General features: G+C 42.2%; 82 protein-coding genes, 1 tRNA gene, 4 pseudogenes and 1 CRISPR repeat array (2 of these 88 only partly in view). Of the genes and pseudogenes, 54 read left to right on the top strand and 33 right to left on the bottom strand.

All coding sequences use genetic code 11. The features are described 5' to 3' along the window. The 6 genes and pseudogenes from HUN01_RS13940 to HUN01_RS13915 form a co-directional block, all read left to right on the top strand. A protein-coding gene (locus HUN01_RS13940; RefSeq protein WP_181931774.1) for a DEAD/DEAH box helicase crosses the window boundary here: on the top strand, nt 1–1,990 show its 3' portion. It extends 1,301 nt beyond the left edge of the window; the window shows 1,990 of its 3,291 coding nt (coding positions 1,302–3,291); its start codon lies off the left edge, out of view; it ends in the stop codon at nt 1,988–1,990. A gap of 212 nt (nt 1,991–2,202) precedes the next feature. After that, entirely contained in the window at nt 2,203–3,225 is a 1,023-nt protein-coding gene (locus HUN01_RS13935) for a caspase family protein (RefSeq protein ID WP_181931773.1), read from the top strand. A 376-nt stretch (nt 3,226–3,601) separates the two neighbouring features. Beyond that, a complete protein-coding gene (locus HUN01_RS13930) occupies nt 3,602–4,480 on the top strand; it encodes an ATP-binding protein (protein ID WP_238846254.1) in 879 nt (292 codons plus the stop codon). 16 nt (nt 4,481–4,496) lie between these two features. Beyond that, nucleotides 4,497–5,813 (top strand): annotated as a pseudogene (locus tag HUN01_RS13925) (IS701 family transposase). A gap of 69 nt (nt 5,814–5,882) precedes the next feature. Then, nucleotides 5,883–7,163: a tetratricopeptide repeat protein gene (locus HUN01_RS13920; RefSeq protein WP_181931772.1), complete on the top strand. Its 1,281-nt coding sequence runs from the start codon at nt 5,883–5,885 to the stop codon at nt 7,161–7,163. A 176-nt stretch (nt 7,164–7,339) separates the two neighbouring features. Beyond that, complete coding sequence (locus HUN01_RS13915) at nt 7,340–8,176, top strand: SWIM zinc finger family protein (RefSeq protein ID WP_181931771.1); 837 nt, start codon at nt 7,340–7,342, stop codon at nt 8,174–8,176. Nucleotides 8,177–8,201: 25 nt separating this feature from the next. On the opposite strand, the gene HUN01_RS13910 is transcribed toward HUN01_RS13915, so the two are convergent. The 4 genes from HUN01_RS13910 to psbD form a co-directional block, all read right to left on the bottom strand. Further along, on the bottom strand, nt 8,202–8,846 hold the full coding sequence (locus HUN01_RS13910) for a Uma2 family endonuclease (RefSeq protein WP_181931770.1): 645 nt from the start codon (nt 8,844–8,846) through the stop codon (nt 8,202–8,204). A gap of 21 nt (nt 8,847–8,867) precedes the next feature. Then, on the bottom strand, nt 8,868–9,053 hold the full coding sequence (locus HUN01_RS13905) for a PCP reductase family protein (RefSeq protein WP_181931769.1): 186 nt from the start codon (nt 9,051–9,053) through the stop codon (nt 8,868–8,870). A 115-nt stretch (nt 9,054–9,168) separates the two neighbouring features. Next, on the bottom strand, nt 9,169–10,560 hold the full coding sequence (gene psbC / locus HUN01_RS13900) for a photosystem II reaction center protein CP43 (RefSeq protein ID WP_181931768.1): 1,392 nt from the start codon (nt 10,558–10,560) through the stop codon (nt 9,169–9,171). Continuing rightward, nucleotides 10,544–11,599 carry a photosystem II D2 protein (photosystem q(a) protein) gene (gene psbD, locus HUN01_RS13895; RefSeq protein ID WP_179066789.1) on the bottom strand — a complete coding sequence of 352 codons (1,056 nt, stop codon included), beginning with the start codon at nt 11,597–11,599 and terminating at the stop codon, nt 10,544–10,546. The genes psbC and psbD overlap by 17 nt, the downstream gene beginning before the upstream one ends. A gap of 923 nt (nt 11,600–12,522) precedes the next feature. On the opposite strand from psbD, the gene HUN01_RS13890 reads away from it, so the two are divergent. The 4 genes from HUN01_RS13890 (at nt 12,523) to HUN01_RS13875 (ending at nt 16,901) form a co-directional block, all read left to right on the top strand. After that, the gene (locus HUN01_RS13890; protein ID WP_181931767.1) at nt 12,523–13,092 is read left to right on the top strand and encodes a photosystem I assembly protein Ycf4; all 570 of its coding nucleotides are present in this window, start codon (nt 12,523–12,525) and stop codon (nt 13,090–13,092) included. Between the two features lie 171 nt (nt 13,093–13,263). After that, on the top strand, nt 13,264–14,064 hold the full coding sequence (locus HUN01_RS13885) for a peptidylprolyl isomerase (RefSeq protein WP_181931766.1): 801 nt from the start codon (nt 13,264–13,266) through the stop codon (nt 14,062–14,064). A gap of 93 nt (nt 14,065–14,157) precedes the next feature. Further along, on the top strand, nt 14,158–15,303 hold the full coding sequence (locus HUN01_RS13880; protein WP_181931765.1) for a beta-ketoacyl-ACP synthase: 1,146 nt from the start codon (nt 14,158–14,160) through the stop codon (nt 15,301–15,303). 308 nt (nt 15,304–15,611) lie between these two features. Further along, a complete protein-coding gene (locus HUN01_RS13875; protein ID WP_181931764.1) occupies nt 15,612–16,901 on the top strand; it encodes a Glu/Leu/Phe/Val family dehydrogenase in 1,290 nt (429 codons plus the stop codon). A 206-nt stretch (nt 16,902–17,107) separates the two neighbouring features. On the opposite strand, the gene HUN01_RS13870 is transcribed toward HUN01_RS13875, so the two are convergent. After that, the gene (locus tag HUN01_RS13870) at nt 17,108–18,007 is read right to left on the bottom strand and encodes a hypothetical protein (protein WP_238846252.1); all 900 of its coding nucleotides are present in this window, start codon (nt 18,005–18,007) and stop codon (nt 17,108–17,110) included. Between the two features lie 487 nt (nt 18,008–18,494). Here HUN01_RS13870 and HUN01_RS13865 point away from each other — a divergent pair, with 487 nt between their 5' ends. From HUN01_RS13865 to minE, 6 genes are all read left to right on the top strand, one after another. Next, a complete protein-coding gene (locus tag HUN01_RS13865) occupies nt 18,495–18,992 on the top strand; it encodes a DUF29 domain-containing protein (RefSeq protein ID WP_181931763.1) in 498 nt (165 codons plus the stop codon). Between the two features lie 41 nt (nt 18,993–19,033). Then, entirely contained in the window at nt 19,034–19,696 is a 663-nt protein-coding gene (locus tag HUN01_RS13860) for a hypothetical protein (RefSeq protein WP_069073056.1), read from the top strand. Nucleotides 19,697–19,861: 165 nt separating this feature from the next. After that, nucleotides 19,862–21,187, top strand: coding sequence for a four-carbon acid sugar kinase family protein (locus HUN01_RS13855; RefSeq protein ID WP_181931762.1), 1,326 nt, complete (start codon nt 19,862–19,864; stop codon nt 21,185–21,187). Between the two features lie 201 nt (nt 21,188–21,388). Next, nucleotides 21,389–22,429 carry a septum site-determining protein MinC gene (gene minC / locus HUN01_RS13850; protein ID WP_181931761.1) on the top strand — a complete coding sequence of 347 codons (1,041 nt, stop codon included), beginning with the start codon at nt 21,389–21,391 and terminating at the stop codon, nt 22,427–22,429. A gap of 172 nt (nt 22,430–22,601) precedes the next feature. Next, nucleotides 22,602–23,408, top strand: coding sequence for a septum site-determining protein MinD (minD, locus tag HUN01_RS13845; protein ID WP_012410009.1), 807 nt, complete (start codon nt 22,602–22,604; stop codon nt 23,406–23,408). Between the two features lie 36 nt (nt 23,409–23,444). After that, nucleotides 23,445–23,747, top strand: a complete 303-nt coding sequence (gene minE, locus HUN01_RS13840) for a cell division topological specificity factor MinE (protein WP_069073053.1) — start codon at nt 23,445–23,447, stop codon at nt 23,745–23,747. Nucleotides 23,748–24,101: 354 nt separating this feature from the next. Here minE and HUN01_RS13835 read toward each other — a convergent pair whose 3' ends face one another. Next, nucleotides 24,102–25,424 (bottom strand): hypothetical protein, encoded by a 1,323-nt coding sequence (locus HUN01_RS13835; protein ID WP_181931760.1) that lies wholly within the window; start codon nt 25,422–25,424, stop codon nt 24,102–24,104. Between the two features lie 976 nt (nt 25,425–26,400). On the opposite strand from HUN01_RS13835, the gene fmt reads away from it, so the two are divergent. Next, nucleotides 26,401–27,432 (top strand): methionyl-tRNA formyltransferase, encoded by a 1,032-nt coding sequence (gene fmt, locus HUN01_RS13830; RefSeq protein WP_181931759.1) that lies wholly within the window; start codon nt 26,401–26,403, stop codon nt 27,430–27,432. Nucleotides 27,433–27,605: 173 nt separating this feature from the next. On the opposite strand, the gene HUN01_RS13825 is transcribed toward fmt, so the two are convergent. Both HUN01_RS13825 and HUN01_RS13820 read right to left on the bottom strand, forming a co-directional pair. Beyond that, nucleotides 27,606–27,968 (bottom strand): DUF6464 family protein, encoded by a 363-nt coding sequence (locus HUN01_RS13825; protein ID WP_181931758.1) that lies wholly within the window; start codon nt 27,966–27,968, stop codon nt 27,606–27,608. 293 nt (nt 27,969–28,261) lie between these two features. After that, entirely contained in the window at nt 28,262–29,773 is a 1,512-nt protein-coding gene (locus tag HUN01_RS13820; RefSeq protein WP_181932682.1) for a hydroxysqualene dehydroxylase, read from the bottom strand. Between the two features lie 262 nt (nt 29,774–30,035). Between HUN01_RS13820 and HUN01_RS13815 the strand changes: the two genes are divergently transcribed. After that, on the top strand, nt 30,036–30,938 hold the full coding sequence (locus tag HUN01_RS13815; RefSeq protein WP_181931757.1) for a class I SAM-dependent methyltransferase: 903 nt from the start codon (nt 30,036–30,038) through the stop codon (nt 30,936–30,938). Nucleotides 30,939–31,298: 360 nt separating this feature from the next. Here HUN01_RS13815 and HUN01_RS13810 read toward each other — a convergent pair whose 3' ends face one another. Further along, the gene (locus HUN01_RS13810) at nt 31,299–32,063 is read right to left on the bottom strand and encodes a GNAT family N-acetyltransferase (RefSeq protein ID WP_181931756.1); all 765 of its coding nucleotides are present in this window, start codon (nt 32,061–32,063) and stop codon (nt 31,299–31,301) included. 652 nt (nt 32,064–32,715) lie between these two features. Between HUN01_RS13810 and modB the strand changes: the two genes are divergently transcribed. Continuing rightward, entirely contained in the window at nt 32,716–34,518 is a 1,803-nt protein-coding gene (gene modB, locus HUN01_RS13805; protein WP_181932681.1) for a molybdate ABC transporter permease subunit, read from the top strand. A gap of 120 nt (nt 34,519–34,638) precedes the next feature. Here the strand turns inward: modB and HUN01_RS35375 are convergent, their stop codons facing one another. The 4 genes from HUN01_RS35375 to HUN01_RS13785 form a co-directional block, all read right to left on the bottom strand. Beyond that, nucleotides 34,639–35,010 (bottom strand): four-helix bundle copper-binding protein, encoded by a 372-nt coding sequence (locus HUN01_RS35375; protein WP_238846384.1) that lies wholly within the window; start codon nt 35,008–35,010, stop codon nt 34,639–34,641. 552 nt (nt 35,011–35,562) lie between these two features. Next, complete coding sequence (locus tag HUN01_RS13795) at nt 35,563–36,699, bottom strand: cystathionine gamma-synthase (protein WP_181931754.1); 1,137 nt, start codon at nt 36,697–36,699, stop codon at nt 35,563–35,565. A gap of 13 nt (nt 36,700–36,712) precedes the next feature. Next, nucleotides 36,713–38,074 (bottom strand): cystathionine beta-synthase, encoded by a 1,362-nt coding sequence (locus HUN01_RS13790; RefSeq protein WP_181931753.1) that lies wholly within the window; start codon nt 38,072–38,074, stop codon nt 36,713–36,715. Nucleotides 38,075–38,158: 84 nt separating this feature from the next. Next, entirely contained in the window at nt 38,159–39,349 is a 1,191-nt protein-coding gene (locus HUN01_RS13785; protein WP_181931752.1) for a pyridoxal phosphate-dependent aminotransferase, read from the bottom strand. A 180-nt stretch (nt 39,350–39,529) separates the two neighbouring features. Here HUN01_RS13785 and HUN01_RS13780 point away from each other — a divergent pair, with 180 nt between their 5' ends. From HUN01_RS13780 to HUN01_RS13770, 3 genes are all read left to right on the top strand, one after another. Beyond that, on the top strand, nt 39,530–40,129 hold the full coding sequence (locus tag HUN01_RS13780) for an MBL fold metallo-hydrolase (RefSeq protein ID WP_181931751.1): 600 nt from the start codon (nt 39,530–39,532) through the stop codon (nt 40,127–40,129). A 336-nt stretch (nt 40,130–40,465) separates the two neighbouring features. Beyond that, nucleotides 40,466–41,728, top strand: coding sequence for an NAD(P)/FAD-dependent oxidoreductase (locus HUN01_RS13775; RefSeq protein WP_181931750.1), 1,263 nt, complete (start codon nt 40,466–40,468; stop codon nt 41,726–41,728). Nucleotides 41,729–41,808: 80 nt separating this feature from the next. Continuing rightward, nucleotides 41,809–42,360: a DoxX family protein gene (locus HUN01_RS13770; protein ID WP_181931749.1), complete on the top strand. Its 552-nt coding sequence runs from the start codon at nt 41,809–41,811 to the stop codon at nt 42,358–42,360. A gap of 387 nt (nt 42,361–42,747) precedes the next feature. Here HUN01_RS13770 and msrB read toward each other — a convergent pair whose 3' ends face one another. Both msrB and HUN01_RS13760 read right to left on the bottom strand, forming a co-directional pair. Beyond that, nucleotides 42,748–43,242, bottom strand: coding sequence for a peptide-methionine (R)-S-oxide reductase MsrB (msrB, locus tag HUN01_RS13765; RefSeq protein ID WP_181931748.1), 495 nt, complete (start codon nt 43,240–43,242; stop codon nt 42,748–42,750). A 265-nt stretch (nt 43,243–43,507) separates the two neighbouring features. Then, a complete protein-coding gene (locus HUN01_RS13760; protein ID WP_181931747.1) occupies nt 43,508–44,038 on the bottom strand; it encodes an MgtC/SapB family protein in 531 nt (176 codons plus the stop codon). Between the two features lie 472 nt (nt 44,039–44,510). Here HUN01_RS13760 and ssuD point away from each other — a divergent pair, with 472 nt between their 5' ends. The 5 genes from ssuD (at nt 44,511) to HUN01_RS13735 (ending at nt 50,260) form a co-directional block, all read left to right on the top strand. Beyond that, nucleotides 44,511–45,668, top strand: coding sequence for an FMNH2-dependent alkanesulfonate monooxygenase (gene ssuD / locus HUN01_RS13755; protein ID WP_181931746.1), 1,158 nt, complete (start codon nt 44,511–44,513; stop codon nt 45,666–45,668). A 217-nt stretch (nt 45,669–45,885) separates the two neighbouring features. Further along, a complete protein-coding gene (gene ssuE / locus HUN01_RS13750; protein ID WP_181931745.1) occupies nt 45,886–46,452 on the top strand; it encodes an NADPH-dependent FMN reductase in 567 nt (188 codons plus the stop codon). A 360-nt stretch (nt 46,453–46,812) separates the two neighbouring features. After that, entirely contained in the window at nt 46,813–47,058 is a 246-nt protein-coding gene (locus HUN01_RS13745) for a DUF7219 family protein (RefSeq protein ID WP_181931744.1), read from the top strand. Between the two features lie 454 nt (nt 47,059–47,512). Continuing rightward, entirely contained in the window at nt 47,513–48,850 is a 1,338-nt protein-coding gene (locus HUN01_RS13740; RefSeq protein WP_181931743.1) for an FAD-binding oxidoreductase, read from the top strand. 54 nt (nt 48,851–48,904) lie between these two features. Beyond that, a complete protein-coding gene (locus tag HUN01_RS13735; protein WP_181931742.1) occupies nt 48,905–50,260 on the top strand; it encodes a (Fe-S)-binding protein in 1,356 nt (451 codons plus the stop codon). Nucleotides 50,261–50,477: 217 nt separating this feature from the next. On the opposite strand, the gene HUN01_RS36090 is transcribed toward HUN01_RS13735, so the two are convergent. The 6 genes and pseudogenes from HUN01_RS36090 to HUN01_RS13725 all read right to left on the bottom strand — a co-directional run bounded on the left by HUN01_RS36090 (nt 50,478) and on the right by HUN01_RS13725 (nt 54,457). Then, nucleotides 50,478–50,609: a hypothetical protein gene (locus tag HUN01_RS36090; protein ID WP_257798184.1), complete on the bottom strand. Its 132-nt coding sequence runs from the start codon at nt 50,607–50,609 to the stop codon at nt 50,478–50,480. 110 nt (nt 50,610–50,719) lie between these two features. Further along, entirely contained in the window at nt 50,720–51,202 is a 483-nt protein-coding gene (locus HUN01_RS35370) for an HNH endonuclease (RefSeq protein WP_238846250.1), read from the bottom strand. Beyond that, nucleotides 51,168–51,860: a reverse transcriptase domain-containing protein gene (locus HUN01_RS36085; protein WP_257798182.1), complete on the bottom strand. Its 693-nt coding sequence runs from the start codon at nt 51,858–51,860 to the stop codon at nt 51,168–51,170. Before HUN01_RS36085 ends, HUN01_RS35370 begins: the two co-directional genes overlap by 35 nt. Continuing rightward, entirely contained in the window at nt 51,853–52,152 is a 300-nt protein-coding gene (locus HUN01_RS36080) for a reverse transcriptase/maturase family protein (RefSeq protein ID WP_257798180.1), read from the bottom strand. The genes HUN01_RS36085 and HUN01_RS36080 overlap by 8 nt, the downstream gene beginning before the upstream one ends. 115 nt (nt 52,153–52,267) lie before the next feature. Then, the gene (locus tag HUN01_RS35355) at nt 52,268–52,510 is read right to left on the bottom strand and encodes a reverse transcriptase N-terminal domain-containing protein (RefSeq protein WP_238846248.1); all 243 of its coding nucleotides are present in this window, start codon (nt 52,508–52,510) and stop codon (nt 52,268–52,270) included. 633 nt (nt 52,511–53,143) lie between these two features. After that, nucleotides 53,144–54,457: pseudogene (locus HUN01_RS13725) on the bottom strand (IS701 family transposase). Nucleotides 54,458–54,720: 263 nt separating this feature from the next. On the opposite strand from HUN01_RS13725, the pseudogene HUN01_RS36575 reads away from it, so the two are divergent. The 4 genes and pseudogenes from HUN01_RS36575 to HUN01_RS13700 all read left to right on the top strand — a co-directional run bounded on the left by HUN01_RS36575 (nt 54,721) and on the right by HUN01_RS13700 (nt 62,932). Further along, nucleotides 54,721–56,214, top strand: a pseudogene (locus tag HUN01_RS36575) (P-loop NTPase fold protein). Between the two features lie 369 nt (nt 56,215–56,583). Further along, nucleotides 56,584–56,856, top strand: coding sequence for a hypothetical protein (locus tag HUN01_RS13710; RefSeq protein WP_181931741.1), 273 nt, complete (start codon nt 56,584–56,586; stop codon nt 56,854–56,856). A gap of 83 nt (nt 56,857–56,939) precedes the next feature. Continuing rightward, nucleotides 56,940–61,898, top strand: coding sequence for a WD40 domain-containing protein (locus HUN01_RS13705; protein WP_181931740.1), 4,959 nt, complete (start codon nt 56,940–56,942; stop codon nt 61,896–61,898). Between the two features lie 365 nt (nt 61,899–62,263). Next, on the top strand, nt 62,264–62,932 hold the full coding sequence (locus tag HUN01_RS13700; protein ID WP_181931739.1) for an HAD family hydrolase: 669 nt from the start codon (nt 62,264–62,266) through the stop codon (nt 62,930–62,932). A 273-nt stretch (nt 62,933–63,205) separates the two neighbouring features. Here HUN01_RS13700 and HUN01_RS13695 read toward each other — a convergent pair whose 3' ends face one another. Next, nucleotides 63,206–63,643: a DUF6918 family protein gene (locus HUN01_RS13695; protein WP_181931738.1), complete on the bottom strand. Its 438-nt coding sequence runs from the start codon at nt 63,641–63,643 to the stop codon at nt 63,206–63,208. 507 nt (nt 63,644–64,150) lie between these two features. Continuing rightward, the gene (locus HUN01_RS13690) at nt 64,151–65,836 is read right to left on the bottom strand and encodes a mechanosensitive ion channel family protein (protein ID WP_420832798.1); all 1,686 of its coding nucleotides are present in this window, start codon (nt 65,834–65,836) and stop codon (nt 64,151–64,153) included. Nucleotides 65,837–66,227: 391 nt separating this feature from the next. Here HUN01_RS13690 and ahcY point away from each other — a divergent pair, with 391 nt between their 5' ends. The 15 genes from ahcY to HUN01_RS13615 all read left to right on the top strand — a co-directional run bounded on the left by ahcY (nt 66,228) and on the right by HUN01_RS13615 (nt 87,926). Further along, nucleotides 66,228–67,505: an adenosylhomocysteinase gene (gene ahcY, locus HUN01_RS13685; protein WP_181931737.1), complete on the top strand. Its 1,278-nt coding sequence runs from the start codon at nt 66,228–66,230 to the stop codon at nt 67,503–67,505. Nucleotides 67,506–67,873: 368 nt separating this feature from the next. Further along, entirely contained in the window at nt 67,874–68,791 is a 918-nt protein-coding gene (locus HUN01_RS13680; RefSeq protein WP_181931736.1) for a histone deacetylase family protein, read from the top strand. A 50-nt stretch (nt 68,792–68,841) separates the two neighbouring features. After that, nucleotides 68,842–69,213, top strand: a complete 372-nt coding sequence (locus HUN01_RS13675; protein ID WP_181931735.1) for a hypothetical protein — start codon at nt 68,842–68,844, stop codon at nt 69,211–69,213. Between the two features lie 164 nt (nt 69,214–69,377). Next, on the top strand, nt 69,378–73,862 hold the full coding sequence (locus tag HUN01_RS13670) for a translation initiation factor IF-2 N-terminal domain-containing protein (protein ID WP_181931734.1): 4,485 nt from the start codon (nt 69,378–69,380) through the stop codon (nt 73,860–73,862). A gap of 215 nt (nt 73,863–74,077) precedes the next feature. Further along, the gene (locus HUN01_RS13665) at nt 74,078–74,572 is read left to right on the top strand and encodes a hypothetical protein (protein WP_181931733.1); all 495 of its coding nucleotides are present in this window, start codon (nt 74,078–74,080) and stop codon (nt 74,570–74,572) included. Between the two features lie 61 nt (nt 74,573–74,633). After that, nucleotides 74,634–75,107, top strand: a complete 474-nt coding sequence (locus HUN01_RS13660; protein ID WP_181931732.1) for a hypothetical protein — start codon at nt 74,634–74,636, stop codon at nt 75,105–75,107. A gap of 182 nt (nt 75,108–75,289) precedes the next feature. Beyond that, nucleotides 75,290–76,117 (top strand): fimbrial biogenesis chaperone, encoded by an 828-nt coding sequence (locus HUN01_RS13655; RefSeq protein ID WP_181931731.1) that lies wholly within the window; start codon nt 75,290–75,292, stop codon nt 76,115–76,117. A gap of 199 nt (nt 76,118–76,316) precedes the next feature. After that, nucleotides 76,317–78,956, top strand: a complete 2,640-nt coding sequence (locus HUN01_RS13650; RefSeq protein WP_181931730.1) for a carboxypeptidase-like regulatory domain-containing protein — start codon at nt 76,317–76,319, stop codon at nt 78,954–78,956. A 55-nt stretch (nt 78,957–79,011) separates the two neighbouring features. Next, on the top strand, nt 79,012–79,890 hold the full coding sequence (locus HUN01_RS13645; protein ID WP_181931729.1) for a bile acid:sodium symporter family protein: 879 nt from the start codon (nt 79,012–79,014) through the stop codon (nt 79,888–79,890). 63 nt (nt 79,891–79,953) lie between these two features. Then, nucleotides 79,954–81,774 (top strand): phospholipase D-like domain-containing protein, encoded by a 1,821-nt coding sequence (locus HUN01_RS13640; protein ID WP_181931728.1) that lies wholly within the window; start codon nt 79,954–79,956, stop codon nt 81,772–81,774. A 295-nt stretch (nt 81,775–82,069) separates the two neighbouring features. Beyond that, nucleotides 82,070–83,209: a glutamate--cysteine ligase gene (gene gshA, locus HUN01_RS13635; protein ID WP_181931727.1), complete on the top strand. Its 1,140-nt coding sequence runs from the start codon at nt 82,070–82,072 to the stop codon at nt 83,207–83,209. Nucleotides 83,210–83,624: 415 nt separating this feature from the next. Beyond that, complete coding sequence (locus HUN01_RS13630) at nt 83,625–84,086, top strand: tRNA (cytidine(34)-2'-O)-methyltransferase (protein WP_069068390.1); 462 nt, start codon at nt 83,625–83,627, stop codon at nt 84,084–84,086. A gap of 796 nt (nt 84,087–84,882) precedes the next feature. Further along, nucleotides 84,883–87,177, top strand: a complete 2,295-nt coding sequence (locus tag HUN01_RS13625) for a peptidoglycan DD-metalloendopeptidase family protein (RefSeq protein ID WP_181931726.1) — start codon at nt 84,883–84,885, stop codon at nt 87,175–87,177. A 168-nt stretch (nt 87,178–87,345) separates the two neighbouring features. Then, nucleotides 87,346–87,419, top strand: a tRNA-Met gene (locus tag HUN01_RS13620). 135 nt (nt 87,420–87,554) lie between these two features. Then, a complete protein-coding gene (locus HUN01_RS13615) occupies nt 87,555–87,926 on the top strand; it encodes an Arm DNA-binding domain-containing protein (RefSeq protein ID WP_181931725.1) in 372 nt (123 codons plus the stop codon). Here the strand turns inward: HUN01_RS13615 and HUN01_RS13610 are convergent. Beyond that, nucleotides 87,870–88,232, bottom strand: a pseudogene (locus tag HUN01_RS13610) (IS66 family transposase); the annotation flags it as partial. The gene HUN01_RS13615 and the pseudogene HUN01_RS13610 sit on opposite strands and share 57 nt — an antisense overlap. A 7-nt stretch (nt 88,233–88,239) precedes the next feature. After that, a complete protein-coding gene (locus tag HUN01_RS13605; RefSeq protein WP_181931724.1) occupies nt 88,240–89,838 on the bottom strand; it encodes a peptide ligase PGM1-related protein in 1,599 nt (532 codons plus the stop codon). A 700-nt stretch (nt 89,839–90,538) separates the two neighbouring features. Here HUN01_RS13605 and HUN01_RS13600 point away from each other — a divergent pair. Both HUN01_RS13600 and HUN01_RS13595 read left to right on the top strand, forming a co-directional pair. After that, nucleotides 90,539–91,420 (top strand): SDR family oxidoreductase, encoded by an 882-nt coding sequence (locus HUN01_RS13600; protein ID WP_181931723.1) that lies wholly within the window; start codon nt 90,539–90,541, stop codon nt 91,418–91,420. A gap of 215 nt (nt 91,421–91,635) precedes the next feature. Beyond that, nucleotides 91,636–91,893: a hypothetical protein gene (locus HUN01_RS13595; RefSeq protein ID WP_069074584.1), complete on the top strand. Its 258-nt coding sequence runs from the start codon at nt 91,636–91,638 to the stop codon at nt 91,891–91,893. Between the two features lie 76 nt (nt 91,894–91,969). On the opposite strand, the gene mgtE is transcribed toward HUN01_RS13595, so the two are convergent. Further along, entirely contained in the window at nt 91,970–93,370 is a 1,401-nt protein-coding gene (gene mgtE / locus HUN01_RS13590; protein WP_181931722.1) for a magnesium transporter, read from the bottom strand. A 1,221-nt stretch (nt 93,371–94,591) separates the two neighbouring features. On the opposite strand from mgtE, the gene HUN01_RS13585 reads away from it, so the two are divergent. After that, complete coding sequence (locus HUN01_RS13585; RefSeq protein WP_181931721.1) at nt 94,592–98,089, top strand: PA14 domain-containing protein; 3,498 nt, start codon at nt 94,592–94,594, stop codon at nt 98,087–98,089. 220 nt (nt 98,090–98,309) lie between these two features. Here HUN01_RS13585 and HUN01_RS13580 read toward each other — a convergent pair whose 3' ends face one another. From HUN01_RS13580 to HUN01_RS13555, 6 genes are all read right to left on the bottom strand, one after another. Further along, the gene (locus tag HUN01_RS13580) at nt 98,310–99,860 is read right to left on the bottom strand and encodes a mercuric reductase (RefSeq protein ID WP_181931720.1); all 1,551 of its coding nucleotides are present in this window, start codon (nt 99,858–99,860) and stop codon (nt 98,310–98,312) included. Nucleotides 99,861–100,439: 579 nt separating this feature from the next. Next, entirely contained in the window at nt 100,440–101,213 is a 774-nt protein-coding gene (locus HUN01_RS13575; protein WP_181931719.1) for a TVP38/TMEM64 family protein, read from the bottom strand. Continuing rightward, nucleotides 101,182–101,940 (bottom strand): TVP38/TMEM64 family protein, encoded by a 759-nt coding sequence (locus HUN01_RS13570; RefSeq protein WP_181931718.1) that lies wholly within the window; start codon nt 101,938–101,940, stop codon nt 101,182–101,184. Before HUN01_RS13570 ends, HUN01_RS13575 begins: the two co-directional genes overlap by 32 nt. A gap of 251 nt (nt 101,941–102,191) precedes the next feature. Then, nucleotides 102,192–102,938 (bottom strand): TIGR04283 family arsenosugar biosynthesis glycosyltransferase, encoded by a 747-nt coding sequence (locus tag HUN01_RS13565; protein ID WP_181931717.1) that lies wholly within the window; start codon nt 102,936–102,938, stop codon nt 102,192–102,194. 251 nt (nt 102,939–103,189) lie between these two features. Then, nucleotides 103,190–103,609 carry a hypothetical protein gene (locus HUN01_RS13560; protein WP_181931716.1) on the bottom strand — a complete coding sequence of 140 codons (420 nt, stop codon included), beginning with the start codon at nt 103,607–103,609 and terminating at the stop codon, nt 103,190–103,192. A 92-nt stretch (nt 103,610–103,701) separates the two neighbouring features. Then, nucleotides 103,702–104,559 (bottom strand): acyl-CoA desaturase, encoded by an 858-nt coding sequence (locus tag HUN01_RS13555; RefSeq protein WP_181931715.1) that lies wholly within the window; start codon nt 104,557–104,559, stop codon nt 103,702–103,704. A 290-nt stretch (nt 104,560–104,849) separates the two neighbouring features. On the opposite strand from HUN01_RS13555, the gene HUN01_RS13550 reads away from it, so the two are divergent. Next, a complete protein-coding gene (locus tag HUN01_RS13550; protein ID WP_181931714.1) occupies nt 104,850–106,079 on the top strand; it encodes a TetR family transcriptional regulator in 1,230 nt (409 codons plus the stop codon). Between the two features lie 108 nt (nt 106,080–106,187). Here HUN01_RS13550 and HUN01_RS13545 read toward each other — a convergent pair whose 3' ends face one another. Then, a complete protein-coding gene (locus tag HUN01_RS13545) occupies nt 106,188–108,065 on the bottom strand; it encodes a DUF1565 domain-containing protein (protein WP_181931713.1) in 1,878 nt (625 codons plus the stop codon). A gap of 440 nt (nt 108,066–108,505) precedes the next feature. On the opposite strand from HUN01_RS13545, the gene HUN01_RS13540 reads away from it, so the two are divergent. The 4 genes from HUN01_RS13540 to HUN01_RS13525 all read left to right on the top strand — a co-directional run. Then, a complete protein-coding gene (locus HUN01_RS13540) occupies nt 108,506–109,327 on the top strand; it encodes an Rpn family recombination-promoting nuclease/putative transposase (RefSeq protein WP_181931712.1) in 822 nt (273 codons plus the stop codon). Between the two features lie 80 nt (nt 109,328–109,407). Beyond that, complete coding sequence (dusB, locus tag HUN01_RS13535; protein WP_181931711.1) at nt 109,408–110,463, top strand: tRNA dihydrouridine synthase DusB; 1,056 nt, start codon at nt 109,408–109,410, stop codon at nt 110,461–110,463. 106 nt (nt 110,464–110,569) lie between these two features. Then, nucleotides 110,570–112,266: direct repeats of the CRISPR family, unit length 37 nt; unit sequence GTTTCAATCCCTAATAGGGATTTTGTTGAATTGCAAT. Nucleotides 112,267–112,600: 334 nt separating this feature from the next. Further along, a complete protein-coding gene (locus HUN01_RS13530) occupies nt 112,601–114,490 on the top strand; it encodes an ATP-binding protein (protein WP_181931710.1) in 1,890 nt (629 codons plus the stop codon). A 30-nt stretch (nt 114,491–114,520) separates the two neighbouring features. Next, nucleotides 114,521–115,343, top strand: the 5' portion of a protein-coding gene (locus HUN01_RS13525; protein WP_181931709.1) for a sensor histidine kinase. Its footprint extends 455 nt past the window's final position; only the first 823 of its 1,278 coding nucleotides appear in the window; its start codon is at nt 114,521–114,523; the stop codon falls past the right edge of the window.

Below are 115,343 nucleotides of genomic sequence, written 5' to 3'. Positions count from 1 at the left end.
ATATCCCCAATCTTCTCGTCTCACCCCCATTCAAGCTTATGAGTTTATCAAAGCTGTAGCTTGGAGGCTGGAAGACAGTGGTTTGGGAGTAATTTTGCCTCCCAGTTTGGCAAACCGTGAAGGATGGGCGAACCGTTTGGGTTTGAAAATTACTGCCGAAACCCCAAAAGGAAAGCAGGGACGTTTAGGGTTGCAGAGTTTACTAAATTTCCAATGGCAATTGGCAATTGGCGGACAGACTATTTCTAAAGCTGAGTTTGATAAACTTGTAGCTTTAAATAGTCCGCTAGTAGAAATTAACGGCGAGTGGGTAGAATTGCGCCCCCAAGATATCAAAACAGCCCAAACATTTTTTACCACTCGCAAAGATCAAATGGCCCTTTCCTTGGAAGATGCCTTGCGTTTTAGTACAGGAGATACCCAGGTAATAGAAAAATTACCAGTCGTCAGCTTTGAGGCATCTGGGGCGTTGCAAGAGTTGATTGGGGCGTTAAGCAATAATCAAGCGATCGCACCTTTACCCACACCAGCAGCCTTTAAAGGACAGTTGCGGCCTTATCAAGAACGTGGTGCGGCTTGGCTGTCCTTCTTAGAACGTTGGGGTTTGGGTGCATGTCTCGCCGACGATATGGGACTCGGTAAAACCGTGCAGTTCATTGCTTTTTTGCTACATCTCAAAGAACAAGATGCACTAGAAAATCCAACACTATTAGTTTGTCCAACTTCTGTTTTAGGCAACTGGGAAAGGGAAGTTAATAAATTTGCACCAAGCCTGAAAATTTTGCAATATCACGGTGATAAACGCCCTAAAGGGAAAGCGTTTTTAGAAGCAGTGAAAAAGCACGATTTAATCGTTACCAGCTACTCACTGCTTCATCGAGATATCAAATCATTGCAAAGTGTCTCTTGGCAGATAATTGTTTTAGATGAAGCCCAAAATGTGAAAAACCCAGACGCGAAGCAGTCAAAAGCAGTGCGGGAATTAGAAGCGACATTTCGGATTGCGTTGACGGGGACACCTGTAGAAAATAGGCTGCAAGAACTCTGGTCTATTTTGGATTTTCTCAATCCTGGCTATTTAGGCAATAAGCAATTTTTCCAGCGTCGGTTTGCCATGCCAATTGAAAAGTATGGTGATACTGCCTCTTTGACTCAGTTACGTTCATTAGTACAACCATTTATACTACGGCGATTAAAAAGCGATCGCGACATCATTCAAGACTTACCAGATAAGCAAGAAATGACCGTATTTTGCGGTTTAACTGGTGAACAAGCTGCACTTTATCAACAAATTGTAGAACAATCTTTAGTAGAGATAGACTCTGCTGAAGGATTGCAACGGCGGGGGATGATTTTAGCTTTACTAATCAAACTCAAACAAATCTGCAATCACCCAGCACAATATTTGAAACAAGCCACATTAGAACAACATAATTCAGCCAAACTTCTGCGGCTAGAAGAAATGTTAGAAGAAGTTTTAGCAGAAGGCGATCGCGCCTTAATCTTTACACAATTTGCTGAGTGGGGTAAGTTACTTAAACCCTATTTAGAAAAACAGCTAGGGCGAGAAATATTCTTTTTATATGGCAGCACCAGCAAAAAACAACGTGAGGAAATGATTGACCGTTTCCAACACGATCCTCAAGGGCCACCAATTATGATTCTTTCTCTGAAAGCGGGTGGAGTCGGACTGAATTTAACACGAGCAAATCATGTATTCCACTTTGATAGATGGTGGAACCCAGCTGTGGAAAATCAAGCCACAGATAGAGTATTTCGGATTGGTCAAACCCGGAATGTGCAAGTACATAAATTTGTTTGCACAGGTACTTTAGAAGAAAAAATTCATGACATGATTGAAAGTAAGAAACAGCTAGCTGAACAAGTTGTAGGTGCTGGTGAAGAATGGTTGACAGAACTAGATACAGATCAACTCCGCAACTTACTAATACTAGATCGCAGTGCAGTAATTGACGATGATACAGAATAAGTTCGTAGTAAGGACTTTAGTCCTTGAATTTAGGGTTAGAGCCACCCACTACAAAGTAAACTCATTCTTAACTTTTCTTCCTTTGCGCTCTTTGCGCCCTTTGCGCCCTTTGCGGTTCGTTTCTCACCCCTCCGATAAATAACCAAATAAACCACTAGATTAAATATGCGATATTGAAAAATATCACACCTTTTTCTTTACCCTGTGCCATCATGTCGAATCACTTTGCCCACGGTTATGCGTTGTTAATTGGGGTTGGCAGAACAGCCGAATCTCAATATTCATTGCCTGTCACAGTTAAAGATGTGCAAGCCTTGAAAACAGTGCTAACCGATCCAAACTTGTGTGCCTATGTGGATGATTCCGAACATATTCGTTTATTGCAGAATCAACAGACAACACGCAGCGCAATTTTGGATGGATTAACGTGGTTAAAGGAAAAGGCTGCTGCCGATCGCGATGCAACAATTGTAGTTTTTTACTCTGGTCATGGGTGCTTTGACTTATCAAGTCAGTGTTATTATTTGCTGCAACATGACTTCAATTCCACAGACATTGCTAATACCGCCCTATCTGCCCAAGAATTTACTCAAGCTTTGCGGCAGATTCAAGCAAAGCGGTTGTGGGTGGTAATTGATAGTTGTCATGCAGAGGGTATGGCTACTTCTAAAGGCGAACTACCTGCTGATTTTATCGCTACGGCATTGCCCAAGGGCGTAGTCGATGCCTTGAAGCAGGGCGAAGGACGGGCGGTGTTTACATCCTCCAGAGGCAATCAGGTTTCTTGGATACGTCCTGATGGAACCATGAGTCTCTATACTTATCATCTAATTGAGGCATTGCGGGGAGCGGCTAATCAACCAGGCGATTCCAAAGTTATGCTCTCAAATCTGATGAATCATTTGGGTAAAACCGTTCCAGAGAGCGCCAGAACCCAACGTCAGGCTGAACAGACTCCGTTTTTTGATACGGCGATGGAAGATTTTCCTATTGCCATGCTGCGGGGAGGGAAGGGACTACCAAGCTCAACCACAATCCCAGATTTGCAAATTATGACTGATCAACAAGTGGTAACACCTGCATTAGCAAGAGCAAAACGAGCCTTAGCAATTTTAGAAGAACAAGCTGCTTCTTTTGGCATTCGTATTCCAGTGGATTTGCAGATTGAATTAGAAGAGAAACGTCGCCAGGTAACTGAATTAGAGTCCCGGCATCAAAGAACAGGATTGGATTAAGCAAATATATCCGACGATGATTTTTCTCATTCCGAGTTCCGAACACGAACTTCCGAGTTCTGAACACAAACTGCCGAGTTCCGAACACGAACTGCCGAGTTCTGAACACGAACTGCCGAGTTCCGAACACGAATCGCCGAGTTCTGAACACGAATCGCCGAGTTCTGAACACGAATCGCCGAGTTCCGAACACGAATCGCCGAGTTCTGGGAGATACTGTGAAAGACTAAAGTTACCCCACAGGCTTTTGATCCCCCCAACCCCCCTTAAAAAGTGGGGCAAGAGAGTTTCTTAAAGTCCCCCTTTTTAAGGGGGATTTAGGGGGATCTCCATAGTTTGCAGCGTATTAATATTAGATTTATTTTTATATAACCTTATGGATAATCAAGAAGCATTACAGCGAACTCTTAACCGCGCTCGTCGCGCCCTCCAGATAATAGAGGAGGAAAAAGCTAGCTATGGGATTCGAGTTCCAGTAGATTTGCAAATCGAACTAGAAGAAAAACAAAAAGAAGTCACTAGCTTAGAGGCGCGATTAAGCCAATTACAGGGAAAGCGCTCAGAAAATTTGCCCGATAACCTGCCCCGCTATAACGATGTGTTTGTGGGACGCAAACAAGAAATTGCCCGTTGTTTGGAAGCACTTTCACCAGAGGAGCGCGGTTGGGGTGTGACGATCGATGGTATTGGTGGTATGGGCAAAACGGCGTTAGCGCTGGAGGTAGCACATTTAGCCCGTGAGCAAGCCTTGTTTGATGCCTACCTGTTTGTTTCTGCCAAGACTACCAGGCTCTCTACAGAGGGAGTGCGGGAAGAAACCCTGGCCCTGTCTTCTCTCGATAGCTTCTGCCGGGAATTTTCCAAGAGGTTGGGACAAACAGATATTGTGAAAATGAATGATGCCACAGAACGCCGCCGCGCCCTTCTCGATGCCCTGCGGGGACGGCGCACCCTGTTGATTTGGGACAACTTGGAAACCTTGAATTCAGAAGAACGCGATATGATTGCCGAGTTTTTGCGGAAACTGCCCACCCCCAACAAAGCGATCATCACCAGCCGCCGCCGCACTGGGGAAAGCGCCGTCACCATCCGCTTAGATCGTCTCTTAGAGGCAGAAGCTTTGGAATTAATGAGAGAGAAGGGAAGATCGCACCCCCGTCTAGCCCAGGAACTAAACGCCATAAAGCCGGAGATATTGACCGCTTTATCCCTGTTTTGTCACTCTGGCAGTAGTATAATAAGGTACAAACGCTAGAACCAAGACACAGAGTATGGTACAGCCTCGTCCAGCCGCACCAACAGTAAAATTCGTGGACGAATATTGCCAATGGTATAAAAGCCTGTTTCCAGATGTTAGGAGCTTCGAGGCTTTTAAATACCTTCATGTAGGGTGTATTTCTGAACTAAAACGGAAAACCCTACCAGAAATAGCAAAAATTGTAGGATTGGACAATCAGCAGGGTTTGCACCATTTTTTTTAACTACATCACCTTGGGATATAGAGAAGTTAAGAGCCTTGCGATTAGAGCTAATTTTACAAGTTCTAAAAGGTAGACCAATCATTCTAATTATTGATGAGACAGGAGATAAAAAAGAAAGGGAATAAGACAGATTATGTGAAACGACAGTACATAGGTAATTTGGGTAAAGTAGAAAATGGAATTGTAGCAGTCACGGCGTATGGTGTATTCTGTGGGATGACTTTTCCATTACTGTTTGAAGTATACAAGCCACGCGAAAGATTAAAGCCAGGGGGATAAATATCTTACGAAGCCTCAAATAGCAGCAATAATGATGAAAAAAGCTAGAGTTGATGGGTTTTAAATTCAACCTAGTACTAGCAGATAGCTTATATGGTGAGAGTAGTGCTAATTTCATATCTATATTAGACGATCTGGGGTTAAATTATCTAGTGGCGATTCGCTCAAACCATTCTGTAGAGCTACTTCCTAGACAACATACTCAATATTTAAAGTGGCATAAGTTTAAAAGAGTATTCTCTAACTTGAGTAGTGAGAATCGGTTTATTAGGGAAATAATTCATGGTAAACGACAAGAAAAAAAGGTATTGGCAGATTACTACTGACATTGAGAAATTACCCGGTAACACTACTTGGTATGTGATGAGTAAATACGCAGACCTTACACCAAGAGATGTTGGTAACTTTTATGGGTTAAGAACTTGGGTTGAATATGGCTTGAAGCAAAGTAAGAATGAATTAGGTTGGGCAGATTATCGGCTGACTCATTATGCGGATATTGAACGCTGGTGGGAGATTGTTTGTAGTAGCTACTTAATGGTGAGTCTACACTCTGAACAAATGCAGTCTTCTCCACCAAAGTCTCCATCAAAATTGGCTGCTCATCCTTGGTGGGATGATGGGAAGGGTTGGAAGAACATTCTTAACAATCTCCGTTTAATAATTCAACCTTTTACTTTATTTAACCTAATATATCCCTGGTTGACAGTTTTTCCTATTCCCCAATTGTCTTTGGGTTTTTCGAAACTTCAATCTATTATTTATAACCTCACCAGTTCAATATTTATTTTCCTGTCTCACCCTGATTTCTACTTTTCCTCTGCCTAGAGTGACAAAACAGGGTTATATGAAGCTTCTGGTGGCAATCCCCTAGCGCTAGATTGGACATTAGGACAGGTGGCACACAAAGGCTACTCTATCAGTGTTGCCCTAGAGCGATTGCGGAATGCCGCCAAATCTCCCGATCTCTACGGGTTTCTGTTTGCCGATGCCGCCGAAACTCTCTCTGGAAATGATCGCACAGTGTTGTGTGCCCTGGTTGTATTCCTGACACCAGCAAAAACCGCAGCATTGGCAGATGCTACGGATTTAGCCATCACTGAGATTCAAGTTTCTTTAGAACGGCTGGTAACTCTATCTTTGGTGAATGATTTGGATGGAGAACGGTTTGGCCTGCACCCCCTCACTCGCACATATATCCTGGCAGCTGTGGACGGAACGGATACTGTTGGGACTGCACCCCTAAGTGGAATTCGGTTTGACTCTGCCGCCCAACGCAAAGTTCTGCGCTACTGGGTAGACTTTGCCCAGAAGTACGGGGGTGAGGGCAAAGATGCCTATCAGACCCATGACAAGCTGGAAGCCGAGTGGCAGAATCTAGAAGGCGTGGCGACAACCTTGTGGGAGATGGCAGGTATCCCCGGTACGCTGAAAGACCAACAAGCTGCCCAAATGCTCATCGATTTGGAACACGCTTTGTCTAGCTTCCTCCGGTTTCGAGGCTACTGGGATGAGTGGGTACGCTTGGCTGAGTGGCGATATCTGGCAGGAAAGGCACTGAGTCAGTGGAGCGATGCTGGTTGGGGTGCATATCATGTTGCCTGGATTCACTACCAACGTGCGGACAAAGATCGAACAGCAAGTTCGGGAGATCAAATGAAGGAGATGATGGAACGGGGCGGCAACCTTCGGGACAAGGCTTTTGCAACCCGTATGCAAGGAGTGATTGCAGAGCAACGCCAGGACTGGGCGGAAGCGGAGCAGTTGTACATCGCCCTCAACAATTTGGGAGGATTTGCACGCTCGCAGGGAGACTACGATGGCGCCGAATTTTACTACAAGCAAGCATTGACGATCACTAAAAAGCTGGGTTTTAAAGAACAAGAAGCTTCTCATTCTGCTGGTTTAGGACATCTCGCCCTTAACCGCAACCGCCCTACAGAAGCCCGTACCTGGTACGAGCGTCAGTTAACCCTGGCGCAGGAAATAGGACAGCAAAGTTTGGTCGCTGATGCTCAAGAGGGGTTAGCACGAGTTTTGAAGGAGGAGGGGCGCTATACAGAGGCACTACCCTTAGCACTGACTGCGCTGGAAATCCGAGAGCGCTTGCGCGATAAGAACTTGGATTTTTCGCGCCAATTGGTTGAGTGGTTGCGGCGTAAGACGGGGATAGAATAATTCGTCATTCGTAATTAGTAATTAATTCAAGGTTTTACGTCTCTGTATAATCCCAGACTTCCAATCTGTAGCCGTATATTTGCGAAACTGATATGCTCCCAACCATAAATGCTAGAGTCTGAGGTAACTGTCACAAAACTAGATCAACCCATTTATTCTATAATTTTAAATTTATTATGACTAATTACACATTACAAGCAAGTCGAGAATGGTGGTCACAACAATGGCTAGATTTGCTAGATTCCTATCGCTTTAAAAAGCGTTTAGAACGTGCGAGAAATTATGCTCGTCAAGGAAATGTTTTGAGCATTGAATTTAAAGGTGCAAAAGTATTAGCTAGGGTGCAAGGTAGTGAAGTTGAACCTTATAAAGTTTCCCTTTCCCTTGAACCATTTACTGATGAACAATGGGGTTATGTAATTGAAACCATGTCCCAAAGGGCAATTTTTGCCGCAAAATTACTAGCAGGAGAAATGCCACAAAATATAGAAGAAGTCTTTACGGCTAATGGTCTTTCGATATTCCCTTTTACTCTTGGTGATGTCCAGAGTAAATGCTCTTGTCCTGATAAGGCAAATCCCTGTAAACACATTGGTGCACTGTACTATCAGTTAGGCGATCGCTTCAGTGAAGACCCTTTTGTACTATTTCAATTGCGCGGACGCACCAAAGAGCAAATTATCAGCGATTTACGTCAATTACGTAATGCCAAGATTCAGCCCAATACCATAGAAACGCCCGAAATTCAACAGTCAATTCCTAATAACAAATACTCCGTAAAAATTGATTCTTTCTGGCAATACAATGAGCCACTAGAGTCATCATTAGTAGTGATTGCGCCGTCTACTAATGAGATGGTATTAGATGTATTAGGAGCAATTCCCCTAGCGAAGGAAGAGGAAAATGTAGTAAATTCGACTTCGAGTGATGTGGTAATGAAGTATTTGAATACAGTTTATAGAGATGTGAGCCAGAAGGCTTTTTTAACAGCAATGAATGTGGGAGGAAGCTAATACTAATTCGTAATTCGTAATTAGGTTAACTGGGTAGTTCACCCTTGCCGCCTTTTCTCACCCATTCGCGTACCGCCTGACGAATTGCCCGTCTGCCATCTGCCCGATTTTGCTCAATGAGTTTTGGCAGATATCGAATTTCTAAAGTAGGAAACACTAGACTGTTCTCTGACTCGACATATTCCCCATTTTGCAGGAGATAAATCTTGATTTCACCGGAGTCATAACACCAGAGTTCTGGTACTCCCAGGCGGGCATAAATGGGAAAACGATCTAAAGATTTACTAGTAACATCAATTTCCAGTGCCAAATCAGGCGGTGGATCTTGTCTCAAGTCTAGATCCAATCTACCCCGAATCGCAGCTTCATTCTGGAAATAGAAGCAATTATCTGATTCTACCCCTGCCATTCGGCTTTCTCGCTTCCAAGTAGTCGAGCCATAACTTTCATAGTCTAAATCCAGCACATCAGCGATTTCTTTGACCAAATCGCCTATTACCTCTTTGTAATGTTCGTGTTCAGGTAAAGGTGTCATAATTTCTAAGGTAGTGCGATCGTAAGCTAACCTTGCTGCCCGATGCTCTCCCAAGTCTTTTAGAAGATTTTCAAACTGTTGCCAGCTAATGTCATAAAGCATTACTCGGTCTGCTCGATTCTTGGCGACTGTCATTGTTACGATCTCCAGAATATTTTATTGTCCAAACTCAAGCCTAGCCTCTTCTACCAAATCAGCCGTCACAACCTCTTGTCCTGCTTCACGAGCCAGCTGTTCAATTCTAGCTTTGGCTTGAGAGCGGACAAAAAAGGGAATATTTTGCAATTTTTCTTTAGCTTCAGATGTCCATCGCAAAGCATCAATAAAATTGGAATCGCTCATAGTATTAATTACCGTTTAATCACTAGATTACTAATTTTCCTATAAAAAAAGCCCTTGCTTTTACGCAAGAGCCTTTAAACTATTTGATTGTCAGTGATGAGATAAACTTTACAACCTAATCTAGGTCGTCCATGAACATCACTGGCTCAGTCTCACGGTTAATTCCTTTCTCAAAACCACCAGCCGCAGCCCGTGCGCGTCCAGCGTGCCACAAGTGACCAACTAGGAAGAAGAATCCTAGTACGAAGTGAGAAGTCGCCAACCAAGCGCGAGGAGATACGTAGTTGAAGGAGTTAATTTCAGTAGCCACACCACCTACGGAGTTCAGAGAACCCAAAGGAGCGTGGGTCATGTATTCAGCGGCGCGACGAGCTTGCCAAGGTTGAATATCATTCTTGATTTTTTCCAAATCAAGACCATTGGGGCCACGTAGAGGCTCCAACCAAGGGCCACGGAAATCCCAGAAGCGCATGGTTTCACCACCGAAGATGATTTCACCAGTTGGAGAGCGCATCAGGTATTTACCCAGACCTGTAGGGCCTTGGGCAGAACCGACGTTAGCACCCAAGCGTTGGTCACGAATCAAGAAGGTCAAAGCTTGAGCTTGAGAAGCTTCTGGCCCAGTAGGGCCGTAGAATTCGCTGGGGTAAACGGTGTTGTTAAACCAAACATAGATTGAGGCAATGAAGCCCATCAACGACAGAGCGCCCAAGCTGTAGGAGAGATAAGCCTCACCAGACCAGATGGATGCACGACGTGACCAAGCAAAAGGCTTAGTGAAGATGTGCCAGATACCGCCAGCAATTAGGATAAAGGCAATCCAAATGTGACCACCGACGACATCTTCCAAGTTATCAACGCTGACAATCCAGCCTTCGCCACCAAAGGGAGACTTGATTACATAACCGAAGATAACCGCTGGGTTCAATGTCGGATTAGTAATAACACGAACGTCACCACCGCCTGGTGCCCAAGTGTCATACAAACCACCAAAGAACATTGCCTTCAGCACCAACAGCAACGCACCGCATCCTAAAATAATCAGGTGGAAGCCGATGATGTTGGTCATCTTGTTCTTGTCTTTCCAGTCGTAACCAAAGAAAGAAGAGTATTCTTCTAAGGTTTCTGGGCCACGGACAGCATGATAAATACCGCCAAAGCCAAGGACGGCTGAGGAAATTAGGTGGAGTACACCAACAACAAAGTAGGGGAAGGTGTCGATGACTTCACCACCAGCACCAACACCCCAGCCCTGGGTAGCAAGGTGAGGTAACAGGATCAAGCCCTGTTCGTACATGGGTTTTTCGGGAATGAAGTGAGCGACTTCAAACAAAGTCATCGCTCCAGCCCAGAATACAATCAAACCAGCGTGGGCAACGTGAGCACCCAGTAGTTTGCCAGATAGATTGATTAAACGCGCGTTACCAGACCACCAGGCAAAGCCAGTAGATTCTTGGTCGCGTCCAGTGCCGCCTAATATATTTGGTCTATTAGAGAGCGTTACCACGTGGTAATACCTCCTCAGGGAATACAAATTGTTCGTGGGGTTGATCTTGAGGAGCCATCCAAGCGCGGATACCCTCATTCAGCAAAATGTTTTTGGTATAGAAGGTTTCAAACTCAGGGTCTTCCGCCGCCCGTAATTCTTGGGAGACGAAATCATAAGCCCGCAGGTTGAGTGCTAAACCGACGATACCGACGGCGCTCATCCATAAGCCTGTAACTGGTACGAACAACATGAAGAAGTGCAACCAGCGTTTGTTAGAGAAAGCAATACCGAAAATCTGTGACCAGAAACGGTTTGCTGTCACCATTGAGTAGGTTTCTTCAGACTGGGTAGGATTGAAGGCGCGGAAGGTGTTAGCACCATCACCGTCTTCAAACAAGGTGTTTTCCACTGTGGCACCGTGAATGGCGCACAATAGAGCACCACCCAATACACCCGCAACGCCCATCATGTGGAAGGGGTTGAGTGTCCAGTTGTGGAAGCCTTGCAAGAATAGTAGGAATCGGAAAATTGCCGCGACGCCAAAGCTGGGTGCAAAGAACCAGCTAGATTGTCCCAAGGGGTACATCAGAAATACGCTGACGAATACTGCAATGGGAGCAGAGAAAGCGAGGGCGTTATAAGGACGGATACCTACCAGACGGGCAATTTCAAATTGCCGCAACATGAAGCCAATCAAACCAAAGGCTCCGTGCAGAGCTACGAATGGCCACAAACCACCCAATTGAAACCAACGGGTGAGGTTGCCTTGGGCTTCTGGCCCCCACAACAGCAATAGGGAATGTCCCATGCTGTCGGCGGGGGTGGATACTGCCACTGTCAGGAAGTTAGCACCTTCTAGGTAAGAGGAGGCTAACCCGTGGGTATACCAAGAGGTGACGAAGGTTGTGCCGGTCAGCCAACCGCCTAGTGCTAGGAAGGCGCAGGGGAACAATAGTATCCCTGACCAACCTACGAATACGAAGCGATCGCGCTTGAGCCAGTCGTCTAGAACGTCAAACCACCCTCTACTGGGGGCGCGTCCAACTGCGATGGTCATCGGACTAAATCCTCATTTTTTACTAAAATTGCAACGTTTTTAAGGTAGTACGGAGAGTCAATCTAACCGACTACCGTGAGGAATTAACGTTTTTTTTGACAATCTCAACAGCTTTTAAACAACTGAGATTCTGAGAGCTTGCAGACTAGTTAAGTCGTTATTTCTCAGGGTTATGACATTACACGTACCATCGGCTAGTAATCTAGCTTGTGGTAACTTAATGATTCTTAATTTATCACACTAGTCAGGGTTTTTGCCTGATACGCAGAAGCAAATGAGCTATGAAACACGAACCTTATTAATAATATGAATATCAGAATTTTTACAATTTGACACAACTTTTCTCAGAAATCTGAAAAAAATTAATGCAGATGGACGTATGTAGCTAACTCATTCCCAAGAGGTGAAAAAGAGGCAGAAAGAGAGGAACAGGGGATATGGGGGGCTGAGGGGGAGGGAAGAAAGAATTTTTATCAGCCATTGAGTGAAAAAATGGTATTACAACATGCCCTAAGAAATTATATCGGTAGCAGGAACATGGAGGGGCGCAGTTGAGTTTTTGTGAACGATGTTTGGTAAAATGTGGATGGTAACTTCGCCGCCACCGTCGTTGATACACCTCTGGAAAACCTATGTGAAACGTTAGCCAAGGGGAAAGAAAGTTGGCACATCTTGACTAAATACAAATAGCCTAAGTGGTTTGTCTCGTAGTGCAAGTAAGCCAGCATCATCCGGGATAGTAAAATTTGTAGATTACAGGGTAAAAACTTCATAGTCTGCGGCAGGTTATCCGGTGGACTTAAAACAGTGCTGAAGTGCCTCCTAAGCAGTAGCCGGATTAGCACAGAGAGCCACCACTCTATGCAAAAGCATTTAGTGTGCGAGTATGTCACAGCGAGTATCTCACAGGCAATGGTAGTTCAATGACGACATCAACAACGATTAACAAAGGCGATCGCCTCCTGCATCAAAATGTTCTCGGTTCTCGTCGGTTTAGTAACTACTGGTGGGCAACCATCGTTACCTTGGGAGCAAGCGGCTTTTTATTGGCTGGGATATCCAGTTATTTAAAAGTTAATTTACTCATAGTTTCCGATCCAACTCAACTGGTATTCGTCCCCCAAGGATTGGTAATGGGGTTATATGGCGCTGCTGGCTTGCTATTAGCTACATACTTGTGGCTAGTGATTTTATTGGATGTAGGAGGCGGTTACAACGAATTTAATCAGGAAACTGGCACAATCAAAATCTTCCGTTGGGGGTTTCCTGGCAAAAACCGCCGAATTGAGATTGATAGTCGCATAGAAGATGTGCAATCTGTGCGAATCGCCGTCAAAGAAGGTCTTAATCCCCGTCGCGCCCTCTATCTACGCATTAAGGGGCGGCGAGATATACCCCTAACACGGGTTGGACAACCGCTATCTCTAACAGAGTTGGAAACAGAAGGCGCAAAGTTAGCCCGCTTTTTGGGAGTCTCGTTAGAAGGACTGTAAGAAATTGGGCATGGGGCATGGGGCATTGGGCATTGAAAAGAGGCAGAGGCATAGGGTTCTGCTCTTGCTGAGGGGAAACTCTTCTCCCTTTCCCCCTGCTCCCTGCTCCCTTGCTTCTTCCCCATTCCCTCTTGAGACGATAAGATACTCTGGTTAAATCAGTAACTGGCAATGCGGTTAAAAATTTCACAATTTTTGCTTTCTCTTGTAATTATCAGTGCCTTGATGTTGGGAGGATGTTCACCACAGCAAGTCGCTTCTAATACGTCTTCTCCAGGCTCAACAGCTACCTCGACTACAAGCGAGGCAAGCACCAAGACAACTAGTGATGCAACATCTGTATCTCAAACTAGTAGTGAGAGTGTTCCTGGAATCACAAATTTACCACGGCTTGAAGGCAAGGCTACTGTGGTGCTAATGGTTAAAGGTTCGCCGATTACTATCGAAGTAGACGGCACTGATGCCCCCATTACAGCTGGCAATTTCGTAGATTTAGTACAAAAGGGTGTATACGATGGTTTACCTTTCCATCGAGTTGTGCGTGAACCCCAACCTTTTGTAGTTCAAGGCGGCGATCCCCAAGGCAAAGATCCAAAAGTTCCAGCAGATAGATTAGGAACCGGTAGCTATATTGACCCAAAAACGGGAAATGCTCGCTATATACCTTTAGAAGTTAAGCCAAAAGGTTCAGATACTCCGGTTTACAATAAACCATTTGATGCTACTACTCAACCTGTCATATTGCCCCATAAACAGGGTGCAGTAGCGATGGCGCGATCGCAATCACCAGACTCCGCTTCTGCTCAGTTTTACTTTGCTTTGGCAGATTTGGCGTTTTTAGATGGTAACTACGCCGTCTTTGGCAATGTCACTCAAGGCCTTGATGTAGTCAACAAAATTCAGCAAGGCGATCGCATTGACTCTGCCAAAGTCACCCAAGGTGCTGAAAATCTGAAAACACCTGCACAGTAGAGGAGCATGGGGAGATGAGGGAGATGAGGAAGTAAAAAAACGATTATTATTCTTCCTCATCTTCCTGATCCACCTCATCCCCAAAATTGCAAATTGGTTAAGGTTTATGTCACTGGTATTGGTCTAGTTTCCGCCTTGGGTGGAAGCTTAGAGGATAGCTGGCAAAATTTGCTAGCAGGGAAATCTGGAATTAGATTACATCAACCATTTCCAGAACTTACACCATTTCCTCTAGGTTTAATTGGACAACAACCATCTGAATTGACAATGTTAACTCAGATGGTTGTTACTTCTGCTTTGCAAGATTCTGGGTTAGTTCCACCTTTAGCTGATTGTGCTGTAGTCATTGGATCGAGTCGCTCTTATCAAGCATCTTGGGAAATTCTGGCTCGGCAAATGTATAGTGACGCGAAGAATTTTCCCGTGTCCTCTTTTGGAAACTGGCTAGATACATTACCTCATATAAATGCGATCGCAGCTGCAAGGCAAATTGGTGCATCTGGAACGGTTTTAGCACCAATGGCAGCTTGTGCAACAGGAATTTGGTCTATTGCCCAAGCAGCTTTACTTATCCAAACTGGGCAATGTCAACAAGCGATCGCTGGCGCAGTAGAAGCACCAATCACACCCCTAACTTTAGCTGGGTTTCAGCAGATGGGCGCTTTGGCGAAAACTGGGGCTTATCCTTTTGATTTGCAGCGAGAAGGCTTAGTGTTGGGCGAAGGCGCGGCTGTGTTTGTCTTAGAATCAGCAGAGTTGGCAAAACAGCGTCAAGCAAAAGTGTATGGTGAAATTCTCGGTTTTGGCTTAACCAACGACGCATATCATAGTAATTCACCAGAACCAGAAGGCAAAAGTGCGATCGCTGCCATTAAACAATGTCTAGAACGTAGTTGTCTCTCAGCAGCCGATATCGATTATATTCATGCTCATGGCACAGCTACCCAGCTAAATGATCAGATGGAGAGCATGGTAATCCAGCGTTTGTTTCCCCAAGGGGTGGCGGTTAGTTCCACCAAAGGAAGCACAGGTCATACACTAGGGGCATCTGGAGCGTTAGGTGTAGCTTTTTCTCTCATGGCATTAAAGCATCAAATTTTACCACCTTGTGTAGGATTCCAGCAGCCAGAGTTTGACTTAGATATCGTTACAGCAGCCCGTCTAAGTAAAATTCGCCAGATATTATGTTTGAGTTTTGGCTTTGGTGGACAGAATGTTGCGATCGCATTAACAAGATAAAAATCTGTGGGGATAATTTATTTTTTGGATTTCCTTAAGAAAGCAGGCTATCTAGAATGTGGTAGTAGTCTGTCAATAAATAATTGATGGATAAATTTCCTGTAGAGACGGCGATTTATCGCGTCTCTCTAACCGTCAAAATGAATTTGACAGACCAGTAGTCCACATATTGATTTTTTCCTATATCAGGATATAAAATATAAAACTGTAACAAAAACTACAAAATTCCTATTTTCCTAAAAAAAAGGATAAGCTTAGATACAGATGATATCCGGTTCGCAAAGATACCGTGATTAGGAGAAAATTTTATGATTTCAAAATCACTGTTGCTGCCAGAACCTGCTTCTCCAGCGCATATATGCCCATTCGATCAAGCATGTAGCTACTTAGAAGCGGCAGCTAAAGAATTAAATTTAAATCAGGGTTTACTGGAAATTCTCAGCCACCCGCGTAAGGTTGTCACAGTTTCCATTCCCGTGAAACTAGATAATGGGGAAATACAAGTTCTCGCTGGACATCGTGTGCAACACTGCGATGTTTTAGGCCCCTACAAGGGCGGAATTCGTTACCATCCGGCTGTGACACTGCGGGAAGTATCCGCTCTAGCAATGCTGATGACCTGGAAATGTGCCCTGTTAGGTATTCCTTATGGTGGTGGTAAGGGTGGCATTCCCATAGATCCAAAACGTTACAGTGTTGGTGAATTAGAGCGAATCAGCCGCCGTTATATCAGCGAGTTAATTAAAGATATTGGGCCTTCCGTAGATATTCCGGCGCCAGATATGGGTACTTCGTCCCGTGAAATGGCTTGGATGATGGACACTTACTCTGTGAATGTTGGTAACGCTGTACCAGGAGTTGTGACTGGGAAACCGCTTTCTATTGGTGGTTCTCTGGGACGAGAAATGGCAACCGGACGTGGTGTGATGATTACTGTGCGTGAGGCGCTAGCAGATCAAGGTAAATCTTTGGCAGGAGTGCGAGTAGTTATTCAGGGATTTGGTAATGTAGGTGGTGCCGCAGCAGAATTACTATATGAAGCAGGCGCGAAAATTCTTGCCGTTTCAACGGGTGCTGGAGGAATATTTTCCGAAGTTGGTCTTGATATTCCCAAGTTGAAAGTTTATGCTGCTGAAAATCGCAAGAGTATTGTGGGTTTTCCGCAATCTGTACCAATTAGCAATGCAGATTTGTTAACTTTACCCTGCGATATCTTAATACCAGCGGCTTTAGAAAACCAAATCACTGAAGAAAATGTGAATCAGGTACAGGCGCAGATTGTGGCAGAAGCAGCAAACGGCCCGGTTACTCTTGAGGCTAACTTGGCGCTAGAGGCGCGGGGAGTGACAGTACTACCAGATATCTTGGCGAATGCAGGCGGTGTGGTAGTCAGTTATTTGGAGTGGGTACAAGGTATTTCTTATGTATTTTGGGATGAGGAGCGCGTCAACCGCGAAATGGAACATTTGATGGTGCAAGCCTACCGCAAGGTGATTCACCAATCGGAGGTGCGGCAAATTCCTTTAAGATTAGCAGCCTACACTTTAGGAGTGGGTAGAGTGGCGCAAGCACTGACTGATAGAGGTCTTTATCCTTAAGATTTACTGCTAGGGAATTCAGAATTCTGACTCCTGAATTCTGAATTCTATTTTGTTAACGTGAGTTCGACAAGTCTTATTTGACCTCTCCCCCAACCCCTCTCCGACACGGAGAGGGGAGCAAAAAGCTGAATTTTTCGTTGCTCCTCCCTTTCCGTTTCCCAGAGGCAGGCTGGGAGGGAGAGGTTCATCAAACTCACGTTTTGTTAAATACCAGCTTCAGTGAATGCTCGACTCAACGTATCAACCAAATTTAAATATTCTGCCCACTCTATAAGGTATGTGTAGTCTAAAGTTTGTGCCTGCAACTTGAATATCCCCAATACATCACGCCACTGTTTTTCGGATTGACTACTCTGCCCCCAGCGCAGCTTCTGTAAAATCGTATCCTCTGGCGAAGCTACCCAAAATGCAGGTATCCCATCTAAATTGGGCAATATGCGACGTGCCATCTGCGATACTGCAAATGGTGAACCATCAGTGATATAAAGATCGGCATTAGCTATGGTTTCGGTATGCGTGATGTTGAGCATTCGCTCAGATCCTCGCTTCAAATCTTCAACCGCTCCTGCTGGACAATAGTATCCCGCTGTTTCCAGTGTGGTTACCAACAAATCGATTTGGTCAGGTTGAACTGAAATCACCAAATCCAAATCGCGAGTCGAGCGAGGTTCCCCATGAATTGAACTAGCAACACCTTCACTAACGTAATAAGGTATATTTATTGACTCAAAAAGTTGGTGGAGTTCGCCTGCTAGTGAAATGGAATCTTGAATCCACATACTTTCATCAACACCAATTGACTGGAAGTTTGGAGAAAATTTTTCTGCCAGCAAGGCACGGGCAAATATACAACGAATTTCTTCCTGGGAAACATTGCGATGTCGTGATTTAATTCCTGCAAGGCAAAGTTTTTTCACTCCACGTTCATGAGCCGCGAATATCTTTATCCGTTGTTCAAGTGAGAGTTTTCGCAACTGGGTGAATAGATAAGTATCGGCATCGATGCTGGTATCGGCGGCTTGCGGTCGATAATTTAGTTTTGCGCCTGTCTGCGAGGATGCAGTTGCAGTATCAAAAATTATTAACCCTTGTTCTGCGGTCATACTACTCAGATGTGGGCTTAAATGCGATCGCCTACATATTACTGCATTGTGACTGATCAGTTAGATCGCCAATAGGTTGATGGATTGTACTCTACAATGACCGATAGGCGATCGCAACAACATGACTAGTACCGCAAGGCGGAATTGAAAATTAAAAATGAATACAGCGTAAGCGTTTCATTGATTTGAAATGGCGCAAGAGCTTGGAATAGAATTCTTTTGACTTCCGCCTTGCGGTACTAGTTGTTTTTGATGTTACAACAGAAATTCCAGCTGAACCCTGGAATGATTCGTTGAAAGAACTTTTAGTAAAAGCGGCTTCTCACTTATGTAATCAATGAACCAACAACATTATGATGGTGTCACAGGGGGGGAGTTTTCTTTTCGTGAAGGTAAAACTATTAAGCTAGAGTCAGAGATTAGAGGCTATTTTGGCTATAAGCTCAATTGAGCTAAATTAAAAAAATACTAGGAATTTTGCTGGTGTATGGTGAAACCAATAATCCAATCAGTAACTCAAACCTTATACGACCAAGATTATTACCTGTGGCTGAGGACAACCATAAACCAACTTCGCACTGGACAGTTTTCTGCTGTTGATTTGGATAATTTGTTAGAAGAATTAGAAACTATGGGTAGAAGGGAGAAGCGAACAATTGAAAGTTTATTAATTAAGCTTCTTCAACATCTGCTAAAACTCAAATGTTGGGATGAAGAACGAGAACGTAATCAAGGACATTGGAAAGGGGAAATCAGGACTTTTCGTAGAGAGATTAAAAAAGCTCTGAAAGATAGTCCTAGCTTAAAACCTTACATTTTAGAAATATTTGATGAATGTTATCAAGATGCAAGAGCAGAAGCAAGCGATCGCTCTCAACTTGCCATTGACATATTCCCTTTTATACCCATTGGTTCTTTAGAACAAATTTTAGATGAAAACTGGTTTCCCGAATATAACCACAATCATCACGGTAAAGCCGATTAAAATAGATACTTAACTTGGGCTTCCATAGGAGTTATCCAGTCGTGCAGCCGGATTTAATAGGCTTGGAAATTAGCAAAGGGGAACTGAGACGTTTAACTGGGTTCGATCCAGAAGACGTTTTTCGTCCCTCGGTTCTGCGAGATAGCAAAAAGCGATTAGGGTTTTTTATCAGTGAAATGCTGGTGACGCTGGCGCTAACACCAATAATTGTGGGCTTTGTTTACGCGTTTATTATTCTGCCAACAATTGGTTCTTCAATTCGACTAGGAATTCTTTTATTAATTTTAGTGCCCATGCCGATATTAGTGGGGCGATGGCTATGGCGACAATTAAGCTGTCCTGAAGGACTGACAATACTTTTAGACGAAGTTGATAAATATCATGATCTGGTTGCTGCCATTGATATTAATGACCAATTGGCAGCATCAGGAAACGTAGAAAGCAGTATCCATGACCGAGATAAAGTAACCGCCGCCCTACAACTAATTAGAGAAGATTTAGTCCGCGCTCTGAAAACGGAACGAATTTTGCGAGATAATAAAAAATTGCTTGCGAATAATCAAGAGCTATTTGTCAATAATTTACCCAGCCTGAAAGCTTTACAAGTTAGTAGTCAAGCAGGCGAATATGCTCAACTGCTAAATCAATCATTGCAAATTGCGATCGATGTGCAAGCAGAAATCAGAAAATTGCAGAAAGGCTGAGTAAAGCTTGGGCGACTAGAAGTCGCGGCTACACAGACGAAACCTGCCTCCGCAGGTTAGAAAACCATTAATCTTGATTAGTCCACGGAGGTGGACTTTGCTTCGTGTAGTAGCGACTTTTAGTCGCCCAATTCTTTCCCAGAAAACAATCACCCGTTGACTTAAATGAGCAACAAACCCAAAATAATTGTCCTGGATGATGACCCTACAGGTTCTCAAACAGTCCATAGCTGCTTACTGCTAATGCACTGGGATGTGGACACTTTACGCAGCGGGTTGCAGGATGATTCGCCGATTTTATTTGTGCTGACTAATACTAGATCACTAACGCCAGAGTCAGCTGCATCTGTCACCACAGAAGTTTGCCAGAACCTGAAAATCGCTTTGAATGCTGAAGGAATTGACGATTTTCTGATTGTCAGCCGTTCTGATTCTACTTTGCGGGGACATTATCCCATTGAAACTGATGCGATCGCACAAGAACTCGGCCCTTTTGATGCTCATTTTCTCGTACCAGCATTTTTTGAAGGTGGACGCATCACCCGTGACAGCGTGCATTACTTGATTATTGGCGGTGTAACCACCCCAGTCCATGAAACTGAATTTGCCCGTGATTCAGTCTTCAGCTACCATCACAGTTACTTGCCCAAGTATGTTGAAGAAAAGACTCAAGGACGAATTAGTGCTGAAGCTGTAGAAAGGTTTCTCATAGCCGATATTCGCGCTGGTAGTTTGGAACGATTGTTACAACTTAATAGTAATCAGTGCGCTGTTGTAGATGGTGAAACTCAAGATGATCTCAACCGCTTTGCAGTAGATATATTAGCAGCAGCAAGTCAAGGGAAACGCTTTCTATTTCGCAGTGCAGCAAGTATTTTAACAGCTTTAGCCGCTTTACCACCCCAACCAATTGCCGCCGAAAAGATGGCGCAGTATGTGCGCCAAGGCAAACCAGGTGCGGTGATTGTTGGTTCTCATGTGAAAAAAACTACTCAGCAATTAGAGGCGCTGTTACAAGTAGAAGGAACAGTAGGAATCGAAGTAAATGTAGCGCGATTACTTAATGATGATGCAAATCAATCTGCTGGATTGCTAACTGAAATTCAGGAAAGTATACAGAGGATACACAATGCTGGCAAAACACCAGTGGTTTATACTAGCCGTCAGGAACTAAGTTTTAAAGATGTGGAGACACGATTGGAGTTTGGGGTAAAAGTTTCAGGTTTATTGATGGATATTGTGCGTGGTTTACCATCTGATATAGGATTCTTAATCAGCAAGGGTGGCATTACTTCAAACGATGTCTTGAGTACTGGACTAGCTTTAACCTCAGCCCGTTTACTAGGTCAAATTTTAGCTGGTTGTTCAATGGTATTAACACCATCCGATCATCCTCAGTTTCCTAACTTACCTGTGGTGCTGTTTCCTGGTAACGTCGGCGATGCTGATGCCTTGGGGACAGTTTATCAGAGGTTAACTAAACAGTCTTGAGTCACGAGACACCGAACAAAATTCTTGCTGAGTGAAGAGTATAAGAATTGTTGTTGTAGGGTAGTAAAGAAGCAAAATTTTGTCACTATGACTCAGGACTCGGCACTCTGCACTTTGTGGTCTGAGGATGTTGTTGAATTTTGCAACTGATCTAATATTAGTAATTATTCGGAGTGTCCCTTGTCTTTTGGCTAGTACTGCATGACTTCTGATTCTGCGATTCCCAATCTAAAGTCAAATTCTGCACTTCCTAATGCAGAACCAAACTCTATCCTTTCAGAGGTAGAGGTAAATCCTACTGTTTCTGATGTAGAGTCAGATTCTATCCTCCCGGATGCGGAGTTAAAATCTGTCCTCCTTTATTTAAAATCAAATACTGTCCTTGCTGATGTAGAGTCAAATCCTACCAACCCAGATGTAGAGTCAAATACTGATGCCCCTTCAGATTTCATCCTGACTGATTCAAATCCGAATGAATCAGCATTGCCAGGGCATCGTATAAGTGACAATACTCAAGTCCAGTTAAAGAGTAAGGAGGGACGACTGTTATTAATTTTGCCCCCGGAATCTCAAGTATCTGCCTCAGAACTTAGTTGGTCTGATATTTGGCAACAAATAAGGCAACGTCTGAATGCTGGCGATCGCTTCCGTGTATCTAATACACCTGTGCATCTAATGGCACAAGACCGCCTGGTAGATGCCAGACAACTCCAAGAACTCGCCGAGGCTTTAAGTGAAGTCCAACTCCGACTGATATCTGTCTCGACAAGTCGGCGGCAAACTGCGATCGCAGCCGTAACATCTGGGTATTCTGTAGAACAATTACAGCCCGTAACTTCCTTGAGTTCAGAGCCAACGGCTACAGCCATCCCCCAGGCAGATGCCCTCTATTTAGAAATGACAGTCCGCTCTGGAGTAGAAATTCGTCATCCAGGGACAGTAATTCTCTTGGGAGATTTAAACCCAGGTGGTATTGTAATTGCAGATGGAGATATTATTATCTGGGGTCGTTTGCGTGGAATTGCTCATGCTGGGGCTGGAGGCAATAGTGAGTGTCTGATTATGGCCTTGCAAATGGAACCAACCCAACTGCGAATCGCAGATGCTGTAGCTAGAGCACCAGAAAAACCGCCAATGCAGTTTTATCCAGAGGTGGCACATATTACGCCCCAAGGAATTCGCATCGCTAGGGCGACTGATTTTTCCAGAAACCAATTCACCAAGAGCAATCAAGAACCATAAATATTTACTTAAAGAATGAAGTATATAAGTAAAGATGAAATAAAAGAAATATTCATGCCTCGCTATCATCAGGGAGAACAGATATTTCTTCATACTTGATACGATACTTCATACTTTATACTGCAATTTACTGTTTTATATTTCCTGAACCCTCATTGACCGCATTTCTATCATGACTCGCATTATTGTGATTACCTCCGGTAAAGGAGGAGTGGGTAAAACCACAGTTTCAGCAAATTTGGGTATGGCTTTGGCCAAGATGGGGCGTCAAGTTGCTTTGGTTGATGCGGATTTTGGTCTGAGAAATTTGGATTTGCTCTTAGGGCTGGAAAACCGCATCGTTTATACTGCGGTAGAAGTCTTAGCCAGAGAGTGCCGCCTAGAACAAGCCTTGGTGAAAGATAAGCGCCAACCCAATCTCGTACTTTTGCCGGCAGCCCAAAATCGCTCGAAAGATGCAGTCACACCTGAACAGATGAAGTTATTGGTGAATGCACTAGCGCAAAAGTATCAGTATGTGATTATTGATAGCCCTGCCGGTATTGAAAATGGGTTTAAAAATGCGATCGGCCCGGCCAAAGAAGCGCTAGTTGTCAGCACACCAGAAATTTCTTCAGTTCGTGATGCTGATCGGGTAGTGGGGTTACTAGAAGCACAAGGTATCAAGCGTGTTCATTTAATAATTAACCGCATCAGACCCGCAATGGTGCAGGCAAATGATATGATGTCAGTGCAAGATGTTCAGGAACTTCTCGCCATTCCCCTTATCGGGGTAATCCCTGACGACGAGCGTGTTATTGTATCTACCAATCGCGGCGAACCCTTAGTGTTAGCGGAAAATCCCTCTTTAGCTGCCACAGCCTTTGAGAACATTGCTCGTAGATTAGAAGGAGAAAGTGTCGAATTTCTGGAGATCGACTCGTCCCAAGACAGCATCTTCGCCCGTCTACGAAGGTTGTTGTGGACAAAGATTGTTTAACTTACCTTTCCAGTCTCCGCCCCAGACCTATTCGTAATGATTGAACTTCTAGAAAAACTTTTTTTTCGCGGCCCTGATAGCAGTCGAACTCAAGTTAAACGTCGCCTGCAATTGGTGATTGCTCATGATCGCGCCGACTTAGATCCTCAAACGTTGGAAAAAATGCGGAAAGAAATCCTAGATGTAGTCTGTCGCTATGTAGAAATTGAGACAGAGGGCTTGGAGTTCTCCTTAGAAAGCAACCAACGAACCACAGCTTTAATTGCTAATTTGCCCATCCGGCGGGTGAAAGGGGCTATACCTGAGTGGGAAAGGGGTGATAAGCCTAAGCCTCTCTAGTTTTAATTTTAAGTATTTTTATTTAGATTAATAGTTGTGGGCGAATTGTACGATACGCTTCATAAATTAAGTATGTCAATAAATATTCTCTTTCTCTAGTGGAAGAAGTGCTGGACTTCTTGCTATTCATAAAAGATAGACAGGATCAGAAAAATGACGCTTCTCATGGTGAGAAAAGCCAGTCATCTGAGCAAAGCATTCTAGAGCGCATGGGAGGAATTCCCCAACATCTAAACGCCCCGCGACCGTGAACAGCACTCTTCATTGTTTTCTGGGTAAAATCTGAAACTGTACAAAATAAAAATCCCGTTGTCGTCACTAACGACAACGGGAGTATATAGGATTTTTTATAACCTATCGGTAGGCGACTTGTGGGCCCGCCCAAATTTCTGTTACCTTTTTGCCAAAAGTAATCGGCTGATCATCGTCTGTTGTCGTTACAGTCTTACCATCATTAGTAACTTGCATTAACGGCCAGTTTTCCTCGCCCAATTCACCTGCACGGAACAGCACATGATCTGGTTGGCTTTTACTCCAGCCTAACAATACAGCGATTTTCTCATGCTCATCTTCCTGATTAGCTGGAGCTACTGTATTCGTGTGATTTTTTTGCCGATCCCAAATCACTGCACTATCTGTAGAATCACCTGCGTTAAATATACCTTCAAATTTGCGTGCTAAGAAGCGATCGCCTTTTTCTGACCAGCTAACAGGAACTAATACTCCAATTTTACCGCTCGTATCAGTTTGTTCTGAGGCTTCCGCCTTTACAGCCTTTACCTTTAATAAAGGATCGCTAACTGGAGTTGTTGAAGCCATCACCCACAACTTTTTAGTTTGCATATCTTGGACAAACATAATGCTGGTGACACGGCTGTTGTACATTTGGGGTTTGACTTCTAGTTGCACCCGGCTATAAACAGCATATTTACCATCTGGAGAAACCACAGGTACGCTGCGGTAGTGGCGCACTCCAGAACCACCCTTAGAACCAATTGCCTCTTGAGTAGCTGTAATCCATTTCCAAGGAATAGGATGAGGACTACCGATAGGATCTATTTGTTCTGCTTGGGACTCATCAACTGATTCAGTAGCAGGTATTTCTGTTGTTATGGTTGGTTGTAATTCTCTCAGAGTTGGAGCTACTTTAATTGCTGCCAATGATTTAGTAAAAGACTTTTCTCTAGAGAGAGAATTTCCTTGTCCTTTCAAAGACTTAATATTAGCAGCTTTGAGTTTTTGTATTAAATTCAGCTGACTAACAGGAGTATCCGTTAATGGTGCGAGTTCAACTGCTGCCAAAGTATCAGGAACAGTTAAATCGCTGTTTGGCACAAAACTATCTACTTGAGCCAAATAATCAATTTTATCCGCTGGTAATACTTGCGGTTCCTGGAGAGCAGTACTTTGTGTTGGTACAGAGTCAAAATCTTCTGTTAATGAGTTGATTTGATCTGCTTTGAATATTTCAGCTATCTCAGGTTCCCCAACTACAGCTATTTCCTTTGATACAGAGTCAGAATCTCCAGTTGTCGAAGCTAGTTTAGCTACTTCGGATCTTACTGGGATCGAGTGACCCGATGCCCCTAACAAGGGTGCAATCAGTATCACAACGACAACGTAATTGAGAAATGGTTGTGCGCGGAACCATCCTGACAGCAAAAGGGGTTTAAGCATTTGTAGACTCTCTAGAGGGGGCGATTGCGATGTGAGAAGCAATACATCAGCAGCAATGGGGCAGGCGGCAATTATATGTATAACAAGAAACTAAAAGCAATGACTAGATAATTTCTTCAAAGTTTGCAGAGTTTTACAAAAATTAGGTATCATCGTCTACACCTTTTCTTACTAAGGTACTGAATGTTTTTTTGCAAAGATATGCGAGTATAGTAAATATGCTGAGAACTCAGTAATTACTACACGATATATAATTTTGCTGTAGCTACACCTAACCACACCAAACACCAGGTATTGGTTAATGGAAATTCCGGGTATAGGTTAGGAAAATGGCGCTGGCAAACAAGAGTTAAATAACTTGGCTATTGGGGATCGTACTAGCGATCGCTAGTACACAGCAAACAAGCCAGGTCATACACTAAATATAACAGCGCAAACCCTCAGAATGGTAAACGTGAGGCGTTAATTAAAAACCTGGGAAAGCGGACGCATAATACATCATACTCAGAAAATATTGGTGTCAGCAACCCAAATTTAAAAATTGCAATCTAAACTACAAAATAGCTAGAAGACGCAATAGTTTTTCAGAAACTCAACTGCGTTTAAAGGCAGTTTGGGGAAAATTATCAGGAACACAACGAAATTTACTCGGTAGATGCTCTAGCGACTCGTAACGAAAAACCACTAAGTGATTAGGTTCACTAGAGGCAGATGTAGTTGATGCTAGCTGTTACACTTGTCAACTTAACTATTAAGTGAATCAAGCAGCTTTTGGTTTCACTAATACAATACGAAAACATTGTACCACCAAATAGCCAATATTATTTACAGCAAATCAACTGTGTTTTGCCACTGCCGTCCAGAATACATCTGCTAAATCCTGACTTGGTGAATTCTGTTTCAATATGCAACTTAAATGTTGTCAGTTATGAGGAGCGCACTTACGATTAACTAATTACTAACGACTAATTTATTAATGAAAATTGTATTTTTTGGTACACCCCAGTTTGCTGTACCCACGCTAGAAAAGTTATTGAATCATTCAGAATTTGAGGTGTTGGCAGTTGTCACTCAACCAGATAAACGCCGGGAACGCGGAAATAAATTGATCCCAACACCCGTAAAAGCGATCGCAACTGCTCACAACTTACCAGTATGGCAACCTGAGCGGGTGAAAAAAGACACTGAAACTTTAACCCAACTCAAACAATCAGACGCAGATGTGTTTGTTGTTGTCGCCTATGGACAGATTTTATCGTCAAAAATATTGAAGATGCCAAAGTTGGGCTGTATTAATGTGCATGGCTCGATTTTACCCAAATATCGCGGTGCAGCGCCGATTCAGTGGTGTTTGTATAACGGTGAGAAAGAAACGGGGATCACGACCATGTTAATGGATGTGGGGATGGATACCGGCCCAATGCTACAAATAGCCACTACACCCATTGGATTACTGGATAATACCCAAGATTTAGCCGAGAGACTAGCTGCGATCGGTGGAGATTTGTTGGTGGAAACTCTGTTGAAGTTGGAACGCCAGGAAATTCAACCAATTCCCCAAAATAATTTAGCAGCTACTTATGCACCTCTGATTCAAAAACCAGATTATGGTTTGGATTGGTCAAAAAGCGCGATCCAATTACACAATCAAATCAGAGGCTTTTACCCTAACTGCACGGCTACTTTTCGTGACAACCTCTTGAAAATCACCGCTTCTGCTCCCCTTGGTGCTGTAGGCGATGTCTGGCGACAAGCCGCTCCGCGTCTACGCAATCTCCCACCAGAATTGCAAGAAATAGCGGATAAATTACCCGATTTGTCAAACTTATCAGATCAACCGGGAGTTGTAGTGAGCATTGTTAAAGGAATTGGGGCGATCGTTCAAACTGGGGAAGGTTTGTTGCTGTTGCGAGAGGTTCAGCTAGCTGGTAAACGTCCCCAGTCGGGATGGGATTTTGTTAATGGTACCCGCTTAACTGTGGGAGAAGTTTTTGGTGCGGGGAGTTGAAGGGTTGGCAATTTTAGATTTTGAATTTTGGATTTTGGATTGAAGGAAAAAGTATTCGACTGACTTGTATTGAGCTTGCTTGCCCTTCCTCTGCCGTTCGCGCAGCGTCTCTTAGAGAAGGGTCGAAGTAGCGCTCACACCGAAATCCAAAATCTAAAATCTAAAATCCAAAATTAAATCGCTTCTAACTTTTCATAAAAGCGGCAAGATTCGCAAGGGCCATCTGGGTTGACTGCACAGCGAATGAGTTCTGAATGAGCATTGTAGCAGCAGGTGGCATCACCGATTACCCAACGTCCTGCTACCAAACTTTTCTCAGATGGTCGTTTAGCAGACTGTACATAAATGGCAATATTATGTAAGCGGTATCGCCCAGCTTGAAGTTGATATCGATGGCGGCGCTCTAAAACTGCATAAGTTTTACCTTGAAAATCAAGATAGTTTCCGGGTTGGGGTGTCCAATCAAGTTGTACTTTACCGAGAGACTCACGCGGGTGCGTTAGAATCACCTCGGTTTGTAAAGAGTCTGGCTCCATAAGCTTATGTGATTTGATTTACATTATAAGGATGGTATAGCGGTTATCAGTTGAGTGCAATACAGACCTAACCCCCAGCCCCTTCCCTACTAGCGTTGGGGAGTAAGATTCAAAGCCTCTCTCCTAAAAGGAGAGAGGTTTGGAGAGAGGTCAAAGTGTATTGCATCAAAATGAGAACCGCTATATCGCGATCGCTTTCTTTAGCTTACCGAATTTAGATTACAGTTAATGATTAACTAGATTTACGAGAAATTTACTTATATTAGGGATGCACTGCTGTGCTACCCCAAAGATTACGGCAACCAAAAGTCAGGTAGGATAGATTTGCCCAAGTCACGCAAAGTTTGATTGAGCGATCGCGCCACTTGAATATGCGCTTCATCCTCTTCTACAGCTAAAATCTCAGATGGCTGACCTTCTCCCAAATAAGACACCACCAAATTCGCCGCCTCCAAACCAGTAACATAAGCCTTTTCCTGTGACCACGAACCATGACGGTTCACAATCCAATCCCCACTCATAAACACATTTTCAAAACTTGTCTTAGCGGGCAACATATAACGATAACTACCAGGTGCAAAGTGAGTTACGGCCTGATGTAGCCGAATTACACTACTATCAATTATCTTTGCCTCCCGAAACGCTGGCACACAAGTTGCTAAATAACCCTGAACTATTGGTAAAATCTCCTCATCACTCAAATTGAGAAACTGATTTGCATGATAAAAATCAGCTTCAATCACCGTTCCTGGCTCATTTTGATATTCATCATGTAGAGCATTCAAATCAAAAAACGTCCAACCTGTAGTTGCGTCGAATCCAAAACAAGCATTAGAAGGACGAGGAATATCAATTTTGCGATCAAACCATAGCCGCGTTGCCAAAACATCAATTGCTCCTAAATTGCTCAAATTACGGAATTCTTCACAGCTTTGTAAACTAGGACTCGTTGAGACAATTTTCTTCATCCCTGTGATCCCAACCGCAAAAATCACGGCATCTGCTTCAATTACTTCATCACCACAAACCACACCCTTGGCTCGATGATTACTATCAACAATTAAATCTGTAACTCGACGCTTGGGTAACACTCGCGCACCAGCTTTTTCAATACGTTCCACCCAAGGACGAAATATCTTTTCTCCAACAGTTCCCCGACACCAAACTACATCAAAATCTGGTTGATGAGCCAGAATAAAAAAGTAAAGCATCCCTAAAGTTGCTGCGGCTGAACATTGTTCGCCAGGGGCAAACAAGCCCACTAATAACATTGGTTCAAAAGCCTCGCGGTAAAGCCGTGCAGAAACGTTGAAGTCTTTGAACAACTCACGGGCAGTTACAAAATCATAGCGTCGCCAAGCTGCATCAGAATTGTCAAAATCAACGACAGCATAAAGTAAAGGTAGGGCACTGAGACGGTCAATTAGTGGCAGCCGCTTAAACTGAGTGTAGAGAAAAGTTCCCAGTGGCGAGGGGAGTCGCGGTAAGTCTTGAAAAATCGGTGATTCAACTTCCAAACCTGCTGGCGAATATTGCGAAGAACGAGTCCAAGTAGTAAAAGGATTAATTCCTAATTCATTGATTAGGGAAAAAATATTTTTATAAGGATACCAAAAGCCATGAATGCCCGCTTCAACAGATTTGCCGGCTGGTGTTTGCCAACCTGCCACCAATCCACCAGGATAGGGGCCTGCTTCTAGAAGTGTCACATCATAACCTTGTTTTGCCAAATGGTAGGTTGCTCCTAAACCAGCCCAACCAGCACCTATAACTACCACCCGTTTTTGTTGTGACCCTTCTACCATCACAGCCTCCAATTGTTGCAGTCCATCAACTAATGTATACGAACTTGTGTTCTGATCAGGCAATGGGTTGTTATTACAGCGATTTTCGTTGGGATGCAATAGGCGCTTTAGGGGCACATCTGTCATATCCCATTGAACTTAAAATAGCTATAGACTTTGAAAAAGGCTCAAGGCAAGCGGTTGAGTAAACATCACTTGCGGTTAATGCTGAGTTGAGAGTATAACAGAAAACAGACTTAACTATTCATGAGGAATAATCATAATGAGTCAATTAGCAGATGTAAAATTTAGTCTGAATGACTTTGAATTACGAGATGGCATTTATTTTCCTAGCGATTATGAACAGTTGAATAATACTCAACATAAAAAAACATGGGATGCAATCGGGAAAACATATTATGGTTCCCAAAAAATTGAAAAGATTGCAGATACATCGCCCATTAAACAAGATTACACTCTGCTAACTGGCACGCCTGGAGGTACTTGGAATAAATTTCCATTGAATAAATCTGTTGGCTCTATTCTAGAGATTGGTTCTGGTTATGGTCGCGCACCATTACATCTCTCGAAAGCGAAAAATCTGAGATGTGAGAAATATTACGGAATTGATATTTCTGAACCTTTATTACGGCGGTTAATCAAGGTCAAGCAAGAATATAATTTTTTCCCAGAAGCTGAATTTAACTTGATTTGTACTTCTGCTGAAATATTGCCCTTAGAAGATAACTCTATAGATTTGGTAATTTCTAACTGCGTTTTTATGCATATCCCAGATGCACAATTAAGAAATTTGTTGGCTGATATCACTCGTGTGCTGAAACCTGGTGGAATTTTTGTTTTTAATCATTCCTTTCACAACAAGTCTTGTCCTTCTCATATTATCCATAATTTTATAAGAAGGCTGAACCCATTTGTGAGAAATCCAGTTTATCTCAAGCAATATACATCTGCTGAAATAGAAGAAATGTTAGTAACTGCTGGGATGCAAACAAAGTGTCCACAATACATTGTCGAACCAACAGAAGAATATGCAATTTTGCCGGAAACCATTAAAGGAATTCCAGTACCGTTTGCTAATGCCATCAACAGGAGCCTTAAGCCATCAGGTAGTTTAAAGGAAACTTTGGCTTATGGTTTTAGCGCCTACAGTAGTCAACTGGACTAATTAACAAAGTATCTTGTTGTCACAATAAATTGAATACAAAAGAATTACAGAAGCACAACAATGTTGTGCTTTTATTTTTACAATAAATGCTCATTAGCTTTGCTTTGTATTGTAGTCTGCTTATTGGGACTTAGTGGGACTTAGACAAAAAGTAACCAGAAAAAAGCCTCAAATTTATATGCACAGAGACTTTGACATCGTTAAGCCTAGTTTCTTGATATATCTTGGTTTCAAGCATTTTTGAGTATTTGGTGTATTTTCCTTGCCTTATATAGGTTTGAGTATTCTTTATGCCTCAAAAAAAATGTTTAAGTCCCGTTATTTAGTCTAAAGTCCAGCCAGTTAGTAAGGAATAAATTCTTACTGATATCTAGCAACATTTTTACTATTAAATATTGTTAAAAAAGTAATCCGCTTAAATTGACCAATAGATGGAAGGCTACATATTTTTGCTCCACAAGCAAAATATGCTTGTAAAATATGTGGAATTTCAAGATTATATGATTTAGGACATTGTTGAGGTAATTCTAAAATAAATTCTGAATTTGGATAAACCAAAATATTTGGATGCATCAAGTTCTTTTGCTGAAAATAATTATAAGCACAACGAGCTTGTAAAGGACTTTGTGTTTTAAATGTTACACGTCCCAAAAAATATTGGTTTTTACTCCAGACAAGATAATTTGCTAAACCCTTCCAAAGTAATAAAAGTGCCTGAATATTACGGTATTCTTTTGCTATACATGCACGCCCAAGTTCTACAGTTTCCTGAAGAATATCATCAGGAATGTCATTGATATTAAAATATTTAGCAGCACTAAATCCTAACGCTTGAGAAGCCATTGTATAAGATTGCATTCGGTAATTCCCAACTATTTTACCAGTTGGTTTAAAGATGAGTATCAAATGATGACAAACCGTATCGAATTCATCTTGATCTCTCTGGGTAGGGTTAGAAGCAGAATATTTCAAGCCTAATTCAATATTAAAAATTTCAAAGCGCAACCGAAAAACAGATTCTAATTCTTCTTTAGTAGAAGCAAGCCGGAGAATATATTTTCCGGTTTCAACTACTGGAAAATCTTTGAGGAGATGGTTAGACGTTAGTAGAAATTTAGTGTTCATTTTAGAGCTTCTCATTAATAAATAATCATTACATACTCACAATTCTTGTTGCTTGTTTAGCATTGCATGACGATACTTCCTAGTTAGTTTAGCTAATAACAATTATTTTATATTTAATTAATTTTAAAAAGTAAAGACAAAAACATATTTTTTAGGACATAATTCCAGGAGTTTTGTCTTCGATAAGGCTGTAATTTATACAGGATTTACGCACAGGTAACTGAAACTCGAACCGCAGAGGGCACAGAGAAATAAGAGTTTTAGAGAGTTCTTGCGTAAGTCGTATTATAGATTTGATAATATTAACTACTAATTAGTAGACATTTGATAAAGATAATATGAAATTGCATAAGATGTGACTCAGCTATTTATTTTGGATGTGTATTAATCGAGTTTAAGGATAAGCATAATCGTTCAATCGAGAGTGAAAAACTGCTAACTAAGTGATTGACATTCTCCATTACGATATTTTGACCGATGCAACTCCACCCTGACGCTTTATACTCGACCGAACCAGAAACTTTTTAAAACTTGGGATAGTTTTTGGGATTTCCTTCATTGATTGTTATGTGATTTACCAACTTTTACGAACATTTTGGAACTAAAGTTGGTAAATTATGGATTAGTTGAGCTAATTCTTCCCCAGACAACTATGCCATTGGATTTATCACCTCTTTGGATATCACTCAAAACTTCATTGCTTGCCACATTTATTACCTTCTTCTTGGGTATGGCTGCTGCCTACTGGATGCTGGGATATCGTGGCAAAGGTAAATCGTTGATTGAGGGTATCTTTATTGCACCACTGATTTTGCCCCCCACAGTTGTCGGTTTCTTGTTGCTGCTATTTTTTGGCAAAAATGGCCCTGTAGGGAAACTCATGCAGGCTTTTGATTTCACCATCGTCTTTACTTGGTATGGTGCAGCGATCGCAGCCACGGTAGTTTCTTTTCCTTTAATGTATAAAACTGCACTGGGAGCCTTTGAACAAATAGATGGTAATCTGCTGCGAGTAGCCAGAACCCTTGGTGCAACTGAAGCCACGATCTTTTGGCGGATCAGTTTACCCTTAGCAGTACCCGGCATTGTCGCCGCCACAATGCTCGCTTTTGCCCGTGCTTTGGGAGAATTTGGTGCGACATTGATGCTGGCTGGTAACATTCCCGGACAAACACAGACAATCCCAATGGCGATTTATTTTGCTGTGGAAGCGGGAGCGATGAACGAGGCTTGGTTTTGGGCGATCGCTATTATGGTGATTTCCCTATCTGGAATTATTGGGGTTAACTTCTGGCAAGAATTGAGGGAAAAGAGGAGGGGGGCGGGGAGTGGGGAGCAGGGAGCAGGGGGAGAAATTCTTTATACTCCGCACTCTAGCTTTGAATCTGGTGGATTGTTTGTCAACATTGAAAAAATACTTCCTAGCTTTCATTTAAAAGTTGCTTTCACTACTGATGAGCAACCCTTGGGATTGTTAGGGGGTTCTGGAGCAGGTAAGAGCATGATTTTGCGCTGCCTTGCCGGAATAGAAACACCCACAACCGGGCGCATAGTTTTAAATGACAGAGTTCTGTTTGACTCAGAAAAAGGAATTAATGTACCCAGCCGCGATCGCCGCATCGGTTTTTTAGTGCAAAATTATGCTCTCTTTCCGCACATGAGTGTGGCGCAAAATATTGCTTTCGGCTTGCCCAAAAACCTATCTGCTGGAAGTATTAGAGTGCAAGTAGAGGAGCAACTAATAGCGATGCAGTTGCAGGGATTAGGCGATCGCTATCCGCACCAACTTTCTGGGGGTCAACAACAACGGGTAGCCTTGGCAAGAGCATTGGCAAGTCAACCGGAAGCATTACTTTTAGATGAGCCGTTTTCGGCACTTGATACCCATTTACGTAGTCAATTAGAGCAGCAAATGACAGAAACTCTAGCTAGCTACCAAGGTGTGACTTTATTTGTCACCCATAATATGGAAGAAGCTTATCGGATTTGCCCGAATCTGTTGGTATTAGAGCATGGTAGAGCGGTTCATTATGGTAGTAAACATGATATTTTCCAGCATCCTGCTACTGTGAGTGTCGCCCAACTAACTGGATGCAAAAACTTCTCCCGTGCTGTTCTCCAGTCATCGCAACAGGTGGAAGCGACTGATTGGGGTTGTACTCTTCAAGTAATTGGATCAATCAAGAGCGAATTATCTCACATCGGCATTCGTGCCCATCAGTTCATTTTTACCAACGACTCATCACAGGAAAACACCTTTCCCTGCTGGGTAGTACGAACCAGTGAAACGCCTCATCGAATGACGTTGTTTCTTAAACTACATTCGGCTGGCAAGAATTCTCAAGATTACCATCTGCAAGCTGAAGTCTTCAAAGAAAAATGGGCAACGATGAAAGACCAGCCTTTTCCTTGGTATGTCCGTTTAGATCCTCTGCGCTTGATTTTGATGAAGTGAACGCAGAGATATATGGGACGCGGGAAATTTTTTTAAAGAATATTACTTCAAGCGCCCAGACCCAAAGAGTCTGAGCGCTTGAATATTAGGTTGCAGAGAAACTTCTGCTAGTTAGAGGAATTAAGCAGGCATCATGTGCATACTTCTGCAAGACTCTGCACACTTGCGGCAAGCAGCAGCACATTCCATCATTTTCGCGTCATCGCTCATCATCTCACACGCCATTGCAGTGCGATCGCACATTTCCGCACACAGCATACAAGTGCGTTCCATGAACTCAGAACCGCTCATCATCATATTCATGCACATCATGCACATTTCAGAGCAATCGCGCATCATGCTCATCATGCTCATCATGCTTTTGTCCATCTGCTTACCACCTTTGCTCATGCAGTAAGTCATGGTTTCCATGCACATTTTGTGACAGTCCATACAAGCATCCATACAAGCTTGCATTTCGGTAGTCATGGTTTCAGTCATCATCATCATCATCATAGGAAATACCTCTTGATTTTTTGATGCATTAAATATTGTCCTTTCAAGGACTACTCATAACATTAGTCTTATCCTTTTAAAGAGTCAATGGGGTTTTTAATTCAGAATTTATAAGCCTACTATCCCGATATAATTACCGGGAATTTGAACGAATTCTACACTAGTTTAGTGTTGTTTTTTTGAGGATTAATATACACTAAGGCTTAGAAACCCCGGTTTTAGAGTGGGGTTTTATTAAGCAAGTCAACTTGCCATTGGGGAGCAAAAGTTAGAGTTAAATTTGGATCAAAAATAATGTCAATATTTTTTAACAAATGCCTAAACTAAGCATTTATGAACTTATATTAACCTAGGATTTATTAACTTATATTAACTTAAAGATAGACACACTTAAAAATTCATAATTACTAATAGGATTTTAGACCCCACCTAAAACAAAGTTACCTCTGAGGGTAGGGGTAAAAAACCCTATACTTAATCACGAAAAATTAAGTTTACAATGCAGACTAAAAATCGGTTTTTTCCATGCCCCATACCCAATACCAACTTTCAAGCTAGAGCATTTTCTAAATCAGCTTGCAAATCTTGCTGATGTTCAATTCCTACCGAAAGACGGACTAAATTATCCTTAATTCCCCGCTGAAGTCGTTCTGCTTCTGGTAGAGAACCATGAGTCATTTTCGTAGGATAGCAAAGTAGTGATTCCACACCACCCAAACTTTCAGCCAGCAAAAATAACTTGAGTCGAGAAGCGAATCTTTCAACCTCAGCAAAACCACCCTTTAATTCCAAACTAATCATCCCCCCAAAGCCAGACATTTGCTCTTTTGCTAATTTATGTTGTTCATGACTGGATAACCCTGGATAATAAATGCGCTCAATTTTGGGATGCTTTTCTAAAAATTCAGCTAAAAATAAAGCGTTTTTTTCATGTTCTCGCATTCTCACAGCCAGAGTTTTAATTCCTCGCAGCACTAACCAGCTATCAAAAGGACTAGGAATCGCCCCGATCGCATTTTGATAAAACTTCAGTTCGGTGTATAGTTGCTCGTTAGATGTGATAACTGCGCCACCAATAATATCACTGTGTCCCCCTAGATATTTAGTAGTACTGTGAACCACAATGTCAGCACCTAAATCTAACGGCGTTTGAAAATAAGGACTAGCAAAAGTATTATCAACGACTAAGATAATATTATTTTTACGAGCAATATTTGCTAGGGCGGCAATATCAATAATTTTCAACAGAGGGTTAGTAGGGGTTTCAATCCAAATCAGCTTAGTATTTGGTTGAATGGCAGTTTCAAAATCAGCGATGTTATCAATATCTACATAGCTAGTTGTAACACCCCAATTTTTTACAACCTTTTCTAGCAACCGATAAGTCCCACCATATAAATCATCACCAGCAACAATATGATCGCCATTTTTGAGTATACTTAATACTGTGGTAGTTGCAGCCAAGCCAGAGGCAAATGCCAAACCAAATTTCCCATTTTCAATAGAAGCTAAAGCCTCTTCTAATGCTGTGCGGGTGGGGTTTCCCGTGCGAGAATATTCATATCCTTTATGTTTACCGATGGCTTCTTGTTCATAAGTAGAAGTCAAATAAATGGGAACAATGACAGCACCCGTTTGTGGGTCTGATTGCTGACCTTCATGAATTGCTCTAGTCTCAAATTCCATAATTTTTCCTTGATTATTCTTGGTTTTGGCTAATCCAATATCTGATTAAATCGGCTCTGGTAATTAAGCCAATAGGAACATCATGCCGCTTAATAATAATGCCGGTGCTTCCTGATAACAGTACTCGATAAGCTTCAGAAATATCTACTTCTTCATCGAGAATCGGCAGTGGTTTACCCATAACTGCCGAAACTTCCTGATTAGAAAAGTTGATGCCATCATGGAGAAATTTCATTAAAGAGGCTTCATTGACGCTTCCTACTACATGCTTATTATCAATCACAGGTAGCTGTGAAATATTCAGCTTTTGTAGGTAGTTTGTGGCTTTACTCAAGGTATCACGGGGACTAACAGCAACTAGAGAAGGAAAATCTGTTTTTTGAGCAAGAATTTCACCAATTTTGATACTTTTTACTGTTGTACCTTCCCAAAAACCATTTTCCTGCATCCAGGCATCGGAGTAGATTTTATTAATGTAGTTTCTTCCCGTATCTGGTAATAGGGCTACAATATACTTCGGCTCTGTTAATCTGGCTGCATACTTGAGCGCTGCGGCTACTGCTGTACCACAAGAACCTCCTACCAATAAACCTTCTTCTCGTGCTAAACGACGAGCCATATTAAAAGATTCTTTATCGCTAACCCGAACCATTTCATCAACTAATTGACGATTAAATGTTTTGGGAATAAAGTCTTCACCAATTCCCTCAACTTTGTAAGATTTTGGGGTGTCACCAGAAAGAATTGAACCCTCTGGATCTGCACCAACAATTACTATATTTGGATTTTGCTCTTTCAGATATTTAGCAACTCCTGAAATTGTACCACCTGTGCCCATACCTGCAACAAAAACATCAATTTTACCATTACTATCTGACCAGATTTCTGGGCCTGTAGTTAAGTAATGTGCTAAAGGATTATTCGGGTTTTCAAATTGATTTGGTCTATAGGCTCCTGGTATTTCTTTGGCGAGTCTTTCCGCCACACCGTTATAACTTTCTGGCGAGTCAGGCGGTACAGATGTGGGAGTAACAACTACTTCTGCACCATAAGCTTTGAGTAGGTTGATTTTATCCTGGCTCATTTTATCAGGCATGACGAAAATACAGCGATACTTTTTTACTGCTGCAATTAATGCCAGTCCCACACCAGTATTACCTGCGGTAGCTTCAATAATCGTGCCGCCGGGTTGCAGTTGTCCTGTTTTTTCGGCGGCTTCAATCATGGTAAGAGCAATTCTATCTTTGGTACTCCCGCCAGGATTGAGATATTCTACTTTGGCATAAATACTTGAGTGAATGTCTTCAGTAATTTTGTTTAGTCTGACTAATGGAGTTCTACCAATTGCTTGTAAAATGTTTTCGTAAGTAGCCATATAGCAGTCCTAAATTATTTTTAAAATCATTGATTTTTTATCTTCGCTTTCTACTATTTGGGAAGATAAGAGAATAAATGAATGTTAAGATGTTGGTTGTAGATTTGATTGCAGCTTGAGTAAGCGATCGCTAGCTATTTTTAATGTCTCAGGTCTTTTGCTAAAACAAAATCTGATCAATGAATGTCCTTTTTCTGGTTCGCTGAAAAAGCTGGAACTAGGAACTACCGCCACACCAATATTTTTAATTAGATGGTAAGTGAATTCAACATCTGTTTTGTAGCCAAATTTGGAAATATCTGCCAGAACATAATAGGCTCCCTTGGGAACGAAATAGGGAATGCCAACTTGATCTAGAATTTGTAAAATGCTATCTCGTTTCTGCTGATAAAGTTTGGCTAGTTCTTCATAATAGGATGGTGGCAGTTGCATGGCGGCAACTCCGGCTCGTTGTAATGGTGCAGGTGCGCCAACGGTGAGAAAATCATGGACTTTGCGAATCGCTCCTGTCAATTCTGGGTTTGCCAAAATGTAGCCGACTCGCCATCCGGTGACGCTATAAGTTTTGGATAAACCGTTAATAGTAACGGTGCGTTCTTCCATTCCGGGAAGGGTTGCTAGGGCAATATGTTGAGTGCCGTCATAGAGAATATGTTCGTAGATTTCATCAGTGAACGCTAACACATCCCACTTTTGACAAAGTTCAGCAATTAGGGTGAGTTCTTCACGGGTGAAGACTTTACCTGTGGGATTGTGGGGTGTGTTGATAATAATAGCTTTGGTATTGGCATTGAAAGCTTGACGCAACTGTGCTTCATCAAATGTCCAATGAGGGGGATGCAGTGTCACGTAGCGGGGTATAGCACCAGCTAAAATCGCATCGGGGCCATAATTTTCGTAATACGGCTCAAATACAATTACTTCGTCACCGGGATTAACTGTTGCTAGCATCACAGATGCCATTGCTTCTGTGGAACCACAGGTAACAGTAATTTGGGTTTCGGGATCGATATCTAAGCCAAGATACCAGCGGACTTTTTTGGCGATCGCATGACGAAAGGGGCGATCGCCCCAAGTAATGGCATACTGATTAATATCTGCCTCTATTGCCTCATAAGCTGCCTGTTTCAACTCCAAGGGACAGGGAAAATCGGGGAATCCCTGCGCCAAATTCACTGCATCATATTGCAGTGCCACCCGCGTCATTTCTCGAATCACAGACTCTGTAAACTCTTCTGCCTTCGCTGATATTTTTTGGCGCACAATCTCACTCACCCCTATACCTCCCTATTGCAGTTATGCGGAAATTTCTGTAAACCCGATAGAATCCATAATATCGATAGATTTATCGTAGTATACTCAAATTCCAGATCCAGAGGGAATATAACCTTATTATCTATATACTGAATTATTGAGATTAATAGTCAATTATTAAAGTACTGATCCAGAATCATCATGAAATCTTTGCACCGTCCCGATCTCTATAGCTGGTCTAATTTCAATCCGGCAAGAAATATTGATTTCAATGGGATTGCCTGGATTCGCCCAGATGGCAACATCTTGATTGACCCAGTAGCCCTATCAAACCATGATTGGAATCATCTGAAATCCCTCGGTGGTGTGGTTTGGATTGTGCTGACAAATTCTGAGCATATCAGGGCAAGTAAAGAAATTGCCGATCAAACATACGCTAAAATAGCCGGCCCTCTGGCAGAAAAAGACACTTTTCCCATACATTGCGATCGCTGGCTGTCTGATGGTGAAGAATTTGTCCCAGGACTGGAGGTGATTGAACTCCACGGTTCTAAAACTCCCGGTGAATTGGCTCTGTTACTGGAGGAGACAACTTTAATTACAGGGGATTTAGTCCGGGCACGCAAAGCAGGGAGCTTGACGATTTTACCAGATGACAAACTTCTGAATCGAGAAGAGGCTGTTGCTTCTGTGCAGAGGTTAGCTCAACTGAGTCGGGTAGAAGCAGTGCTGGTGGGCGATGGTTGGCCAGTTTTCCGCGATGGACGCGATCGCTTGCAGGATCTTGTAGCAACGCTGTAAATGGGTAAGGGCGATCGTCTGTTTGAATATTGGGGGAGTTCTTGCAGGTTATTGCCTAAACTCTTCCAATTCTTTATATAAGTGCTGCTTTGATTGTGATTCTAAGGGAACTCCAAGAAATAAATTATCCAATATTGTGGGATGGGCATCTTGCCTGCCCAGTTTATATGGCGGGCAAGATGCCTACCCCACAGGAGTTAATTGGATATTTTTTTATCTGGAAGTCCCTAAGTAATTTTGCTATTAATACTGAAGTCTGATGACACTATCGATAATTTGTTATCAATATATTGACAGTTAATAACTTGACCGACTAGCTAAATCAAGAGGGGAAGGATGAACAGTCGCCGCGTTGTCATTGTTGGCGCTGGATTCGGTGGGTTGCAAACTGCCCAATCTTTAGCTGATTCTGGTGCAGATGTATTATTAATCGATCGCAACAACTATCACACCTTTGTACCGTTGTTGTATCAGGTTGCCACAGGTCAATTGGAACCTGAGTACATTGCTTACCCTATCCGCACGATATTACGGCGATTCTCTTTCCTGCGAAATAAGTCTAAGGTTCAGTTTTTGATGGCTGAGGTTGAGCAAATTGATTTTTCAGGGCAAACTGTTGAAACAGATAGTTGTTCAATCACCTATGACTTTCTTGTACTTGCAACTGGAAGCCAAACCCAGTTTTTAGGAGTTCCTGGAGCTTTAGAATATGCTTTCTCAATGAGAACATTAGAAGAAGCAATAGCAATCCGAAATCAAATTTTCTCTTGTTTTGAGGGAGCAATCCAGGAATCTGATTCATCACGACGCCAACAACTGCTGACATTTACCATCGTCGGTGGTGGGGCGACGGGTGTTGAGGTTGCAGGTGCTTTCATTGAAATGCTTCGAGGCCACTTGCGTCGAGATTATCCGACACTTTTAAAGCAAGTGAGGTTGATTCTCGTCCAATCTGGCGATCGCTTATTGGCCGATTTGCCAAAGAAGTTGGGAGCTTACACCTACAAACGATTACATCAGCTAGGAGTGGAAGTTTATCTGCAAACAAAAGTGACTAGAGTGACTTTTGAATCTTTACATCTGCAAAACGATGAGGTAATTCCAACTGCAACCGTCATTTGGACTGCGGGGTTAGAGGCGAATTATCCGACAACATCTGAGGAAGTATCTTCAGCAAAGAAGGGAAAGTTACTTGTCCATCCCACCCTACAATTGCTAGAGCAACCCAATATATATGCCATTGGGGATCTGGCATATATGGAACAGAACGGTAAACCATTAACTGGGGTTGCACCAGAGGCACTTCAGCAGGGTGTTGCTGTAGCTCGAAATATTCAACGGCAATTTCAAGGTAAATCACCAGAGGATTTTAGCTATTTCAACAAGGGAAGATTAGCAATTATTGGCTGTTATTCAGGTGTGGGAAAAATTGGTGCATTTGCCTTTACAGGATGCTTGGCTTGGCTGATGTGGCTAGGAGTTCATTTAGTATATCTTCCTGGCTATCGTAGTCGTTTGCTAGTATTACTTACTTGGCTGCACACTTACCTATTCAGCGATCGCTCAGTTCGCTTAATTCTGTCTATGAAAGAACGTTAGTTCTCAAAACCCCTAAGTGCTTCCCAATTTCTGCAATTGAAATCAATTACAGTCGGCGTACCATAGTTGGAGTTCAGGCAATGAATGAAAATAGAAACTACATTAGTCTCAAATCAAAGGATGTTGCGATCGCCTATTTGTTGCTGCGAGTTCTCATTGGTGTCAATTATTTTAATCACGGATTCACTCGCATTTTTAACATCCCTGGATTCGCTGAAGATACTGTCAAAGAACTAGCAACTTCTTATTTTCCAGAATTTCTGGTGAGAATCAATTCTTACCTAGTGCCCCCTGTAGAGTTAATTGTGGGCGTGTTAATCACACTTGGGTTAGCAACTAGAAGCGCTTTAATTGTCACCTTTGCCTTGATGATCATTCTGAAGTTGGGAGTGACATCGATACAAAACTGGGGTGCAGCTACTTCCATGCTTTCTTACGGGATTGTGCTGTTTATTTTGCTTGCAGGTAGCAGCTTTAATATTTACTCCCTCGATCACTGGAGAAAAAAGAAACAAAACCTTGCAGACTCAGGAGCGGATCGTGAACAAGGTAGGGTCAACTTCTTTAAAAATAATTTTTGGGTAAAATATCGGCGACAGAATCGTTTACCCAATCATAGTAATTTCAGATAAATAAATACTAGTAAATCAGTGGGGGCGCATAGCTAGCTGTGCGCCCCCACTAGTAAATTGTGGTTGAAATAGATGCAAAGGCTTTCAGAAGAAAATCAAACAACACCGTATGATGGTAGTTAGTAGCATTTATATCTGATACTTTCTTTTTTGCCTTAAAAGAATATCAGGTAAGCCACCTCCTGATTCCATAACGGCAGAATGTGGAAGCTTTCACTGATTAACCTATTTGGAGAACACTGATGTCGAAGGAAAGAAAAAGTAATAAAGAAGTTAAAAAACCTAAAAAAGATCCCAAAGACAAAAAGGAGAAACCAGACACAAACAAATAGGACAATTTAGGTTAGTAGGTGTGATGTCTACGAGAGACTACACCTACACAACTTATTAAGCAGGAGTAAATTTCAGCGAAACACCGTTCATACAGTAGCGCTTACCAGTGGGTGCAGGGCCATCATCAAAAACATGGCCCAGATGACCACCACAACGACTACAATGCACTTCAGTTCTGGTCGTAAACAATGACCTATCTACAGTAGTAGCGATCGCACCTTCAATCGGGTTAAAAAAGCTGGGCCAGCCAGTACCACTATTAAATTTGGTATCAGATGTAAACAGTGGTTGTTCACACGCAGCACAATAATAAGTCCCATTGTCGTATTCCTTATCCAATGGACTGGTGTGAGCGCGTTCAGTCCCATGTTTACGCAATACACGAAACTGTTCTGGCGTTAAAATCGTCCGCCACTCTTCTTCAGGTTTGGTGATTTCAAATCCACTCTTAGAAGTTGTCATCTCTTCTGGCCCCCATTTGATATATCTTGATAACAATCCTGTGCCGACTATTACTGCACTAGCTTGTAAAAAATACCGTTTGTCCATATATCTATTATTTTCTATTTTCCGGTTCACTGGCCAATCAACTCCAGTACGGAATTCCCTACATGAATGACTATAATTAGCGATCGCTCTGAATTAGCCCTGATAAACTCATTAAAATTAGCTAAGAAACAAAAAAATATTGTCCAATATTCAGATCAACTTGACCTAATGTTGGACAGTAAATCTAGATATCGTGCATAGATTACAGAATGATTAGGTTCTGATCAGAAGTCTTGTCTAACTCATGGATCTAGTGTAGTCACACTTAATCATCATCATCAGAGGTAGTTGTGAGATCCTGAATAGTCCCCTGTTTCCCTCGACTCGTCAGAAACACAAATGCGCGAGTTAGACGCTTCACACCACTTAGGGTAATCAGAGTCAGTAGCCCTCCTAATAATCCCATTTGCCATAAGCCACAACCGATCGCAGCTCCCAATCCAGCCGCAGTCCAGACACAGGCAGCTGTAGTTAAGTTTTTTACTTTTGGCGCCGCAGATTTTCTCGGAGACTCTTGTAAAATCAATCCGGCTCCGAGAAATCCTATCCCGGTAGCTACACCTTGAATTGTCCGACTCAGTGCATTAGTAGCAGCATAGGGACTCTCGCCCTCAACCTGCAAAGGAATCATCACAAATAGTGCTGCCCCCATACTCACGAGCATAAATGTTCTCATCCCTGCTGGTCTACCCCCTTGCTGACGATTAAATCCAATCAAGCAACCAACCAGGAGCGCCAAAGACAATCTAAACGCTATATGTGGCCAATCGTTGGCAGTAATAAACATCGGCCCCATTGCCTTATTTCTCCTAGAGACAGAACGGAATTTTGCACCTATTGCCAGTGGGGTGGATGGCTACCCACCTTTGTAGCTAAAAACTTAAGTACAGCAAATCAATAGGTTTGACGTACATTAAGGTTAATTTAACAGAAGGTTATGAATAAGTAAATTAATATACATAAAGCTGCCATTGCTGTATTCCTCCTAGAGACAGAAGGAATGGGGAATAGGGAATAGGGAATGGGGAATAGGGAATAAATCTCTTCCTTGTCTCTTGTCCATGCCCAATGCCCAATCCCCAATGCCCAATCCCTAATTTTTTCGATCGCTAGCTTATTGAACACCGCCTAATATACATTGGTTTGATAGGAATACCGGAGTTTTCTGAAAACTTCTTGCTTGCTTAAGTAGAATATGTGATATTTTAAAGCTATAAATAAAGCACGGTATTTCTATCGAATTGCCGTAGTTTAAAAGGACAGGACTCATGCAGCTACTATGGTTCATCCCAACCCACGGCGACGGACGTTACCTTGCAACTGCTACAGGGGGACGGGCAGTAAGCTTTCCTTATCTGCGGCAGATAGCACAAGCGGTGGATGACCTTGGTTATACAGGGGCATTGCTCCCCACTGGGCGTTCTTGCGAAGATGCTTGGATTATTGCCTCAACGCTGGTATCGCTAACGCGACGGATGCGTTTTTTGGTGGCGATTCGTCCCGGCTTGGTATCGCCTGGAGTGGCAGCACGGATGGCGGCGACTTTTGATCGCGTCTCTGAAGGACGCTTGCTGATTAATGTCGTGACAGGAGGCGATCCCGTAGAGTTAGCGGGGGATGGCTTGCATTTGGATCACGATCAGCGCTATGAATTAACAGATGAATTTTTGACAGTATGGCGAGCGATCGTTAGTGGTGAACAAGCTAATTTCCAGGGCGACTATCTCAATATTCAGGATGGGAAACTGCTGTTTCCAACTGTTCAGCAGCCATATCCGCCCTTATGGTTTGGCGGTTCCTCTCCCATAGCTCAAAAAATTGCTGCCAAGCATGTAGATGTTTATCTAACTTGGGGCGAACCACCGGCGCAAGTTGCCGAGAAGATTGCATCAGTTCGCAGACTTGCAGAAGCAGAAGGCCGGACTTTGCGGTTTGGGATTCGCTTACATGTGATTGTGCGCGAAACCGAGAGTGAAGCGTGGGATGCGGCGAATCAACTGATTAAGTATGTAGATGACGAAGCGATCGCTAAAGCCCAAAAAGCTTATGCCCGGATGGATTCAGTTGGACAAAGCCGGATGACTCAATTACACCACGGTAATCGTGAGGCATTAGAGATTAGCCCCAACCTTTGGGCGGGAGTCGGTTTGGTGCGGGGTGGTGCGGGAACGGCCTTAGTCGGCGATCCCCAAACCGTTGCAGCCAGAATCTTGGAATATGCTGCTTTGGGTGTTGAGTCCTTTATCTTCTCTGGTTATCCCCATCTAGAAGAAGCTTATCGAGTTGCGGAACTTTTATTTCCCCATCTGCCTTTAGAGAATCTACCCGTAGTGGAGAAGCAACACGTCTTGAGTCCATTTGGCGAGATTGTGGCAAATGAAGATTTTCCTCAGCAACACAAACAAAAAGCTACATCCATATCCTAGTAAAGTTTAGGGTATTGGGGAGTGGGCATTAGGCATTGAAAATTCTTCTCTAGTCCTTAATTCCCATACCCCATGCCCCTCAATAGTGCTGAGTCAGGAGTGCTGAGTGCTGAGTGAGGAATCTCACTTTTTTACTCAGAACGGGCTAAACGCCCTGCTACTGCTAACGGAACTCGGAACTGTTTTGCCCCATGCCCATTAATAGGAGTTTAATTGAATGGCAAATATTTTAGCGATCGCAGGTAGTCCAACCCATCCATCTAGAACCTATGGTTTGGTCGAATACACTGCCAAGCTTTTACAACAAGAAGGCTTGCATGTAGACATTATTTCAGTTCGGGATTTGCCTGCTGAAGATTTAGTTTTTGGACGATACGACAGCCCTGCTTTGGAACAGCCAAAAGCTTTATTAGCAAAGGCAGATGGTGTGATTATTGCCACCCCAATTTACAAAGCTGCTTATACAGGAGTGTTAAAAACATTTCTAGATTTACTGCCACAAAAATCATTAACAGGTAAGCCCGTGTTACCAATTGCTTTGGGTGGAACGATCGCTCATTTATTGGCAATTGAATATGCTCTGAAACCCGTCTTATCTGAATTAGGAGCGCGGCATATTCTAGCTACAGTTTATGCAGTAGACAAACAAGTTCAACGACAAGCTGATAACAGTGTTCTGTTAGATGAGGAAATTGAGCAAAGACTCAAAGACGTTCTCAAGGAATTTGTTAAAGCTGTAGAATATGATGCCGCTGCGCCTCAAGAATTGGTTCATGCCAATTAAATAATCAAGTTTATACCTCCGTTTGCTTGTAGCAGAGGGGTAATTTTTACCCATCTGTTACTTTTTTTAAAAGTTAATCATAACAATATAAATTTATTCTCAACAATTACACTTTTATAGCAATATTCAAATGAATATACTAGACCCAGACTTCTCTTCAAAGCTCTATAGAATACTACTGTAATTTATGATTTTTCCCATACAAGATATTGTAAAGATACAAGTTGTCTCCTAACTCTACCTTTAGTAGATGGGTAAATTTCACTCATCTACTACTTTCTCTCCTAAAATTTTAAAATGGGAATCACAAGATAAGAGAGTTTCTGGAATTGTGCTATTACCTAATAAATCTCAACTTATATGAATCCAAAATCTGATTTCTTATCGGAAATGTACGATTTTCTCTATCCTCGTAGTTCATATTATGGGCAGTTTAAGCCAGAGTATTTGGTGTTTAACGCTAATCTCCAAGAGTTTTCTCAAAGGGTAAACTATATATGTAACCTCCAAACTGGTGGCAAACTTTCTCCAGAAGAAGCTTACAAAGAAATTCATATTCTCTGGAAACAGTTGAAGCGTGCCAAAAAGGCATTAGAGGTTGTTTAAAAAGTGTTTCGCTGTGACTTTAATCACTTTTATATCCCCCTAAATCCCCCTTAAAAAGGGGGACTTTAATTCTGGTTCCCCCTTTTTTAAGGGGGGCTAGGGGGGATCAGTTAGTGCCTAAAATCACAGCGAACCACTTTTCAAACATCCTCTTAGAGATTAGGTGATTCAGTCGCATATTTTAATCTGAATAGATAACTAACAGAAAAACATGGTTACGAACGCCATTTGAAATTTCGATTTTATTATCTGTAGATTTGTAATATAAACGCTAAAGTTGCAGACTGCGGTAAAAAGTTTATTGTAAATGAGTAGCGATCGCTTGAAAAAGAACCCTGCTTTTATTTGGTTAGCTGCGATCGCTCCCTAAATTGAAGCCACCGTGTAATGGTAATACGCTTTTTTGGTCAAGTTAGCCAGTAAATTAGAAGTAGGGCGTAAAAAAATAAACTCAATGAAAGCGATGTCTAACGACAGGCCGCAAGGCGTCTGCGCTTCTGAACTTGCATCTATCGTCGGTGAAGAAAATGCTATTTGTCTTTGGGAAAATATTGAACTCGGTCAGCAAAAAGGTATTCAAGAGGCTATAGCTTCTGGAAAGCTTCCTAATTGTATCGTCTATCCCCGCAGCCAAGAACAGCTAGCCGCAGTCATTGCCACTGCTTACACAAACAACTGGCGCATTCTCCCCTGTGGTAGTGGTAGTAAACTTAGCTGGGGTGGTTTAGCTAAGGGCATTGATGTTGTAGTTAGTACAGAACGCATCAACCAACTGATTGAACACGCCGTTGGCGATTTAACTGTCACCGTAGAAGCTGGCATGAAGTTCTCCGATTTGCAAGCACTTTTGGCAAAATCGCGGCAATTTCTTGCCCTTGACCCCACAGCACCAGAGTCGGCAACTATTGGCGGTATTGTCGCTACAGGTGATACAGGTTCTCTACGGCAACGCTATGGTAGTGTGCGCGACCAGTTACTAGGTATTACCTTTGTGCGTGCTGATGGGCAAATTGCCAAAGCTGGGGGAAGAGTAGTCAAAAATGTCGCCGGATATGACTTGATGAAGTTGCTAACAGGATCTTATGGCACATTAGGCTTTATTAGTCAACTAACTTTTCGCCTGTATCCGCTAGCAGAAGCATCGGGAACAGTGGTATTGACTGGTAGTGCAGAGGCTATATCCCAAGCGGCTGATATCCTTCGAGGTTCGGCGTTAACACCAGTTCAAGCTGATTTGCTATCAACTAAATTGGTATCTAGTTTAGGTTTGGGTCAAGGATTGGGATTAATTGCCCGCTTTCAAAGTATTAGTGAGAGTGTTAAAGAACAGACAAACCGAGTTTTGGAAGTAGGGCAAAAGTTAGCTTTAAATGGGGCAATTTTTGCAGATGGTGATGAAGCTAATCTATGGCAGAGATTACAAGAACGAATACATACTACTGCTACAGAATCTCTAATTACCTGCAAAATAGGAGTGTTGCCTACTGCTGCTGTAGAGATTTTGAATCAGGTGGAGTGGGGTTTAGTTCATATTAGTAGTGGTTTAGGTTTGTTACAATTAGAGAGTAAAAATCAGGTTTTGAAAATCCGCGACGAATTATACTCCGCTGGAAGCGATCGCACTCAAGACTCTAGAGGTTTTTTAACAATTTTGTCAGCACCAATGGCGGTTAAAGAACAAATAGATGTTTGGGGTTATACGGGAAATGCTTTGCCTTTGATGCGCCGTATTAAGGAACAGTTTGATAGTAAGAATATTTTAAGTCCTGGTCGGTTTGTGGGTGGTATTTAAGAAATAAACCGCAGAGACGCTGAGGACGCTGAAATAGAGAGGGGAAAAATAGTTATGCAAGTTTCAGAAAATTCTGTTAATAATACGGCTAGTTTAAAGAATTTGAAGGGCTTTGATGAAAGTCATCCGCCTGACCCAAAGTTAATTGATAGTTGTGTACATTGTGGGTTTTGTTTATCTACTTGTCCCAGTTATCGGGTGCTTGGTAAAGAGATGGATTCACCTAGAGGACGCATCTATTTAATGGATGCAATTAATGAGGGTGAAATTGCTCTAAATACGGCAACTGTAGAACATTTTGATTCTTGCTTGGGATGTCTTGCTTGTGTAAGTACTTGTCCGTCTGGTGTGCAGTATGATAAGTTGATTTCTGCAACTCGTCACCAAGTTGAACGAAATTATCCCCGCAGTTTGCCAGATCAATTTTTTCGTCAACTGATATTTTCTCTGTTTCCCTATCCCAACCTTTTACGGGTTTTATTAGTTCCGTTATTGGTTTATCAAAAGTTGGGGTTTGCTAAGTTTTTTCGCGCTACAGGTTTACTCAATAAAATATCGCCCCGTTTGGCAGCAATGGAATCAATTCTGCCAGAAATTACTCTCAAATCTTTTCAAGATAATTTGCCTAATGTAATTCCTGCTCAAGGCGAGAAGCGTTACAGAGTCGGGGTAATTTTGGGTTGCGTGCAGCGGCTATTTTTCTCGCCCGTGAATGAAGCAACGGTACGGGTTTTAACAGCGAATGGTTGTGAAGTTGTGATTCCCAAATCTCAAGGTTGTTGTGCGGCGCTTCCCGAACACCAAGGACAAACAGAACAGGCGAAAGCATTAGCAAGGCAGATGATTGATAGTTTTGCCAACACTAATGTAGATTTCGTAATTATCAATGCTGCTGGTTGTGGTCATACTTTAAAAGAATACGGTCACATTTTAGAAGATGACCCAGAATATCGGGAAAAGGCAAAGGATTTTGCCGCGAAAGTTAAAGATGCTCAAGAGTTTTTGGCAACTGTTGGTATAACAGCGAAACTTTCACCGTTGACTGATCAACCCTTGAATTTAGTTTATCAAGATGCCTGTCATTTATTGCATGGTCAAAAGATTAGCGTCCAACCGCGTCAGGTATTGCGGCAAATTCCAGGAGTGAAGTTGAGAGAACCAATAGACGCAGCTTTGTGTTGTGGTAGTGCCGGGGTTTATAATATGCTGCAACCAGAAGTTGCTGAAGAATTGGGTCAGCAAAAAGTGCAGAATTTGTTGAATACTGGTGCTGAGTTAATTGCTTCTGCTAATCCGGGGTGTACTTTGCAGATTACTAAACATTTGCAGTTGCAAGGTAAGAAAATTTCAGTTATTCACCCGATGGAGTTGTTGGATTATTCGATTCGGGGTGAAAAGTTGAAATTGTAGACATTTCTTTCTTGTAGGGTGGGCATCTTGCCATTGGTGTCAAGTTAAGCTCAAACGCTTACCCCACAGGGATTTTACCCCACCCTAACCCTCCCTTGCAAAGGCTACGGTGTATACACAAGTCCTTCTCACCCCCTCTAACTCCCCCTTGCCAAGGGGGAGAACCGGATATTTCCCCCCTTTGCAAGGGGGGATTAAGGGGGGTAATTTGACTTGTTTATACACACCGGGGTAGGGTGACGCGGATTGTGATGGTAATACCAATTTGAAAAAAGAAGGCGACAAATAGACCATTTGTAGAGACGCGATTCATCGCGTCTTTACCCAAGGATGTGTTGCAATCATTCATTGAATTGGTATAAGTGATTAAACTCAACGAGGTTGTCACCAACCCCGTTGGTCTTCAAAACCGTGCGTGAGACTTTCACCTCACACGGCTCCTCAATGGTTTGGTGCTTGTCACGCATACCTCATTACCCATTTATCCTTGACTTTTTCAAGTATTCTGGTGGGCTTAGGCTCGGCACTATTGCAGCCGGATTTTATGCCAGGACTACCATCGTTGGCAGTTTTTGTATCGTGGCAATGTCTGTGTAGAAGTTGCAAATTATCGTAAATATCCTTACCACCTTGCGATTTAGGGATTTTATGGTCAACTTCTAGCACATCGCTTTCGCGGAAAAACATTTCGCAGTGGGTACACTTCCCTTTTTGCTTTTTCAGGAGTTTTGAAGTCCTATTTGGCATTTCGGGGTTTTTACCCATTCTTGTACTCCAATAAACCAGATTTCCGTCGTATGGTGACGATTCGCCTTTAACTTTCACATGACGTACTATTGGAGTGTCGGCATGTTTTAGTAACCGAGTTGGGGTTAAACCTTCCTTCCTGGTTGCGAATATCCAGTTATCACCGCCTATAGACTGCCAATACCTTTTTGACACCCATCCCCAGTTCTTTTTGGGGGTGGCGGTGTTTTGCCCAGGCATATAACTTTTGGTACGTGAGGTCATCGATATCTGAGTAAGCTACCTTACTTACCACAGTCGCGTAGTAGTTTGCCCATCCCCTAATTATTGGGTTTAAATGGCTGATTAGCGCCGCTTGCGGAGCTGCCTTATGGGTTTCAATAACATTAGCGATTTGTTCATAATGTACCTTTTGCTTCTGCTTGCTTGGGGTGATGATTGTTTTAAAACCCCGTTTCGAGTGATACTTTCCTACTGGAAATTGTTGTATCGAAAAACCAAGGAAATCGAACCCTGGTTTTTCCTGCTCATACTGGTTGAGGGTGTGAGTCAGTCTCGTTTTACTGGGCTTTAGTTCCAAACCCATGCTTTTTAACCATTCAGAGATAATCTCTTTGCATCTTTGGACTATGGTTATGTTTTCGTGGAGAATTACGAAATCGTCGGCATAACGAATTAGACTTAGACTTCTACGGGTATCCCGTTTATTAAGACCGTCTTTACAAGGGAGGGTATTGGCGTATTGTTTAATTCGTTCTTCCATCCCATGTAGGGCAATGTTTGCCAGTAACGGAGAAATGACCCCGCCCTGTGGCGTACCCTCAGATGTTGGAAACAACTGCTTATCATCCATCACTCCCGCTTTTAACCATGCACGTACTTGTCGGCGGATGGTGGGGAATGTATTTATTTTTTCTCAGCAGTGCTTCATGGTCGATGCGGTCAAAGCATTTTGATATGTCGGCATCGAGTACAAATTTTGGCTTGAGCTTGATTGCCTTAAATATTGCTTCTACCGCATCATGGCATGAGCGTCCGGCTCTGAACCCGTATGAGTTGGGTTCAAATCGCGCTTCCCATTCTGGCTCTAGTGCCAGTTTGACAAGTGCTTGCAAGGCTCGGTCTTTCATTGTAGGTATACCCAAAGGTCGCTTCTCTTCCGTTCCAGGCTTAGGAATCCATACGCGCCTAGTTGGGCTGACCTTTGTACCCAGGTTTAAGATATCAGTGAGTTCTAGACGTTGCTTTGGAGTCAGCGACTTAACGCCATCTACACCAGCCGTCTTTTTTCCCTTGGTTGTCCTGGGTGACTCTACGAACCGCTAAAGCTCTTGCTGACCATGACTTCATCAGTGTCTTTTGGAGTCTGCGATATGCTTTTACATCACCACGGGCAGAGGCTTGATAAATTCTCTTTTGGAGCTTATACACGCTACGCTCTAGCTTACGCCAGTTAATAGAGTGCCATTCCACCATCAGTCTTTGAGACTGTGTATTAGACATATATACTCATTACTTGGGACTTTATCATCCAAATCACCGTAGGTCTGTCTGCATATTCTGGGCATTACCCCAGACATTCGCTTTTGACTTAATCTCCCCTACTCGCTGCATACGGTTAGCACCTACTCAGGGATTCGACCACCTGAGAGCATACGAGAGGTTATATCGTTCCGAGTGACCATACTGTGTACCTTTAGAGTGATGCTCTTCGCCGGGTTTATTGGAAGTGCTTGTTGGTCAATCCGATTCTTGCCAACTCCTTATCCTGTGCCTTTTGGCTCCAGCGCATTAAGCCTTATTTCGCTGGTTCATTGTAACGACGACTCAATTGCATCTTCAAGCCAAAGCTTTACTCATGGGTACTTTGCTCGATGCTTACCGACTTAGGCTGTCAGTAATAACACCTTTTCACCCCGCTTCAGGCTTTGATAGCTAGTCTCAAACCTGGGGGTGATGCTTTCACCGTTGCACCTACGGGGTAGGATTTGGGGGGTTCTAGGATACTAACTCTCACCTACATAGTCATTCAGTTGTCAAGGCATTGTACCTTGCGGCTAATCCTCCAAACCCTTATGGGTCTTAGTTTCTAGCCAACGATTCGCACAGTGGACTCAATATCCCTGTTTTGTCACTCTAGGCAGAGGAAAAGTAGAAATCAGGGTGAGACAGGAAAATAAATATTGAACTGGTGAGGTTATAAATAATAGATTGAAGTTTCGAAAAACCCAAAGACAATTGGGGAATAGGAAAAACTGTCAACCAGGGATATATTAGGTTAAATAAAGTAAAAGGTTGAATTATTAAACGGAGATTGTTAAGAATGTTCTTCCAACCCTTCCCATCATCCCACCAAGGATGAGCAGCCAATTTTGATGGAGACTTTGGTGGAGAAGACTGCATTTGTTCAGAGTGTAGACTCACCATTAAGTAGCTACTACAAACAATCTCCCACCAGCGTTCAATATCCGCATAATGAGTCAGCCGATAATCTGCCCAACCTAATTCATTCTTACTTTGCTTCAAGCCATATTCAACCCAAGTTCTTAACCCATAAAAGTTACCAACATCTCTTGGTGTAAGGTCTGCGTATTTACTCATCACATACCAAGTAGTGTTACCGGGTAATTTCTCAATGTCAGTAGTAATCTGCCAATACCTTTTTTTCTTGTCGTTTACCATGAATTATTTCCCTAATAAACCGATTCTCACTACTCAAGTTAGAGAATACTCTTTTAAACTTATGCCACTTTAAATATTGAGTATGTTGTCTAGGAAGTAGCTCTACAGAATGGTTTGAGCGAATCGCCACTAGATAATTTAACCCCCAGATCGTCTAATATAGATATGAAATTAGCACTACTCTCACCATATAAGCTATCTGCTAGTACTAGGTTGAATTTAAAACCCATCAACTCTAGCTTTTTTCATCATTATTGCTGCTATTTGAGGCTTCGTAAGATATTTATCCCCTGGCTTTAATCTTTCGCGTGGCTTGTATACTTCAAACAGTAATGGAAAAGTCATCCCACAGAATACACCATACGCCGTGACTGCTACAATTCCATTTTCTACTTTACCCAAATTACCTATGTACTGTCGTTTCACATAATCTGTCTTATTCCCTTTCTTTTTATCTCCTGTCTCATCAATAATTAGAATGATTGGTCTACCTTTTAGAACTTGTAAAATTAGCTCTAATCGCAAGGCTCTTAACTTCTCTATATCCCAAGGTGATGTAGTTAAAAAATGGTGCAAACCCTGCTGATTGTCCAATCCTACAATTTTTGCTATTTCTGGTAGGGTTTTCCGTTTTAGTTCAGAAATACACCCTACATGAAGGTATTTAAAAGCCTCGAAGCTCCTAACATCTGGAAACAGGCTTTTATACCATTGGCAATATTCGTCCACGAATTTTACTGTTGGTGCGGCTGGACGAGGCTGTACCATACTCTGTGTCTTGGTTCTAGCGTTTGTACCTTATTATACTACTGCCAGAGTGACAAAACAGGGATATCATTCCTTGGCAAGGGTTTCACGTTAACTTGACACCTATGGCGAGACGCCCACCCCACAAGGAGTAGTTGAATATTTTTTATTTGGAAGTCCCTTAATCAGTCATTTTGAAGAAGTTTTTTCCGAAATAGCCGCTTTCTCGTCTGTATAATCACTGAAATGGGCAAGAGTGTCAGGCTGATTTCGGGTGATTTGTGATGAAACTAGATTTAGTTAGATTTTTTCAGGCTTGCAACCCTAGTAAGACTCTGGTTGTGAGTAAACCGGAAGATAGACAATATTATATTGATTTCTCTAAAGTGCGTGGTGCCAAGATTATTGAAGAATTAGGACGAACTATCACCCGCCTTTCACCTGAAGAACCTACTTGTCAATTGTTTACCGGACATATCGGCTGTGGCAAGTCTACTGAGTTACTGCGGCTAAAGGCAGAGTTAGAGCAGCAGGGGTTTCATGTGGTTTATTTCGAGTCTAGCCAAAGTCTGGATATGGCTGATATTGATGTTACAGATATTTTACTGGCAGTAGCTCGTGAAGTGAGTCAAAGCCTGGAAGCAATTAAAATTAACCTCAAACCAGGATACTTTAAAAATCTATTTACGGAAATTTCAGAGTTTTTGCAAACGCCGCTAGATATTGGGGTTGAGGCTGAATTATCTGTAGGTATTGCCAAGATTACTGCCAAAACTAAAGATAGCCCCAAACTTCGCGGTCAGTTACGGCAATATTTAGAACCGCGCACCAATGGCATTTTAGAATCAATTAACAAAGAATTGCTCAGGCCTGCTAGAGAAAAACTCAAGCAACAGGGTAAAAAAGGACTGGTAGTAATTATAGATAATCTCGACAGAGTTGATAATTCTCAGAAACCTTCCGGTCATTACCAGCCAGAATATCTCTTTGTAGCCCTCTTCTGTCACTTTCCGGGAAAGTGATCGCTAGAAGCCTCATGAGGCAATCAATACAAGCTATACTATTAGAAAAAAATAGGACTTGTATTTGTTATTAGAAAATAATCGCGCAATCGCTTGTTATACAAAAGCTCTAGATTTTAGAAAAGGCAAATGTTTTCGGAGAGTGACAGAAGAGGGGTAGAACGGGGTGAACAGTTAAACCAGTTAAATTGTCATGTTGTTTATACCATTCCGTTAGTGTTGATTTTTTCCAACGCTTTAGGAAGGTTAACAAATCGCTTTGGCGTAGACCCCAAGGTTTTGCCGATGGTTCCTGTGCAATTACAAGATGGTTCGCAATTCTCACAAGGAATCATGCTGCTGCAACAGATGGTTATGGCGAGGGCTTTTCCTGGTGTGAGTTGGGAACAAAGCCGGAATTTAATTACCGAGGTTTTTGATAGTCCTGATACTTTAGAGCGACTTTGCCGAGTTAGCGGTGGTCATTTGCGTAATTTGTTGATGCTGTTATTTCGCTGTCTTCAGCAAGAAGACCCGCCTCTGTCGCGTGAGTGCGTAAATAGGGTGATTAAACAGCGCCGCAATGAGCTAACTTTGGCAATTACGCCCGATGAATGGGAATTACTGCGTGAGGTGACGCAAGAGAAAAGCTTGAGAGGTCATGAAAGATACGAACTTTTGCTCCGCAGTATGTTTGTATTTGAATACCGGAATGAGGATGGTTCGTGGTTTGATGTCAATCCAATTTTGGCTGAAGCTAAAGAATTTAGGTTATGAATCGGCGTATATGAACAATTACCCCCCTTAATCTCTCCGATGCATTGGGGGGAAACCGGAAAATCTTGTTCCCTCCCCTTTATAAGGCTACGGTGTACACACAAATCATCTGATCCCCCTAAATCCCCCTTAAAAAGGGGGACTTTGATTCTAATTCCCTCCTTTTTAAGGGGGGTTAGGGGGGATCAAAACGCTGTTGGGCAACTTTTTAAGACTTGTGTGTACACCGTAGCTTTGCAAGGGGAGGGTTAGGGTGGGGTAAAACCTTGGTTAATCAGCTATTTCAGACTTGTGTGTACACCGCCGCTTGCAGGGAGAGGTTGGGGGTAGGGTGTAATGACTGTGGTTAGCATAACTATTTATGCGGACATGATATCAGGGCTCACGGGAGTGGCTTCTGGGTTCATGGGAGTGGTTCCAGGGTTCATGGGAGTGGTTTCAGGGTTTATGGGAGTGGCTCCAGGGTTCACGGGAGCGGCTCCAGGGTTTACGGGAGTGGCTTCAGGGTTCACGGGAGTGGCTTCAGGGTTCACGGGAGTGGCTCCAGGGTTCACGGGAGCGGCTCCAGGGTTTACGGGAGTGGCTCCAGGGTTCACGGGAGCGGTGTCAGTTGCAATTTTCACAACTACAGCTTACAACTAACAGAAATCATGCTTCAGCCCACTGTCCCTTACTTGCATGATGTAATTATACAAACAGGTAATATAAGGTAAATTATCTATGTTATGAGTAATCAGCAAGAGCCAGAAAATTTAGCCTTTGACAATGAACGTTCATTGCAAACTCTGGTGCGAACAATTACCCTTTCTCAGGGGGAATTTTCGCTGATTTTGCTGCGCTGTAACTATGCTGCTTTACGTCAGCGTATGGTGCAACGTCTGCACCAATTATCTCCTGTACATATTCACGAAATTACCTTACCTGCATCAGTCAAAACGCTTTACACAAATATCCGCGAACAACTGGGAGATGAGCAGCCACCTGCATTGATGATTTTTGGTTTGGAGTCGGTTAAAGATATTGATACAGTTCTGACTTCAGCTAACCAAGTACGGGAGGAGTTTAGAAAGAATTTTCCGTTTCCGATATTGTTGTGGGTTAATGATTCAGTTCTGCAAAAATTGATTCGATTAGCAACTGATTTAGAGAATTGGGCAACTATTATTGAGTTTCAAAACCCTACCGATGAGTTAGTCAACTTCCTTCAGCAAAAAACCGATCAAATCTTTGCTGGAGATATAACGCCGAATCCCCAAATTTGTTGGGAACTAGAAACCGCCCGTCAAGATTTGCACAGCCGTCAAAAAGTATTAGAACCAGCATTTCAGGCAAGTTTAGAATTTGTACTTGGCTTGAATGATTATGTACATGATCAGATAGATACAGCTATAGAACACTATCAACAGAGTTTGAGTTTTTGGCAGAGAATTAACTATTTAGGACGCCAAGGTATATTATTAGTTAATATTGCTTTAGCACATAACCGCAAAGCTGAAAAAAATCAAGTAGAAAATTTAAAATATTGGCAAGAAGCTAGGAATTATCTTCAGCAAGCTATTAATATTTTTGAACAAACACAACGTTCAGATTTAGTTGCAAAGCATATTACTAAATTGTGTGAAGTGCTACGACGTTTACAAGCATGGTCAGAGTTGCAAAACCTTGTTGAAAAGTCTCTACCGTTACATCAAAATTATGGCACGCCGTTGCAATTGGCTAAAGATTATGGTTTTTTGGCAGAAGTAGCCTTAGAGCAGTCACGCTGGGAAGAAGCCTCTAAACTTGCAGGGCAAACATTGCAAATATTAGCTGATATACCTAATCTACAAGTTGATGAATTTGGATTATATCGGTTTGTTTTAGCAAAATCGCAATTAGAAATGTTGCGTTTATTCTACTTTGAACAAGGTGAATATCTCAAAGCTTTTGAGATTAAGCAAGAGCAATTACAAATTGAACAACAGTATGGTTTCCGCGCGTTTGTTGGTGCATCTTATTTCAACCCGCAGCAAGAGGCAATTAGTTCTGCACAATTGAAAGCTGAAAATCCTGAAACCATTGCTCAAGAAATTGCTGCTTCTGGTCGTGGACAAGATGTTAAGCAGTTGCGAGAAAGAATTAGCGGGACTGAGCATAAATTGACTGTAATTCATGGTCAGTCAGGAGTGGGGAAAAGTTCGATTTTGCAGGGTGGATTAATACCAGTATTACAACAGCAAGCAATTGGTGAGCGAGATGCTTTACCTGTTTTGTTGCGAGTATATACAGATTGGGTAGGAATGTTAGGGCGAAGTTTAGCTAAGGCTTTTGAGGAAGTCAGAGGTAAAAAATTATCTGTTAATCTTGATTCGTCAGCAGCTATTTTAGGACAATTACGGAGAAATGCCGATCGGAATTTATTAACTGTTTTGATGTTTGACCAGTTTGAGGAGTTTTTCTTTGTTTATACAGACCAAGGTCAACGACAAGCATTTTATGAGTTTTTACGAGTATGTCTAGATATTCCTTTTGTCAATGTAATTCTGTCTTTACGCGAAGATTATTTACATTATTTATTAGAGTTACATCGGGTTAATTTAACTGTAATTAATAATAATATTCTTGATAAAAATATTCTCTATAATTTAGGTAACTTTTCGCCAGCTAATGCTAAAGCTGTTGTGCAGAGTTTAACAGAACGATCTCGCTTCTATCTAGAGCCTGCATTAATTGATGAATTAGTGCGAGATTTAGCAGGTGAATTGGGGGAGATTCGTCCTATTGAGTTACAAATTGTTGGGACACAATTGCAAACTGAGAAAATTACAACTTTAGAAAAGTATCGTCAGTTTGGGCCTAAAGAAAAACTGGTTGAGCGATTTTTAGAAGAAGTCATCCATGATTGTGGCTCAGAGAATGAACAGGTTGCTCTACTGATTTTATATTTACTCACAGATGAAAATGGGACTCGTCCCCTGAAGACTCGCGCTGAGTTAGCAGCAGATTTGGTAGCAGAAGTTGATAAATTAGATTTGGTGTTAGAGATTTTTGTGGCATCAAGGTTAGTGTTGCTGTTACCAGAATCGCCTGCTGACCGTTATCAACTGGTGCATGATTACCTTGTGTCGTTCATTCGTCAGCAACAGGGTAATGAAATACTAGCAGAATTAGCTAGAGAGCGAGAACAACGCTTGCAAGCAGAAGAGAAGCTGAAGCTTGAACAAGATGCGAGGCAGATATTAGTTAATGCTCAACAAGAAGCCAAGCGGCAAATTCGCCAAGGGCGGATGCAGTTGACGGTGAGTTCTGGGTTAGCGGTATGTTTATTATTATTTGCAGGTATATCATCTTTATATGCATTGAATCAAATTCAAGTGGCTAAAGATGCTAATGATGAAAAGCAACAGGCAGAAAATATAGTTAAAACGGCTCAAGCTGAATTGCAAGCTACGCAAAAAACACAGATAGAATTACAGAAGAAAGCACAAGAATTAGAAACTAAAAAGAAAGATGCAGAGCAAAAGTTTCAAGCAGCGCAGAAGAATCAGCAAGCCGCAGATGCAAAATTTAAGTTAGCACAGGCAGATTTAGGGAATGTAAAGCAGCAAGCAGCAGAATTACAAAATAAAAATTCTCAAGGAGAAGAAAAAATTAAAACAGCTAACGAACAAGTCAAAACTGCTCAAGAGAAAGCACAAGAGGCAAATAGACAACAACAGGAAGCACAATCTAAAACTAAACAAGCTCAAACTATTTTGAGTCAAGCGCAAGCAGCGCTACAAGGAGCAGAGACAGCACAAAAAGAATCACAAAAGGGAACAGAATTAGAACGGGCAGGTGTTAATGCCTTAAGACAGTTTGAGTCTACTGAGTTAGAATCGCTGGTGGCAGCAATGCAGAGTGGGAAAGAGTTAAAAACTCTGGTAAAAGATGGTCGCTCTTTAGAAAAATATCCAGCTATCAGCCCGATTTTTGCTTTGGATAGTATTCTCGATAAAATTAAAGAACGTAACCAGTTGCAAGGGCATCAAAGTGGTGTCAATAGTGTGAGTTTAAGCCTGGACGGCAAAACCATCGCCACGGCATCAGATGACAAAACAGCGCGGTTGTGGAAGCTTAACGGGCAACTGCTACAAGAATTCAAAGGGCATCAAGGCGGTGTCTATAGTGTGAGTTTCAGTCCGGACAGCAAAACCATCGCCACGGCATCATCTGACAACACAGCGCGGTTGTGGACGCTTAACGGGCAACTGCTACAAGAATTCAAAGGGCATCAAAGTATTGTCAATAGTGTGAGTTTCAGCCCGGATGGCAAAACCATTGCCACAGCATCATTAGACAACACAGCGCGGTTGTGGACGCTCAACGGGCAACTGCTACAAGAATTCAAAGGGCATCAGGGTAGTGTCAATAGTGTGAGTTTCAGCCCGGATGGCAAAACCATTGCCACAGCATCATTAGACAACACAGCGCGGTTGTGGAAGCTTAACGGGCAACTGCTACAAGAATTCAAAGGGCATCAAAGTATTGTCAATAGTGTGAGTTTCAGCCCGAATGGCAAAACCATTGCTACGGCATCATCTGACAACACAGCGCGGTTGTGGACGTTCAACGGGCAACTGCTACAGGAATTCAAAGGGCATCAGGGTAGTGTCAATAGTGTGAGTTTCAGCCCGGACGGCAAAACTATCGCCACGTCATCAGATGACAACATAGCGCTTTTGTGGACGCTCAATGGGCAACTGCTACAGGAATTCAAAGGGCATCAGGGTAGTGTCAATAGTGTGAGTTTCAGCCCGGACGGCAAAACTATCGCCACGTCATCAGATGACAACATAGCGCTTTTGTGGACGCTCAATGGGCAACTGCTACAGGAATTCAAAGGGCATCAGTACGGTGTTAATAGTGTGAATTTCAGCCCGGATGGCAAAACCATCGCCACAGCATCCTTTGACAACACAGCGCGGTTGTGGACGCTCAACGAAGAACTGCTACAAGAATTCAAAGGGCATCAAAAAGAAGTCTTAAGTGTGAGTTTCAGCCCGGATGGCAAAACCATCGCCACAGCATCCTTTGACAACACAGCGCGGTTGTGGACGCTCAACGGAGAACTGCTACAAGAATTCAAAGGGCATCAAAGCAGTGTCAATAGTGTGAGTTTCAGCCCGGATGGCAAAACCATCGCCACAGCATCCTTTGACAACACAGCGCGGTTGTGGACGCTCAACGGAGAACTGCTACAAGAATTCAAAGGGCATCAAAGCAGTGTCAATAGTGTGAGTTTCAGCCCGGACGGCAAAACCATCGCCACAGCATCCTTTGACAACACAGCGCGGTTGTGGACGCTCAACGGAGAACTGCTACAAGAATTCAAAGGGCATCAAAGCAGTGTCAATAGTGTGAGTTTCAGCCCGGATGGCAAAACCATCGCCACAGCATCCTTTGACAACACAGCGCGGTTGTGGACGCTCAACGGAGAACTGCTACAAGAATTCAAAGGGCATCAAAGCAGTGTCAATAGTGTGAGTTTCAGCCCGGACGGCAAAACCATTGCCACAGCATCATCTGACAACACAGCGCGGTTGTGGTCTGTGGATAATTTAGACCGATTGTTGGTGCGGGGTTGCAATTGGCTGCGTGATTATTTGCAGAATAACCCGAATTTGGGTGAGAGCGACAAGCGTCTCTGCGATGATATTAAGTGAAAGCCAATCTCGATACAGTTGGGTTAAGAGCTAATGGCAACAATTTTGGGTTTTCGAGTTTTCGAGACGCGATAAATCGCCGTCTCTACAAGTATTTTGTTGCTTGAACTGTATTGGAATCAATCTCAATGCTGTTCGGTTAAGGCAAGAGACGCGATAAATCGCCGTCTCTACAATAATCAGTCTTTCCTCTTGACGGCGATTTATTTCGTCCTTGCGATCTATAATTTTCATCAAAAAACATTAACCGAACCGTACTGGAAGCAATCTCTTCTCTAACCCCCTTCTCTTCTGTTAGGACGATGAAGTAAATTATTTGCCATGCAATCATCAGCTATGAAACAAAACGTCAGCCGAGGTTTTTCATGGCATTAGAAGGGGTGATTTTAGATATTGATGGCACGCTGGTTATAAGTAATGATGTTCATGCAAATTCCTGGGTAGAGGCATTTGCAGCTTATGACTTAGAAGTGCCATTTGAAACAGTTAGACCACTCATGGGCATGGGTGGAGATCAACTGATTCCCAAAGTAGTGCCAGAATTAAATGGTGAAGAAGGAACTGGTAAAGCGATCGCTAAACTACGCAAAGAACTATTATTTGACAAATATATACCGCAAATTACTGCTGCCAATGGGAGCAGAAACTTAATATTAAAGATGCAAAAATCGGGATTGCATCTGGTTGTCGCTAGTTCAGCCAGTTCTGAAGAACTTGAGATCATGCTCAAAATTGCCCAAGTAGATGATTTGCTCTCGGAAGTCACTACATCCGATGATGCCGAAGCATCTAAACCTGCTCCTGACATTGTAGAAGCCGCCTTGAAGAAAGGGCAAATGACTCCTGAAAAAGTCGTGATGCTAGGAGATTCGCCTTATGATATTGAGTCTGCCGGCAAAGCAGGGGTAGCTGTGATTGGTTTGCGCTGCGGTGGCTTTAGCGATGAACAACTGTCGGGAGCGATCGCAATTTACAACGATCCAGAAGATTTGCTACAGCATTATGACTCTTCTATTCTGGGTACAAATGCTTAAAGACTAAAAGGGTATGCGATCGCAGTCGATTCATTAACGAAACCGTACAATATTATACTAATCAAAAAGCCTTAACCAATCTCAGAGAAGAGTTAAAAGAAGGAGCCATCCAACAGGCGGAACTTGATTTGGAGTTAGTAAAGTTTTCAGGCAATATCTGGCGACAAGCCGCCTTGTGTCTATGCACTTTCGCCAATTTAATATCTGCCGCGTATGCCAGCCACCGGGGCATCGAACGGCGGCATACGTTTATTTTGATTCTTCTCTTCTGGCTTATGCCTTAGTGTAATTATGGATTACTTTGGCTAAATCTGGTACTGCTTCTTCTACGTACTTTTTCGCTGAACCGCGAAGTTTTTCATAGGTTCCTCGCACGATTTGGCGCTTTGTGTTTTTGACTCTGGCATCAGTAACACTCAGCAGCGCATCTGCGGTACGAGAGCTATTATTACTCAGGTGTCCAATTGGGTCGCCTTTCTCTACGCCTTCATTCCAGATGGGATCAAGTGCCGTGAAGCATTGAGGTAAAATCAGCTCAACGACGTAAGGAATATACCCTGGTTTAATCCCCTTCAAGGCGGCAAAGGCAGTTTTTAAAACCATGCCGTTCATACCTGACTTGGATGCAAGCTGTCCTTCAATCATGTTGCAACAGTCATCTATGACCATAGCTTTTTTCGTCGGGTTCAAAAGTCCGTCGCTAAGTCCCATTTCACTCTTCCTTATCTAAGTACTTAATTTCTATTCGACTAATTTTTTTAGCAAGCAGGAAATTACAGAAAATGGTATCAGAGTTAGAGGATGTTATGGATATAAGCCTTTTGCAGAGGCATACATAGAAATAACTCCACCCCCTGCGGCACCTTCCCTTAGTAAGGCTACGGTGTACATACAAGTTGAATTACCCCACCCTAACCCTCCCCTTGCAAAGGGGCTACGGTGTATACACAAGTCAAAAAAAACTTGATTTTTCATTGTTCTCTCGTTTATCTCGTTTACCTCGTTTTTATCTCGTTCCCATGTTCTACATGGGAATGCTCCTCGTGGAGGCTCTGCCTCCGATCTGGCATTGAGTCAGAGACTCAATGAATGCATTCCCAGTCGGAGACTGGGAACGAGGAAAGTCTTATCAAGCTAGGTTTTTAGGACTTGTGTGTACACCGTAGGTCTCAAACTGGGAATGAGGTAACTGAAGAATGCGGTTATGAAGCCAAATTTCTAATTAGCTTTGCCATTGCCATTACCTTGAAAATTTAACGACTGATCATCATTGACCCAAATTGCTTGTTGAGGCACAGAAATAGAAATTCCAGCTTCGTCTAAGGCAATTTTCAGGCGGCGGCGAAACTCTCGTGCGACATCCCATTGTTTGAGGGGCTGTGTTTTTATCCAGACGCGAATAATCAAACCGCGATCGCCAAATTGATCTATTCCCAAAACTTGCGGCGGTTCCAAAATTTGACGTTGCCATTGCAGTTCTTGATTCATCTTGTCGGCAACAGTTTTAATCAACTTCAAAGCCTCTTCTGTATCGGCTTGGTAGGCGACGGGAATTGTTAAATCGGCTCGTGACCAACGACTAGAAAGATTAGCAACAACTTTAATTTCACTATTGGGAATCGTAATCAAGCGTCCTTCAGAATCCCGTAGTTGGGTCATCCGCAGATTCAAATTTTCTACTAAGCCTCCCACGTCTCCCACATTAATCACATCGCCTAAAGCGTACTGGTCTTCTAGAATGATCAAGAAACCATTAATCGCATCTTTAATTAAGTTTTGCGAGGCCAGAGACACTGCAACACCAACTAAACTTGCACCCGCTAGCAAGGGAACGATATCTATCCCCAATGCCACCAGCGCTAGCAAGAAACCCACTCCTACGCAGATTCCAGTAGCGATGCTTTTAGTCACGCCAGAAAATGTGGAAACTCGCAGTTGCAGCCGTTCAGAACTTTCTGGAGTCAGTAAAGCACCACTGCTGATTAAAGTGGTGGTGAAGCGGTCAATCAGGGCGTAGGTCAAACGGATCACTACATAGGTTCCCAGTAACACAACGCCTAATCGCAAAGGAAATTGGGCTGCATTGAGAATTCCTACTTGAAACGCTCGTGTATAGGGAAATAGACCCAAAATAAAGAAGCTTCCACCTCCCCAAATTCCGGCTTGACTTAGCTGAAACAATCGTCTCTTAACTTCTTGCAGATGTCGGTGTTGCTGTTGATTCAGTTGTGTTGCAATTGGTTGGGCTGCTGCTGCTGCTTGCGAAATTGGTGAGTTTAGGGGCACTCTGGGGAGTTGGGAAGCAATGGGGTTTACTAAATCCTTTTGGGAACGCCGCTGCCAGCTATATACCCCCAAACTCATGAGAATCATCACCAATCCAATGCCCGCAGCAATTTTACCTTGGTCGATTAAAAATTGAGTTTGTCTTTCTTCCTTTGCTTGTTGCAAGTCTTGTTGCAAGGCATCTCTGATTTGATTTGCCGATGTTGCCATGTCTACCTGTCGCAATCTGGCATCATCGGAAGTGATGGTCATCAGGTATTGTCCGTTGACATAAATTACTGGTAACTCATTTACTTGCCGAACCTCTACCTTGGCTTCGTCGTTTCCAGATGACCGAAAGTAACCTTGGCTAATTCTTTGCAAACTCTGCTGGATATTTTCTATACGTTCGGGAAAGTTGGTTCTTGATGCTGCTATTTGAAACAAGCGCCGACCATCTAAATAAATCCAGCCCGAAACAATTCTGTTATCTGGGTCATTGCTCACACTACTAGGAGCTTGCAGTTGAGGGACAAAAGGAATCTGGGCTGTGGCTTTTGGCACAGATACAACAGCTATGGCCATTGAACTAGCGATGCCTACGGCGGGCAAAGCCAACGCCAAAAATTGAAAACGCACTCAAACACCTCCTTGAAAAAAATTGACTATTGACTACTTCTATAACCATCCTCCGCAATTTGTTTGGGTAAATGTACCTATCTAAAGTTGAGGTTTTCCCTTTAGATGATGAAACTTCGATGTTTTTTTGCTCGTTCTCTATCTTTAGACAGATGACAATGTACCTAAAATCAGGAGATAAGGCTGAAAAAAGTATTCCTCTTACCAAAGATAAAACAAAAAGAAAGAACCTGGCGATGAAGTTGACATTAGGGTAAGCAAACGTCAAGCTAGTCTTGAGGAGTATTGACTAGTGATTTGCTAAATACAAGCAAAAATCGCAAGTTGTACAATAACCTAGTAGAGTGCGTAAAATTTACGTAACTTTTTTAAATTTTTGAGGTAACTTTTGATGACCGCAACTTCTCCCCGATTAAAGCACGAGGTTAAAGACCTCGGCCTAGCTGCCTTGGGAAGACAGCGCATTGAATGGGCTGGACGCGAAATGCCAGTTTTGCAGCAAATCCGCGATCGCTTTGCAATCGAAAAGCCTTTCGCTGGTTTACGCCTTGTAGCTTGTGCCCACATTACAACCGAAACAGCACATTTGGCGATCGCTCTGAAAGCCGGTGGTGCAGACGCGCTTTTAATTGCTAGCAACCCACTATCAACGCAAGATGACGTAGCCGCTAGCCTCGTCCTCGATCATGAAATTCCCGTCTTTGCTCAAAAAGGCGAAGATAACGAAACCTATAACCGCCACGTTCAAATAGCTTTAGATCATCGCCCCAACATTATTGTTGATGACGGTAGCGATGTGGTTGCAACTTTGATACAAGAACGCCAACACCAAATCGCTGATTTGATTGGTAGCACCGAAGAAACCACCACCGGCATTGTGCGTTTACGCGCCATGTTTAGAGAAGGCGTTCTTACCTTCCCCGCAGTCAACGTCAACGACGCCGACACCAAGCACTTCTTTGATAATCGCTATGGTACTGGGCAATCAACCCTAGATGGCATTATCCGCGCCACAAATATTTTGTTGGCTGGTAAAAATATTGTCGTCGTCGGTTATGGCTGGTGTGGTAAAGGTACAGCCCTCCGCGCCCGTGGGATGGGTGCTAATGTCATCGTTACCGAAATCGACCCCATCAAGGCAATTGAAGCCGTAATGGATGGCTTCCGCGTCCTACCAATGGCTGAAGCTGCACCCCAAGGTGATATTTTTATCACTGTGACTGGTAACAAGCACGTCGTTCGCGGTGAACACTTCGATGTCATGAAAGACGGTGCGATCGTTTGTAACTCCGGTCACTTTGACTTGGAACTTGATTTGAAATACTTGGCTGCACAAGCTAAGGAAATCAAAGAAGTTCGTCCTTTCACCGAAGAATATAAGTTGAAAAATGGTAAATCAGTTGTCGTTCTTGGACAAGGACGCTTGATTAACCTGGCTGCGGCTGAAGGACACCCCAGCGCGGTAATGGATATGAGTTTTGCGAACCAAGCCTTGGCTTGTGAATTCCTGGTGAAGAATAAGGGTAAGTTGGAACCTGGTTTGCACTCAATTCCGGTTGAAGTTGATCAAGAAATTGCGCGGTTGAAATTGCAGGCTATTGGTATCACGATTGATAGCCTAACTCCTGACCAAATTGAGTACATCAATTCTTGGACTTCAGGAACTTGATACATTGATTAGTTGATTTTTTGAGGGATAGGCTTTTGGGCTTATCCCTTTTTTTGTGTTTCGCTGTGATTTTAGACACTTTTAGATCCCCTCTAACCCCCTTGAAAAAAGGCTACGGTGTACACACATCAACCCTGGATTTACCCCCCTTAGTCCCCCCTTGCAAAGGGGGGAAATATCCGGTTCTCCCCCTTGGCAAGGGGGAGTTAGAGGGGGTGAAAAGGACTTGTGTATACACCGTAGCTTGAAAAACGTGGGGAAACCAGTCAGAGCAAGGGCTGTATATTTTTTTAGTGCCATTCACCCCTTACCCTTTACCCCACCAAGGTAACTAGTTGTCAGATTAGCTGCTTGAGATTTTCTCGATTATGGACTTGCCAATTATTTACCACCCAGATTACATTGCTCCCTTACCTGAAGGACATCGCTTTCCGATGTCTAAATTCCGAAAACTTTACGAATTGCTGTTAGCTGATGGTGTAGCTAATCAAGAACAATTTCACACACCTGAACGTCCGCCACACGAATTGATAGAGTTAGTCCACACCCCAAAGTATGTTCAAGCTTATTGCGAAGGAACCCTAGACCCCAAAGCACAGCGTCGCATTGGTTTGCCTTGGAGTCCAGAATTAGCAAATCGTACTTGTGTAGCGGTAGGTGGTACGATACTCACTGCTAAACTAGCATTAAGTCAAGGTTTAGCTTGCAATACTGCTGGTGGAACTCATCATGCCTTTCCTAGTTATGGGTCTGGTTTTTGTATTTTCAACGATTTAGCGATCGCTTGTCGCGTTTTACAAAAAATTGGACTTGTCCAAAAAATCCTAATTGTGGATTTGGATGTTCATCAAGGAGACGGCACTGCTTTTATCTTCCAAGACGACGACAGCGTTTTTACTTTCTCCATGCACTGCGAAGTCAATTTCCCCGGTACTAAACAAAACAGCGATTTGGATGTTCCTTTGCCGGTGGGAATGGAGGATGATGCTTATTTACAAACTTTGGCAAATTATTTATCAGATTTATTATCTAAAGTCAAGCCAGACTTAGTATTTTATGATGCTGGCGTTGATCCTCATATAGGCGATCGTTTAGGCAAATTAGCCCTTACCGATGCCGGGATTTTCCGCCGCGAAATGCAGGTTTTAAGTACTTGTATGAGTAGCGGTTATCCCGTCGCCTGCGTCATTGGCGGTGGTTATGCTGATGATATGAAATCTTTAGTTTGGCGGCATTCCCTGCTACATCGCGCCGCCAGTGAAGTTTACCGCCAATATAAACTTTGATACAACAGCTTGAATTTTTTCGATGAATTTATGCTTTGGAAGTTCCTTAGATGAGCAAATTTAGAAAAGCGATCGCAGCAATAATATTGAGTTCATTGTTAGGAATTCCATTCGTTCTATTATCGTTGTGGTATCAGAATCCTCCTGGTTGTAAGCGATTCTGCTTCAGTGAACCATGTCCTCTAAATGCATGTATGGGTGGTAATTCCTTAACGGCTGGGTTTCCATTCCCAATAGTGCATGACGATAATGCTGGTTCACCTGTACACGGCTGGGGGAGAATCGGGGTTGAAGATTTCCAGAATATAAATCTTGGGGCATTTTTATTAGATGCCTTGTTTTATGGTGTCATAATAATCATGCTTGTAGTAGTCGCAAAAAGTGTTGTTAGATTCCTAAAATGTTCAAGACAGTTGGGTTAACACTGCCCCAGGTTAGTAGCAACACTTACAATGAATATTATATTAAATCAGGATTTTTATAAATTTGGTGCAGCCTCTCGTAGAGAAGAGAAGGAATAAAACTTTCAGAGAGTTATTGCGTAAGTTTTAAAATATAAAAACTTTGTGTGCAAAGGCAGCAGTGGATGAATAACGGCAAACCCAGAATCTACGAACTAGCAAAAGAATTAAATTTAGATAGTAAAAAGCTATTAGTAATTTGTGAAAAGCTCAAAATTGTAGTCAAAAGTCATACTAGCAGTATCTCAGAATCCGAGGCAGAACGTATTCGTGTAGCGGTAAATAAACTAACAGCAAAATCCTCGAAAACTACTAAAATAACCTCTGAAGATTGGGGCTATACATTTATAGCTTCAGCAATTGATAGCTTTATCCGTCATCTGGAAGGGGAAACTGCCCTGAAATCATATCCCGAATTTCGGGAGCGGCGCGATCGCGCCAATGAGTTAATGTATGAATGTGTCGGTAAAAAGCCTTCTCTCTTTTATGTGCGTCGCAAAGGCGTGGGGAAAGAGGCAAGAGAAGAAATTTGGGATTTGACAATAGCAACAGACAGCGATGAGTTTCAATTACCCGCAAGACTAGAGAAGCTCAGAAAAACATTAGGATTTAGAGCAGCTGTACAAAAAGATGGACGTGGCAGTTTAAAAATACTGTCGGCTTATTTGTTACAACCCTCACGGGCACACGCCGATAGCTATGCTGTACCTTGTCGCTTGCGTTTGCTGCCTAATCATCAGCATCATCTCGACATACCGCCCGCAACATTGAAACGCATCGCCGCCGCGCCAGTTTGTGGCGATCATGTACCCACAGAAGATCAGCTGAAAGCTTGGAAAGCCTTTTTGCAGATTGAGGAAAAAATCGCTAAAGCGCGTCAGTTTTGCGTGCGTTATGTAAGTCATAACTATAACTTCAAAAGACGGATCAGTTTTGAAATAGATGTAGCCTCAGCCACCCTTGACGGCTTTTATCAAAATTCCCTTGATGTAGAAAACTTTTGGGAACGAGCAAGACGCACAAAAAACGAAGATTTAAAGCTTTTTGAAACTGCACCCGTTGGCAAAAATTGGATTAGCGGTCGTCAATTAGGGACTGTTGAGGAAGTTGACCCCAACCGTTGTATTATCAGCCTCAGATTAGAACGCGATTTAGCTGAATATATGGCAACAGAGCGTTATAAGTTGCCAGATACAGGATTTTTGTGTTTTGAAGCAGTTGGTGATATTCAGCAGATTCAGCGCAAGAAAAAAGCTTTAGATGATTTGAATAATGGTTACACCCAAAATCCCTATTTGGGTAACTTTTTATTCGATGCTTCTCAGGCTCGACAAATCAAAACAACTGTTGAACTTCAGCCACAAGATTTGTTGTTATCTTCTGCTAATCCTGGTCAGAAAGCAGCAGTAGAAAAGGTACTTGCCGCTAAGGATCTTGTTCTTATTCAAGGGCCACCGGGTACTGGTAAAACTACCGTAATTGCCGAGATTTGCTATCAAATAGCCCTTCGTGGTGGACGAACTTTAATTGCTTCTCAAGCCAATTTAGCAGTAGATAACGCCCTTAGTCGATTAGTTCACAACCCAGTGATTCGGGCTGTACGCAAAGGTAGAGCCGAGAAAGTTGGCGAGGAAGGACAGCCATTTCTAGAAGACCAAGTAATTGGCAGATGGCTAGAAAATACTGCAACTGACTGTGAAAATAATCTGACTCAACGACTCGAAAATATCCAAGTTTTCAGTCAATTGCTAGCATCATCAGAAAGATTTGCAGCTTACTTACAAGTAGAGGAAGAATTTAATCAGCAACAAACTAAATTCAATAAAAATAAGTTAAAGCTAGAGGCTAACTTTAAAAACCAAGAAACATCTTACAACGAAACTCTAGAGAAACAGAGCGAAGTTGAATTACTAATTTCAGGGCTAAAAAATATACTAAATACTGCTCCAAATATCAACTGGGAAGCTCCAGAAGTCACAGATTTTTTGCCACTTCTTAAGCCATACACAGAAGGGAACAGTTTAGTAGAAGAATTTTTAGCAAATGTTCGTCAAACCATCAAATATACTAATGAACTTGGCTTTTTGCGTCCGGCGCTTGGCGCTTTTGGTTTAGCGGCTTGGTTGCGTGAAACTGTAGCAATAGAAATTTCTGAATTTAAAACTGCTTTGACTTATGCTCAAGAAGCCAGTAAAGCCATCTTAGAAGTTGCAGCATCAGTGCAGGTTGTCAAACAAAATTTTGCCTCGTTAAATCAGCTACAACCAGATTATCACCAATATCTTACCAAGCTGCAAAATTTACAGCAAACAATCCAGATATGGGAAAACCGTAAACGGGAAATTGATTATATTATCTCAGCAGTGAAAGAATGGAAATCTACAGCACCTTCCCATCTGTATCAAACATTAAAAGATTGTCAGCAATCAGGTTTACCACTAACAGAGAATTTAGTGGACTTGCCGCTAGGTTTGTTGATGTTTGCGAATACATTAAAATTACCAATAGTACCAAAAGTATACAAAATTAACTTACCAGAATGGGAGTTATTGACAAAGGCGATCGCTTATGAAATAGACGGAGGTTTTACTGACAGGCGGGGTAAACAGCATAATTTTAGCTATTTTTTACAAGAAAATTTTAGTCAAATTCCAATGGTGCTATCAAAGAGCGATCGCACCCAATGGCAAGAAACCTATCAACAGTTTAACAATTATCAGCTACTCAACCCCAAACAGCGAAAGTTACTAGTTGAGAATACCCAGGTTTTCTTAATTAGAATGCAACGGACTTATGGAGCATCATGGGAATGGAATAATCTTGACTCTACTCTCACCCGCATTACACAAGAATTGCTAGATATAATCCTTGCAAATGCACGTCAATGCGTTTTAAAAGTCAAAACGGAAACTGAACAACAGCTTCAGCATTTGCAACGACAATTAAATGAACTTCAGAAAACTGAAGTTAGCCAACAGCAAATATCTATTACTCAAGCTGAGGCTGAAAAAGCACAGGAAGATGCTAATTTGCAGCTTGGACGAGTGATTAATAGCTTGCAAGAACTTAATCAACAGCCAAATATACCTGTTCAATTACGTATTTTAATTGAAAAATATCTCACAACACAATCAAATATTTGGGAGCAGCCGCAAGAGTTCTCAAATCAAGTGAATTCTTGGGGAACTTGTATTATTCAGCTTGAAAGCTTAATTTCATCACTAGAACCTTTTTCTGTGCTGGAGACGATTCAAAATTCTCTACGCGAGCATCTCTCAAAACTAAAGCAAGAAACTGAAGTTTCCCTACAGCAGCTTCAACAATTACAAACTAATCTGCGCGAAATAGAACAAAAATCACAACCACAACCATCAGAAGATTTAATAGTAGAAAGAAACTGGTGGTTGACAGGATGGCAAACAATACCTGATAAATTTAAGCTCGAAAATTGTCATGGTGACTTATTTAATCTAGAATTTTTACGCAAAATCAATGTTCAGTTTGAATCTTGGCAACAGCAACTCCAGAAAGATGAAACCTATATCAATAAGTATCAAAATTTTGTACAAGATTGGATTGGGAAATTAAGACAGCCAACTGAACGCGATCGCGACGATTTAAGGCGCATTTATTTAGATAATGCTAATGTCGTCGGTATCACTTGTGTTCAAGCTGCAAGCAGAGGTTTTTCGGAAGAATTCAAATCTTTTGATGTCGTCATTATTGATGAAGTTAGTAAGTGTACTCCACCAGAGTTACTAATCCCAGCATTAAAAGGCAAAAAGCTAGTCATGGTAGGCGATCATCGGCAATTACCACCCATGCTTGATACTAGCACTGTAGAAGAAGTTGCTCAAACAATGGGTAATACACGAGACGAACTACAATTTTTAGAAGAATCACTGTTTAAAAGTCAGTTTGAATCTGCTGATGAAAGCATTAAACAAATGCTAACTACACAATATCGAATGCATCCATTTATTATGGGTGCAATTAATCAGTTTTATGATGGCAAACTAGAATCTGGAATTTTGGAACCGGACACAAAACGCGCACATCATCTAGCAGGCGAAATTATCCAAGAATCTCAGCATCTTCTCTGGGTAAAAACGCCTATAGAGAATCAGTTTTTAGAGCAACGAAATGGAACTTCCTACTTTAATACTCCAGAAATTGATGCGATTGAACGTCTGTGTCACCAGTTCGAGACTACTTGGGCTTCTAGAGTTGCTAATGGTGAACCGAAAAAAGAAATTGCTGTAATTACCTTTTATGGCGCTCAATTAAGAAAAATTGATGAACGTCTGCAATCTGAACTTTTCCCTTCACTAGAAATTCGTACTGGTACTGTAGACAGATTTCAAGGTATGGAAAGACCCGTTGTAATTGTAAGTATGGTTCGCAACAATAGTAAAGGAGATGTAGGTTTTGCTAAAAAGCCAGAACGAGTAAATGTTGCATTTTCCCGCGCTCAAGAACTCCTGATAATTGTGGGTTGTCATAATTTATTTACCCATCAATCAGGTAAAGTCGGAAGTATGTATTCAGAAGTTTCAAATATTGTAAGTCTTCATGAAGGTTTCGTTGATGTTTCTCGCCTCTTCAGCTAAATCTGTGGTGTGCTTACGCATAGCCCGTCGCAGGTATTGCGCGAATCGACAAAAAACCTAAATTTCATAAACCGTAACTTGGGCTAAGTATCTTAACGGAATTTGCTCCTAGAGATATAAATATGGTATTTCTGCGGTCGATAATGTAGCATTTGATAGCTATCCTAAGAAAAGCACTGAGACAAGACAGCGCTGAGTAATTAGTTAACTTCTTTATGCTTTACCGTCTAGCGTTAACCTCTAGCCTGGTGCTGGCAAGTGCATTAAGCTTGCAGGCATTCGCTCTAGATCAAGCTGTGCTAGCTCAAAGTGCAGATGTTCCGTTCAGTGGAACAGTTCCAGATGAAGCTACCTTTATTTCTCCTGCCCCTGGCACTGCTGAACCAACTATTTCTAGCAATTCTGGTGGAATTGCGACAAATCTTGAATCACAAACTCCTGCCACTATCGGTGTACAAAGCAGCACATCCGCAACTGTTACTGTTTCTCCCCCCAAGCTTGTATCTGGCCCTAGTCCCGATCCATCTGGGACAACGCACATTGGCTTTTTAAAATTTGGTTCGACCAATGTTCGCAGTGATGTTGGTGGTGGGAGCGCAACTTTGCCAGCAGGTAACACCAATCTAGAGGTGAATTTGTTAGTAGAACGACCAGTAGGATTTACGCCAGGAATTTATACCTACGTTGTTACCTTAACCATTGCACCATAACTGCTTTTCTTGTTGATGCTTCGTTTGATTGAACTCTAATTTATTTGAGAAGGATTAAAAAATGATTCGTCGTTCTTTATTAACTGCTGCTTTGATCATTGTTGGTTCTGCTACTCTTGCACCCAAAACAATGGCACAAACTGCTGATGTTCCCTTTACGGGAAATGTTGCTGGTGTCTGCAACTTCGATCAAATTACCCCTGGTAAATTGGGACTCAACCAAGTGACTAACCCAACTGCACTAGCGGCAATGTTTTCTGGAGGGGTATTTGGTAAGGTTGTTGTTAGCTGTAACCAAGGTGCCAGAGTGAGTATATCTCAACCACAGCAGACTGGAGGCCCTGGGTTTACACCCATGTTCTCTGTCGGGGAGATCAATTCACCTTTTGGCAGTACGAATTCTCAAGGTGGTAGTCCTGTGTTACTGCCCCCTGGTGGCGGTTTGCCTTTGGATATAAACATGATAGTAGATAAGGGCAGTCCCCTTGTTCCTGGAAACTACAGCTATGTAACAACGTTGACTATCGTGCCATAGGCGAGAATTTTCCCCAGTTTACCTTCAGATTGATTGAGAAAAATAGTTGCTGAATATCTTGTCGCTAGAGAATAAATCTTCAAGCGGCAAGATATTTTTCTGATTACCTAGAGATAAAATAAGTCTGCTTTTGGGAATTATAAATCAGGAATTAAATTTACAATCCTGCCATATTTATAAATATGCTCAATCATAATTGGCGCTCTCTAGCTGCTGTTAGTGCTGGCTTATTCGCCCTAATATTGTTTCCTGGTGCTGCTAAAGCACAAATGAGCGTTTCTCCTCTGGTGATTGAAGCCAAGGCGGAACGCGGACAAGCCCAAGGAATGATCACAATTTCCAATACCAGTAAGACTCCTTCTCGGATTCGGATCTATGCTCAACCTTTCACATATAGCCGCGATTCAGGGTTTCAAACCTTATCCTCTAGTCCCAATGACCTGACAAAATATCTGCAATTCTCACCGCGTGAGTTGACTGTCAAACCAGGAGAAGTTCGGCGGGTGCGCCTCATTAGCCGCTTGGCTCCTAATTTACCTGATGGGGAATATCGTGCGGTAGTGTTTAATGAAACTCTTAGTGAATCCAAAGATGCTGCTGGTAATAACGTTACTTTGGTGGCACGAATTGGCGTGACATTCTACGTCAGAAAAGGCAATCTTTCTCCACAATTAGCGATTGATAGTGCCAGCTTTAACCCAGAGCAAAAACAAATTCAAATTTTAGTTCGCAATAACGGTCAAGCAACTGTTCTCCCTAGTTTAAATTGGACTTTACGTCAAGGACAAACTGTTATCAAAACTGGACAGGTAGATACTAATGCTGTAGTGGCAAATAGCGATCGCAATTTCTTATTAAATTACCCCAATAAAAACCAACCAGCCCTGAATCCTGGTCAATATCAGCTAAGTGGTGAGTTGTTTTGGGGTGAAGACAGTAAAAAAAGTAAGCTGCCCTTCAATTTAAATATTACTATTCCTACACAAACTGCGGCATCACAGAAAAAATAGCTTGTGTAATATAATTCATAATTAATAAATTCAAATTAAATCTGGCATCTGTAGCCTGATTTGGGAGAATTAATCTTGCTGTAAAATACAGCATTAATATAGATAATTTTGTCTAGCAAGTGGGAATGATATGTTGTGGAGACATTGCAATGCAACGTCTCTATTTTTATAGATAAATTTCCCGATAAATGAAAATTCTGTGCAACTTCGGTTATTAACTAGCACAGGCAAATGTCTGCTAGCTGCGATCGCTCTGATCTGTCAAATTACGATCGCCCCAGCGAAGGCAGATACACCTGCGATTTCAAATCTACAAACGCCCACAACTGCCCAATTAGCTAAGGATTCAGAATTTAAAGTTTTTCCCGTAGGATTGAATCTAGGAAACCGCAATGTCAATCCTAGCGTTTTAGTGCGTGGTCAAGAAGATGGTTCTGAAGCAATTGATTTTGCAAATTGGCTGTTACCCTATGATGCTGTAATTCAAGGGTTAAAATTAAATGTTACCACTTTACCTGATGGGCAATTAGAAGTGCGATCGCCTGGTGTTGTGACTCGCATCGACCCAACAAAACTTCGCACCGATCCAGAATTAGGATTAGTTTTTACAATCCAAGATTTACAAACTCTCTTTGGCGTAACCGCGAAATTTGATATCAATGAATACGCCATAGTTTTAGATGTTCCAGGATCAGATCAATCTACTGGCAAACTAGCAGAAACGGAAACTCCGATTCAACTGGAAGGATTACCACACATTGCACCTCAAAAGTTTAGTGTCGCCGCAATTGAACAAAAGGTAAATGCTAGCGGTAGTGCTACCAGATCGACAAACTATAGAGGTGATTTTCTGGCTGTTGGTAGTGCTTTTGGTGGTTCGTGGTTCATCCGCACCGATCAACCAAATTTAGAAAATCCGCAAACTTGGAATATTGCCGAAGCACAGTTTTTGCGACAAACTAATTCAGCTGATTATTTTGTAGGTTCCCAGCCAACGTTTTGGCAGGCTCAAGGAACAGGAGATTATTGGGGTTTTACATCCATTCAACGACAGGGTTTTGTACCACCTCAACCCTTCGGTGGTGGTTCTTCCGATCCTCGCCAACGTTTACAAGCAGATTCTATTGGACAGACAATTTCTGGTAAAGCTGAACCAGGTACATTAGTGCGGTTGGTACAAGGTTTTGGCGATCGCGTGATTGCTGAAATTTTAGTTGATTCTTCTGGCATTTACCGCTTTGAAAATATTAAAAGTCAAAATCAATTTTTGGGCAACAATTATCGCGTCTTGCTTTATCCCCAAGGACGACTCACCGCACAACCTGAAATTCAACAGGCTAGTTTTTCGACAGTCCCAGGACAATTACCAGCAGGTGCTTCAGCATTAATCGTTTCTGGTGGCTTACGACGGGATTTTGTGGGAAATCAAAGTCTGTTGGGCAACTTTTCTGACTTTCGGGGCGGAATTGCTGGGCGTTGGGGTTTATCAGAAAATCTGACAGTAGGCTTAGGTGGAGTGTATGACGAATCGCCTAGAGCCTTAGCAGAATTATTTTGGCGTCCGGGAAACTTACCTTTGCAGGTAGCAGTTTCAGCACTGACGGGTAATAAGTGGGATGTCAATACAGATATTCGCTATAATCCATCTTCTAGCTTGAGTGCTGCATTTCTCAGCGATCGCTTGTCTAGTCGTTTTAATTTAGATTGGCGAGTTTTGCCTCAATTCACCTTATTCACTAGTACTGACACAGCTGATGCGACATCTGGCGGAATGCAAATTAACTTGAGTGGCAAAGATGTCTTTACCTTTGCCCGTGTCAGCTTAGATACTAAAAACCGCCTGCGCTGGAATTTGCTGCAACGTCTTGGGAGACTAGAATTAACGCAACGCGGTAACGAAATCAGTACTTTGTCGGAACTGACTTACAAATTTTCTAAAAACAGCTTTTCTAATGGTGGCAGCGCACTGCTGTTAAATTATGAAACACAGAATCAAAATCGTAGCGACAGCTTGTTAAGTGTAAGTTGGCGCTATCGTTCACAACAACAGGCGATTGATGGTAGTTATAGGTGGGAAGCACAGTTGGGTTATGGCATTGGTTCTCAGGGTAGCGGGCTGCTAGCTACATTATCAACAACAGTTTTACCAGGTTTGCTATTACGGGCGCGTTATCAAGGAGTATCGCCGAGTTCCGATGAAGCAACTTTCAGCATAGATTTAGCTTCTAGCCTGAATTTACAAGGGGGTATTAGTCCAGGTGATCGCCGTTCTAATTACTTCCGTACACAAGGCGGACTTTTGATTAAGCCATTTTTTGACCGAAACAATAACGGCAAACAAGATCGAGGGGAAGCAGTTTATACAGATAACGCAGATTTATTGTTGACTTTGAACAATAAACCTCTGAAGTCGTTTTTACCACAAATTCAAGGCGATCGCACTTTAGTAAGGATGTCTCCTGGCGTTTATCGCCTAGACCTCGATCCAGCAGGTTTACCGCCTGATTGGCAGGCTGCGGTTGAATCCTTAGCTGTTGATGTGATTGCTGGCAGTTATACCCCTGTGATGATTCCGCTAATTCGTTCTTATACGCGATCGGGGGTAGTCACCGATACTCAAGGTCAAGCGATCGCAGGCGCACGGGTAGAAGCCATACAACCAGATGAGGGGACTCGGCGTTTTTCTGTTACCAACGGTGCTGGAGTCTATTATTTAGAAGGCTTGCCGCACGGTAAATACACTCTACAAATCAACGGTAAATCTGCCGGTAGCTTGAAATTAGAAGAGTCTTCTGAACCATTTCAAGAGCTTAATTTGCAACAGCCATCAATTCCCTAAGGGGAAACACGGTACAATCCAGAGGCACTTTTATTGTTACCAACGCGGGTTAAGGATGGAAGCAAATTTTCTGACGGCTGTTTTTCTGCCTTTGGCTCTATTTATTATCATGTTAGGTATGGGGTTAACTTTGACCCTAGAGGACTTCAAGCGAGTTGTAATCTATCCCAAAGCGGTGGTGATTGGCTTGGTGGCCCAGTTGATCATGTTGCCGATTGTGGGCTTTGGCATTGCGTCGGTGTTTCCCCTTGAACCACAATTAGCAGTAGGTGTGATGATTTTAGCAGCCTGTCCCGGTGGCGCTACTTCTAATATGATTACGTTTTTGGCTGGGGGTGATGTTGCTCTTTCTGTGACGCTAACAGCTATTAGTAGTTTCATTACTGTTTTTACGATTCCTCTGGTAGTAAATTTGTCAATGCAGAGATTTTTGGGGGAAGGAACAACGCTACAGTTACCTTTCTTAAACACTGTTTTGCAGATTGCGGTGATTACACTTCTACCTATAGCAATTGGGATGATAGCCAAGCGGTATGCACCCGGATTGGCAGACAAGGCAGATAAACCAGTGAAGTGGCTGTCTTTATTTTTCCTGGCGGTGGTAATTACTGGAGTGCTGCTGCGAGAACGGAATAATTTTGTTTCTTACGTAATAGATGTGGGCTTGGCAACTCTGGTTTTGAATGTGGTTGCAATGGCTTTAGGTTTTGCGATCGCTACTTTAACCCGATTAGGAGAAAAACGTGTTACGGCAATTACAGTAGAAGTAGGAATTCAAAATGGGACACTGGCGATCGCGATCGCTTCTACACCTACGCTGCTGAATAGTCCTACAATGGCTATTCCTGGGGCAATTTATGGTCTGCTAATGTTTGTCACTGGTGCTGGATTTGCTTGGTGGTCTAGTCGTCGTCAAGCCTTGTTGAAAGCATAAAAGTATTTTCCCTCATGGGTTACAAGTATTTGTACAAATTAAATATCCCATCTTGTTACGTTAATGTTTTTTGCCTCTTCTGCTAAACCGATTGATGACAATCTCAGAAATTTTGTAGATGAAATTGAAGCGCAAAGTCCTAGTTTGTCAGTTTTAACAGCGCGTCAATTTCGTTATAGCTTACGTCAAACTCCTGTAGAACTAAATATCAAGGAACCCCGCCAGTTTAACGTCCTCGAAGAATTTATCATCCGCGCTGCTATTGAATTTCAACCTCCACCAACCGAAGATGAATTAGCCTCTGTACTTGGGCTTGATTCTGTATTTATTAAAACTACTACTGCAACTCTTCGTTCCTTACAAACTCTATCACCAACATCGCCACTAACAGTTACTCCTGAAGGTCGCTCATTTTATGAAAAAGGCTCTGTGCCACAGCCGCCATATCCTATACAAATTAATGCTATTACAGACCCTTTAAGCGACAAGATTACCTTTCAATCTGAATCTTTAAATGAAACAGTGATAAATTTGCCTGATTTGGCAGACTTTATAACTATTGATAATACAATTGCTGATATTGCTTCTTTACCACTTGAGAAAATACAAAAAAGTATTCAAGCTTCAGGTTTATCACTTCATTTCCCAGAAGAGGGAAAAATCGTCACTTCCTGTAAAGTGCTTGCTTCGACTCAAAAAATTTGGAGAAAGATATCGCTTTTCGTTATTTTCGATGCCCTTGAAGATAAATTGAGCATTCAAATTAGAAATGGAAAGCAAATTTTAGAGTCAGCATCTAATTGGTTAGAAGTGCTATACACTGAAGGCAAAATTTCTTTGCAAGCACTATGTAAATTGTCAACCGAAGCCATAAATTTTGAACGTGAAGCCATTCTCAAGCAGAAAAATAATGAAATAGAGGCTAGACTCGAAAATATTCGCAAAAAGGCGCTAGAAACTGCTACGAAAGCCAGTGATGAAAAAGTGCTAGGTGAAGCCGTACAGTTACGCGATGGACAAATTAGCCAAGTTTTTTCAGAAGTTTTAAATTCGGCTAAAAGTCAAGTTATAATCTATTCTCCTTGGGTGAATCAGGCAGTTGTCAATGAAAAATTTCTCTCTCTGTTACAGAAATTAGCTAATCGCGGAGTTTGGATTTTAATTGGACATGGAATTGCGTGGCAACAAGAAGATGAAGATAAACCAATTCCACCAGAAGTAGAGAAAAAACTTCGAGCGATAAAAACACCTGATGGTTTACCATCTATACAGGTTTTTTGGTTGGGAGATTCCCATGTAAAAGAAGTAGTAGTTGATAAAGAAATCCATCTTTGCGGATCTCATAACTGGCTATCTTATCGCGGCGATTATTTACCACGAGGCGAGTCAGTTTATAAAGTTACAATTCCCCATCAAGTCCAGGAAGCTTATGAATTTCTCGCGAATCGCTTCCAAACTCACGCTCAAAATTTATGGCAAAATGTTCTAGAAAACCGCGATTATAAACTGGCTGTAGAGACTTTATGCGTGTGGGGTGCGCTAGGTATGGAAGATATTGCACTCAAAGAGATACAGCAAAACAACTGGCTAGAACTTCTACCCGTATGGTTAAATGTGGCACTTCAGGGGTTAAAGTCCAAGAATATACAAGCTGATTCAGGCATTTTTAAAACTGCACTTTCGTTGCTGAATCAGGTTTCTCTGGAAGAGGTTTTTATTGAGTTATTGCAACAGGGATGGCGTAAAATTATCGGCGCGATCGCAATTAACCATCCCGAAACTGCTTTAAACTTACTTACTGATGAAGTGTGGGAACAGTTTCTACGTCTCAATATTGTTCAAGAGAGTGATTCACGTAATGATTTTATTTTGTACCGTCCTTAACCCACACTAGTACCGCAAGGCGGAATTAAAAATTAAAAATTAAAAATTAAAAATGAAGACAGCGTAAGGGTTTTGTTGATTGGGAATGGGTGGTTTATTTCCGCCGTGCTGTACTAGGATATTTTTCATATTTCAATAGTAATAATTTATCGGAAGACAGCGCAAAAATATGCCTTCTTGATTTCGCATGAGTTGGCAATTAAATGATTCTTAACCTTTGATTGACCGAAAGATAGATCCAGAGATTCGTCTTATTCGATACAATTTGTAGGTAGAGAGAGCCGAGGAGAACAAGGTGGTCTTATTAAAAGGCTTTGAGATTGAGATGTACACTGGCACGCCTCAAGGTGAAATCGTCGGTCTCTCCGACAAAATTGTTGCCGCTTTGGGTGGGTTTATGCGGGAGCCAGATAGCCGCAATGTCGAATACATAACCCAACCATCCCATAATTACGATAATTTATTGTGTGCCTTGCTGCGTCCCCGGCGGGAGTTGCGAAACTACCTCAATCGTTTAGGCGATTACACCTTGATACCGGGAAGCACTTTATCTTTGGGTGGCGGCGATCGCTTTCTCCGTTCCGATCCAGCAAATCCTTATCATGACTACATTGAGAATACCTACGGGACGAAAGTAGTTACTGCTAGCGTACACATCAATATAGGAATCAGCGATCCAGAAGTATTAATGCGGGCGTGTAGGGTGATTCGCATGGAAGCACCTCTATTTCTCGCCCTCAGCGCCTCATCTCCCTTCCTGGATGGCAAAGCTACTGGCTATCACTCCACCCGTTGGGGTGTCTTCCCACAAACGCCTAGTCATGTACCGTTATTTGCCAGCCATGCCGATCATATCCAGTGGGTGGAAGATCAACTCGTTGCCGGAACCATGCAAAACGTGCGGCATTTGTGGGCATCAGTGCGGCCAAATGGCGATCGCCGTCCTTATGACTTGAATCGCTTAGAATTGCGAATTTGTGATTTAGTCACAGATCCGATTGCTTTGCTGGCGATTACTGCCTTATTAGAAGCGCGTTTGTTGCAAGTAATTGAAAATCCTAGTATCGATCCATTAACCCAAAGTACTTTTTCTGCTGAAGAACTTGTCACCTTGACTGCTGAGAACGAAGCTGCTGCTGCTGCTGATAGTCTTGATGCTCAGTTGAGGCATTGGCAAGATGGTAGAAATATCCTAGCCAGAGATTGGATTTCTGAAATGTACCAAGATGTTTGGGCGATCGCCAAACAACGAGGCTTTAGCTGTTTCCTTTCCCCATTACACAAAATCCTCCGCGAAGGTAATGAAGCTCAACAGTGGTTGCAATTACACGCAGTCGGTTTTGATAGCCAACGGGTCATCACTCAGGCTATTATCGCCACTCAAGAGCGCGAAATCGAACTCGAAGACAAATTGTGTTCGTCACTACTGGCTTAAGTCAAGGGAATTGGGCATGGGGCATTGGGCATTGAAAAGAGGCAGAGGAGCAGAGGAGAAAGAAAAAGAGGTAATTTTTATTCTCCCCCTGCCCTCTGCTCCCCTGATTGTCCCTGATCTCCCCCTACTCCTCACTACTACTCGCCTCTTCATACAAATGATAGATTCTCTTGGAGAGACTACCAGCCCTAAAAGACACAGGTACTTACTTTTTCTACACAAAACTTAATATTTCCTGATTTTAGCCAAATATCCTCTCAGGCATTGCCCTGGGAGGGTTTGCGATTCGTTTTAAAAATCTAATCGATGGATGATGCTTGATTATTATTAACAAAACCTATGAATCACCTCTACCTTTTGGTAGATTTAACATTGACAATAGATTGTTTTATACAATACGTAAATTATACGGACAATGCCTCAGGTAGTTTTAGTTAACCCCCAAATCCCTCCTAATACAGGTAATATTGCCCGTACTTGTGCAGCTACAGGTACAGAATTGCATTTGGTGGGGCCTTTGGGATTTGAAATTAGCGATCGCTACCTCAAAAGAGCGGGCTTAGATTACTGGCCTTATGTCAAACTCCACTATCACGAATCCCTAGAAGCCTTTAAAACATTACATCAGGAGCGTGGAGGTAGATGGCTGGGTTATACAGTTGGCGGAAGTTGTAATTATGTAAACTTTCAGTTTCAAGCTGATGATTGGCTGTTGTTTGGTAGTGAAACTACGGGCTTACCACCAGCAATTCTGTCAGATTGCGATGCTACTCTGTATATTCCCATGAGCCAACCGGGGGTTCGCAGCTTGAATCTGTCGGTAAGTGTGGCAATTGGCTTATTTGAAACCCGTCGTCAGTTAGGCTATTTACAATAGTTGATTACCTTTATACCCATAAGTATATTCACTTACGATATCTCCCAGAATCTATTAGACGATTTATTTTTGGCAGCAAAAATTTTCTTGTTTACTGTAATAATATGTAAAACAATATACCGAAAATTAGGTTTATTACCAAAATGTAGTGGAAGATACTTACAAACAAAGGAAGGTTATTATAAGAAATTTGTATATAAAACTTGGGGTATTGCCAAATTTGAATGATAGATTTTGATGAATTTGAAACATCCTAAATTTGGGAACAAACGCGCTAAAATCCAGTCATGTCTTACATTTGAGCTATTTTGGCTCAATGAACGGCAGAAAGCAGCCAAAAAGTAGCCGATAGTTAATACGGTTGTTTTTTAGGGAATAATCAACGTAAAGTCTCGTGTTGAGAAGACGGATTGGGTAGAAATATCTTGAAGATATCTACAGCAGGGGGCATCAATTTTCCAGAAGTCGCAGGCAGCAATTTAATTCTCAGCAGCGACTATGGACTTGGCAAATAGTTTGTCCAGTCCCCGCGATTGACGCAAGACAAGCGCGGACAATGGTAAAGAGTAAAACGTCCTAAGTGGTGTTAGGAGTGGTTCGGACAAGTAAACACAGCAAATTTTAAGTTTTGCTAACACGTGTGAACTTGTCTAAATCAGAGAAGCAGGTTAATCTTGCGTAAGCATCTCTGGTGAATGTGATCTTGATCTATCATTTGTTGTGATCTAAATCATTGACTAGTATCCAACTGAAAAATCGAGGTCAGTTAAGCGCTAGTGATCATAGGAGGTCGTCTTTGAAACGAGCATTAAAAAAGAGAGTAAAAGCTGTGTTGAACAATAACCCCAGCAGCGATGATGCCCCGGTAGAACTGCTAAATGTGATGAATCCAAAAGTTAACCGCCGGGTGCGGACAAAAGCCGCCATGATTGGCTTGGCAATCTCTATGGGAGCAACCAGCCTTTTGGTGACTCGACAAAGCGATCAAGCCCAAGCAGCAGTGCCAGTAGGCAGCCAAAAGGCAACCTCCGCGATTCCTGCTGTTCCTGACACTGAGGTGAAATTCGCCTCCACAAAGCTGGAGTCCCAAGCAGTCTCATCAGCGAGCGTGCCGGAAAGTCCTGTGATCGTGGAACCAACGGCAGTCTCACAAGTGCCTGGGCTTGAAGCTAAATGGCAAGTTGCCGCAAGTGGAATGTCTTTGCAAGTTCCTGCATCAGAAACGTTTTCCCAAGCAACAGCTGATTATAAAAATTCCCCTTACCTGAAGCCTCAACTGGCACAGGGATTGAACAATACCTTAGCCGAAACTAGTTTCCCAACAGTCAATAATCTGTCTGACTCTAGTGCTGATGGTTTTGGTAGTACAAATGCATCATTAACTGCCGAGCCACAAACAGTGGCAACATCTAGCGCAGTCAACAGTGAAATAAATGCACAACTTAAGGCGCAACAAGAGTTCGCACTAAATCGATTACAAGAAAAATCGAACCGTTTAAGAAAGAGTCTGGCGCAGCTGCGGTCTGGGGAGAACCAAAATTTATCACAAGCTGATCTAGAGTTGGCACAGCCAACAACTGTGGTTGAGAAGACTGTATTAGCCCAATCAGACATTTCTGACGATGCCAGCAAAGCTAACCTGATATCGAGGTTAAAACAGAAGACACAGACTAATACAAGTGTACCAGTACAAGTTACACCAACAGTTATTGCATCTTCGACTCGAACTGCCTACGAAGTGAAGCCTGGAGATACACTAGCAGCGATCGCCAGCAGATACAACACTTCAGTGTCAGAAATAGTTAAGGCAAATAACCTCAATAATCCAAATGAACTGCAAATTAGTCAAAAACTAGTTATTCCTGCTGTTCAAGTTGAGGCAACTGTAGCCACTAAGCCCACTTTTGTAGAGTCCAGCAAAACTCCAAAAGTAGCCACCTCCCCTGTGAATATTGGTAGTGCCAACTCATACCTACCTAGTTCACAATCACCAACCATTGCCGACAACAGTAGCGTTGCTGTCCCTACACCAGTAACTGTTCAGGTTCAGGCAAATAGTGCAACTGACTTAGAAACAGCCCCCCCAACTGTTAGGTCTTATGGCGTTGGTGGTGACATTCCAGTGCCACAAGCTTTTGCCGAAATGCAACAGCCTAAAACAGCGGCAAATAGAGTAGCAAGGGGAAACAATAACAATAATGACCGTTTGCGGGGCTTACAAGCGGAAATCCAGAGGTTACAGCAGAAATATCGCGCTCAACAGTCTGGAAACTTAGTTGTGCCAGCAGCAGCTACCGAAATTAATAATGCTGCGATGCTCACTCCTATTTCTACCCCCAATAATATCCCCGTACCGAACTCTGCTCCTCGACGGAATAGTGTAGCGATACCAATTCCAGTTCCAACACCGATTCGGGCTAACTATAGCGCTCAACCAATTAAGACCCAATTCCGTACTACTGTACGCCCTAACGAGGCAGTAAACCCAGAGTTCTTGCCTAATTTAGGTTCTGCTAGCCAGTGGACTCCCTCTCGCACTCCATCTCCAACCAGAGTTGCAACGCCTGTTGGAAGAGTAAATTCCTCTGACTCCTTAGGAAAGATGCGGGGAACCACCGTTTCTCCACAGATACTACCGCCTTTGGCAGCAGTGGATCAATATCTGCCCAGACCCATTGACGAACTTACTCCTCCTCCATCTTCCTCAACCATAGCTTACACATGGCCAGCAAAGGGTACTCTCACCTCTGGTTATGGCTGGCGTTGGGGTAGAATGCACAAAGGAATTGACGTTGCCAACTCCACTGGTACGCCAGTTGTCGCCTCAGCTGAGGGGACAATAGAAAAAGCTGGTTGGAACAAAGGTGGTTATGGCAACCTTGTCGAAATCCGCCATCCTGATGGCAGCACGACTCGCTATGCTCATAACAGCAAGATTCTGGTGCAAGCAGGTCAGCAGGTGAATCAAGGAGAAACAATTGCTTTAATGGGTAGCACTGGTCATAGTACTGGGCCACACACCCACTTTGAAATCCATCCATCAGGCAAGGGTGCTGTTAACCCAATAGCTATGTTACCGGATCGCCTGTAAATCTTGGCTAGTCTGTAACTAAATTATTGCCTTGTTAGTTGAGGGAGTTTACCTCCCTCTTTTGCTTTGTATGACCTCAATAGGGATGGAAGTTATAACAAAATTGCAAAATGGTCTAGTCTTGAGCAAATTTGTATGCTATATTATTAAATGACTTGAATGAAATCTGGCTCAGTAGCTCAGTTGGTTAGAGCACGGGACTCATAAGCCTGGGGTCGTTGGTTCAACTCCGACCTGAGCCACTTTAAAAAGACGATAATATAAGGGTTTGAGATCCTAGTCATATGTAGTTCTAGAGGGCTGAATTATTTGTTTTAACCCCCTTTTGACTATTTTTTGACTATGGTCTACAAACCCTAAATAGTCAAGGATAGTCAGTGAAGATTGGAATTGAAACCCTTGAAGGTCGTCTTAGATCAAGATTTACTATAGCTTTGTTTGCTGGTAATCAGAAATACTTATCTTTAAATCTGGCTGACACTGCTGAAAATAGAGTGGTTGGTGAGATGAAAGCAAGGCAGATAGAGCTAGATGTCATAGCTGGCTATTTTGACTTTACTCTGGCTAAATACAAGCCTCACTATGAATCTGCCAAGAAGGAAAAAACATACACTTTACTGGAATTGTGGGGTGATTATGTTAAATTTAGAGCTGGTCAAGTAGAAGAGTCTACTGTTCTGAGAGATTACTCACTAATAGAGGAAAGGATTAAAGCACGTAGCAGAAGCCACAGGAACTTGAGGAAGTAAAAAAGGAGTTGGTTTAGCTTGGCGTTTAGCACCCACAGCTTGAGTCATAAATTCCAAGACATTTCGACGCTGAGACTTAAGAGTAGTCACAACAGTTAGCATGCGGGCAACAAAATTACTACCAGTAGTCGTTTGAGAACCAAAACTGGTACGCTGCCATATTACCGCAGGTCTAATGGCTCTCTCAGCAGCATTATTGGTTGGTTCGGCACCTTCGACTATCACAAACAACCACAAAGCCTGCTCAACTTTGAAAATTTGACGACAGGTACGAACAGTTTTTGCCAGTGAAGTTTTTTCCTCTGCCCCGATATCAATGCTCATCCCAAACCACGGGAAAGGAATAATCTGAAAGCGCCGAGAAATCATGATTTTCGCTGCGGGTTTCTTCATCCAGAACTTTCACAACTCTGTTATAAATATCTTGTGCTTGTTGCGGAGAATCACCGATGCTAGTTAATCCCAACTTGCCAAACTGTGAAAGGCAACCCATCAGATGAAATACTGTGCCCGTCTCAGTACCGCTATCGAAGTGCAGTCTGTGGTGAGCGATGATATCCATCAAATCATTAGGTAATAATCCCTGATAGCGCTCTTTTTGCAGATTGTCAGTGGCAATATAGTATTTTGGACGACCTTGCTGACTATAAAATAAACCCGTGGAAAGGTCATAGCGGCCGTTCGTTAATAATTTCAGGGTCATGAATGGATGAGTTGTACCGCCTTTACGCAGGTTAATTTCGATCGCCTGAATATCCCACTCTCCGTTACCCTTGTCAACGGCGATAAAATCTACACCAAATCGCTCTAAAGTACCTTTCTCTGCTAACTTTCTGCCAACTTGCAGTCCCAATTGCTGTAATTGCAGTCGATATCTTTCATCAGCGGGAAAGCTACAACCAAGATAAATCTGACCGTCTGGTCCTCCCAGAATTTGGTCGTGGGTTGAAAGGATTTCGACTTCGCCAGTGGGTGTAATCCGTCCTTGGACACTGGGCGATCGCTTAATTTCCCCTTCCACAAATGCTTCAACAATTGCCCCTAATTCCGGGATTCTTCCCGAAAAATTATCCCAAGTTTCAAGTTTTGCTTGAAAGCGCATTGTTGAGAAGCGATCGCTAATTGCTGCTACCCTTTGGGCATGAGTACCTTTTTCGGGTGCTAAATTCTCAATCGGTCTAAAATCCACCAATGCATTTCCCTCTCCAGAAATGCCTTCGTTGAGTTTTACCACTACCCGTTTTAATGTCGGTTGACGTTCCCATAAATCACTGGTAGCTTCTGCCAAATCTTCGTGGTTCCAAACTTTTTCGCTGCCATCTGGGTGAGATACTCCACTTTCGGCGAAGATTTGCCGACTGCCACTTTTTGTCCCCCAAATCTGTAAATCTGGTGCAGCAGCATACAGTGGTACACCTAATTTTAAAGACAATTCGCCTTCCCAGTGCGAAGAGTTGTAGCAAATCATAAATGATTTGTCTAGCCTTAAAGATTGATGAATCCTTTCTAGCAGTCGGGGGCGTTCTAAAATCTTTTGGCTAAGAGGCTTAAGAGAGGAATCGTAAGTAGAAAGTAGCAGCAAGCGATTGCGGGCATGAGAAAAGGGAATTCCTGGCAACAGTTGCAGATAATAATCAATGATACTAGGATGCAGCGGTACTGATGTTACATAAACCAGCCGAGTCCGGGGATTCCGCAACCGAATTAAAGAAAATAGTAATCTTTCTTCATAATGCTCACAGCCTTCGATCTTTTGGAGTTCGCGCTGGTCGAGACTCAAGGAGGGAATAATTAAAATATCCGCTTCACTATTGTCAAATAGCTCGCTTGTTTTCCAGCGATCGCGTAGGGTTAATTGTAAGTGGCGAAACTTTTCAACTTGCTCTAACTCAGAAATATTTAGTGTTGCCATAACCCCTGCCCTCTAATAATCTCAATGTAGCGCACCACACAGACTTTTGGTCTATTAGTTTATCAATTGCTTTTGCAATAAATTTAGTCTGCAAAAAGGCAGCTATACAGATATAAAACTAAATAAATATTAATATTAACAAAAACTGACTTCATAAATTAGGTATTTTTGCAACCACGAAGTGAGAAAGTAGAAACATTTATTTTCATTTAGCGGTAATGGCAAAATTCATAAGATATAAGAGATCATAATTAGCTAATTGAGTAACTCTTATTTAAATTATTTTCTGTCTTAAGATTGAGCAAATTCTAAATTACTTTACCTCTATGGAGCGATAAACTACAGCTACAGAATAGTTACTTTAAAAGCAGATGAGAGTAATAAATTTTTCATCACATAATAGTTGTGTACTTATTTTCGTAATTAGGTGTGAGGATAAAAAATCTAAGCAGCATAAATCTACCAGCAATCAGTACCTTTGACAAGTATCTGGGGTATAAAAGCCTAAAGTTGCAAATGGCAAGTGAGAGTCAAAGCAGAAAATAAACCTTGGGTTAAATTTTTGATCCGAGGTTTGCTTTTGATGAATATGAAGAATAAAGTACAGATTATTTCCGACACCTGTTAACTTTCACCTCTTACCTAACCCAAATTCCCAATACTTAATTACATTCAAAATTCAATTACCAAGAGAAAAACTATGGCTAAATCAAAAGAGCAAAAAGAGAAAAAAGAGCAAAAATTACAACCGCCACAGCAACAAGAAGCACCAGGTGTTGAATCAGAAATGACACCAAAACCTAAAGCGGATGATGCTCAGTATCGGGGTAGTGGCAAGTTAAAAGATAAAGTAGCATTAATTACAGGGGCAGATAGTGGTATTGGTCGTGCTGTAGCGATCGCATTTGCTAAAGAAGGTGCAGATGTGGCGATCCTTTACCTGAATGAACACGACGATGCCAAAGAAACAAAACATTTGGTAGAAAAACAAGGGCGTCGTGCAGTCACCATTGCAGGTGATATTGGCGATGAAAGCTTTTGTCAGCAAGCAATCCAACAAACAGTTGGTGAGTTTGGCAAACTCGATATTCTCATCAACAACGCCGCCGAACAACATCCAAAAGAAAGTATCGAGGAAATTACTGAAGAACAACTAGAGCGAACTTTTCGCACTAATATATTCTCGATGTTTTTCATGACTAAAGCTGCACTCAAACATTTACAAGCAGGCAGTTCTATCATCAATACTACATCGGTAACAGCTTATAAAGGTAATCCACAACTACTGGATTATTCCTCTACAAAAGGTGCGATCGTTGCCTTTACTCGCTCATTGTCACAAAATTTAGTGTCAAAAGGAATTCGCGTTAATGCTGTCGCGCCAGGGCCAATTTGGACACCTTTAATTCCCTCAACTTTTCCTAATGAGAAAGTTGAAACTTTTGGTAAACAAGTACCAATGGAACGAGCCGGACAACCAGAAGAAGTTGCTCCTAGCTACGTATTTTTAGCCTCTGATGATGGCTCTTATGTCTCTGGACAAGTGTTACATGTCAATGGTGGAGAAGTTGTTAATGGGTAAGTAAAAAAATTGTCATTTGTCTTTGGTCATTTGTCATTTGTACTGAGCTTGCCGTTGGCGTAGCCTCTTGTAGAGTAGTATTAGTCATTGGTTATTTACTAATGACAAATGACAAATGACTCTACCCTAATGGTCTTCCATTGGAGAGATGAGTTAATGTTGAAATATTGATAGTCTATCTATCAGTGTACATTTAAGAATTAATAACTAAGTCTATGGCATCTCCTACACCACTGTATGGCACAGAACTAGTAGATTGTGCTAGAGCAAATGCCAAGCAAGGGATTGAAACTGCTGCTTATCAATGTGGCTATGGTCAAGACCTCAACAAATTTGCACAAGAACTCAGACAAGCTTGTGAAGAAATGAATTTACAAGTTAAAGAACTCAGCGGATTGATTACTGATCAGGACTTGATACTAGAATTGGGTACTGGCGAAATAGTTGCTCCAGAGACAGCATCAGAATTGTAAGAATTAGTCATTAGTCATTTGTACTTTGTTCTTCACTAATGACTAATGACAAATAACTAATAACAAATGACTCTTTTCATAACTTTAAAATTACCCGCGCTAAATTGAAGTAAATCAAAACACCTACTACATCAACTGCTGTGGTGATGAATGGTGCTGACATTAATGCCGGATCTAAACGGAGGTAGCGAAATAGAAACGGCAGTGCTGAACCGGAGATAGAAGCTAAAAGAGAAATAGCTACCAAACTAGTGCCGACAGCGATCGCTACTTCTATTCGTCCTTGGAGAAAATAAGCCCAGACAGTAGCGATCGTACCTAACATTCCCCCCAATAATGCCCCTGCGATCGCCTCTCGGCCAATTACCTGCAATGCGCCAAGCGATCGGATCTCATCAGTGTTCATCCCGCGAATCACCACCGTGGAAGATTGAGCGCCCACATTACCACCAGTCCCAGTCAGCAAGGGGATAAACGCTGTCAGTGTTACCACTTTTGCTAAAAGGTCTTCTTGCGACTTAATAATCGTTCCTGTAATGGTATTGGTTACAAGTAAGACCAATAACCATACAACCCGCTTCCGAGCAATTTCCAGTAAATTCATCTGAAAATAGTTGTCGCCCCCCGACTGCACACCACCACCCAAGGCATAGATATCTTCGGTGGTTTCTTGTTGCAAAATATCAATCACATCATCTACGGTGACAATACCTACTAGACGCTGTTCTCGATCGACCACAGGCACAGCTAAAAAGTCATATCTTTGGATTAATCTGGCAACTTCTTCTTGGTCTGTATCAGTGTAGACAAATATCACATCACGGGTCATAATTTCGCCAATAATCTGCTCAGGCTGAGAAGTGACCAACTCCCGCAACGATACAATCCCTGTTAAGCGCCTTGCCGCATCCATGACATAAAGATAATAAATCATCTCACTGGCATTAGCTAAGTTGCGAATTCGCTCTAAAGCTTGAGATACTGTAAAGTTTTCTTTCAGTGAAATTAACTCTAGCGTCATGATTCGCCCAGCAGTATCAGCTTCATAACCCAATAGTTGGGCTGTAGCTTGGCGTTCCGCTGGACTCAGTTGCTCTAGCAGGCGATTAACGACTTTTGCTGGTAATTCATCAAATAATCTAGCTCGGTCATCCGACGACATTTGATCGACGATATCACGGACTTCCTGGCTTTTAAGTTCCTCGATTAACCGTTCTTGAACACTATAGTCGAGATATTCATAAACCTCGATCGCTTCATCCTTAGAAAGCAAGCGAAAAGCCAAAGCGTGCATCGCTTCTGGCAAACCCTCAATCGCCTCGGCAATATCCGCAGGCTGTACAGGTACGAGAATAGCTTTTGCTCCCTGCAAGTCTCCTGCTTCTAGGAGCATTTGCAGCTGAGTCCGCACTAAATCTCGCAATTCCCTGCGTGAGACATTCTGGATGGTAGAGTTTAAATTGTTTGTCTCAGTCAAAATCCACTTTCCTCAGCCAGTTTGAACAAGGTTGCTGCCCCTAGTCTAGGGGAAAGTGGGAATGTGCAACGTCAAACTTGTAATTTTTCCGACTTGAAGTAAATTAAAAACTTTTGTAAATGAACGAAAGAGTAGGGTTTCAGCGCTGATAAGTCCTTGCGTTCAGTGAAACTGCTGCGTAGCAATTCGCTGGATAGTTCACCTACAACAAGGTTGCTCGAAAAGTCCGATATTCGGGGAATTGCTACGGATTGTGTTCCGAATACGCGTCAAGATAAAGCATAGATAAATCATACTTTGTCAAATCTTTAAATAGAAAAAGGTTTCTTTATACAATTTTCATATAATTAATATCTATGCGGAGAAAAAACATGGGATTATCCTGTATGTTAGAGATTTTTATATAAAAATCATCAAAACTTTTATATTCCTTTAAAAATATATATATCAATGTGAATATTTAAACAAAGTTCCACAATAAAGATAGACATAACATCGTGTTCTAGTGTCAAATATGTAATTGATTAATCTAAAAACAGTACTTAAGCAAAATGTGTATTATTGCCCCTATAGATACTTAAGTATCTATATACTCCGATTGTGCTTTGCTTTGCCTCACCTTCATACACCTGCACGTCAGAGAAATTAGAAGCTCTCAAAAATGGTGATTTGTGATTTTTTATAAGAGAAGGCTGGAGGACTTCGGCGATCGCAATTTTGACCCTTTTCTACGAGAGGCTGCGCCAAGGACAAGCTCAGGGAAACACAGGCTCAGTAAAACTCAGTCGAGTTGCAGAAGGCAATTCTTGCTGGAGGAAAAAACTATGAATTAAACTCACAAATTTGTCTGAAGAAAACAAACATTAATCAGGACTAATACCCCCTTAAAGTAATCTTTAGTATTTCATATAATACACGTTTTTTATATTTCCTTTCAGAGAAAAAATAGGAAGGCATATCATTACGTAATACTATTTTAATGTTGATATAAATAGCAGAACCCAAAGCATCATGCATTAATAAATTGCTTTGTATCAACAAATGAATGAAATAGTATCAGTCTTAATTAAGAATATGTTGATAGGTAAATAATAATTTGATTATCAACATATTCACGCTACGATTATTACGCATTTTTTGTTGAAAACATCAAACATAAAACTAATCCAAAAGTATTGATCATGGCATTAGTTTTAGCTCTATTGTGAGGCATATATCTCAATGAATGAACAGAATCAACAACTGTCAACATCTCTAAATTCAGCAATTGTTGCTCAACCATCTGCTTTAGAGAATCAGGCACAATCCAGCAATATTTCCGCTCGGGCTAGTGCTAGCGCCCTCTCTCAGGGAGATGGGCTGAAAGCAGAGTACTACGACAACATCAATTTCACCAACCTGAAGAAAACTCGCACAGATGCGACAGTTAACTTTAACTGGGCCCTTGGTTCTCCAGATCCATCCGTAGGTGTAGATACCTTCTCAGCACGTTGGACAGGTCAGGTAGAAGCCAAGTACAGCGAAACTTATAACTTCTACACCTCTACTGATGATGGTGTGCGACTGTGGGTGAATGGTCAACAAATCATCAATAAGTTTGTCGATCAATCAGCTACAGAACACAGTGGCTCGATCGCACTGGTTGCTGGTCAGAAGTATGATATTAAGCTTGAATACTACGATAATACATACGAAGCCGTTTCCCAACTATCTTGGTCAAGCACTTCTCAAGCAAAAGAAATTATTCCTCAGTCCCAACTGTACAGCAATGTCAGCGTACCTCCTGTAGTTGGTAATGGCAATGGACTCAAAGGAGAATACTATGACAACATCGACTTCACCAACCTGAAGCAAACTCGCACAGATGCAACAGTTAACTTTAACTGGGCCCTTGGTTCTCCAGATCCATCCATCGGTGTAGATACCTTCTCAGCACGTTGGACAGGTCAGGTACAAGCCAAGTACAGCGAAACTTATAACTTCTACACCTCTACTGATGATGGTGTGCGACTGTGGGTGAATGGTCAACAAATCATCAACAAATTTGTCGATCAATCAGCTACAGAACACAGTGGCTCGATCGCACTGGTTGCTGGTCAGAAGTATGATATTAAGCTCGAATACTACGATAATACATACGAAGCCGTTTCCCAACTATCTTGGTCAAGCACTTCTCAAGCAAAAGAAATTATTCCTCAGTCCCAACTGTACAGCAATGTCAGCGTACCTCCTGTAGTTAGTAATGGCAATGGACTCAAAGGAGAATACTATGACAACATCGACTTCACCAACCTGAAACAAACTCGCACAGATGCGACGGTTAACTTTAACTGGGCCCTTGGTTCTCCAGATCCATCCATCGGTGTAGATACCTTCTCAGCACGTTGGACAGGTCAGGTAGAAGCCAAGTACAGCGAAACTTACAATTTCCATACCACTACTGATGATGGTGTACGACTGTGGGTGAATGGTCAACAAATCATCAACAAGTTTGTCGATCAGTCAGCTACAGAACACAGTGGCTCGATCGCACTGGTTGCTGGTCAGAAGTATGATATTAAGCTCGAATACTACGATAAGACATACGAAGCTGTTTCCCAACTATCTTGGTCAAGCGCTTCTCAGACCAAAGAAATCATTCCTAAGTCTCAACTGTATTCAGCAGTTCTTCCGACCACCATCACTTTAGGATCATCTTCCACAACTGTAAACGAAGGCGTTGGTGGTGTAACCGTAACTTTACTGAGAAGTGGCGATTTAAGTAGCACTTCCTCAATTAAGTATGCCACCATAGGTAATACTGCCACGAAAGGAGTTGACTATGGAAGTGGAGGTGTCGAAAGCGCTGGAACAATTATTTTTGCGCCGGGAGAAAGCAGCAGGCAGGTATCTATTCCAATCAATGACGATTCCTTAGCAGAAGGGGATGAAACCTTTAATTTTGTCATTGATCAGGCAGTGGGGGCCACGCTAGGACTTCAACGAACTCTTGGAATTACGATTCAAGATAACGATAGCTCTAGTATCAACTTCAGTCAGCCAATAGTTAACGAGGGTGACGGTTCTGCGACGGTGACAGCTACACGGGGTAGCGCTGCGGGGACTGCTCGTCTGGACTACACAACCGTGGATGGGACTGCAAAAGCTGGATCTGATTACCAGAATAGATCTGGAACCTTGAATTTTGCAGCAGGAGAAACCAGTAAGAACATTGTTATCCCCATTATTAATGACAATGTTGGGGAGCCAAATGAAGCATTTTCTTTGAGGTTTAGTAATGCAGTTGGGGTACAGCTAGCTACTCAACAGACAACTATTAGTATTATTGATAACGACCCTGGTAACTTTGCTTTAGATACAGTAGCTTCTGGTTTAACTCAACCTACAGCTTTTGACTGGACAGCTGACGGTAAGCGGATGTTCGTTGCTCAGAAAAATGGAATAGTGCGAGTCATAGACAACGGCACATTATTACCAACAGCATTTATCAATATTTCTGGACAGGTGAATGACACGCGCGATCGCGGTCTTTTAGGCATTGCCGTACATCCAGATTTTGGCAAAACTGCAACCGGCAACAATTACGTTTACCTCTTGTTTACCTACGATCCACCAGAAACCAATCCAAACAATCCTAAGAACAATCCCAATAGCACATTGGACAATACCGATCAGTTTGGGAATCGTACTGCACGCTTGATTCGAGTGACAGCTGACGCCAAAACCAATTACACTACTGCTATTGCTGGCAGCGAAGTTGTGCTGCTAGGCAAAAATAGCACTTGGGACAATATTGTTCGTCCCGATGGCAACAGCACAAATGTCTCACTTGGCTACGCACCATCAGGAATTCTCAACAAAGATACTGGTAAGCCGTTCACCAGCTTGCAGGATTATATAAATAATCTCGATAAAGTCCAAAATGTCCAGGATTTTATAGCCAGTGATAGTGAATCTCACTCAGTTGGTTCTGTGCGCTTTGGTACTGATGGTTCTCTGTTTGTCAGCATAGGAGATGGAATTTCGTATAACGGGGTAGATATCAGAGGAATACGCGTCCAGGATGTCAATAACCTGTCTGGTAAGCTCCTGCGGATTGATGCAATTACTGGTCAAGGCTTATCAAGTAATCCTTTCTACAACGGAGACCCCGATAGCAATAGCTCCAAAGTTTATAACTTAGGTTTGCGTAACCCCTTCCGCTTTACAATTGATCAGAAAACCAATACCCCCTATATTGGTGATGTTGGCTTCGGTAGTTACGAAGAGATCAATATCGGCAAACCAGGAGCTAACTTTGGCTGGCCATTCTATGAAGGTGGCAAGGATGCAAATGGCAATATTGTCAGCCAAAAACAAATATACTATTCTAACCGAAAGGAAGCGCAAGACTTTTACAATAGTGGCAAAACGGTTACGGCACCAGCTTACACTTACGAGCATTTTGGTTCCAATTCGATTGTCATGGGTGACTTTTACACAGGTAATACTTTCCCTTCAATCTATCAAAATGCCTTATTCATTGGTGATTTCAGTCAAGGAACTATCGATGCCGTGACATTCGATAGTCAGGGTAAATTTGTCTCAGTTAAGCGGTTTGCTTCCCAAAAAGACACGCCAAATCTAGGAGTCACTGCACAAATAACCACTGGCAAAGATGGCAATCTCTACTATGCAAACTTGACAGGAGGCCAGATTAATCGCTTCCGAGCTGTTTAGATAACAGTTATCCAGAAAGGCAGAGGGCAGTTCTCACTGGAGGAATACTGCCTCCTGCCTCAATACTGCTCGCTTTGTGCATTTTTAACTCGGAATAGGGTTTGGGAAAAAGTTAAAGGTTTTTTCTTTCCCCTTTCCCCCGCCCCTTATCCCCAGAGGGGGCCCCACCTTCCCCTTTTCCCCAAAACCCGACAAGTATTGCCTCCTGCCTTGATTTTGCTCAAGATAACTTTGTTAAAAATCCCAGCAGTTTTTTGGTATTTGATGTCAGGAGTGTTCGACGATAAGCATCAGCTGCTTTTTTAATGGCTTCGGCTTGAGTGGGATAAGGATGAATTACACTGCTTAACTTACTCAAACCGATTTTATTCACCATTGCCGTAGTCACTTCTGATATCATTTCACCTGCGTGACTGGCGAGAATAGTTGCACCAATAATTTCATCAGACCCCTTTTTATGGTGGATTTTGAGAAATCCTGACTCTTCACCATCTGCGATCGCTCGGTCTACACTATTAAAAGGTATCTTAATTGTTGTCACCTCAATACCCAATTTCTGCGCCTCGTGTTCATATAACCCTACATGGGCAATTTCTGGGTCAGTATAAGTTACCCAAGGCATCACCAAACTACTGAGTTTCGAGCGTCCCAAGCCAAAGGGAGAAAACAGCGTATTCTTAATCACAATCCGCGCCGCCGCATCAGCAGCATGGGTAAACTTCCAGTTCATGCAGATATCGCCAGCCGCATAAATTTTGGGATTGGTCGTCTGGAGGTAATCATTTACCTTGACACCTTGACGCTTGTCATATTCCACCCCTACTGATTCTAAATTCAAACCTTCCACATTTGGCGATCGCCCCGCACCGACTAAAATTTCATCTACTGTCACTGAATCTCGATGACCATTAGAGGAAAAGTAAAGCCGTTTCCCCTCAGTAACAGTTACCACTTCTTCCAACTTGGAATTGAGAACTACGCGAATTCCTTCGTTAATCAAAACCTTTTGGAGAATTTCAGCAGCTTCAGCATCTTCTTTATTTAAAAGATGAGAACCGCTATGAAAAAGTACCACCTCAGAACCCAAACGGCGGAAAGCTTGCGCCAATTCGCAACCAATGGGGCCACCGCCAATCACCGCCAAATGTTCCGGTCGTTGAATCAGGGAAAAAACCGTCTCATTGGTTAGATAACCGGCCTGTTCAATTCCCGGAATCGACAGTTGTGCAGCTCTTGCACCAGTTGCAATTACAGCTTTTTTAAACCGCAGAGTTTTATCGCCAACTTCCACAGTATTTTTACTTGCAAATCGACCGCTACCCAAAAATACATCGACACCCAAGTTTTGAAACCGCTCCGCCGAGTCATTATGGCTGATATCAGCCCTTATTCGCCGCATCCTGGCCATGACTTTCGGAAAATCAACATCTATATTATGTTGGGGAATATTAACTCCCAAGTCTTTAGCATCCCAAATTTCACCAACGATGCGGGCAGACCGAATAATAGTTTTAGATGGTACGCAACCAACATTTAAGCAATCTCCACCCATGAGATGCTTTTCAATCAACGCCACCTTTAAACCCAAGTCCAGACCCGCCGCCCCCGCCGCCACCACTAATCCCGCCGTACCAGCCCCAATTACTACCAAATCGTAAACATCTGCCGGTTGAGGATTAACCCAATTTGGTGGATGGACGTAAGACACCAACTTTTGGTTATATTCATCCATTGGACGAACTGTAACTCTCTCTAAATCTGAATTTGTCATTGGCGAAACCTCTTTTAAAATTAAGAATCCCGATTAATTTAGGTGGCTCAGTCTTTTATTTTTATGCTTGTTTATGGCGGTTCTCGATTGAGTGAGCTACAAGACACACCGCCCGGTGTATATACAAGTCTTAAATAGCTGATTAACCAGCGTTTTACCCCACCCTAACCCTCCCCTTGCAAAGGGGAGGGAACTAGATTTCCGGCTTCCCCCCTTTGCAAGCTATCCATTAGTCACATCTTTCTTTACAATCTTGAAACGCTTGTTTTGTCGGCATCTTGAACACTGAGGTGTCAAACATACTTGACAGATTGGCTCTTAGTCTTATCGCTAAAATTAGGGTTTTATTGAGAATTGATGACGAACGAATCAGGGTTAGAAAAGCGTGAGTGAATACTCTCGCAAATGTTAAGAAAGATCCGGGTAATGGATAGCTTTGCAAGGGGGGATTGAGGGGGGTAATTCGACTTGTGTGTACACCGTAGTTGCAAAGGGGAGGGAACTAGATTTTCTTTTTCCCCCCTTGGCAAGGGGGGATTAAGGGGGGTAATTCGACTTGTGTGTGCAAGTGGTACTACCCTACAATTCTTCTTCTAAAGCTTTGCGTGCAATCCGGGTTACATAAACTGTTACAGCGACCGTCGCAATCAAACCCAAAATGCGAATTACCCATTGTAAAGTCGGGTTAGTAGGTTGAGCCTCAGTGCCAATCATGGCCAGATTACCTGCAAGAGAACCAATATAAACGTACATAATGGTTCCGGGAATCATGCCTAGAGAGCCGAGGAAGTAATCTTGAAGTGAAACTCCTGTAATACCAAAAGCATAGTTCAGCAAATTAAAAGGAAATATAGGGGACAGTCGCGTTAACAGGACAATTTTTAATCCTTCTTTACCTACTGCTTTATCAATGGCGGCAAATTTTTTGTTATCTGCGATTTTCCGAGCAACCCAACCCCTAGCTAAATAACGTCCCACAAGGAAAGCAGCTGTAGCGCCAAGGGTTGCACCAATGAACACGTAGAGAGAACCCCAAACTGCACCAAAAATCACACCAGAACCCAAAGTGAGAATAGAACCTGGGAAAAAAGCAACAGTAGCGATAATGTAAAGGGCTATAAAAGCTAAGGCTCCCACCGCACCCAAGCTATCAATCCACTGCAAGGCTTCCCGTAAAATGGCTTGGGGATTGAAAGAATTTGGATTTGCAGATTCTTGTGCTAAAGCTGACTCTGTGTTGAATGAGAAAGCGATCGCCAATATCAGTAATGTTAATACACTTAAGCTAAAAAACTTCTGCAAGTTTCTGGCATCAATACTTTTAAATATCTGAATTATTGTTAATTTTGTCATGGGTTGTTATTTCTTCTATTGCTACACTTTGAGCTAATGCTTTCTGAGCAATTTTTGTGATATACACAGTCACCGCAACAGTAGCAATCAACCCAACTACTCGCATTATCCATTGCCAAACTTGAGTTTCTGGAGTGATTGGTTGATGAGACGTGTTAATCATCGCAAGATTACCAGCTAAAGAACCAATATAAACGTACATCACAGTACCGGGAATAATACCGAAGGAACCTAATATGTAGTCTTTGAGAGAAACCTGTGTAACTCCAAAAGCATAATTTAATAAATTGAAGGGAAAAATGGGACAGAGACGAGTCAAAAAGACAATTTTCCATCCTTCTTTGGCAACTGCTAAATCAATCGCTTTAAATTTAGGATGTTTGTCCATTTGTTGAGAAACCCAATCCCGTGACAGGTAACGTCCAATGATAAAAGCTAAGGTTGCTCCGACTATTGCAGCAATTAGCACATATATTGATCCCCAAAATACTCCAAACAAACAACCACCTTTGAGCGTTAGTAGGGAACCCGGTACAAACAGTAATGTTGCCAAGTTGTAAATGACTATGTAAGCGATAGGCCCTAAAATCCCAAGACTCTCAACCCAAATAACTGAGGTTTGTAAAAGTCCCTGAATGTTTAACTGTTTAGCGGCAATTATTAGAGTGACCATCAGGCAACTTAGCAGCAGTAATTTGAGTTTAGAATTTAATACGCGCTTTCTCATTTTTATAAGTTTCACCTTCTGAGGCTTGATGTTGACCTTCTGAGGCTCAAAGTTGACCTTCTGAAGCTCAACTTTGAAACTTACCCTTAAATCTAATGCCCCTCAATACGGTTCGGTTAAGGCAAAAGACGCGATTCATCGCGTCTTTGTGATAAATTATCGAATCTTTGTGATCTAAAATTTTCATCAAAAAGCCTTAACCAAACCGTATTGCAATGCCCCTAAGATATACTACCCACATGAGAAACAGCTTAAATTCTCTTAAATTTTTCTCGGCGATACCAGCTACGAATTCGCTCAGGTGAAACGCCGAGTAAATAAGCAACAATTACTATTTGATTAAGTAGGGTGGTTTTTAATACTCCCTTTTGCAACCATCTACGGGCTGAGGTAACAACTGGTGTGGGGATAATTACAATGCGTCCAGTGTGTTTCAACTGTCGTATGAGTTCAAAGTCTTCCATGATGGGCAATTCAGGAAAGCCACCAATTTGCTGAAATACGTCTTTTGTTAAAAAAATTGCTTGGTCGCCATAAGGCATTTGCCAAAAATGCGATCGCATTTTTACTCCCCACTCCACCCATCGTAAACTTAAAAGTGACGCATCAATTCGCAAGTTAAATGCACCAGCCACAGTCCCCGAATGCTGTAGTGCTGTACAAATCATCTCATCAAACCCAGTCGGCAAACGTGTATCTGCATGGAGAAATAGCAGAATATCTCCGCTAGCTGCAACAGCACCCGCATTCATTTGAGCAGCACGACCGGGAGATGACGAGATAACTTTAACACCTAATGACTGAGCAATTTCCACAGTTTCATCCTCTGAACCAGCATCTACGACAATCACTTCTATATTTGCACTGGGTTTTGTAGTTGCGTTGGCATAGCATTTCGTAGAGAAGGCTGTCGTAGATATTGCTTCTTTGATATTTCCCGCTTCATTGAGTACCGGAATAATAATAGAAATTGTGACAGCGCCAATATTCTGACTCATAATTGCTGAATTTACTGTTCTAAGAAGATATTTGAAAAGTGTTTCGCTGTGACTTTAGGCACTTTTCAAACATCCTCTTAGACTTAACAAAATGGTGGGCGATTTCAGTTACAACTATATATATAAGACTCATATTTGATTTCTGAAAAAATTCAGTACAACTAATAAGTCTTCTTTCCTATTGCCTATTGCCTACCTACGCAAATTCGTTCAGAAATCAAAGCAGATTCCTATATATACTTTTTGTAAAATCAATTTGCAGATAGTGTACTATGCCACTCTTTCAATACAAGACTAGACCATAACAAGAAACTTATCAGTAACAGTCCCATAAATCCATCCAGCCAAATTAGACTATGCATTTTCCAAGTCATGGGAGCAACCATCGGAAAGAGATAATGGACTGGACTGGAGATACTAGTTATTGAGTATAAGGCTAATAAAAAGTACGCTAACCAAAACATGCCTTTGGTGTAAAACCAATATCCTAATAGTCCTACTGGAGTCATCACAATTACAGTACTAATTACTCCAACAGAAGTGAACCACGTTGGGCCAGGATATCGACTCAAAAATAATGCATTATCTATGTAGTGTAACCAAGTAGAAATGAGGTTGAGTGTGATAATAGCTAGTAGAATCGTCTGACGAAAACTAGAAGTATTAATCATGATCTAAATATGCAATTAAAATGCGTAAAAACTTATTAAGCCGACTGCGGGAAGCAATCGGCATAACAAATTCATGATAATTTAGTTGCAATTTAGCCGTGAGTTGCACCTTGAGGGGGACGTGAGACAACTTTTTTGGCTAAACCCAAAGTCTGCAAAACTAGGATGCTCCACCAAGTAACATCAATTTCCCACCAATACAACCCAGATTTCGCCATGTGGGGATAAGTATGATGGTTATTGTGCCATCCTTCTCCGTATGTTACGATGGATACCCACCAAAGATTACGAGCGCCATCATCAGCATCAAAGGTGCGATAACCCCACAGGTGTGATGCTGAGTTTACAAACCAGGTTGAGTGCCAAAGCAAGACACATCTGAGAAACACTCCATAGAACACAAAAGGCCATCCTCCTAAGACATAAAGCAGCAGCCCGAAGGGGATTTGCAACACCAGGAAGTAGCGATCCAGCCAACAATAAAAAGGTTGTCTTGCTAAGTCAGGGGCATATTTTTTATAGGTGTCATAGTCAAAGAATTCTGGACGTGGGTAGAAAATCCATAGTATATGGCTCCACCAAAATCCTTTTTGGGCAGAATAGGGGTCTAAATTGATATCTTCTGTGTGGGCGTGGTGTTGGCGGTGTCCACCTACCCAAAAAATTGGCCCACCTTGCAAAGCCAACGCTCCAATGAGGGCGATCGCATACTCTAACCACTTGGGAACTTGGAAACTCTTATGGCTCAGTAGTCGGTGATATCCCAAGCAAATACCAATGCTCCCGAATAACCAGTGGAGAAACACTAGCAAACCTAATGCTGGCCAAGAGAAAAACCAAGGAGACAGAAGTGCTAACGCATGAAATACACCAAAAAATACCACATTTATCCACCTGAGTTGAGGTGAGTTGCCTCTCTCAGGAGCGATCGCCCCAAAATTTGCGGTCATAAAAATTCCTGTTGATGGATGATGAAGCGATTTGCTTTTTCTCGGATGCCATCCCACAAGGGATTTACCCGCCCTGTATACTAGTTCGTTACAGTGAGCCACCACGGTCTTCTCCCAAAGGGAGACGCCAAAAGCGATAGCACAGCGTTAGCGAGTCATTGAGCGTCTAGGGGTTTCCCCCATTAGCGACGCAGGAGCGTCACCCGTAGGATAGAGTAAAGCAAGTATCACTTACATTTGTTATGCTAGCAGAACTCTGATATCCGTGCAAGTGCCACTTGCATTTTTCTATGTCATCTCACCTCCTTTCTACTCGTCAACGCTTGATTCAAGCTGCACTTGAGTTGTTTTCTGCTCACGGAGTCAGCGCCACTACAACCCGCCAAATTGCTGAAAAAGCCGAAGTCAACGAAGTGACTTTATTTCGGAATTTTGGCAATAAGCACGGACTGCTTTTGGCTGTGCTGGAAGAGTCCGCAGCCTTCAAGGATTTAGGTGAGTCGCTGGTGCGGCGAGCAACGCCTCCCGGCAATGTTTACCAAGCTCTTAAGGATTATGCAAGTGACACTTTACATGCACTAGAACGAGTGCCAGAGTTCGTCCGGTCTGTGGTGGGTGAAGCCGACCAATTTCCGGCAGAAAATCGCCGCGCCCTAGGCAGGGGAGTAACAGAAGCAAACCGCTATGTAGCTCAGTATTTAGCTACTGTAATCCAGCAAGGACACCTAAATACTTATTTACCCGCAGAAAAATTAGCCAGTTTGCTGAATGGGATGATCTTGGGATATGCCGTAATTGAGTTCACTAGCGAATTTCACGAACTTTGGGACGATCGCGACGATTTTCTAGAAAATTTGGTGGAGTTGTTTTTAAATGGAGCCATGTCATCTTCCGCAGAATTAGCAACAAACTGCTTACAAGGAGGCTTGAGCACTACAGAAATAGCTGATTTGCCTGCTAGTTTAGTTCACGAAATTCTGCAACAGTCCAGGAAATTGGGAACGCGAGATTATGCTTTAGCTTATGTATTATTTGGGGCTGGGTTATCCGCCACAGAAATAATTAGCTTGCAGCGATCGCACCAAATCTACGATACTCAAGGGCACTTCCTACAAATCACAATTCCCGGATTTGTCCGTCAAGTACCTGTGAATCAGTGGATTTTGGGCAAACGCTACGGCTCTTTTACTAATAATCCTTTAATCAAATGGCTGAAAAGTCGTAAAGATGCTCAAACAGCCATGTTTTTAAATGAAACAGGCACACCCATCTCACAATCAGAGCTTGAGACACGTTGGCAAGTATGGAGTGAGGGATTGTTAACTCCCCAAGGACAAGCGCCAGCTTTAGCTCAGGCGCAACAAACCTGGCGCGTAGAAATGTTAATGCGGGGGATCACCTTGGAAAACCTGAGTATTTTAACAGGTTGCGATCGCTCTCAATTACAACCCTATGTCCGCCGAGCTAAAGAAAAAGCTGCTCTAGAGCAAGCAACCCATTTGGATCATAAGCCGGGGTAGGATTTTTTCGGGAGATGAGGGAGAAGCAGAGGGCAGGGGGCAGGGGGCAAGGGGGAGAATAATAAAATTAATTACCTCTTTCTTCTCTGCCCAATCCCCAATCCCCAATTAATTCAACGGCTCCACAATAGCTCTTAAACCTTTGCTAGAAAGTGTTTTAAGCATTTCTTTAGCATTATATTCGCTGTTAAATACTCCTGCTTGCATAACTCTTTGACCTTGCCAAACTGTGGGAAACGCATCAGGAGCAAGGAATCGCACTAAATCTTGATCTCTCTCAGTTGCTAGTGGCACTACCACGCGATAACGTATACCAAACTGCGTCGCAGAGTTACCGCCATAAGGAATACTTGCAGAACTTGTTTGCATATTGCGAGTATTGCTAATAGGGATATTGTGACTAGGAAGTGGTAAAAGTGCTGAAGCACCTGGGGCAGAAGTTTCTAGTATTGGTAATGACTGCTGTGCAACTGGATTGGATGGGTACTCAGGGGCAGTAAACTCAATCGTATTAGGATCAATCCGCACATAATTTAACTGTCGTGTATCAGACTGCTGTGCTGGACTGGAATTTGCAACTCTTGAAGTGTTAGTTGGTATTTGTCTACCTGACAAGCTGCTAGGAGTAGGAAAACCTGCGACTCCAGAGGTGGGGAGTTGTTGATTGGATCTAGGCGTGGAAACTGATGTATTGACTGGCGCTAATGGCAGCATTTGACTGTTTAATTGTGTAGAAACAGGATGATTTGCTGAAATGCTGTTGCTGCTTTGCCCATTGGTAGTTTCAGAGATTTCCGGAGCCGAGAAAGTGATTTCTCCAGTTGGTGGTATTTCTCGTAACACGTTGTTGGGAGCGGGTTGAGAATTTTGGGTTGCTATTGCTGTTGTACCGTCAATATCTACTTTGCCAGTGATGCGATCGCTCACAAGGTTGTTACCAGCAGCAACAATTACCTGTTTAGCAGCGCTAGCGTTAATGTCGTAGCGGCCATTATTTTGAAATTGATTACCCCCAGGTTCAGATGCACTACCCAAATCTGGCATTGATTGAGCGATCGCAACTAAACCATCTTCTTTATTATCTTGAATAGAATTATTCCGCAAAATCGGGCGGGCATTTGCTTGCACCACAATTCCCGATCTATTATTTTGGATTTGATTGCCGATGACTATCGGAGCGGCATTTTGAGCAATATTAATCCCAAAACCCGTTTGGTGAAAGATATTTTCCTTCACTTGGGGACTGGAGTTACCGGAAATTGTGATCCCATTGGCTCCATTGCGATCGAAGTAATTCTTGGTAATAGTGGGTGCAGCATTACCGCTGACGGAAATCCCATCTTGAGTACTGCCAGTAAATGTATTTTCTGCGACTACTGGATTGCTAGATTCAATCCATAAACCGTAACCACGAGAGTTAGAGTTTGTCACCGTTACCCCAGTCAATAAAGCTTGATTTGCTCCAACAATTGTGACATTTTGACCGGCAAAGCTCCGACTCAGGTAATCACCACCACCCTGAATGATAATATCCTTGCCTTGATTGCTAGGGTTGCCTTGAATTGAAATACCCGGCTTTAGCATTAAGGGAAATTCCTCTCCTGTCTCGGCGCTATAAGTGCCCGTAGAGAGCATAATTACAGTATTGGCGTTAGCTAATTGCAACGCTTGAGTAATCGTTTTCACAGGAGCGGATTCGCTGCCATTACCTGCGCTGTCATCTCCAACCTTTGGGTTGACAAACAGCACATTAACCTGAGATGGTGTTTTTTCACCAGAGGGTATAGAATCTGGTGTCGATGGTATTTGAGCGATCGCTCTACCCAAGCTTGTACTCAGGAACGCCATACTTGCCGCTACCGTACTTAAAGTAAAATATAATACTGAAATACTAAAAAATAAAAGCCTTGCTGATTTCAAAAACTTCAGCTTCGCAAGCATAACATCTACTCTACGGTACTTAGGAAACACACGATAGTGAATCATCTTTAACACGACTCCTTAGAAGTATCAATAAATTCTTATACTCTTAGAGAGTATTATGTCGATAATATTACTCACAATATTGACCGATTGGCGATTTTTAATACAGAGTATTGAAAAAGAAGGCAGGAGGCAGAAGGAGTAAATCAGTAGGGGATTCAGACTCTTCCTGAATAAGACTCCTTTAGTCGCGGTACTTGAGAGAGGGCAGTTTTCCTCCAGCAAGACTGCCTTTCTTGATAAATTAACGTGAGTTCCACTTATTTAAAAAAAGATTTTTGTTAGATATTTTTAGTCTCGGCGTTTTTTGTGACTTTTTTAAGGCTGAAAATAAAACTCAGTAGTCTTAGAGAACTTTTAAAACATTCTCTAATTGAACAAAATTTGTTGCTAGCTATTTTACGGTAAAATCTAACTGGTTAAATCACCGCAATACATCAAGCGTGAAAACTGACAGCATTTTTTATCGCCTTTTTCAAGAACTTCCTGGCATCTTTTTTGAATTAATTGGTAATCCACCCCAAACCGCAGAGACTTATCAATTCTCCTCAATTGAAATCAAGCAAACTGCCTTCCGTATAGATGGTGTTTTTCTCCCAACACAAGGAGAAGAAAATCCGATTTACTTTGTTGAAGTCCAGTTTCAAACCGACACAGAAATTTATTCACGCCTATTTTCAGAAATTTCTTTATACTTACGCCAAAATAAACCTAAAAATTCTTGGCGAGGAGTAGTTATTTATCCCAATCGCAGTCTAGATACAGCAGATATCAAGAATTACAGCGAATTTTTCACTAGCCAGCGCATCAGTCGCATTTATCTCAATGAACTAGGTGAAACAGCATTGCTGCCAGTTGGAATTGCTACGATGAAATTAGTCGTTGATGAAGAGGAGACAGCTATTATCGCTGCTAGGCAGTTAATAGACAGAACCCAGCAAGAAATCAACATTGAACCACAACGGCGGCAGTTACTAGAATTGATAGAGACAATTTTGGTTTACAAGTTTCCGGCAATGAGTCGAGAGGAGATTGAAGGTATGTTTGGGTTAAGTGATTTGAAAAAAACACGAGTTTATCAAGAAGGCAAGCAAGAAGGCAAGCAAGAAGGTAAACAAGAAGGAGCGCGTGAAGAAAAGTTGAGAATGATACCTTTGTTGTTGAGATTGGGATTGAGTTTTGAAGAAACAGCGAAAGAGTTAGGTTTGAGTCTAGAAGAGATTCAGCAAGAAATGCAAAAACAACCTCCAAGTCAGGATACGTAACCGACAATTAGCACTGATCACAAATCCCTCTCTCTAAAGATTCCTGCTATTTTTTATCCGCACAATTTTTAATTTTTTCTATGATTTCCCTGTCTCCCATTCTCCAAGCTAGACTTTCCCAACCCCTCAAAATTGGCTCCTTCGAGGTAAAAAGTCGGGTTCTCCAGTCGCCTCTATCTGGGGTTACAGATATGGTGTTTCGCCGTCTGGTGCGTCGCTATGCCCCAGATTCCATGATGTATACCGAAATGGTGAATGCTACAGGATTGCATTATGTCAAGCAGTTACCCAAAATCATGGAGGTAGACCCCAACGAACGCCCAATTAGCGTTCAACTATTTGATTGTCGTCCAGATTTCCTAGCAGAAGCAGCAATCAAAGCAGTTGCAGAAGGTGCTGATACTGTTGATATTAATATGGGTTGTCCAGTTAATAAAATCACTAAAAATGGTGGTGGTTCTTCGTTGTTGCGCCAACCAGAAATAGCAGAAGCAATTGTGCGGGAAGTGGTAAAAGCTGTTGATGTACCTGTGACAGTAAAAACCCGCATTGGCTGGAATGATAACGAAATTACTATTCTCGACTTTGCCAAGCGAATGGAAGATGCCGGGGCAAAGATGATTACGGTACATGGACGCACCCGCGCCCAAGGATACAATGGCAATGCTCGTTGGGAATGGATTACCCGTGTAAAAGAAGTGCTTTCTATCCCAGTAATTGGGAATGGAGATATTTTTTCTGTTGAAGCGGCGGTGAGATGTTTAGAACAAACTGGCGCTGATGGCGTTATGTGTTCTCGTGGAACTTTGGGTTATCCGTTTTTGGTGGGAGAAATTGATCATTTCCTGAAAACTGGGGAAATATTACCGAAACCTACCCCGATTCAGCGGTTGGAATGTGCAAGAGATCATTTACAAGCCTTGTGGGAATATAAAGGCGATCGCGGCGTGCGTCAAGCCCGTAAGCACATGACTTGGTATGCTAAGGGTTTCGTTGGTGCTGCCGAACTGCGAGGACAGCTAAGTTTAGTTGAAAAAGTAGATCAAGGTTTGGCAATGATTGACCAAGCAATTGAAAAACTGGCTAATGGTTATGAACTTGAAGAAGAAGCAGAAGGTAGTTTGGTAATGCTTTAGAAAATTGATTTTACCATTAGCTTGGGATGATATTGGTGATTCCGAAAAGTGACGCGATCGCTTAGATACTGCTACCTTATTTTATTTGGACAAATTTAACAAGCTTGTTTCAATCCCTAATAGGGATTTTGTTGAATTGCAATCTCAGGGCTGGATTAATGCCGATCGTTCGGGTTTTGTTTCAATCCCTAATAGGGATTTTGTTGAATTGCAATGTTGCTTGTTTATGGCCACTGCTAAATTATCTGAGTTTCAATCCCTAATAGGGATTTTGTTGAATTGCAATTCTTTTTCGATGTTTTCGACCTTAACATTTACAAGTTTCAATCCCTAATAGGGATTTTGTTGAATTGCAATATGTTGTTAGCACTACTTGCCCTATTCCACAATATGGTTTCAATCCCTAATAGGGATTTTGTTGAATTGCAATATTCGCTCGATTGGGTTCCTACGTTGTCCGGGGTTGTTTCAATCCCTAATAGGGATTTTGTTGAATTGCAATAATGCTTAACTCTAGCAATAGCCATACAAGCGCCCTGTTTCAATCCCTAATAGGGATTTTGTTGAATTGCAATATGGGGAGTAAGCATCAAGCACCCAGTCAAACCCGTTTCAATCCCTAATAGGGATTTTGTTGAATTGCAATAGATACCCCCATCTCCGGTTTAGAGCTATGGTTTGTTTCAATCCCTAATAGGGATTTTGTTGAATTGCAATGACAATATGAATCACATAGAGAAAGCTACTCCTGAGTTTCAATCCCTAATAGGGATTTTGTTGAATTGCAATTCACTCAAATATTTGGAACTCCCGTCGATTTCTTGTTTCAATCCCTAATAGGGATTTTGTTGAATTGCAATTTCAAAGAATCTACGGGATAACGAGTAAGCTCAGTTTCAATCCCTAATAGGGATTTTGTTGAATTGCAATCCAGATTCCTGATAATCCAGTGGGGATGTTGCCGTTTCAATCCCTAATAGGGATTTTGTTGAATTGCAATCGCCAGCACCAATTAAACCAATAGTAGAACCTGCGTTTCAATCCCTAATAGGGATTTTGTTGAATTGCAATTAGCGCTCCGCAAGTATCAGCATTAAGCCCTGCTCCGCGAATGTTTCAATCCCTAATAGGGATTTTGTTGAATTGCAATTTTACCACTTTCAATGGTTCCTATGCCAATTTAGGGTTTCAATCCCTAATAGGGATTTTGTTGAATTGCAATTGCAATATAAATATTGGTATTTTCGGTATTGTTGGATGTTTCAATCCCTAATAGGGATTTTGTTGAATTGCAATTCTAAAAATAGGTCTTTTGTCTCTTGATCGACTTGAGTTTCAATCCCTAATAGGGATTTTGTTGAATTGCAATATTGAAGTTGATTTTCAACGGCTTCAGAGTAACCTGTTTCAATCCCTAATAGGGATTTTGTTGAATTGCAATTCTTATCGACCTGTTCAACAAACTGGAATGCACAGTTTCAATCCCTAATAGGGATTTTGTTGAATTGCAATTCAGGGTGATCGCGGCTCCTCCAGCAATAGGAGAGGCGTTTCAATCCCTAATAGGGATTTTGTTGAATTGCAATTGGGCTGCTTTCAGTATCCGATTTTCTTCTTGTGTTTCAATCCCTAATAGGGATTTTGTTGAATTGCAATATGCCCTTGGCGGATCGAGAGGGATTAGTCGAAGCGCTGTTTCAATCCCTAATAGGGATTTTGTTGAATTGCAATTTTGCAGAATTTGAGATATCTTCAACTGCTTTGATGTTTCAATCCCTAATAGGGATTTTGTTGAATTGCAATAGCTGGCGTCTGAAAGCGCTGCTGTATTTGATTTTCAAGGTGCAGTTACGCGAATGAATGAATCATAACACAGGGAATAGTCATAGCATAAGATGCAAATCGCTGAAAACCAGTCCCCATAAGGTGCGCGGATGTTTTCAGAGTACCATTGCCCTCAAAGTCTTGTATAGATAGAGTGTGCAGCTTTTTTTGCCCCTTCTCATTTTGTACACCTACCCATCCGCGCATTTTGCAAGTAAATTAGTCAGATTGCTGAGAACTAAGCTTACTACTTGATGATTTGGGAATACTGAGATTAGAGGTATATATTGCAAATCCAGTAACCTTTAAAATCATGTTGACACTTTTAAAATATCCTTTGCACTCAATTGGTTTTATTCCCCACGGACATTGTTATCTCTGGCAAACGGGGCTAGTTTGGTTACACATTATTTCTGATGCCACGATCGCACTCGCCTATTATTCTATTCCCTTCCTACTGATCTATTTTATTTCCAAACGCCAAGACGTTCCTTTTAATGGAGTCTTTGTATTATTTGGTGCTTTTATCATTGCTTGCGGAACTGGACACTTGATAGACATTTGGACGCTTTGGCATCCAGATTACTGGGTTGCAGGTAGTCTCAAAGCTTTAACTGCGATTATTTCAATATATACAGCTTTTGCCTTATTTTATCTCATGCCTCAAGCTCTAACATTGCCTAGCCCTGCCCAGTTAGAAGCAATTAATCGAGTGCTCACAAGTGAAATTGTGCAGCGCAAGCGTATAGAGCAAGAACTGCGTAAAGCTGAGGAAGTTGCTCAAAATGCTAGCCAAGCAAAAAGTGAATTTCTTGCCAATATGAGCCATGAATTACGTACACCTCTTAATGGCATTTTGGGTTATACACAAATTCTCCAACGCACAGAATCTTTAAGCGAGAAAGGACGCAAAGGAGTCAGCATTATTTACCAATGTGGCTCTCATCTATTAACCTTGATTAATGATGTCCTGGATCTCTCCAAAATTGAAGCCCGGAAACTGGAATTGAATCGTGTTGGTTTCTACTTTCCTGCTTTTATAGATAGTGTGGTTGAAATTTGCCGTATCCAGGCGGAACAAAAAGTCATTGCATTTCATGTCAACTTAGATCCTGATTTGCCAACAGGCGTTTATGCTGATGAAAAACGCTTGCGACAAGTATTGATTAACTTGCTGAGTAATGCTATTAAATTTACTCATGAAGGTAGCGTTAGCTTCCAGGCTAAGGTTATTAGTCAAGAATTAGACGCCGATGGAAAGATAACAAACTACAAAATTCGTTTTGAGATAGCAGATACCGGCGCGGGTATAACCCCTGAGCAAACTCAGAAAATCTTCCAGCCCTTTGAGCAAGTGGGAAATCAGAAACGACAAAGTGAAGGTACTGGCTTAGGATTAGCCATCAGCCAACAAATTATTTTACTGATGGGTGGTCAAATTCAGGTGCAGAGTGAACTTGGCAAAGGTAGCACTTTCTGGTTTGAGGTGCAATTGCCAGAATCTAAAGATTGGGCAAAGGTTTCCAGAGTGATAGAGCAGGGAACTATTATTGGTTATCAAGGACAAAAACGCACGATTTTGATTGTGGATGACAAATGGGAAAACCGTTCGGTAATTGTAAATTTACTAGAGCCAGTTGGGTTTAGGGTTGTAGAAGCTAGTCATGGTCAGGAAGGATGGGAACAAGCTATAGCTCATAAACCAGACTTGATTATCACTGACCTAGTTATGCCTGTAAGCGATGGATTTAAGTTCATCAAACGTTTACGTTGGTCTAACCAATTTAAAAAGATTGCTGTTATTGCTTCGTCAGCTAGTGTATTTGCAGCCGATCAGTATAAGAGTGTTGATGCTGGTGCAAATATATTTCTACCAAAGCCTATAGAAGCTGAAGCCCTGCTGGAATTATTACGAAAACTTTTACAACTGCAATGGATTTTTGATGGCAAAGCAGACATAATCAAAAAAACTGATGCAGGTGGTATCGATCAGCTAGAGAAGATGATTTCTCCTAGTAATGAGATTTTACAACAGTTACTCGAACTAGCACAAGACGGCGATATTCAACTACTTTTAGAATCAGTTCAACAACTTTCTGCATCTGATGAGCAACTTAGTGCTTTTACTGAGCAAATCATCCAGCTTGCTAGTAATTTCCAACTTAAACGTTTGGAAAGTTTCATTCAACAACATATTAATTAATTAGAATCAAATTTCGCTTTTTAATCCATCATGCTCAAGACCTCAAATACTGGATTTCTTTTGATTGTGGATGATAATCCGACAAATTTATCTGTCCTGTGCGAAGCGCTCAGTATTGAGGGGTTTCGTTTTCGTGTTGCAGTGGATGGAGAAACTGCGATCGCTCTTGCAGAACGTAATCGACCAGAGTTAATTTTGCTGGATGTACAAATGCCTGGGATTGATGGATTTGAAACCTGTCGCCGCCTCAAAGCCAATCCTGTTACTCAAAACATTCCCATTATTTTCACCACAGCCTTAGCAGATACGGAGAGCAAAACCAAGGGATTTTCTCTTGGTGCAGTAGACTATATCCCCAAACCCTTTGCCCAAGAGGAAGTTATTGCAAGAGTGCGTGTGCATTTACAAGTCAAACAACTGACTGAATCTTTAGAAAAACAAGTGAGCGATCGCACCGCTGCTTTGCAACAAATCCAAGTCCAACTAGTGCAGCAAGAGAAACTCTCAACACTAGGAGAATTAATTGCTGGTGTCGCCCATGAAATCAACAATCCTCTCAGTTTTATCACTAGCAATATTCCACCTTTAGAGGAATATTTTGCAGGAATAAGTAAAATTATCCAACTGTATCAACAAGATTATCCCAACCCGACAGCTAAAATTAGCACTGCTATTGATGAATTGGATCTGGAATTTATTCTTGAAGATATCACAAAAATCCTGAACTCACTCAAGCTAGGTAGTGAACGGATTCAAAACCTTTCTACCTCACTACGCAACTTTTACCGCTCGGATAGTGATGAAAAATTACTTGCAGATTTGCACCAAGGACTGGATAGCACATTAATGATTT

This window comes from Nostoc edaphicum CCNP1411 (genome assembly GCF_014023275.1).
Classification (GTDB): Bacteria; Cyanobacteriota; Cyanobacteriia; order Cyanobacteriales; family Nostocaceae; genus Nostoc; species Nostoc edaphicum_A.
The sequence above is the reverse complement of the archived record's forward strand: the minus strand, read 5'-3'. Positions and strand labels throughout refer to the sequence as shown.

What these genes read in the sequence shown, in the direction of transcription:
- HUN01_RS13695 (WP_181931738.1), bottom strand. Translation starts at nt 63,643, where the DNA reads ATGGGACTTAGCGACGGACTTTTGAACCCGACGAAAAAAGCTATGGTC.
- HUN01_RS13780 (WP_181931751.1), top strand. Translation starts at nt 39,530, where the DNA reads ATGAAATCTTTGCACCGTCCCGATCTCTATAGCTGGTCTAATTTCAAT.
- HUN01_RS13885 (WP_181931766.1), top strand. Translation starts at nt 13,264, where the DNA reads ATGCGGTTAAAAATTTCACAATTTTTGCTTTCTCTTGTAATTATCAGT.
- HUN01_RS13560 (WP_181931716.1), bottom strand. Translation starts at nt 103,609, where the DNA reads ATGATTAATACTTCTAGTTTTCGTCAGACGATTCTACTAGCTATTATC.
- HUN01_RS13595 (WP_069074584.1), top strand. Translation starts at nt 91,636, where the DNA reads ATGGCATCTCCTACACCACTGTATGGCACAGAACTAGTAGATTGTGCT.
- HUN01_RS13545 (WP_181931713.1), bottom strand. Translation starts at nt 108,065, where the DNA reads ATGATTCACTATCGTGTGTTTCCTAAGTACCGTAGAGTAGATGTTATG.
- HUN01_RS13600 (WP_181931723.1), top strand. Translation starts at nt 90,539, where the DNA reads ATGGCTAAATCAAAAGAGCAAAAAGAGAAAAAAGAGCAAAAATTACAA.
- HUN01_RS13655 (WP_181931731.1), top strand. Translation starts at nt 75,290, where the DNA reads ATGCTCAATCATAATTGGCGCTCTCTAGCTGCTGTTAGTGCTGGCTTA.
- HUN01_RS13740 (WP_181931743.1), top strand. Translation starts at nt 47,513, where the DNA reads ATGAAAGCGATGTCTAACGACAGGCCGCAAGGCGTCTGCGCTTCTGAA.
- HUN01_RS13670 (WP_181931734.1), top strand. Translation starts at nt 69,378, where the DNA reads ATGAATAACGGCAAACCCAGAATCTACGAACTAGCAAAAGAATTAAAT.
- HUN01_RS13530 (WP_181931710.1), top strand. Translation starts at nt 112,601, where the DNA reads ATGTTGACACTTTTAAAATATCCTTTGCACTCAATTGGTTTTATTCCC.
- HUN01_RS13815 (WP_181931757.1), top strand. Translation starts at nt 30,036, where the DNA reads ATGAGTCAATTAGCAGATGTAAAATTTAGTCTGAATGACTTTGAATTA.
- HUN01_RS13710 (WP_181931741.1), top strand. Translation starts at nt 56,584, where the DNA reads ATGATATCAGGGCTCACGGGAGTGGCTTCTGGGTTCATGGGAGTGGTT.
- HUN01_RS13665 (WP_181931733.1), top strand. Translation starts at nt 74,078, where the DNA reads ATGCTTTACCGTCTAGCGTTAACCTCTAGCCTGGTGCTGGCAAGTGCA.
- HUN01_RS13735 (WP_181931742.1), top strand. Translation starts at nt 48,905, where the DNA reads ATGCAAGTTTCAGAAAATTCTGTTAATAATACGGCTAGTTTAAAGAAT.
- HUN01_RS13630 (WP_069068390.1), top strand. Translation starts at nt 83,625, where the DNA reads ATGCCTCAGGTAGTTTTAGTTAACCCCCAAATCCCTCCTAATACAGGT.
- HUN01_RS13775 (WP_181931750.1), top strand. Translation starts at nt 40,466, where the DNA reads ATGAACAGTCGCCGCGTTGTCATTGTTGGCGCTGGATTCGGTGGGTTG.
- HUN01_RS13930 (WP_238846254.1), top strand. Translation starts at nt 3,602, where the DNA reads ATGGATAATCAAGAAGCATTACAGCGAACTCTTAACCGCGCTCGTCGC.
- ssuD (WP_181931746.1), top strand. Translation starts at nt 44,511, where the DNA reads ATGCAGCTACTATGGTTCATCCCAACCCACGGCGACGGACGTTACCTT.
- minD (WP_012410009.1), top strand. Translation starts at nt 22,602, where the DNA reads ATGACTCGCATTATTGTGATTACCTCCGGTAAAGGAGGAGTGGGTAAA.
- HUN01_RS36085 (WP_257798182.1), bottom strand. Translation starts at nt 51,860, where the DNA reads ATGGATGATAAGCAGTTGTTTCCAACATCTGAGGGTACGCCACAGGGC.
- HUN01_RS13745 (WP_181931744.1), top strand. Translation starts at nt 46,813, where the DNA reads ATGAATCCAAAATCTGATTTCTTATCGGAAATGTACGATTTTCTCTAT.
- HUN01_RS13770 (WP_181931749.1), top strand. Translation starts at nt 41,809, where the DNA reads ATGAATGAAAATAGAAACTACATTAGTCTCAAATCAAAGGATGTTGCG.
- HUN01_RS13875 (WP_181931764.1), top strand. Translation starts at nt 15,612, where the DNA reads ATGATTTCAAAATCACTGTTGCTGCCAGAACCTGCTTCTCCAGCGCAT.
- ssuE (WP_181931745.1), top strand. Translation starts at nt 45,886, where the DNA reads ATGGCAAATATTTTAGCGATCGCAGGTAGTCCAACCCATCCATCTAGA.
- HUN01_RS13680 (WP_181931736.1), top strand. Translation starts at nt 67,874, where the DNA reads ATGGACTTGCCAATTATTTACCACCCAGATTACATTGCTCCCTTACCT.
- HUN01_RS13675 (WP_181931735.1), top strand. Translation starts at nt 68,842, where the DNA reads ATGAGCAAATTTAGAAAAGCGATCGCAGCAATAATATTGAGTTCATTG.
- HUN01_RS13565 (WP_181931717.1), bottom strand. Translation starts at nt 102,938, where the DNA reads ATGAGTCAGAATATTGGCGCTGTCACAATTTCTATTATTATTCCGGTA.
- HUN01_RS36090 (WP_257798184.1), bottom strand. Translation starts at nt 50,609, where the DNA reads ATGAATGATTGCAACACATCCTTGGGTAAAGACGCGATGAATCGCGTC.
- HUN01_RS13760 (WP_181931747.1), bottom strand. Translation starts at nt 44,038, where the DNA reads ATGGGGCCGATGTTTATTACTGCCAACGATTGGCCACATATAGCGTTT.
- ahcY (WP_181931737.1), top strand. Translation starts at nt 66,228, where the DNA reads ATGACCGCAACTTCTCCCCGATTAAAGCACGAGGTTAAAGACCTCGGC.
- HUN01_RS35375 (WP_238846384.1), bottom strand. Translation starts at nt 35,010, where the DNA reads ATGATGATGATGATGACTGAAACCATGACTACCGAAATGCAAGCTTGT.
- HUN01_RS13645 (WP_181931729.1), top strand. Translation starts at nt 79,012, where the DNA reads ATGGAAGCAAATTTTCTGACGGCTGTTTTTCTGCCTTTGGCTCTATTT.
- HUN01_RS13570 (WP_181931718.1), bottom strand. Translation starts at nt 101,940, where the DNA reads ATGAGAAAGCGCGTATTAAATTCTAAACTCAAATTACTGCTGCTAAGT.
- HUN01_RS13700 (WP_181931739.1), top strand. Translation starts at nt 62,264, where the DNA reads ATGGCATTAGAAGGGGTGATTTTAGATATTGATGGCACGCTGGTTATA.
- HUN01_RS13705 (WP_181931740.1), top strand. Translation starts at nt 56,940, where the DNA reads ATGAGTAATCAGCAAGAGCCAGAAAATTTAGCCTTTGACAATGAACGT.
- HUN01_RS13910 (WP_181931770.1), bottom strand. Translation starts at nt 8,846, where the DNA reads ATGACAGTCGCCAAGAATCGAGCAGACCGAGTAATGCTTTATGACATT.
- HUN01_RS35355 (WP_238846248.1), bottom strand. Translation starts at nt 52,510, where the DNA reads ATGTCTAATACACAGTCTCAAAGACTGATGGTGGAATGGCACTCTATT.
- HUN01_RS13820 (WP_181932682.1), bottom strand. Translation starts at nt 29,773, where the DNA reads ATGGTAGAAGGGTCACAACAAAAACGGGTGGTAGTTATAGGTGCTGGT.
- HUN01_RS13915 (WP_181931771.1), top strand. Translation starts at nt 7,340, where the DNA reads ATGACTAATTACACATTACAAGCAAGTCGAGAATGGTGGTCACAACAA.
- HUN01_RS13575 (WP_181931719.1), bottom strand. Translation starts at nt 101,213, where the DNA reads ATGACAAAATTAACAATAATTCAGATATTTAAAAGTATTGATGCCAGA.
- HUN01_RS13550 (WP_181931714.1), top strand. Translation starts at nt 104,850, where the DNA reads ATGTCATCTCACCTCCTTTCTACTCGTCAACGCTTGATTCAAGCTGCA.
- psbD (WP_179066789.1), bottom strand. Translation starts at nt 11,599, where the DNA reads ATGACCATCGCAGTTGGACGCGCCCCCAGTAGAGGGTGGTTTGACGTT.
- HUN01_RS13905 (WP_181931769.1), bottom strand. Translation starts at nt 9,053, where the DNA reads ATGAGCGATTCCAATTTTATTGATGCTTTGCGATGGACATCTGAAGCT.
- HUN01_RS13795 (WP_181931754.1), bottom strand. Translation starts at nt 36,699, where the DNA reads ATGGAATTTGAGACTAGAGCAATTCATGAAGGTCAGCAATCAGACCCA.
- HUN01_RS13555 (WP_181931715.1), bottom strand. Translation starts at nt 104,559, where the DNA reads ATGACCGCAAATTTTGGGGCGATCGCTCCTGAGAGAGGCAACTCACCT.
- HUN01_RS13890 (WP_181931767.1), top strand. Translation starts at nt 12,523, where the DNA reads ATGACGACATCAACAACGATTAACAAAGGCGATCGCCTCCTGCATCAA.
- dusB (WP_181931711.1), top strand. Translation starts at nt 109,408, where the DNA reads ATGATTTCCCTGTCTCCCATTCTCCAAGCTAGACTTTCCCAACCCCTC.
- minE (WP_069073053.1), top strand. Translation starts at nt 23,445, where the DNA reads ATGATTGAACTTCTAGAAAAACTTTTTTTTCGCGGCCCTGATAGCAGT.
- HUN01_RS13870 (WP_238846252.1), bottom strand. Translation starts at nt 18,007, where the DNA reads ATGACCGCAGAACAAGGGTTAATAATTTTTGATACTGCAACTGCATCC.
- modB (WP_181932681.1), top strand. Translation starts at nt 32,716, where the DNA reads ATGCCATTGGATTTATCACCTCTTTGGATATCACTCAAAACTTCATTG.
- HUN01_RS13580 (WP_181931720.1), bottom strand. Translation starts at nt 99,860, where the DNA reads ATGACAAATTCAGATTTAGAGAGAGTTACAGTTCGTCCAATGGATGAA.
- HUN01_RS13810 (WP_181931756.1), bottom strand. Translation starts at nt 32,063, where the DNA reads ATGAACACTAAATTTCTACTAACGTCTAACCATCTCCTCAAAGATTTT.
- HUN01_RS13660 (WP_181931732.1), top strand. Translation starts at nt 74,634, where the DNA reads ATGATTCGTCGTTCTTTATTAACTGCTGCTTTGATCATTGTTGGTTCT.
- HUN01_RS13935 (WP_181931773.1), top strand. Translation starts at nt 2,203, where the DNA reads ATGTCGAATCACTTTGCCCACGGTTATGCGTTGTTAATTGGGGTTGGC.
- minC (WP_181931761.1), top strand. Translation starts at nt 21,389, where the DNA reads ATGACTTCTGATTCTGCGATTCCCAATCTAAAGTCAAATTCTGCACTT.
- HUN01_RS13825 (WP_181931758.1), bottom strand. Translation starts at nt 27,968, where the DNA reads ATGGAGCCAGACTCTTTACAAACCGAGGTGATTCTAACGCACCCGCGT.
- HUN01_RS13585 (WP_181931721.1), top strand. Translation starts at nt 94,592, where the DNA reads ATGAATGAACAGAATCAACAACTGTCAACATCTCTAAATTCAGCAATT.
- HUN01_RS13790 (WP_181931753.1), bottom strand. Translation starts at nt 38,074, where the DNA reads ATGGCTACTTACGAAAACATTTTACAAGCAATTGGTAGAACTCCATTA.
- msrB (WP_181931748.1), bottom strand. Translation starts at nt 43,242, where the DNA reads ATGGACAAACGGTATTTTTTACAAGCTAGTGCAGTAATAGTCGGCACA.
- HUN01_RS13640 (WP_181931728.1), top strand. Translation starts at nt 79,954, where the DNA reads ATGTTTTTTGCCTCTTCTGCTAAACCGATTGATGACAATCTCAGAAAT.
- fmt (WP_181931759.1), top strand. Translation starts at nt 26,401, where the DNA reads ATGAAAATTGTATTTTTTGGTACACCCCAGTTTGCTGTACCCACGCTA.
- HUN01_RS13605 (WP_181931724.1), bottom strand. Translation starts at nt 89,838, where the DNA reads ATGGCAACACTAAATATTTCTGAGTTAGAGCAAGTTGAAAAGTTTCGC.
- HUN01_RS13835 (WP_181931760.1), bottom strand. Translation starts at nt 25,424, where the DNA reads ATGCTTAAACCCCTTTTGCTGTCAGGATGGTTCCGCGCACAACCATTT.
- HUN01_RS13865 (WP_181931763.1), top strand. Translation starts at nt 18,495, where the DNA reads ATGGTGAAACCAATAATCCAATCAGTAACTCAAACCTTATACGACCAA.
- HUN01_RS13855 (WP_181931762.1), top strand. Translation starts at nt 19,862, where the DNA reads ATGAGCAACAAACCCAAAATAATTGTCCTGGATGATGACCCTACAGGT.